We start from the raw sequence: 114,308 nt of genomic DNA, 5'->3' as shown, positions 1-114,308 counted from the left end.
GAAGAACAGAAGACAATTTCGAATAACTCAATACCTGTGAATGTCCACACAGATTACTTGATAAATTGTTAAAGAGCGGACCTGGTAACTAGCGTTAGACGCTGCGTTCCGTGTCAGTGGGGTGTATTATAGGGAAAACTTTTTATAGCGCAAGAGCTTTCTACGGTTTTTATGACTATTACGACCCAACTGCATACTATTTGAACTTAAAGCCATATTTATTGAAGTTTTTGCTGACTTTATAACCATAAATGGCTCGCTACAACGAACAGCAAATTTATTTTATCTACCTATATAAGGCTTATTATGCGGCTCAGCGTGGTTTAAGTGGCTAATTTAGCTTGTTGAGACCAAAACATAACTGAAACGGCGTTAATTTCATGTTAACTTCGTAGCAACTTTTAGTAGCACGAACGATTTGGCGTTAATGGATGACATATCTTTATTTGGATTAGGGGTTTGTTAGCAACAAAAATATGCTGACTAGTATATAAAGGAAGAGAAAGTCTAAAACTAAGTAATTGTTACACTGAAAATCTCTGTTCATATATAAGTCGGTGAAAGCTTATATATGAACAGTTGAAATGATAGCTTTGCATTGGCGATTCTATTATTTTGCGAGTAATTGACTTAGCAGACTCGGAACGTCAGCGATACTGTCAACCACTGCACTGGCAAGTTCAACTCCGGCTTCGTCTACTACTTTACCTGAACGAACCAAAATGGCAGTGTTAATGCCAGCCGCTTTTGCTGCGCGCATATCATCAGCTTTATCACCCACCATTACAGACTGGCTCATATCGATTTTCAAGAATTCTGCAGCATCGAGCATCATGCCGGGTTTTGGCTTTCTGCAATCGCAATCTTGCTTATATCCACCTAGGCCTTTTTGTGGATGATGCGGGCAATAGTAGATACCATCAAGTTCGACACCTTTATCGGCAAAGTTCCAATCCATCCATTCCGTTAAATGATGAAAATCATCTTCACTGTACATGCCACGAGCAATGCCGGATTGATTGGTCACCACTATTAATAGGTAACCCATTTGCTTTAATGCAAGACACGCTTCAAATACACCGTCGATATATTCAAAGTCGTCCACTGTATGAACGTAACCATTGTCTTTATTGATCACACCATCACGATCGAGAAATACTGCTTTATTCAACCTAACACTCCTTAAACTCTTTCTTGTGTCGATTATCCCATTGAGATGAATTTGGGGCCAGATAATCTGAATATTTTTATTAATTTGTTTATTTACCGCCATTTTATGAGCTTAATCTGCATAATTGTATAGGTTTCACTTTATAAAGCGGCGGCTAAGCGTTACCCTTGCTCGAAGAAATTAGTGATTATTATAGAATACATGAGCAATATACCTCCTATTATTCATAAAACGCGTACGCAACTTGTTGTAGAGGCGCTCAGAGAACGGATCCTTTCTGGTGATATACAAGGAGGAGAACCGCTCAGGCAGTCTGCTATTGCAGAACAGTTAAATGTAAGTCGCATTCCCGTTCGTGAAGCGTTAGTTCAGTTAGAAGCTGAAGGCTTAATTAATTTCGAACCGCATAAAGGCGCGACGGCAACATTGTTATCTGTTGAGCAAGTCACTGAATTATTTGAATTGCGCGCTATGATCGAATCGGATTTGTTGGCTAAGGCCATCCCTAACCTATCTGACAATGATATTGCCGAAGCTGAAGCCGTACTGGTTAAACTTGAATTGGCATTTAAACTGAAAGAATCAGTAGCAAGTTGGAGTGAGCTTAATACTCGATTCCATACTCGTTTATACCAAGCGGCTAATCGACCTCATACAATGGAAGTGGTTAACGGTTTAAACACCAATTGCGATCGCTATATTCGTCTGCAGTTGTTATTTACTGGCGGGATCCCTATCGCCGAAAGAGAACATCGAGTGTTACTCGAATTATGTAAAAAACGTGACATCGCAAAAGCCACTACTTTGCTGCGTGAGCATATCTTGCATGCTTCGGCTTCAATCACGAAACTGGTAGAACAAAAGATTAAGTCATAATAACAATAATAAATCTTAGTCATGACCATTTAAGCATTTAATATCAACAGATTAATTTTAAGCTGTTGTTTTTGTAAATAAATTTAATTAACTATTGAAACGTATTGAGAGAACTTCTTATGCAGTATGCACACATTACCGGTTGGGGGAAGTCAGTTCCGCCCGCAACATTGACCAATGAAGATTTAGCCACATTCATGGAAACGACGGATGAATGGATTAAAACACGTACTGGTATTAGTAAGCGTAACATCAGTCACGTCAATACTTCTGAAATGGCGTCGGTTGCAGCTAAGCATGCACTTGCCGCTGCAGGGATTGATGGCAGTGAATTAGATTTAATTATTCTAGCCACCGCCAGCCCTGATACCTTGATCCCAAATATTGCGTCTACGGTACAGGCAAATATTGGCGCTACCTGCGGTGCATTTGATATTAACGCTGCTTGCAGTGGATTTTTGTATGGCGTTGGCTTAGCTAGCTCAATGATAAAAAGCGGCCAGAGTAAGAAAATTCTCATTATTGGCGCTGAACGTTTATCTTTTTACCTTGATTGGTCTCGACGTGAAACCGCTGTGTTATTTGGTGATGGTGCTGGTGCTGTTGTGCTAGAAGCCAGTGACCAACCTGGTGGCGTATTAGGTTATGAATTAAATAACGATCCTGAAGGTCGCGATATTTTAAAGTCTAACTTTGGCACCCAGATGGATAGATTTGACAATGACTCATTGGATTTTTACATTCATATCAATGGTCAAGATGTGTTTAAACGTGCGATTCATGGCATGGGAAGTTTAAGTAATAAGGTATTAGACAAATGTGGTATCAACATCGATGATGTCGACTTTGTTATTCCGCATCAGGCAAACGAACGTATTATTGATACTTTAGTAAGCCGAATGAAAATTCCAAAAGAAAAAGCTTTCGTCAATATCGCTGATTATGGCAATACATCGGCTGCCACTATCCCGATTGCGATTTGTGATGCGTTATCTCAAGGTAGAATTGAAGCCAATCAAACGATTCTATCTTGTGCGTTTGGTGCTGGATTAACCTCGGCTGCCTTACTGCTAAAATGGGGCGAACGCACCACGCCAATTAACACCAGTGATGCAGCATTACCGCCTTGCGATAAAACCGCACTTGAATTGATTAAACCTGCGGTTGATTATTTTTTCAATAAAGCTAAAAACGCAGAATAAGCAGTATTGTGCGTTTAATAGAAAAGCCAGTCTCGATGACTGGCTTTTCTTTTCTAGCGAAATACATTAATTAAGTCTATAACCGACAACTTTTTAATATCTCCCATCGCTGCCACTTGAGCCAACAATAACTCTGCACAAGATAATGCATCAATAAGCGCATTGTGAGCAGAATAAACGGGTAAACGGTAACGTTCACGGCTTGCATTTAAGCGTAACGAGCCTTCTTTCAATACCGATTGTTGCATTAAACAACGTTTTTTTTCTATGGCCAACGTATCGATAAATACCAACGGAATTGATTGACCAAAACAGCGTATCAACTGCTGCTGAATAAACTGTATGTCTAATGGTGCATGGTGCGCCACTAAAATACAGCCCTTGGTTTGTGATAAAAACCAATCAATTGCCTCGGCTAACGTTAATGCCATATGCAATTGATTATCCACAATACCGTGAACCGTCGCGCTATGACCCACACTGCCACTAATGGATATCATCATATGTTGTGCTTTTTCAAGCGGAATGACACCGTTGACAATTGGTACCAAACCGATACTGATGACTTGATCATGGATTGGATCTAAGCCAGTCATTTCAAGATCAATCGCCATCAATGGAGCATCTAGAAATAGGGTTGTTAATGCCGGCGTGATTGCTTCTAAATATGTATTTAATGGCGACGGTAAAGTGGTCATTTTTTTACGCCACAACACCGTTTTTACCCACCAAAAATTGACCACTAGAAACTCCTCATGAACTTAAGCTTTATTCCTGCTTGTGCATCGTGCACCACTTTAAATGCATCACGAAGCTGATGACGCATTAATGAAGAAAGATGTTGTGGTTTAAGATAATTGTTCACTGGTAAATTATTGGTGGCTTGGTAACCTTGATTAGCTAGACGCATGTGCGCAATGAACTCATGGGCATCCGCCAAATTAAGTGCATCTTTACGATTAATAATATTAGCGTCCATTAACGCTCTGATCCGCTTAGCAGTATTAACCTCTTTGATACCTGCACTTAAGGCATACACTCTGGCAATGTCATTAATTAATGCACTGCCCTTATGCTTTAAATCCATACCTTTCACTTCACTACCATCACGCTCAAGGACAAACTTCCTAAAAAAGCCCAATGGCGGTGATTCAGTTAACGAGTTTCCCGCCATTCCGGCAAGGAAAATATCGTTATTTTGTGTAGCGGCTAAAACATCATCTTGCAGTTCACTGAATAAACTCAATGGCCCAAACACTGGGCGCATGTCGAAAAATATACTGGCATGCATTAAAGCTTTTGGTTCCGGCGTGTTTACCCATCTAGAGAAAAGCCCTTTCCACTTCACCAGTGACAAGCGCCATTTGGGATTTTGCGCCATAATGTCACCGGGGCAATAAATATAACCACATTCATCTAAGCCCTTACATACCGCTTTTGTTAATGCTTCAAAATAAGCACCAGCAAATTCATCGGGTTCATGTGCCAGCAATAAGCCATTATCTTGGTCAGAACAAGCAACCTGATCTTGCCTGCCTTGGGAACCAAAAGCCAACCAACAAAACGCCATTGGTGCCTGACCTAAAATCTGTTGATTCAATTCAATCAGCCGACGCGTTAATGCATCAGTTACCGAGGTTAATACTCTACCTATCTCTTCAGCTCTAGCATCGGCACTGATTAAATTTTGTAATAGTAGCGGGATTTGCTTACTCACTTGAATAAGTTTCTCTATATTCGCTTGCCGGCCTATTTCGCCAATAAGCAGTAGAGGTTGTGAGCTTTGCGAACGCAAAATATCAGTACTAGTGATCATCCCTAACGCACGGCTTCCATCAACCACAGGTAAGTGGTGAATATTATGTTCACTCATCGCCAACATTGCTTCGAATACTAGCGCGTTGGCATGAGTTGTCACGGGATTGATGGTCATGGCTTGACTCACCAGCGTATTGACATCTAAACCTTCTGCGATAATTCGATTACGTAAATCTCGACCAGTCAAAATACCGGTTAATTTTTGATTATCGATAACGAGCACCGATGAGACCCGGTGTTCACGCATTAATTTAGCCGCATCCATAACACTGGCATGAGCGTCGATGATAATGGGCTGAGATGACATAATTGAAGTAATACGGCTAGTCGTGGTCAAGTCTTTAGCGGTAAATTTAGTTTCATTGCGTAAGCGTTTAGCAAAAGCACGAGCAAAAAATTGATCAAAGCTGCGATGTTCAGAACGTAATTGGGCAAATACTGATTGTGGTAAATGATAAACCAAACCATCTTCTAAAATGGCCACTTTATTAATGACCTTTTCACCCGATAATAAGGTGGAAAAACCAAAACATTCTCCTTCGCCAACACGGTCAACCAATACACCTTCAGGATCGCGCACTTCAAATGCACCGCTGCGCACAATGTACAATTTCGGATTGTCTTTATCGAACTCAACAAAGGCAGACGCTTTACTGTAATAACCGACGCTAATCTTTCTCGCACAATATTGAATACTATCTTTAGGTAGCGTGTCGAAAGGCGAATGTGCTGCTAAAAACTGCTCTACGGGTTGTAACTCACTGGCATCCATTAATCATTTCCCTATTGTGCATGGGCGAACAATATCACTATAACAAAGCGTTTCGCTTATCTGCTATAGGACTAAAGCCCAACAAAAAGAGCGCCTAAGCGCTCTTTTTAAACAGTGTTGATTACAGCAGTTTAATGATCGTGTGCTTCGCCTGACCCTTTAGGGAAACGAATAGACTCAACCATTGCGACTATTTCGTCAGGAATTTTAGCAGTAACTTTACTGACAGCAAAAGCGACACCAAAGTTAACCATCATTCCCACCATACCAATACCTTCTGGTGAAATACCAAATAACCAGTTTTCAGATGTATTCGATGCAGGATTAATAAACTTAAAGTAGGCGATATAACTAGCAGTAAATAATAGCCCGATCACCATACCTGAAATAGCACCTTCTTTATTCATGGTTCTAGAGAAAATCCCCATGATAATAGCAGGGAATAACGAGGCTGCTGCGAGACCAAATGCAATGGCCACCACCGCGGCTACGAATCCTGGAGGATTAATACCAAAGTAACCCGCCATAACAACCCCGAAACCAGCAGCTATTCGTGCATACATTAACTCTTTCTGATCCGAAATATCCGGCATTAGATTTTTCTTGAGTAAATCGTGCGACACAGAGGTTGAAATTACCAGTAATAAACCCGCAGATGTAGACAATGCTGCAGCTAAACCACCCGCGGCAACTAATGCAATAACCCATGCTGGAAGATTGGCAATTTCAGGCGTGGCAAGAACCATAATATCGCGGTCAATGTTCATCTCATTTTTTTCACCATTGGTGTAAAAAATCTTGCCATCGTTGTTCTTATCGTCCCATGTGATTAAACCCGTTTTTTCCCAGTTTTTAATCCAAGTTGGCGCAGTTTCATAAGGCACGCCAGTTGATTCTGGTCCATTGATGGTTTCAATCATATTAACGCGAGAGAAAGCAGACAATGCAGGAATAGTGGTGTACATAATAGCGATAAATACTAAAGCCCAGCCCGCAGAAATACGCGCGTCTTTTACTTTAGGAACAGTAAAGAAACGAACAATCACATGCGGTAAGCCTGCTGTACCAAACATTAATGCACCGGTAATAAAGAACACATCTATCATCGACTTGGAGCCTTCGGTATATTGGGAGAACCCGAGTTCTGCCGATAATCCATCGAGCTTATCGAGTAAATACACCCCCGTACCATTACCTGCGGCATCAATCATCTCAGCGCCAAAACCAATTTGCGGTAATATGTGACCTGTCATCATTACTGAGATAAAGATAGCAGGAACCATAAAGGCAAAAATAAGAACGCAGTATTGTGCTACCTGTGTGTAAGTAATCCCTTTCATGCCACCTAATACAGCATAAAAGAATACGACTGCCATACCAATGTACACCCCTGTTTCTACGTCAACTTCTAAGAAACGAGAGAACACTACGCCAACACCACGCATTTGGCCTGCAATGTAGGTAAAACAAATAAAGATGGCACAAATAACAGCGACAGTACGTGCCGTCTGAGAGTAGTAGCGATCACCAATAAAGTCCGGAACCGTAAATTTACCAAATTTACGTAAATAAGGCGCCATACATAATGCTAATAGCACATAACCGCCGGTCCAACCCATTAGATAAACTGAGCCATCATAACCAGTAAAAGATACAATACCGGCTAATGAAATAAACGATGCTGCTGACATCCAGTCGGCTGCAGTTGCCATACCATTTAGAACAGGGTGAACACCACCACCTGCAACATAAAACTCTTTAGTTGAACCAGCACGAGTCCAAATGGCGATCCCGATGTACAGCGCAAAAGTCGCGCCGACAATTAAATATGTTAGTGTTTGAACATCCATCTTAGTGCCCCTTAGTCTTCCTGAACATTGTATTTTTTGTCTAATGTATTAGCTTTCGCCACATAAACAAAAATCAGCGCCACGAATACATACATTGCACCCTGCTGCGCAAACCAGAAACCCAGTTTGAATCCCATAAAGGTAATTTCGTTTAACACATCTACTAATAGAATACCGCAGCCAAATGACACTGCAGCCCAAATTGCAAGCAAGCTAAGTACTAAACGTAAATTCTCACGCCAGTAACCCGCTGCCTTATCGTTATTTTCGAAACTCATTGCGACTCCCCTAAGTTATTTTTTGTAAAGCCATTGTTAATTTAGCAATTCAGGGGGCCATCACAATCAAGACCTTAGTCGTACTTGATTAACAAACGTTAACGTAAAATATTAAAATGCATATAAATCAGATGATTGAGAAATAATGAATTGAAATGAACTTCTTGTTTTTCAATTTAATTAGACCAAGGTCGAACAAGATTTCGCCATTAAAAGATTGAGATCTGCATCACAAAAGATAAAAAGGAATATTTGTGAGTAAAAAAAACTTCGTTTGCGTTGAAATCTGTTCTATTTCCTGAGATAAATGCTTAGATAGGAATAAATCTTTTTAGAATACAAATAATAAGGATATTTTTTTGACATTGCCTCGCATTAATCAACAACACCTTTTATTCTCGATTATCTTGGGAGTAATAGGATTGTTCATCAATTGTTACCCGATACAATTTTTTGCTAACGTGCAATTTGTATTAGGTAACACGGTGACTGTCATTGCTGCTGTTTTATTAGGGCCTTGGTATGCATTTTTGACCGCAATGATGGCATCAACAGGATTAATGTTGATATGGGATAGCCCGCATGTTTACTTATTTTTTGGGCTTGAAGCATTATTTTTAGGCTATGCCAGACGCCGTGATATCTATGCCTTATATGCCGATGCCGCTTATTGGTTATTTATAGGTGCACCAATGGTGTATTTATATGTGGTTCTATTGATGGATATACCGCCATCTCACTTAGGCTTTATTATTTCAAAGCAAGGCATCAACGGACTGATATATACCAGTATTGCATCATTACTTATTTTAGCTATTCCAAAGTTATGGTTTTTAAAAGACAAAGTTAAAGACCGCAACCGTAGACAATTAAGCGCGCAACTGACTTATTTCTTCACCTTAATGGTGACGTTAACATTATTGTTTTCAGCGTTAATCTTTAATTTTTATTTTTTAGAACGTCAACAAGTCATGTTAAAACAAAACATGACGGAAGCGGTCGCCCACCTATCGACCTCAGCACAAAATTATATCAAAAACCATCAAACCGTGATCCAAAATACAGCAAGTCAATTAGATTTAGTTGCCGATAAACCAGAGCAATGGCAAGGCATTTTATCAAGTTCACATCAAAACTATCCCGGTTTTATCAGTATGTTGATCGCCAATCCGGCAGCCAATATTGTGGCAGCAAGCCCAGTATCAAGACTATTAACACAGCAATTACCAGAACAAAGTATCAACATTAACGATAGAGATTATTTTATTGAGTCATTCTATAACCAGCGCCTATTCGTATCATCTGCCTTTCTGGGCCGCGGTTTTGGTAATGACGCGATTATTGCCATGAGCGCTCCCTTTTATCTCGATGAGCAACGCACACAAGTAGCAGGAATAGTAGAAGGTTCGCTTGATTTAACTCATTTTTCACATATTGATCAAGTTAATGAATATACCGAAGATGAATCTATAGTGATGGTTGATGAACAAAATCAAATTATTTATGCTTCCAAAAAACTCGGTTTAAAACCACTTTCACAATTTAATTTTGCAATAAATAAAGGTGTGTATCGTGCCAATCTTGAGTTAATCAATATTCACAATACTACCTCAATTGTGCCTGAATATATGTATGCTCACCGGGAGCTCGATAATGGTTGGACAGTGTATATTTTAAAAGAATTTTCGCCGCTACTAAAACTCGCTGAAGAACAAATGTTCAGTAGTTTTATCATGCTGTTGATTGCATTATTGGGTACCTTCTATATTTCAAAAAAGCTCAGCGCGTTGCTAACGGTGCCATTAGAAGCTGTCGCCAATCAATTCAGTCAGTCATATTCAAGTCCAGAAAAAACCTCGGCAATTGACGATAGTTCACCCAGAGAAGTATTCAACCTGTATCAACGATTAGCAGCCAGTAAGCAACAACTCATCGCGCATCAAGTCGAATTAGAAGAGACAGTGGCTAATCGTACCGCGGAATTAGAAAAGGCCAACAAAAAACTCACAGAACTGGTTGATAGAGATCCGTTAACTGGCTTATATAATCGCCGTTATGCTGAACGTAAATTTGGTGAGTTAGTGGATTTTTGTTTGCGAAGCGATCAGGCCATTACTGTTGTATTGCTTGATTTAGATTTCTTCAAAAAAGTAAATGACAATTATGGCCATTTAGCTGGAGATGAGTGCTTGCGGAACGTGTCGCATTTATTGCAGAAATACTTTAAACGCGACATTGATATTGTGGCCCGTTACGGCGGAGAAGAATTTTTGCTTATTCTGCCTTTGTCCAATACCTTACATATTGAACACCATCTCAATGGCTTTAGAGAAGCACTGTCGCAATTAGAAATCACCTCACCCGAAGATAAACAGTCATTCAACGTGACGGTCAGTATTGGTGCTATTACGGCCAGTGCTGATTATGAAGCTGAACTCGATAAGTGGATTAAAGTCGCTGATGATAATCTCTACCAAGCAAAACAACAGGGACGTAATAAAACAATTATTAGCATCATTAGCGACTAATGTTTACTGGTTTACTGTCTAATGGTGACTCAGATTGATGCCCTTGAGTAAACTCATCAATGCGAGTCATCATATAAGGATAAAATGGATTCCACTTCTGACGCAACATGTCATCGGCCGTCACACTGAAAATGCCCCGTTCACCTTGATAAATTGCTCTGCCAATTTGGATTTTATCCGAATCAATACCTGGTAGAGGCCCGTAAAGGGTATCTTCAATCGGAAAACTTAACGCCACATGAGATAAAGAATACACATCATTAGGCCAAGTTAAACTTAACGCTAACACATCATCGGTTATCGATTTATCAGCTAGCTCCCTGACTTGAACATGATTATCCCGTTGCGGATCATTTTCAACCAAACTTAAACGGTAAGGTAATTGCTTTGGTAGCCAAAATGGAGCAAAAGTCGCCAGTGGATCTTGAAACAGTAATTGGTTGTTACTCTTCGTCCTATTGACATCAAAGAGCACCAATTGATGGCCTTTGTTTAGCGGCAATTTTTGATATAGCAAATCAACCACAGCAAGTGAAGAGACCGTATCATCAACAACTGACTGAAACGTTAATATTGCAGGAATAGCATCAAACTGTTGCGGCGATAATGACGCTAATAAGGTCTGGTTACGCTGAGTTAACTGATATACAACATCGCCAGCATTAACAGCAAAAGACCGATATTTAAAGGGATCATATTCCGTTTGAATGCTGTTCCAATACAGTTTATCTTGGCCGAGTAATTTACCCAGTTTAGCTTGCCAATAAGCGCCTGCTGCAATGGGAGCAAGACCAATGGCTGGTGATAACATGACCATACCGGCAAAGCTTGTAGGCTTATCTAAACTGATATTCTCAAGTTCATGGTTTAATGCTAAAGCAGCACCTGTCGAAAACCCGACCACATAAATCGGTTTACCGGGTAATTGGGCAGACAAGCGGGCAACAGCAAGTGATACCGCCCCAGCAAGATCAGGCCAAGTAATGTCGGTTAATCCTGACGGAATGGTACCGTGTCCTGGCAAGCGCAACCCTAAAACATAAGCCTGATGTTGATAATGCTGCGCAAAATGCGACATCACATAAGGTGAGTCGGACATGCCGTGTAGTAATAAAAGGCCAAACTCAGCTTGGGGGTTTTTCCATTCGAAAGAACGATTCCAATTTTGTTGCCATAACCCAGGATCAGACAGGCTATTACGCTCATAACGATTAATAGGGGATGCTATTTCAGGTTGATATTGACGGTAAACTTGCTGTTCTACTTCAGCAAAAAGTTTATCTTCTAATTGTAAATATTGGCTAAAATCAGTTAAACCAGACTGTTGATGGTATTCAGAGGTTAGATGTGTCGTGTGCCATAATGATAAATTAGGCCGCGCATTAAGCATCCAAACAGCAGTAATAATTAACGCTAACCCAATACCTAAAGCACCATAAAATGCGGCAAATAAAAAATGTTTTGTCGATCCAATCACGATTGCACGCATAATTACCTTAAAAAATAGATACCGAATACAAACAAAAATATAGCGTAACATTTACTGCTGAACTGTCAGGCACTTACTATTCATAACAATACTGGAAATAATATGTCATCAGGTTTATATAGCCATATATGGGGACCGATGAATCCCGATATCATTTTTTATTTACCTACGCCTCCAGAGCTACCCGCGCACTGGCAAGCCACGCATCCCGATGCAATCACACAGCTGGTCACATTAAATGGTAATCACTGGCGGAAAATTGTCACCATAATGGCGAAGATTTGCAGTTTAGAGCACGATATTAATGCTAATAAAGGGATTAATTGGAAACAGATCCGTGACCAATTATTTAATGAACATCATGATCCACAAACCGGAAAACACATCAACACTCCATCACGCTTGCATTGCCAATTACGTATTGTTAACCCCAATATTGAACATCACGACGAGATAGTATTTCTTCCTGAATTTTGGCATATTTTATGTGGTAAAGAAGCCCAGCAACGTATGGGAATATCCGATCCTCGGCAGTATACGTCACTAGATGAAAAGCAAAAAATACAGCACCAGCACACGGTGTTACTGACGCCATATTTAGATTATCGACAATATGCTAATGCGTTAATAGAACTCACCCGACAACACATCACCTTAAGCAAAGTGTAAGATATTAATCGTAAATCGTCGGAATAGGCTCACGTTTATGTTGGGTACGTTTATAGATACTCACCAATTTATCTTCCACAGACTTAGCAACATCTTTACCTTCTAAGAAGTCATCAATTTGATCATAGGTCAGCCCTAAAGCGACCTCATCTTCAAGTTGAGGCTTATTGTCTTCTAAGTCCGCCGTAGGGGCCTTTTTGACCAATATCTCTGGCGCGCCTAAATGGGCTGCTAATTGACGTACTTGACGTTTATTTAAGCCAAATAACGGCGCTAAATCGCAAGCCCCATCGCCCCATTTGGTATAGAAACCAGTAATATTTTCCGCACTATGATCAGTGCCCACAACAAGGCCGCCCATAGCACCTGCGATATCATATTGGACTATCATGCGCATTCGGGCTTTAACATTACCCTTGAGAAAGTCAGTCTTAGCAGCATCTGTTGATGCTAAACCCGCGGCGGTGAGACCCACTATAGTGGCATTATGGATGCCAACAACACCATCATGAACATTCACGGTCACCTGTTTTGAAGGCTGAATAAACTGACAGGCTAGCTGAGCTTCAGCTTCATCTTGCTGGACATGGTAAGGTAAGCGCACTGCAATAAACTGATACTCGTCACTGGTTTTTTCTTGATTAAGGCTATTCACTGCCAGTTGGCATAAACGTCCAGCAAGTGATGAATCAACACCGCCACTGATCCCCAAGACTAAAGTTTTGCTGTGAGCATCTGATAATTTTGCCTTAATAAAAGCAATTCTGCGTTGGATCTCAAACTCAGGCTCAATAGCCTTAAGTACATGCATCTCTCTTAAGATTTGTCCTTTCACGTGACGCTCCTGATTGCTTATTAATATTCTGACTTTCGGTGCCTATTCTATAAAAATCTACACAAAAAAAAACGATAATGATGCATCATTATCGTTTTATTTTTATCGATGACCAATCATCGTTCCCAATATGACTCTTCTAGACTGTCTTCTCGCTCTGGTAAACCACGAGATAAACGTGGACTATGCTGCGCTAACACTTCGTATGCAACGCGATTAGCGTATTTACACACTTGTGAAAACGACGAATAACATAAACCATCTCGTTTATGTTTACTCGAACCAGGCACATTGGTTTTATGGAACGTATTGGCTGATAAATCATGAAGCAACGCAGACAAAGCTCCATCACCAGCACCATTGGTATTACGAATTAATTCTGGTCCACCCATGTAAGGGGCTATGTGAGCGTACACTTTTATGGGCGTATCGCAATCCACTTGTAATTTAGGGCGAGAAAACTCATAACGGTTAAATTCAGGAATGGCGCCCGGTAATAAGGTATGGCTGGTTTCACGCTTTTCAGCATCTTCAGTATAACCCGCAGTATAAAGCCCTATCGCACCCGCCGTGGTTAGCACCATGTCACACCAATCTAGCGCCATTTCACTGGCAAGCAACGGGTCTTTAAAACCCGTTAACGCTTCACCTTCGTCTTCATTCATGGCTAAAATAGTGACATGCTCATTAATAAAATTTTGCCACCATTGTGGATCTTCTTGAATTAGAAAGCGTGTCCCTAAGGTTAACACCACTGGTACATCGGCTTCTTTAGCGTAATTAATGGCCGTCATTGCCGCATCAGTAATGCCATCACCTTCGCTTGCTCGCATCAGGTATGCCGTTAATACTAACGCCGAACTGCCTTGTATCACCTCTTTATCGATATACTCAGGTGTTAGCTTATCCATCGCGCCTTTACTGATAGCAAACGTGCGTTCACCACAATCGGAAATTAACGTAAAGCAGCGACCGATAGGACCATCGACAGGTTGTAAAAAGTTAAGGTCAACCTTTGAGGAAGTGTTACATAAATAGCGATATGCATAGCTACCTACCATAATATGCTGGCTCATAACCCCAAAAAGCACTGAGCGGTCATCGGCTAAAATCGAATAATTATGGACGGTGTTACCAATAGTGCCACCGGCGAATTCATCGCTAATCATCTCATTGGATTTAAGTTCATGGTACAAATTATGGGCTTGCTCATCATTAATGAGAGTAGAGTTGCCTTTAGGTAAGCCATATCGCTCAAGTAACTCGTCTTCTACTTTAGCCTCGATATCAACCAAGGTTTGATCGATACCGCAAATGTAAGTAGAAAAAGGTTGAGGCTGCTGCGTAAGTTGAGCCAATAACGGATCACGACTGTTTACAGGGAAATAGTGTTTGGACTTACGTTGACCAGGAAACTTCATATTGGGCTCTCATAGCTTGGCGTCCGTGCAAGTGTGAAATTAATTACCACTGACACTCATTCAATTTTATATGAGTCGTCATCCGCGAAAATGGCGGCAGATTTTATCATAGGTAAGCGTCAATCCTATATCACTTTTATCACATTCACGGCCTAAATATGTTCCGTTGAGGTCATCAGTCTTATTTTATTAGTTTTTGACCTACGCCGATATATTGCCTCTGGCTAAATCAACTGGACAATATTAGTCCGTTCAATCACACATTAGCCTCAATAGTGCTGTATTGAATAACTTAAGTTTGGGCTGATAGATTGGGTAAATCGAGTAAAAGGACTGTTCAACAGTCATGTGAAACTTGCCATTGTATGACTATCAAGGCGCATGAAGACTTCAATAGCGAGCCGATGCAATGGTGGCATTAGAATTTGATAATCGTGTTTACAATCTCGAGCGGAGGTTAAATAAACATTGATTCTATATGAGTGATTCAATATCAGTGATTCAATATTAGTGATTCAATATTAGTGAAAAGTATTCCCACTAATATACAGCAACGGTTAGGTTATTCTTTAGGCATAAAAAAAGCCTGCAAAACAGGCTTTTAATGGCGGAGCTAATCAGCGATTATTTTAATACGCTGGCTAGTTGCTCACTCACTTTAGCGACAGATTGAGTACCGTCATACTTGTTGTACTGAGTCTTACCGGCAGCAGCAACTTTGCCATAATAATCAACTAATGGCTTAGTTTGCTCATGGTAAATGCTTAAACGCTTGCGTACGGTACTTTCTTCGTCATCTGGGCGGATAGATAAATCTTCGCCAGTGACATCGTCTTTACCTTCCACTTTCGGTGGATTGAACACCACGTGGTAAACACGACCAGAACCAGAATGAACACGACGTCCGCTCATACGCTTAACGATTTCTTCATCAGGCACATCGATTTCGATAACATGATCAATCTCAATACCATTTTCAGCCATAGCATCAGCTTGAGGAATTGTGCGAGGGAAACCGTCAAGTAAGAAGCCTTTTACGCAATCTTCTTGAGCAATACGCTCTTTCACTAACCCAATGATAAGATCGTCTGAAACTAATTGACCTGCATCCATTACTTTCTTAGCTTCTAAACCTAATGGCGTACCAGCTTTAACCGCGGCACGTAACATATCACCAGTTGAGATCTGTGGGATACCATACTGTTCCATAATGAACTGAGCTTGGGTACCTTTACCGGCACCTGGGGCACCCAATAAAATAATGCGCATCTCAAAAGTCCTCTTTTAAGTTTGTGTTCTTTTTAGGGCGGCGATTTTCGCACATCTGCCGCACTTTTAATAGCGCTTTTGTTATGACATTAGACCAAGATCTAATAAGGGTTGTAACAAAACAGCTTCAATTTGTTTAATACAACAAGGTATACAATTTACGGCGATATTGATTGGCTAACGTATTGCCCTGACCTATCGCGGTTAGAATTTCCATGAAGACTTGTTTAACTTTGCCATCAGCAGCACTCATATCTTTTTGTAAAATAACAAACAATAATTCAAGGGCTTCTTCGTTACGTTGAGCAACATTTAATGCTTTGGCTAATATAACAACTGCGTCTAGATTATCAGGTTGCTCTGCGACATTTTGTTGCAGCTGACGAATTTCTGGAGTATCTGCCGCATCTTCCGCTAACGCTAATTTAGCCACTAAATTATGATAGTAACTATCTTGATCCGCTAAACCTATACGGGCAAGTAGCCCTTTGGCTTCTGCGAGTAAACCTTGCTGTAACGCCACATCAGTCATCACCAATGCAACTTCAGGTGCTTGTTGTGAATCGATAAAAATTGTTTTTAACTGGTCAGAAATTTTAGCTAAATCTTCTGGCGATAACTCACATTGGGCTAATTGCTGCTTAACATCATCAAACTCTTGTATCCACATTGGCGGTAAATGTTTGTCGAGCAAATCACTAATTTGTTCTTGGCTTTGCGCCCCAGAAAAACCATCAATGGGTCTACCTTTATCTAAAATCAATGTGGTCGGTACGTTCTGAATTTGGAAGTAATTCGCAATTTCTAACTCAGTTTCACAATCCACTTTAGCGAGAATAAATCGCCCACCTTGGCTATTGGCAAGATGCTCCAGCGTCTGCAACATTTGTACACTTTCGGGCTGTTGTTGCGCCCAAAATGCTAATACCACCATTTTTTGCATTGAGGTATCAACAACTTGTTGAATATTATCTTTAGTAAGATTAATGAGGTAGTCCATATTGCCTCCGCAGAATGACAAAAACAAAAGCGGACTTATTGTCCGCTTTTACTGCTTAAATCGAGTTTACTTTACACTCGCCAATAACATTTGATTGGTCAGTTTAATAAACGCTGAAGGGTCAGCCAAACTGCCTTTCTCGGATAACAATGCCTGTTGTAATAACAAGTTAGCCCAATCAGCAAACAATTGCTCGTCAGTTTCGTTATTCAAATGCTCAACCAAAGGATGCGTTGGGTTAATCTCAAATGTTGGCTTAGACTCTGGCACAGGCTGACCAGCTGCTTGCATCAGTTTAATCATCTGCGTCGACATTTCACCTTCGCCCGCTACCACACACGCTGGCGTGTCAGTTAGACGTGAAGTAACACGAACATCAGAAACGCTGTCTGCTAACGCAGCTTTAACACGCTCAATTAAACCTTTAGACTCTTCGGCTACTTTGTCATGCGCTTCTTTATCTGCGGCATCTTCAAGTTCACCTAACTCTAAATCACCACGTGTCACTGAATGCAACTTCTTGTCTTTGAACTCAGTTAAGTGATTAACTAACCACTCATCGATACGCTCAGACAATAACAATACTTCGATGCCTTTTTTACGCAGCAACTCAAGATGAGGACTATTAGCAGCAGCTTCATGACTGTCAGCAACGATATAATATATTTTGTCTTGACCGGCTTTCATGCGCTCAATATAGGCCTCTAATGACACTGTTGTTGCGGCAGAGTTGTCATGAGTAGAAGCAAAACGCAATAAACCTGCAATGCGTTCTTTGTTAGCAAAGTCTTCTGCAGGGCCTTCTTTTAATACTTGCCCAAATTCAGCCCAGAAAGACTGATACTGTTCTGGCTCATCTTTAGCCAGTTTTTCAAGCATGCCTAACACACGTTTGGTGATACCCACGCGCATTGCTGTTGTTACTTGATTATCTTGTAAAATTTCGCGAGATACGTTTAATGGCAAATCATTTGAATCGATTAATCCACGTACAAAGCGTAAGTATGTAGGTAAAAACTGTTCCGCTTCATCCATGATAAATACACGTTGAACAAACAATTTCAAGCCATGCTTATGGTCGCGATTCCACATATCCCAAGGCGCTTTAGCTGGGATGTACAGTAAACTGGTGTATTCTTGCTTACCTTCAACACGATTGTGAGACCATTTTAATGCGTCGCTGTAATCGTGAGAAATGTGCTTGTAAAATTCTTGGTATTCTTCTTCCGTGATGTCTGACTTATTACGAGTCCAAAGCGCTGTCGCTTTGTTCATCACTTTCCACTCACCTTCCGTTGCCGCGACTTTTTCGCCATCAGGGCCGTCTGACTCAGGCGTACCTTCATTCCACATTTGTACTGGAACAGAGATGTGATCAGAGTACTTAGTGATAATTGAGCGTAAACGGTAATCGTCTGCAAATTCAGTTTCTTCGTCACGTAAATGCAGCACAATTTCAGTACCACGTTCATTTTTAGTGATACTTTCTACATTGAATGAACCTTCGCCTTCAGATTCCCACAAGACACCTTCGTTAGCAGCATGGCCGGCAGCGCGAGTGCGTACAGTAACTTTTTTCGCCACGATAAAGGCCGAATAGAAACCCACACCAAACTGACCAATTAATTGTGAATCTTTTGACGCTTCGCCTGAAAGATTATTAAAAAACTCTTTAGTGCCAGACTTGGCGATAGTCCCTAAATGTTCGATAACGCTATCGCGGGTCATGCCAATACCATTATCTGAAATGGTGACTGTGCCCTTTTCTTTATTCGCACTTACACGAACGCGTAAATCACCGTTACCTTCATATAAGGTATCGTCAGTTAATGCTAAATAGCGGAGCTTATCTGCTGCATCGGCCGCGTTTGAGACTAGCTCACGTAAGAAAATCTCTTTATTCGAATACAGAGAGTGGATCATCAATTGCAGAAGTTGTTTTACTTCGGTTTGAAAGCCATGAGTTTCTTGTTGTGACATGAGTATTTCCCTTGGTGTTACGTTTAAACAATCACGAGTCGAAAAATCCACTCGCCTAAAATTCTGTGTTAACCAAGAGATGGGGGACGTTACAATATTTTCAAGGGGCAACACCGCCTTGTTGAATAATAAATCATCAGATAAGACCAAATCGGCTCAATATGACACATTTTTGTAGCCTGTATTCCTCATGACTCATCCAAGATTGAATAAAAAAATGCCAACAAATCTAATTTTTGACTTGCTGGCATCTTGGTTTCTAATCAGCTATGGGGCTATTACAGCGGAATACGACCATTAAAAGATAATGCTAAAGTGGTGCTATCAACGTATTCAAGCTCACCACCCACGGGAACGCCATGTGCGATACGACTAATCACCACATTGTGTCTTCTGGCCATATCAGCAATAAAATGTGCAGTTGCATCACCCTCAACGGTCGGATTGGTAGCAAGAATAAGCTCGCTCACGTCATCTGATGTTAAATGGCGTTCAAGTAACGCTAACCCCAACTCTTCAGGACCAACACCGTCTAACGGCGACAAGTGCCCTAACAGCACAAAATAACGGCCATTAAAATGACCACCAGCTTCAATAGCAAGCACATCAGCAGGCGTTTCAACCACGCAAATGATCCCAGTATTGATGCGACGATGGCTACTGCATATAGGGCATAAATCTTGTTCGGTAAACGTACGACAACTTTGACAATGTCCCACCTCAGACATGGCTTTTTGCAACGAATCTGCGAGCTTAAGGCCCACTTTACGTTCACGCTCAAGTAATTGAAATGCCATACGCTGTGCAGACTTAGGGCCGACGCCAGGCAACGCACGTAAAGATTGAATTAATTCATCGACCAAAGGACTAAATTTCATAAAATTGCCAATACCTTAATAGCTAAACTCATTGTAATGTCATGGTGAAACCGTCTTGTGATCGGCTAAGCCAATATGCGGAAACACCAAAGCAGTGCGATTATTGTCTGTGCAGCGTTTGAATGCAAAGATTAATACCTCTGTTGCAATAAATGAAGCCACAATCGACGAATTAACAGTGTTCTTATTGAAAACGTTAACTCTATATGACCACAGCCATCGTAGGTAGGTGAATTGCTCAACGATTACTTTTAGTAAAAAATTACCGTGATTACGGGAGCAGATTAATAATGAAACAACCTGTATCTACATCAATTTAAAAACCAACTTAAAGACAACTCTATTGACTCATCTTTATGGCTTTAGACACAACCGCAAATAAGGCGTTAATTAACTTTTGAAAGCCATCACTTTTTTTGTTCAATCCATCTGATATTCTACTATTCAGAACTTAATATTGCCGGTGAGGACCTAAGGAGGTCATCCACGATAATATTAAAAACACCTCCAAAAACATGAGTTTTCAAATTAAAGTGTCACCTATGCAAGGACTCAATATGCAAGATAGTTTACCATTTTTAGCTAGTGGGTTGGTTATTTGCGGAGCGCTAATACTTGCAATGGCTATCACACCGGTATGGACGATATTTAGCCGACTTCCAACCGGCGAATTACGCCACAGTTGGGGATTTCTTATTCTGCTGATCCTGTTTTTCATCACAGGTTATGTCATTTACGCTAAATTTTGCGTGGTTACATTTTCTCAACCACTCGATTTAGTAGTGCCAGTGATATTTTTTTGCGGAGCTATTTTTGTATTTGTTGTGTGTAGCCTATCCCTCAAAACCACCAATGACATTATGCAGATACATGCCCTTAAACAAGAAAACATCACTGACTCACTAACAGGGATTTTTAACCGTCGATACTTAGATCGTCGCCTCAAAGAGGAAACACAAAGGGCGCAAAGTTATTCTAAACCACTATCCATCTTCCTTATCGATATTGACCATTTCAAAAACATTAATGATAAGTATGGCCATCAGATTGGTGACTTAGTTTTGAAAAATATCGCCCAGAACATTAAAATGTCGTTAAGAGAATCAGATATAGTGGCTCGTTATGGTGGTGAAGAGTTTATTGTCATCCTCCCGCTAACCCAAGTCTCCACATCTTATACACTTGCTGAACGACTCAGAACGATTATCGAAAACACTCAGTTAGTACTGCCTGGTGAGTCTGAGATAGATATACTTCCCATTGGTGTCACTGTGAGTGTAGGTGTTGCTGGAATGACATCTGAATGTAAAGACTACCAGTGTCTGATTAAAAATGCAGACAGAGCACTCTATCAATCAAAACAAAATGGCCGTAATCAAGTGAGAGTGGCTTAGACAGGACGCAAATAACGTAACAAAAGGCTGTTTGAGGGGATTTTATTATCACGTGTTTAGGTTACTTACCTGAACGATAAGTAAAAACCTTATCCAGCGGTAAATTAAACACCTCTGCAATTTTAAACGCCACTTCAAGTGTTGGAGAGTATTTATTTGACTCTATTGCCATCACCGTTTGACGCGTCACACCAATTTGTTCGGCCAGTTGCTTCTGCGTCATTTCGTTATGTAAAAAGCGTAACGTACGGATAGTATTTGAAATCCCTACTTTTACATCATCCCGATTATCCATAAATATCACCAGTGCGCCCCTTATACAATTGCACTCCGTAATGTGCCAGCTCAGCAGTTAGAAAAGCCACAATTAAAATATGCAGTGGTAAATACGGCACAGTCCGTTGTTGCATAAAATCAAAATCTTGGGCGGCGATATTATACTGAAAAATGGCAAATACAACGCCCACTTGCAAAATGATAGCCGAATATTTATAACCGACTAAACTGATTTGTTTTTCTCTCACATCCATAGGTTGTGATAACTCATCGTCGCTAATTAACGCTAATAAAATATAACTGACAACCATCAGTACAATTGAGTAAATGATGATCTCAAGCAGTAAACTTGATAACCATTCAATAGATGCAAGTTGCTCTGGGGTTGCATTAAACAACTGGCTCAAATAAAGATAGAAAATATAACCTGTTACCAAAAAATCTATCGATAGCGTTAGCTCGCGAAAGCTGGTTTCTTGCAACCATTGGTGTACTTTTTGTTTATTACTCATGTTAACCCCAGCGAACTCAAAGTAAAAAATATTTAACTCACCTCATGATAGTTTGATGTCAATCAATGTCAAATATTTTTTACTTTGAGTTAATATTTAAATGCTTTACATAAGGGTAATAGCAAAGTCTATGGCTGCATCAACCGACACAAGGTTGGTTATCTAAATAGATTGCTTAGATTGGTCAAACTCATAACTTAATGAGTAAAATAACTAAGTTACAGAATAGAGAATAAATAACTTATTGATTATATTTAGTTTTTATTTTGGCGTATAAATTGCTATAACTAGATGAGTTACTCATGGATTTATAGAATAATATTAAGGACATTATTGTGAAAAAAATCATCATTGTTATTGTTGCAGTTTTATTAGGTTACTTTATTAACCTCAAATTTGTTGAAATCGCATACTCATTAGGTTTCGCTGAATTAAAAAAAGAAACACTATTGATAAATGACCAAAAAATGAAAGTGAAATGTGATTCTTATGCCTTAGGTTTTTTTGATAAAGTTAAACTTGAAAATAAATTTCAGCAATGCATTAATGAGTACCAAGCACAAGGCTATGTAATTATTGACCAACAAGCTGCGATGAAGGCGGTTTAGCGCTGTAAATAAAAAAGCTCAAGCATTATGCTTGAGCTTTTTTATTAATTAACGACCCGATTAAAACGGCATTTTCATTCCAGGTGGTAATTGCATACCACCAGTCACTTCGGCCATTTTAGTCTTTTGATTTTCTTCTATACGACGTGCTGCGTCATTACACGCTGCGGCGATAAGATCTTCTAGCATCTCTTTATCGTCTTCCATCAAACTTGGATCAATTTCAACTTTACGCACATTGTGGTTACCTGTCATGGTTACTTTAACCAAGCCAGCACCCGCTTCACCCGTCATTTCTGTGCGTGCAATTTCTTCCTGCACTTTAGCCATTTTGTCTTGCATCATTTGGGCTTGTTTCATTAAATTGCCCATACCGCCTTTTCCACCAAACATAGTCGTCTCTCTCTAATTAAGGTTGTTAGCAAGTCGTCATAATGGCGACAATCTTACTGAAATAAAATCGATTGGCAATATTACAGATACATTTTTGAGATGAAGATATATTCATTTTCTGTAAAACCACCCTATTTGTGTACTTATGAAGCGCTGATGAGTGCAATATCCTGCGCTATTTGCCCTAGTTGCTCCGATGGATATTCAATCGTGTCACTGTCTAACTGAGCCGATAAGTGTTGGATCATCCACTGAACGTTGTCATCAAGCAAAATAGATTGTTGCGCTTGCGCAATAAGCTCCCGATGAAAACGTTTACGTAACTCAAGTGGTGTTTCTCGTTTTTGCACCACACCAATCTGTATCTCAACTTCAGTTGGTCGCTCAAGGTACTCAGATAACGCTACTTGTAATTGATCGATAGCAGTTTGCGCAGACAAATGTTTCTGGTCTGGTTTTAACACCAATACTATTGGGTTTGACAATGTTGGGCACACGGAGTTCACCCCTAATTGCCTAACCCTTCCGCCAACGGACACATTAGTCATTATTTTATACCAATGTAAATCAACTTCATCGCCTTGAATGCTGTGTGGTTCAAATTTGGCGAGCACATTAGATTGAATCACCGGCTCTGCATTAATGTTTTGCGGATCAGCAGCCAGTGAACGGGTTATTTGTGCGCTGGCCGGTTTTTGATGTTGATGACCAGCTTGCTGACTGACTGAACTCGATGGTTGAAATGTTGCTTCAACTGCTGGTTTAGTCTCTTGATTAATATCTGCAAACGCATTAACGATCTCCCCCTCTTTGGGCGCGACCCAAGGAGGCCTATCATAATCGGCCACAACTTTAGACTTGTCTGTTCCGTTGAGCGTTACAGATGATGCTTCGTTGGCTGTAGGTGCGCTAAACTCAGCCTGTTCTGACTTATCAGAAGACTCATTAGCGGCCGTTGTTGATGTTGATGCCGCAGCCGCTTTGCTCACTCTAGAACTGATTGTTTTTGTAGACTCTTTTTTAGCAAGTTCTTCTTGTTGCTGTAATACACCAACATCTGCAATGAGAGAATCTCGGCTGGCTAACACTTCATCTAAAAAGTCGTCTAAGTTATCATCTGCGCTAGTGAGGTTTTGACGAGCATTATCACTCATCAAGTCGCTGTTATTGTCAACAAGATGATTAACCTTTTTCGGTTCAGACATCGACTCCGAAGCTTCAGTAACATTGTTAGCTTCAGTTATCTCGTTTGAAACCGAAAACGCAACATATTCGTCATGATCCGAGGGTTGATATTCCATTGACGGATCGTCTGCTTCGTCATAATCCATAAAGGAATAGGCATCAAGTGAGCTGTTATCTGCACTATCACTCGATTGGCTATTTTCTACTGTATTGGTGTCTGCTTTACTCGGCACTAATGTAGGTTGCTCTGCAACCTCTTCAGACTCGGTAATATCATTAGCCAAATTTTCAGTATTGGATTCAACCGTTGCTTCAGTATCAGCATTATGAACAACATCATCAGATGAAGTTGCACTAACAACATCAGCTTCGGCAGCTTTATCGACATCATCATTAATAAGCTGGTCAGACTGCACATCGACACTTTTGGGCGGCAATGAGTTAAACCCTAAGCTTTGTGCTTGGTCCAACAATAAAGCTTGCTCAGCAACCAACGATGGCTCGACAGCGATATCATCGAGAACATCAATATCTTCAACTTCGGGGGTCGGCAACTCTTCAGCCTGAATAGCGGGTACTGCTATCGTTAAATCATTATGCGTTTGAGGCAGAACATCAGGCTTTGGGCCTGTTTCAATGACCTCTTGCGCTGAAGTTGATGATTGATCAATAACACTTAAATCAATATTAGCCGGTGTCGTTGTTACCCAACGTTTTACTTGTTTCTCGGGCGTAAAGGCTACCGCACGAAGCAGCGCCATTTCCAAGCCCGATTTAGGATCGGGAGCAAAGGGTAAATCTTTACGACCGCTAAGCAACATTTGGTAATAAAGCTGTACTTGTTCAGGCGCTAATTGCTGCGCGAATGCCAAAATTTGCTCACTAAACAGCGATTGCTGTGCAGCAGCTGGGGCAAATTGAGTTAAGGTGATTTGATGTAATAATTCTAATAAGCTACGCAATACTTCTTCGGCATCTGCGCCAAATGCCAATACTTTTGCCACTGTTTGCATTAATGGCCCAACATCGGCATCACACAATGCTTTCAATAACGCGAGCACATGTTGCTCATCAATACTGCCCAACATGGTTTGCACTTGTGTAAGCATCACTTGGCCACTGCCAAACGCTATCGCTTGATCCGTTAAACTGAGCGCATCACGCATACTGCCATTAGCCGCTTTGGCTAATAAACTCAGCGCTTGCGATTCGAATGGTAACTTTTCTTGAGTAATTACATACTCAAGTTGCTTGCTAATTTCGTCCTGCGATAAACTTTTCAAATTGAACTGTAAGCAACGGGATAACACAGTAACTGGCAGTTTGTGCGGATCGGTCGTCGCTAATAAAAACTTAACGTGCTCTGGAGGCTCTTCTAAGGTCTTTAGGAGTGCGTTAAAACTACTACGCGATAACATGTGGACTTCATCGATTAAGTAAACCTTAAAACGACCACGGGATGGGCGATACTGTACATTGTCGAGAAGTTCACGAGTATCATCAACTTTGGTGCGCGAAGCGGCATCGACTTCAATTAAATCGACAAATCGACCTTGGGCAATTTCAATACAACTAGAGCATTCACCGCACGGCGTAGCAGTAACGCCTGTTTCACAATTAAGACCTTTAGCAAACAAACGTGCCAAACTGGTTTTACCCACGCCGCGCGTACCGGTAAACAGGTAAGCATGATGTAAGCGTTGTTGGCTCAGTGCATTGGTTAATGCCATTAATACATGGGATTGGCCGACCATTTGTTCAAATTTAGATGGACGCCATTTGCGGGCGAGTACTTGGTAAGACATGAAATTCCCCACAGAGAGCTATCGGGAGTCAATCCCTTTAAAGGGGTTAACAATAACATGCCAAGGGCCGGCATGCTATTGTTGAGCAAGCATTTGATAGAGCAAGGTCTAGTTAACTGCTTAATAAAATGGCAGTTTATTTTACTTTACTTACTCGCCGTCAAACTCGCATAAACTTAACACTTCAATTCCCATACCTTGTAAGCGCTTCTCGCCACCAATTTCTGGTAATGAGATAACAAACGCAGCATGGCTCACTTCACCGCCTAATTGACGAATAAGTTTTACAGTCGCTTCAATCGTGCCACCGGTGGCTAATAGATCATCAATAACGAGCACTTTATCATTAGCATTAATCGCATCAACATGAATTTCTAAGGTGTCTTTACCGTATTCTAAGTCATAAGTTTGGCTTATGGTTTTACGGGGTAATTTACCCGGTTTACGTACAGGTACAAAACCAACGCCGAGCTCTAACGCAAGTGGGGCACCAAATAAAAAACCACGCGCTTCAGTACCAACCACTTTAGTGAAACCTTTTGATTGATAATGAGCTACTAGAATCGCAATCGTGGCTTTATAAGCTTCTGCATTTTCAAGCAAACTGGTGACGTCACGGAACATGATGCCTGGTATTGGATAATCAGGAATGGTTTTAATGCTCTGCTTAATAAGCGCTAAACTGTCTTGGTTCATCATAATGTAGTTAACTCTATCTGAAAGTGATTACGCAATAAAAAAGTCCACGTCAATGGTGGACTCTGGTAAAAATACTGGTGTGATCTTATGCCCGTTTAATCTCAGTTGCAACAGGCATGCATTAACCAGGCTATTTATTATTCTAACTCTGGGATCCGCCACAAGAAAAATAATAAAACAAGCATCATGCACAACAACATAATTTTCACCCATATTATCGGTACAATCATAATACTAATCGTAAAACTAAGGCCGCTCATTAACATGGCTTTTCGCTTGAGCGATCGGCTCAACGCACGTTTCGATTGCCACTGAGAGATACCTTCAGCAAACCAAGGGTGATTGATTAGCCAATGATGAAGGCGATCACTAGATCGAGCAAAACAAAACGCAGCCAATAAAATAAATGGCACTGTAGGTAAAAGAGGCAGTGCAATGCCAATAATGCCTAACACTAGACTGCACAAACCAATAATGAGAAAAAATCCGCGTTTCACTGCCATATGCGCCCTCATACAAACAAAAAAACCACTCTATCCGAGTGGTTTAATAAGACAATATCATGACAGGTTAACCTGAAGTAAGCGTTAAATTAATCCTGTTGCTTTCAACCATGAAAGACTCGCGGGTAATGTTGGAATTAATAAAACCAAAATAAAACCAATAAAATAAAAGATGTTAAACGGGTCTTTAAACGGCTGACTCATGATTATTCCTAGATTAAGGTGATGTTGTGACTGCGATAACTCACGTCTTTCATTTGTTATATTATGCCAACTGCTCAGTTAGCATAGCGGACAATAGACGTGAAGTAGATCACAAAAAGTGGCTTATTTTAGACCCATCTTCACAAAATAAAAACCTTAAATATAATAAGCCTATTATGACTCGATTGATGAAATAACAATGCCCTTTTGGGCGAGTTGTTGCAATAAAGGCAAGCAACCTGACAACAAGGTGTCATTTGGCATTTGTGGATAATGCTCACTTAACCAACTTATAATGGCATCGACTGTTACACCCTGTTGAGAATGAGTCATTTGTTCAATGTAAGCTAACACTTGCGCACTTAATGGTGTTAGCTGTAAAAATGCGACGTCATCATCAGCACCTCTAAATACACAAAAAAAGTTCGCTTGTGCTGTCGGCTCTATAGGCTGGTAGTCAACACTAATATGTTGAACGTCAAAGGCATATTGCGCCACTTTGGCACAAGCTGCTAGGCATAACCTATGCTGGTTTAGTTCGATGGTATTGATCGATTGAGCTGCGGGAGTATCTGGCGCGACGGCGACACATAATTCTAACCATTCATAATGTGCTAACGGCAACATAAAAACAGGATCATCTTCTGTCATCTGGTATTCATGTTGTAAAAACGCTAAAAACTCACCGGCTATTTCAACAAATATTGGTGTCTTACAATCGTGGTTTACAAAAAATTGCTGTACTAAGGCCTGCCATTGGTCGTCCTGATATACACTTTTCAACACCGGAAACGCACTCGACACAAAACCTGCAATATTATTAAAAAATAATTCTCGATAGATTTTCATGCGCCTAGGTTCAATCCCCTCGGGCAATGGCAAACTAGGATCGCGGATATAGTCCATAAATTGTTGTTGTACTTCAATGAAACCCATTATGCCTTCCTCAATATTGACTGCTGCGTTAAGGCATTTTGTTGATACTGATGAATTTGATTAATCTCATTAAGAAGTATGTCTATTTTAGGAATATTAAAGTCACGCTCAAGCAAGGTCGGGTGCACGCCATGTAATTGGTAACACTGCTGCAATAAGGCCCATACTGGATCGATAATATCCGCACCGTGAGTATCAACCATTAAGTCGGCCTCTTCTTCATAGTGCCCTGCAATATGCAGATAAGCGATTCGTTTGGTAGGCATAGCCGCTAAGTAAGCAGCTGCATCGTATTGATGGTTAATTGAATTAACGTAAATGTTATTTACATCAAGCAGTAATTTGCAGTCGGCCTCTTGCAGCACCGCATTAACAAACTCTTGTTCGGTCATTTGTGCACCTGGCGCCGCATAAAATGACACATTCTCTAAAATAAATGGACGCTCGAGTATGTCTTCAACTTGCTTTATCCGCTTAGCGGTATGGATGACTGCATCATCAGTAAATGGGATTGGCATCAAATCATACATATGGCCAGTACCAGAGCAATAACTTAAATGCTCTGAATACACTTCTATATTATGCTCATCTAAAAAGCGTTTTATATTTTGTACAAATTGACTATCAAGCGCTGCAGGACTACCAATGGATAATGAAAGCCCGTGGCAGAAAAAAGCATGTTGGTCAGTTAATGTTTTAAATTGACGCCCAAACTTGCCGCCTAATGTCATCCAATTTTCAGGCGCCACTTCGAAAAAATTAATGGCAGATGGTACCTGCTGACAAAATTCATCCAGCATTTCACGGCGAAGTCCTAAACCGACACTAGCCTGACCCTGTGCGTTGCGATGCTGAATAGACATAATGCGTCCTTAAAAATAAAAAACAGATAAAACTAAGGCCTGAATCTCAGGCCTTAATTGTGTCAGATAAGCCAAGGCATTATCAAATAGAAGTCATTAATTATTTCTGACCGCCACACTTACCTTCACCACACTTACCTTCTTTGGCTTTCTCAGCAGACTTTTTCATGTCACCGCCACATTTGCCTTCGCCGCACTTACCTTCAACCGCTTTCTCAGCGGATTTTTTCATGTCGCCGCCGCATTTGCCTTCGCCACACTTACCTTCAGCTGCTTTTTCAGCAGACTTCATTTTATCGCCGCCACATTTACCTTCGGCCGCTTTCTCAGCAGATTTTTTCATGTTCTCGCCGCATTTGCCTTCACCACACTTGCCTTCTCCGCCATCAATTTGATAACCAGAAGTTAATTGTTGAAAACCAAATGGGTTAGCTTCTACTTGAGCAGAAAAGCCAGCAGTCATTACAACAGAACCTAATGCAACCGCTAAAGTAGTTTGTTTGATTGAATTCATAATAATTATCTTCCTATATCTTAATTGTGTATGGTGACCAACATCATTGCCGGCTTGGTTAAAGAGACCTGTAGTAAGTAAATTTTATTGCAAAAAAATTAAAAAAACGTGAAAAATGTCTATTTATTTAACACAAATACTTGTTAGGCAAGCCTCAAAACTAATGCCATGTATATTTAACATAAATACAACAAGATCGCTATCAATATGATTATTAGCAAGAATTTGTTTAGTTAATCGACAAAAAAACGCGCATAGCAATTTAGTACTGATATCAAATAATAAACACGCTAAAATAGCGCACTTTTGACTTCAGCAAGGTGTACTGTGCGCGTTATTTTAGCTCCAATGGAAGGTGTGGTTGATGACCATATGCGTGAAATATTATCTGCCATCAATCCATTTGACCTCGTTGTGACGGAATTTGTCAGGGTCGTCAATCAACTCATACCAGATAAAGTGTTCTATAAATTGTGTCCTGAGCTACTCCATCAAGGGCTAACCGCATCAGGAACACCTGTACGTGTTCAGTTATTAGGCCAAGAACCTGAGTGGATGGCACAAAATGCCATAAGAGCTGTAGAACTAGGTTCAAATGGCGTTGATGCTAATTTTGGTTGCCCAGCCAAAACCGTCAATAAAAGCAAAGGCGGCGCAGTATTACTCCAATATCCTGAGAATATTTACAATATAGTCAAAGCCATGCGCGATGCAGTGCCTTTAGAACATCCTGTTACTGCTAAAATCCGTTTAGGTTACGAAGACAAGTCATTATTTATGGAAAATGCCTTAGCGGTATATGAAGCTGGCGCAACAGAGCTTGCAATTCATGCTCGTAGTAAAAGCGATGGTTATAAACCACCGGCATATTGGGAATACATTACTGAAGTAAGACAACGCCTGCCAATTCCTGTTATCGCTAATGGAGAAATTTGGAATGCCGCTGATGCTCGAAGATGCATGGATGTCACTGGCTGTGACAGTATAATGATTGGCCGTGGAGCCATTTCTTTACCAAACTTAGGCGATACCATTAAAACCGGTGCGACCCCATTCAGTTGGCAACAAACCTTGAGCTTACTTATGGCCTATACCGATAAAGAACTCAACGGTCGTAAGTCCGATTACTACCCTTCACGGATTAAACAGTGGTTTAGTTACTTGAACCGTCAATATCCCGAAGCGGATACTTTGTTTAGAGAATTACGAATATTCAAAACTACTGAAGAAATCGTTAAGGTTCTACAGCATGCTCATAGATCGCTCATATAAGCTTCAACAACGCACCAACTATACTATTTCGGATTAAATCAACCTTGATGAAAATGTGTCATCAAGGTTATGAACCGTATTAATCCTAAGTCATCACAAAATAGCGAAATTATCTTTTTTTGTGTTCAATCAGCTGCGATTAATTAACCATATATATGCGACAATCAATCATAGCTTATCGCTAAGACAGACACATAACGTTGGCTGAGATGAATAAATGATAAATTATTATTCATGTTTTTATCACAGAAATCTTATCGAGAATTGATCTTCGTCATAACGCCTGCTTTATTTGTGCCTAAAATAGATTACCTACATTGGCATAGTCAGTTAAGGTTATCTCAGTTGCACAACACTCAGGACATACAGCAAAAACTTCAACAACTTGAACTTATTTTGAGGCGTGAGTTAATGCTGGTTATCAAGGATTCATTAAAAGCTACTGAAGTTGCTCATATTTCAATGGAAACCCCTCTGGTGAAAGTGATTGATTACCTACCACAAGTCAAACTAATCAATACTGATATTTTTACTAAGTTCATGAAGCTAGATGCTGCTTATTGTCAGCTTGAACTGGGTTTATATGGTCTTTGCTCTGATTGTGAAATGGACATAGAACCGCCCCGCTTAATCGCCGATCCAACAGAACAACGTTGTACCGGTTGTGAACAAAAATTCCGTCGAGAACATCGACATGAATTACGCTTAAATCACTAGATTTCTATATTACTGACATAAAAATCAACGTAATAAAAAGGCCTACAATAATGTAGGCCTTTTTATGTCAGACAATGTAACTGTCACATTGTCTGATGTTTAGTTCAATAACTAAACTGTTATTTAGAACTTAACAGTTACGCCACCGAAGTACTGACGGCCAATAGTGTCATACACTTCAGGAACAGTACCGCCATCGCTACCGTTAGAAACACGTGATGGGTCTTCGTCGCTTAAGTTTTTAACACCAGCGGTTAAAGTAATCATGTCTGTAACATAATAAGTACCTGAAACATTATGGTACAGAATTGAATCAACATCTGTGCCTTCTGCTAAATCAGTCATCTCACCGACATAACGGTTGAAGTACATTACACTCCAAGAATCTTGACCAGCTGAAACGCTAAAGTTGTTGCGAACTTTCGCGTAAGCACCAAAGTTACCGTCGATAGTATCAGTATAATCTTGACCATCTTGCTCGAAATTAAGCAGATAAGTCATGTCATTGTTAATTTTCCAATCTAAACCTAAACCTTCAAAGTTATAGGCTAAGTTAAAGTCAACACCACTAGTATCTTGAGTACCCACGTTAGTTAACGCATTTGTTAAACTACGTAAATCACCTTCTTGTGTGATATTAAACGTTTCACAAGCAGACGCTTTACCAGCTTTACAATCGTCTAAACCAGCTTGAGTGTCTAAACGTGCAATTGCGTTATCAACTTTGAAACGCCAGTAATCTAATGTTACAGACATACCTTCAACATAGTTTGGTGAGTACACTAAACCTGCAGTGTATGATTCTGACTCTTCAGGTTTTAGATCTGGATCTGATGTACGATTAACTAATATTTGACCTGGTTGATCAGCGTCTGATAACCAAGGATCTGTTAGGTAATCGAATGAACCTGAATTACCTGCATACAATTCAGATACACTTGGAGCACGGAAACCAGTGGCTGCTACTGTACGAAGCATCAAATCATCAGTTGCTTCATAAGTTAAACCGACTTTCCAAGTAGACGCTTTACCGAATGTTGAGTAATCGTCATAACGCAGTGCAAATTCACCAGTTAACTTTTCAGTGAAAGGTACGCTAACCTCTTGGAAAAAAGAGATAACGTTGTACTCACCTTCAGTTGGATCTTGTTGTGCAGCAGTACTTTCACCAGCGACCACTATTGGATCTGGATTGTAGAAACCACTTTCACGACGATACTCAGCACCGATAGCAAAACCAACCGCACCAGCAGACAATTCAAATAACTCACCATTTAAACCAGCAGACAGAGTTTGTTGCTCGTTACCACCGTTAGCTTTCTCTGAATATCCTACCGCATCTTTTTGATCTTGAGTTAACGGAGCGCCAGAAAACCATGAATCTTGATCAGCATAAATTGAGTTGATCATATCATTTGCATTGATAGAGTTATCAACTGACGTTGACGCTTCGTTCTTACCGAAAGTGTAAGACACATCCCAGTTCATACCGGTGTGTACATCAAGTAATCCTGCTAAACCTGCAGACATACGCCATGTATTCGTATCTTGAGAATATATACGAGGACCCACATCCTTGGTACGTCTTGCATAGAACACTTGACCGTCATCATTAGCTTCAATGCCAGCCGCTGTCATGCTGCTGTCAATGGTCATACAGTTTAGAGGGTCGACATCTGGTTGACCGCACACATCTAAATAAATCTGTGCAGGCTGTCCCGCTAGCTGTTGGTTTGAACGGCGATTAGTGTAAATAGCATCTGCAGTTAATACGACATCATTACCTAACTCTTGTGTCATATTCGCAAACAAGCTACGACGCTCACTCGGTGTTTGATAGTAGCTATCTTGGGTATAGTCATAACGTTCATAAAGATCAGCGCGAGGAACCCAGTTACCACTAGAGTCTCTTGATAAGCCCTCCAACGTGCCTGTAGGAATAATGCTACTTGTCGCTAATTTAGTCCAATCGCGGTCTGACTGCACAATATCACGACGGTCAGAGAAAGCTGCACCAATTGTGTAGTTACCGCCATCGGTATTGAAACCGTAAAGCATACTTACGTCACCGTTTTCGCCATCACCTTTATCGGTGCCACTGCCGTTAACGTCCAACTGTAAACCTTCGAAATCTTTCTTGGTAATAATGTTCACTACGCCAGCAATCGCATCTGAACCATAAACAGCTGAGGCGCCGTCTTTTAAGATCTCAACACGTGCAATCATTGCTACTGGAATAGAGTTCAAATCAACAGAGCTATCTGCACCTGAACCTGAGTTAACCATACGGCGGCCATTCACTAGTACTAAAGTACGTGCGGCTCCCATACCACGTAAATCAACTTGTGCTACACCATCTGCACCGTTGTTTGTGCTAGAACCAACAGCAGCACCAGCCATTGACGTTTGAGCTTGAAGTAGTTGATCAACTGAAGTGAAACCTTCTGCGCGAATAGCTTCTGCAGAGATAATGGTAACTGGGGAAGCAGTTTCCATGTCTTGACGCTGAATACGAGAACCGGTGACTTCGATTCTTTCAACTTTTTGCTCATCGGCAGCAAATGCTGCTGAAGAAAATAAGCCTGTTGTCGCGACACTTGTTGCTGCTACTGCTAGTAAACTACGGCGAATTGCCTTAGCAGTTAATGTGACTGAACTCATGAATAAACTCCCTATAACTTGATATAAAATAAAACAAGTCGTTATATTTTTAATTATGAATAATTGGTCATTGCCAATTATTGAAAAACATTATTAATGAATAAAAAACCTTTAGTCAATAAGGGCAACATGTGAACAACATCACATTTAACATGTGGATTGATAATTAATTTGACTTAAACCGATCCATTTAAAATCAATAAGTTACCGAATTTAACGGCATTTATCAAGATTGTTAACATTTTAAACCGCAAATAAAAATACAAATTAAAGACCATAAAAAAACAAATAAATACATATTAAAATACAAAAACGAAACACAGATAACAATTTGAAAACAATTGATCACAAAATGCATCAAAAATTAATTTTCAATATTTTAAATAAAATAGATTATTTGTCGTAAAAAACGTCAGAATGACATTTCAATATTACTGAGTATTTATTCAGAAAAGTAACTTGTTAGCATTTTTATAGACTAAATCTATTCAAAACGGCCTTAATATCGGTCCTGAGAAGTCCTGTTTATTAAACGGCAAAAAAGCCTGTTTGGTGATATTTCGTATAAGATTCGGAACTTTCTGACGGAGTACAGATACTTTATTTAACACTATATCAACACACCAATTCGCAATATTATTGTTAATTAAATGTTTTGTTTTTAGTCAACGCAATACGGTGAAATAGTCGATTTAAGCACGAAGAAGTCGTTATCAAACAAAGTGCTCAATATCTGAAGAGCGGACACAAAAAAGGAGCCGAAGCCCCTTTTTTATCAACTTACAGCAACGATTAACGAGTGCGTGGGCACACTTCGTCAGCGCTGAAGAAGTAAGCAATTTCGCGTGCCGCTGATTCAACTGCATCAGAACCGTGAACTGCGTTTTCGTCGATGCTTGCAGCATAGTCAGCGCGTAAGGTGCCACGAGCAGCTTCAGCTGGGTTAGTTGCACCCATGATTTCACGGTTAGCTAGAACAGCGTTTTCGCCTTCTAACACTTGAACCATTACTGGACCAGAAGTCATGAAAGAAACTAAAGCACCAAAGAAAGGACGTGCGCTATGTTCAGCGTAGAAACCTTCAGCTTGTTCTTTAGATAGTTGTACCATTTTAGAAGCAATGATCTTAAGACCAGCTGATTCAAAACGGTTATAAATAGCGCCAATGTGGTTTTTAGCAACTGCATCTGGCTTGATAATAGAAAATGTGCGTTCGATCGCCATAACTAGCTTCCTTAATGTGAGCAAGTTTAAAAAATTCGCGCGGATTATATGTAATTTAGCCATATATTCCTAGCCTTATCCGCTTTTACGGTGATATTTCATCACTAAATTGAGTCATTTTTATTAACATGACCCAATTTCTGCTCTTTGGTAATCGCTAAATCTTATTGTGCTGACTTGATGGACTTGTTGGCATTCTTTTCCATAAAGCCAATAATGGCGTCGGCAACGTCTTTTTGAGTCGCTTTTTCAATGCCTTCTAAACCAGGAGATGAGTTAACTTCCATCACAACCGGACCATGGTTAGAACGTAATAAATCAACCCCAGCAATATTTAACCCCATTGTTTTTGCAGCGCGAAGCGCGACTGATCGCTCCTCCGGAGTTAATTTAACCAAAGTAGCACTGCCGCCACGATGTAAATTAGAACGAAACTCACCCGGCTTTGCTTGGCGCTTCATCGCAGCAATCACTTTATCGCCCAGCACAAAACAGCGAATATCAGCGCCTTGTGCTTCAGCAATATATTCTTGCACCATAATATTGGCTTTGAGTCCCATAAAGGCCTCAAGCACGCTCTCTGCAGCTTTGCGGGTTTCAGCTAATACCACGCCAATGCCCTGAGTACCTTCTAACAATTTAACCACTAATGGCGCACCGCCGACCATATCAATCAAATCAGGGATATCGCTGGGTTTATTGGCAAAACCAGTGATCGGCAAGCCAATACCTTGACGTGATAACAGCTGCATTGAACGCAATTTATCTCGTGAACGCGCAATTCCAATTGAACCATTAACCGCATACACACCCATCATTTCAAATTGACGTAATACTGCAGAACCGTAGAAGGTCACTGAAGCACCAATACGAGGGATGACAGCATCAAAATGACCCAGATCTTTACCCGCCATATGAATGCTAGGTTTGGTCATATTGATATTCATATAACACTTTAATGGATTAATAACTTTGACTTCGTGTCCGCGGGCGACAGCAGCTTCAACTAAGCGTTTAGTAGAATATAATTGCGGGCCTTGAGACAGTATTGCGATGCGCACAGAGTGCTCCAAAATTGGAATTTTCGCGCATCATACGCTGAGTTTATTTAAAATCAATGACTGGAATGACCACAGATAAAAAAAGAGCCAATCTAGCAAGATTGGCTCTTTTTTTTGTGATCAATTACCCGCTATAAATGGGATTATTGATACACTAATACTTCGGCAAACACTAACCTTCGCTGACCATATTGACTGTGTATTTAGGAATATCGATAATCATATCGCAATCCACCACTTTAGCTTGGCAAGATAAACGACTTTCAGGCTCAAGTCCCCATGCTTTATCTAGCATGTCGTCTTCTAGCTCATCACTTTCGTCAAGCTGTTCAAAACCTTCACGCACAATGACATGGCATGTAGTACAAGCACATGACTTTTCGCACGCATGTTCAATATGAATACCGTTACGCAGCGCAACGTTTAAAATGGTCTCACCCACTTCTGCTTCAAGTACTGCGCCGTCTGGACAAAGTTCTTGATGGGGTAAAAATACTAACTGTGGCATCATTTCACCTATATGTTGTCGACCGACTGCCCTTTTAGCGCCGCTCTAATAGAATTATCCATACGTCTTGACGCAAAATCTTGGGTTTTATCATCGAGATTTGCAATCGCTTTTTCAATGGCATCAATATCATCTTGCTGTGCTACGGCATCAAGTTGGGCAATCGCAACGACTAACTCTTCGCGTTCTTGCTCATCTAGAAGCGCTGCATCTTTTGCCAAAGCAGCATTAAGCGATTCGATCACCCGCGCCGCTTCAACTTTTTGTTCAGCCAGCATACGACGAGTAATGTCATCTTTAGCATACTTCATCGAATCTTTTAACATGGTTGCTATTTCAGTATCAGATAAACCAAATGACGGTTTAACTTGAATCGATGTCTTAACCCCGGTGGACTTTTCCATCGCGGTAACACTAAGCAAGCCATCAGCATCCACTTGGAATGTCACCCGGATATGTGCAGCACCTGCCGCTAGAGGCGGAATACCGTGTAAGGTAAAACGGGCCAATGAGCGACAATCATCAACGAGTTCACGCTCACCTTGCACCACATGGAATGCCATGGCCGTTTGACCATCTTTAAACGTGGTAAACTCTTGTGCGCGAGCAACGGGAATAGTGGTATTACGAGTAACCACTTTTTCAACCAGGCCGCCCATGGTTTCAACACCTAGGGATAATGGAATCACATCTAATAGTAACAAATCCGATTCAGGCTTATTACCAACAAGAATATCTGCTTGAATCGCGGCACCAATAGCAACAACACGATCAGGATCGATTGATGTCAATGGTGTCTTTTTGAAAAAAGTTTCAACTTGTTCACGCACCAATGGCACGCGAGTTGAGCCACCGACCATGACGGTTTCAATAACCTCATCCACACTCACGCCAGCATCACGTAAAGTACGACGACAACTGCCGATAGTTTTTTTCACCAACGCGCCAATTAACTCGTTAAGTAAGCTTTTATCGACAATGCAGGTTAATGTCTTTTCAGCTATGACGACAGAAGCTTCAACGCTGTCATTGTCAGTCAACGCTTCTTTAACTCGGCGAGCTTCAATCAGTAATTGACGTGCTAATTGACTGCCTGGTTCTGTTATCTGCCATGCCTGTTGTAAATGGCTCACGAGTAAGTGATCGAAATCATCACCACCCAATGCAGAATCACCACCTGTGGCTAACACTTCAAATACGCCACGGTTTAATCGTAAAACCGAGATATCGAAAGTACCGCCGCCCAAGTCGTAAATGGCAATCACACCTTCTTGCTTTGAATCTAATCCATAAGCAATGGCTGCAGCAGTGGGTTCGTTCAATAAACGTAATACTTTAACACCCAATAATTCAGCAGCGTCTTTGGTACCTTGACGTTGTGCATCATCAAAATACGCAGGTACGGTAATCACAACGCCTTCTAATTCACCACCTAACGTGGTTTCAGCTCGCGCAATTAAAGGTTTTAAAATTTCGGCAGACACTTGAATAGGATTAACTTGTCCCATCGGCGTAGTAAACACTGGCAAGCCGTTTTCACTCGCGTGTAATGCGTAGGGTAAACGATGTACACCAGACTGAATATCAGTGAGGCTACGTCCCATAAAACGCTTCACAGAAACGATGGTGTTTTGTGGTTCTAAAGCCGATTTGTCTTGAGCTTCATAGCCCACTAACACATTGGTTTCGCCATAATGCACCACAGACGGCAATGAATGACGACCTTGCTCATCAGGCAAAGTTAATGCTTGAGCACTTCTTACCGCAGCAACAAGTGAGTTGGTGGTACCAAGATCAATTCCAACCGCAAGACGATGCTGGTGCGGTGCGGCGCTTTGGCCAGGTTCTGCAATTTGCAACAGTGCCATAGTGTTCCAACTTGTTGTGTTATCGATTAGCCAAGCTAATCATAAATAATAAGGTTTAGAATTTAGGGCCAATTAGTCGAGCAAGCCATCTTCAATACGGGCTAACTCATCATGTAATTTTGCCATAAACTTTAGCTTACGAATTTGATCTGCCGCTAATAAAGCATCTGAACTTTCATCACTAATCAATCGCGTCGCTAGCTTAGTGAATAATGTTGACTCAAATTCAGCAAACGAATCATACAATTCATCAATTGATGACTGTGGTTCACTACTATCTTTGATGTCTTCAAGTGCTTCACGCCACTCCATTTGCTGCATCAAAAATGCACCATCTTTCAATGTTGTGGTTTCATGACTTAATTCAATTCCGCGCAAGCTCAACATATGTTCAGCACGGCGTAAGGGATTCTTTAACGTTTGATAGCCATCATTAACTTGTGCAGTACGCTGTACTGAAAGGAGCTTTTGTTGCTCGGTATCATTAGCGAATTTATCGGGATGAACCGCCCTTTGCAGGTCGCGATAGCGCTCTGCAAGTAAGGCGGTGTCGATATCAAAGGCAGGTACTACATTAAACAGATCGAAATAATTCATGGGCAGATATCATGCTTACTGTTTGATATAAAACGGCTTAATTAGATGAACAATGATTAAACGGTGAAACTTTCACCACAACCACACTCACCCTTTGCGTTAGGGTTATTGAACTGAAAACCTTCGTTTAGGCCTTCTTTGACAAAATCAAGTTCAATACCTTGCAAATAAATGAAGCTTTTTGCATCGATGATGATATTCACACCTTCGATATTATAAAGTTCATCATCGTCATTGAGATCGTCAACGAACTCAATGACGTATGCCATTCCTGAACAACCTGATGTTCTCAACCCAAGGCGCAAGCCGAGGCCTTTCCCGCGATTAGCAAGAAACGATCTAACTCGATCAGCCGCAGCGGGGGTCATTGAAATTGCCATCTTAACTCCAGGTATTACTTAGCTTGTCTGCTTTTATACTCTTCAATTGCTGCTTTAATGGCATCTTCAGCCAAAATTGAGCAATGAATTTTAACCGGCGGCAATGCTAACTCTTCGGCGATGTCTGCATTCTTAATCGTCGCTGCTTCATCAACGCTTTTGCCTTTGACCCATTCTGTTACTAATGAGCTAGATGCAATTGCGCTACCGCAACCATAGGTTTTGAATTTTGCATCTTCAATAATGCCGTCAGCATTAATTTTAAGTTGCAATTTCATTACATCACCACAGGCGGGTGCACCAACCATACCAGTTACTACTGATGGATCGTTCTTATCAAATGAACCTACGTTACGTGGGTTTTCATAATGATCGATTACTTTTTCGCTATAAGCCATGATACTGCTCCAAAATCTGTGTCGTTATCAGTTTACGATTTAATGGTATTACACTCATTTAATAAGATTAAATTAGTGATGTGCCCATTGGACTTGCTCTAAATCGATACCATCTTTGAACATCTCCCATAATGGAGACATTTCACGTAACTTATCGATAGATTCAGTTATCGTTTTGATAGCGTGGTCAATTTCTTCATCAGTCGTAAAGCGACCAATAGAGAAACGAATCGAGCTATGTGCCATTTCATCATTTAAACCCAAAGCACGTAATACGTAGCTTGGCTCTAAACTTGCTGAAGTACAGGCTGAACCTGAAGAAACCGCTAAGTCTTTCAAGGCCATCATTAACGACTCGCCTTCAACAAAGTTGAAGCTCACGTTAAAAATACCACTATAGCGTTGTTCCATATCACCGTTGATATAGGTTTCTTCAATGTGTTTAATACCGTTCCACAACTTATCGCGTAGATGAGTAATACGTGCGCTATCAGCTGCCATGTCTTGTTTTGCAACAACTGCAGCCTCACCTAAACCAACGATTTGATGTGTTGCTAGTGTGCCACTACGCATACCGCGTTCGTGTCCACCACCGTGCATTTGCGATTCAAGACGAATACGTGGCTTACGGCGAACATATAATGCGCCGATACCTTTTGGTCCATACATTTTATGGCCAGAAATCGAAATCAAATCAACTTTGGTGGTTTGAACGTCAATTGGTATTTTGCCAGCACTTTGTGCCGCATCCATGTGGAAAAAGATGCCTTTTGAACGACATAATTCACCAATTGCGTTGATATCATGGATAACACCAATCTCGTTGTTAACGTGCATAATGCTGACTAAAATAGTGTCATCACGCATCGCCGCTTCTAAGCGTTCCATTGGGATAATGCCGTTAGCATCGGGAACAAGATAAGTGACTTCATAACCTTCACGTTCTAACTGACGGCACGTGTCTAACGTTGCTTTATGTTCAGTTTTACTGGTGATGATGTGCTTGCCCTTTTTATGATAAAAATGGGCAATACCTTTAATCGCAAGGTTACTTGACTCTGTCGCACCTGATGTGAAGACAATTTCACGGTGATCAGCATTAATTAAATCGGCAACTTGATTACGGGCGACATCAACCGCCTCTTCTGCTTGCCAACCATAACGATGTGAACGCGATGCTGGATTACCAAATACACCGTCCATTGTCATGTGTTGCATCATTTTTTCTGCGACACGCGGATCTACAGGGGTTGTTGCGGCATAATCTAAATAGATAGGAAGCTTCATAACACACTCCGTACTTAGCAGTCTCAGATGAGGCTACATACAACGTACAAATAATAATTATATATCAATCAACATAGCTGAGTTACAAACTCACTCTATGTTCCTTTTGTATTTCATCTTGCTTTAACGAGATAAATCTTACATCTCGCTTTTGCATTAAACCTGCAAGAGAAATACTGTTTAAAAAATCTGAAATTTGTTTACTTAAGTCACCCCATAAAGAATGGGTTAGGCAACGAGTACCGCTTTGGCAGTTACCTTTTCCTTGACAACGAGTGGCATCTACAGATTCATCAACAGCATGCACGACCATGCCAACTGAGATATCGACGGCTTCTAAACCTAATCGATAACCACCACCGGGTCCGCGGACACTCGACACTAGACCATGTTTACGTAACTTAGCGAAGAGTTGTTCAAGATAAGACAAAGAGATACCTTGTCTTTCAGAAATATCGGCTAAAGGTACAGGACCAGTAGCAGAGTGAATCGCAACATCCAGCATAGCTGTCACTGCATAGCGACCTTTTGATGTAAGTTTCATAACTTGTACTGCTCCCAAAAAGTATGCAGTAATTTCAACATACCCGAGTAATTTAGTCAAGTATTAATCCTACTAAAACACTCGGGTATTATGGCATTGCTTATAACCAAAAGGTCCATGTTTTCGCAGGGCGTATTTAACCTTTTTATCTTGTAAGATTCAATGCCGACAAGGAAATTAATCTTATTATCGGCCATTTCTTTGACTTGAATCTACAATGACTTACGGATTATTAAATACTCGGGTCGAACTTATCAATGTCATGTTTACGATTAGTGGCCGCTTCTCGAGAAGCTTCATCGAATGCATCAACGGTTAACTCTGGCAACTTTTTAGTACAGACTTCACCGCCCATTTGTTGAATGGCATTACACAGTTCTTGTACTTTAGAGTCCATCAAATGCATATGGTCAAGCATTTGCCCAATCGCATTAGCGACCGGATCTGGATTGTCTGGTGACACAGCGTACGCATCAAAACCGTACTTTTTGGCCATTTCGGTGCGACGTTCAGTTTTTTCTTTTGACTGGTTGGTCGGCGAAGCCACTACACGTCCAGGAATACCTACGACGGTATGATCGCTTGCGACATCTTTAACAACCACAGAATTAGAGCCAACACGTGCACCATCATGCATAGTGATAGGTCCAAGTACTTTGGCCCCTGCACCAATAACTACATTATTACCTAATGTAGGATGACGTTTGCCTGGCTGCCAGGTGGTCCCACCCAAAGTAACGCTATGATAAAGTGTGCAATCATCACCGATTTCAGCGGTTTCACCAATAACGACACCCATACCATGGTCAATAAAAAAACGTCGACCAATCGTCGCTCCAGGATGAATTTCAACACCCGTTAACCAACGCGAAAATGTTGATAAACAACGCGCAGTAAAGCGCCAGTTGGCAAGCCAGAGTTTATGACTAATACGGTGGATCCAAATCGCGTGCATACCTGGATAATTAAATATTATCTCTAAGGTACTGTTTGCGGCTGGATCTCGATGATATATCGATTCAATGTCTTCTTTTAGTCTATCGATGATGCCCATGGTATGTTCCTTTACTGCTTAATCTTGTTTATCCATTTTCTTATCAATGGAAGTCAAAATACCACGAAGAATATTCATCTCTGGTGCTTCAATACGTGCACGAGTGTATAAACGACGAAGTTTAGTCATCACTTGTCCAGGATGATTCTTAATCACAAACCCTGTTTTAGACAACGTCGACTCTAAATGGACAAAGAAACGTTCTAGCTCAGAGGTTAATGGATATTCATCCGTTACAGTGGGTGTTTCTGTTTGCGCTAGATGTGCAACTCGAGTTTCATAACAAATAATTTGTACTGCTTGAGCCAAGTTTAACGAGCTATATTCTGGATTTGCCGGAATAGCTACATGGTAAGTACATTTTTGTAACTCTTCATTACTTAAGCCATGATTCTCACGACCAAAAACAATAGCAACAGGGCCATTTAAGCTTTCTTTAGTGAGTTTCAAACCCGCTTCACGAGGATCAAGCATCGGCCAATCAAGAGTACGGCTGCGTGCACTCGTGGCAATGACTAGACTACAATCGGCTATGGCTTCTTCTAACGAATCAACTCGCGTAAGGTTTTTCAGAATGTCTGACGCACCAGCAGCTAGTGCTATCGATTGCCCATCAGGCTCTGTTCTTGGCTCTGCAAGATATAAATTTGATAAGCCCATGGTTTTCATCGCTCTAGCAGTAGAGCCAATATTACCAGGGTGTGAGGTACCAACTAAAACAACACGAATATTACTGAGCATGTAGCACTTTCTTTTAGCTAAAAATATTATCCGTATATTATCACAATCGTTAAAAATTACGTTATATGAAAATCTGCATTTGATATAACTGTCAAATTAAGTATAATGCGGACGCTATTTTACTCGTTCTTTAACATCCAGGGGATTGCAATGCATCCGATGCTGACTATTGCCACGCGCGCTGCTCGCGCCGCGGGCCAAACTATTATGCGCGCCTATACTGAACTTGACCGTGTTGAGGTAAGCAGTAAAGGTATTAATGATTTTGTGACTAGTGTAGACAAGGAAGTAGAAGCAACTATTACATATCAAATTCGTAAATCTTATCCAGACCACACCATTATTGGTGAAGAAAACGGTGAAAACCGTGGTACTGATAAAGACTACATTTGGATTGTTGATCCTTTGGATGGCACTAACAACTTCGTTCGTGGTATTCCTCACTTCGCGGTATCTATCGCATTACAATATAAAGGCAAAATTGAAGTTGCCGTTATTTACGATCCTGTCCGTGAAGAATTATTTTCAGCGATTCGCGGCAAAGGCGCTAAGCTCAATGATTTCCGTTTACGTGTAACCAACGTAAATGATTTGAGCAGCACCATGATTGGCACCGGTTTCCCATTCAAAGCACGTCAACACACTGAAAGCTATATGGCTATTTTGGGTGAAGTATTCCCATTATGTGCTGATATCCGTCGTGGTGGTTCTGCTGCATTAGATTTAGCTTACGTCGCTGCAGGCCGTTTAGATGGTTTCTTTGAAATTGGTCTTAAGCCGTGGGACATTGCTGCGGGCGACTTAATTTGTCGTGAAGCTGGCGGTACTGTTACTGACTTTATGGGCGGACACAACTATATGGTTTCAGGAAACATTGTGGCTGGTAGTCCAAAAGTGACCACGCAATTAGTTAAAACTATGCGTCCTCTACTAAATGAAGGTTTAAAACGTTAATCGTTTACCTTTATTTAGACAAACCGCTAGAGCATCGCTTTAGCGGTTTTTTTATGTCTATTGAATGGCATGACTCTAGCCTCATGAAGGATTAATCTGAGCCTAGTAAAGATAAAACGCTAACTAATGACTCATAACGGCGTAAATCATACTATATCGATATTGAGTGGAGAGTATATTAACCACTTATTCTGCAAACCACAGTTTATCTCAAAAAATCGACCCAGATCACTGGGAAATTATGCGGAAGTCGTCAATAATAGTGTTTTGATTTTATTAATGAAGATGACTATGCCATTACTGCGAAAAGTAGGACTAAAATCCTTAAAAAATATCGAACATTTAGTATTATTAATTATCGCACTGGCAACGGTATTTGCTATTGGTGAAGAAATTCTCCACATGATTGCCATTCGAACCGTCGAGCTGGCCGATTTACTATTACTGTTTATTTATCTTGAAGTTTTAGCGATGGTCGTTAATTATATTGAGTCCGGTAAATTACCTATTCGTATGCCGCTTTATATTGCAATTGTTGCATTGGCTCGATACTTGATTTTAGACATGAAAGGCATGGAAGATTGGCGTATTTTAGCCATTTCACTGTCGACAATTTTACTGGCTGGCACGGTAATTGTGATCCGTTGGGGTCAGTTGAAAATGCCTTACCCTAAAAACCAAGACTACGATAATTAATCGCCTTAACTACCACTCAACATACCGAGTATCGATGACTCAGCATTATAATGATAATTTTGTCTTGCTTAACAAAGCAGTTATGCTAAAAATTACTAACAGCATAGAAAGGTAAATGTATAAGTCGATGTAAAACGTTAACACTCAGCACTGAATGTTAACGACAACAATAATGAGCTAAACAATAGAATGTTGTAAGGCTAGCGGTAATTAGGCATCTATAGTCTTGATGTTGAATTATCGCCAAACAACAGTTCAAGATGCCGATAGACGGATCATTTCAAGGAGAAACAGGATGGGCCAAGAGCCAACAGGATTCGAAGAGAAACGCGGTTCGTTACGTGTAGATATGGAAGCTGAGCGGATCCGCCTAGATTGGATTAATGCTCATGGTGAATCATGTGTCGACCATGGTATCTGCATCGATCTTGCTCGCAAAGGGGTATTATTTGACTTTAAAACCTCTTTTAAAGTGGGTGATTTGATAGCCTTAACGTTCAATGAAAACACCGATAAACAAAATACCATTAAAGGCCAAGTTTGCCGTTGCACCGAATGCTCACCTCATAGTTACCATATTGCTTTACAGCTAATTTAATTGATTATTTTCATGCAGTCCTTTATGGCTGCTCTATACTCAAGATAAAATACTAATCGATATTTTCGGTGCTACAAAGCGCCTAGCATCAAGGATCACAACATGATATTGCTGGTTGGTGGAGAAAAAGGTGGCAGTGGCAAAAGCTGTTTAGCACAAAATATTGCTGTACATATTAGCCAAAAACACGATGCGAATGTACTTATGGTTGACTGCGATCCGCAACGAACTACATCCGACTGGATCCAAGCTCGTAATAATGACCCCAGCCTAAAAGCCATCAATTGTATTCAGCTTTATGGAAAAATCCGTAATGATCTACTGAGTCTTAATGATCGGTTTGACTATGTCATTGTTGATTGTGGTGGCCAGGATAATCTAGCAATGCGAGCTGCCATGTCTGTCGCAACCTATGTTGTTATCCCACTTCGTCCTAAGCGACGCGATCTTAAAACCTTACCTCATATGGAAGACATGCTCAGTACTTGTAAAATGGTCAATCCTAAAATGATTGCCGCCATTGTGATAACACAATGCCCTGCACTGCCATCTCAAGGTAAACGGATTTTAGAAGCTAAGGAAGTGGTTGAGTCTTTTGGTTTACGCGCACTGAATTCAGTGACGTTTAGTCGTAACATCTATGATGACAGCGAAGAAAGCGGCTCTTCAGTGCTTGAAATCGATCCTAGCGGTAAAGCGGCAGATGAAATTAGAGCCATTGCCGATGAGCTTTTTGCCATTCCACCAGAAAATAGTTATGAGTTTAACTGATCTTAAGCGCAAGAAACCCAAAGATACCCGAGTAAAGGTATCTGTAGACGACTTTATCGAAGATGCTAATAATTATGCGTTAGGTCTTGGAGCATCGCATGGTCAACCCGATATCACTTCAACAACTCAAGAGTTCTTAAAAGGGCTCGATAAAAAAAGCACTAAAATTTATCGTCATGCCACTTTCACACTGACCGAAAAAAGCATTTCACAATTGGATGAGATAGCCAAAACCAGCAAAGTTGCCAAATCCAAAATTCTCAGAATACTCATTGATGAGTTTTATCAGCAAAGTAGTGTGAAACAATCTGATTTATTGCGTAAAACATCACGTTAACAGCAACAGTTTTTGGTTAATATCTTCAGAATATACTGGCATAGATGCGGTCCTGTGATGCACCAAATACCCAAGTTATAGCGTATTACCGATTGTGAGCAATGATATGTTGAGACAACTCATCATGGTCGACTCATTAGTCGTGACAAAACGTGATAGTTCAGCGATGCATCGAAATACAATATCCCGGTTCTAAAACAACCTTAGTTGATAACCTATTATTACTATTGATGGCTTTTTAACAATAGACTGAAATTGAAATAGTATGGTTTTATATTACACTCACATTTTGAAAACCAGATGCTGAGAACTAGACTTGACTAACCTGTTAATACACGCTCACAAGAGTCAATAATATGTCCACCACAATTTGACTGCGTTTAATTAATCCAAAGAGAATATATGTCGTTAATAATACTGCTAACACAGCAAATGTGTGTTTACTTAGTTATCGTTTACTTAGTCAGTAAAACGCCATTGTTTAAACTTTTCGCAGAAACATCAAAAAGATTACCGCACAAAATTTTTATCTATCTGGTGTTCTCCAGCTTTTGCATTATGGCGACTTACTTTGGTGAGCAAACATCTGGAGCCATCGCCAATACTCGTGCTATGGGCGCTGTGTTGGGCGGATTATTAGGTGGACCAGTCACTGGTCTACTGGTTGGGTTAACAGGTGGATTACACCGTTATTCAATGGGTGGATTCACTGATATTGCTTGCGCCATATCCACCACCTTAGAAGGCTTATCCGCGGGTATGATCAGTTATTACTTCAAAAAAGCCGGTAAATCAGAAATGGTTTATCAGCCAATTGTGGTATTTGGTGTGACGTTTATGGCTGAAATAATGCAGATGTCGATAATTGTATTAATCGCAAAACCCTTTGACCAAGCCTGGGAATTAGTCAAACTCATCGCCCCGCCAATGCTACTGATTAACTCATTAGGCGCGGCGATGTTTATGAGTATTGTTCGCGACCAAAAGGCCATGTTTGATAAACTTTCTTCCAGCTTTTCGACTAAAGCACTCAAAATAGCTGAGCGCAGTGTCGGCTTACTGTCTAAAGGGTTTGATTTAGAGTCGAGCCAAAAAGTCGCCCAGATAGTAATAGAAGAAACCCAAGTCGGCGCAGTCGCCATTACCGACACCACTAAATTACTGGCATTTATTGGGCTTGGTGCCGATCACCATATACCTAATACGCCTATTTCCTCAAAAATCACTCTCGAAGCCATCGCACAAAATAGTGTGATGTTTGCTGATGGTGTCGATACCACTTATTCCTGTTCTATATCGCCCAATTGCAGTTTAGGCTCAAGCCTAGTTATTCCGCTGCGCAGTAACGACGAAGTCATTGGCACCATTAAATTATACGAGCCTAAAAACAAATTGTTTTTAAACATTAATCGTACTTTAGGCGAAGGCATTGCCAGGTTACTGTCTAACCAAATTCTTTATGGCCGCTTTGAACAACAGCAAAACTTATTGATGCAAGCAGAGATAAAACTACTACAAGCTCAAGTTAATCCACACTTTTTATTTAATGCACTCAATACAATCAGTGCAATTATTAAGCGTGACCCGCAAATGTCTAAACAATTATTACAGCAGTTATCGCAATTTTTACGCATCAACTTAACCCGAACGACTGGACTTGTGACAATGGCTGATGAACTTGAGCACATAGACGCTTACCTAGCCATTGAACGCGCCCGTTTTATCGACAAACTGCAAGTCAACATAGATATTGCTATGATTTATCATCACCAAAAAATGCCTGCATTTACCTTACAGCCTTTGATTGAAAATGCAGTTAAACACGGTACGTCGCGGATGCTTGATGCTGGTGTTATTGATGTTAAAGCCACATTAGACGGCGATGACTTATTGCTTAACGTGACCGATAATGCCGGTTTATATCAACCCTCTAAAAACACAGATGGTTTAGGCATGAACTTAGTCCACAAACGAATTCAAAATTTATTTGGCAGCCAATACGGTATTGAAGTTGAGTGTGAACCCGATGTATTCACCCGCGTTAGTGTGCGTTTACCGTTAAAGGAAATTGACCAATGATCTCGTGCTTAATCATTGATGATGAACCCTTCGCCCGCCAAGAAGTGGCAGATTTACTCGACAAACATCCTGATATCAAAGTCCTTGGACAGTGTAGTAATGCCATTGAAGCACTACAACAAATTAACCTGTTAAAGCCCGATCTGATTTTTGTTGATATTCAAATGCCACGGATAAATGGCATGGAGTTAATCGCCATGCTTAATCCTGAAAAAATGCCACGAGCAGTATTTATTACCGCATTTGATGAATATGCGATCAAAGCATTTGATAACAATGCATTCGACTACTTACTTAAACCCATCGATGAAAAGCGCTTTAACCAAACCTTAGACAAAGTACGCACCAACATGACACCGCAACCAATGACGCAGATACTGCCAACTCAATTAGCGCACTTACCCTGCTACAGTGGCAATAAACTCAAAGTTGTCGCTACCGCTGATGTAGAGTTTATTGTCAGTGATGTAGGCGGTATTCATGTGTGCTCCAATAAAGGTTTCAGTCACACCCAATTAACCCTTAAGGTATTAGAGCAAAAAACCGCGCTATTTCGTTGCCATAAACAATACTTACTGGCCACAAGTGCTATTTCAGAAATTGAAATCACCGACACGGGCGCAGAAGTCACCACCCATAGCGGAGCAAAAGTGCCGGTGTCACGTCGTTATCTTAAAGAGTTAAAGCAGTTGCTTGGATTTCAGTAACATTGTTTACGCCACATTAAGCGTGATATGCACCACACTTACCAAACAACTAAAACCGCTCAGGATGACTATTTACCGCTTACTCAGCCTTTTTAACCTGTCACTCAGTTAGTCCCAAATTACCTATTTTGATGTTTTAAAATGATGTCACTATAAAAATGGGGAGATAACAAAATGACGTGGTTTTTACTTTGTGTAGGCCTGCTAATTGGCGGCTATTTTATTTATGGGGCTTTTGTCGAAAAAGTGTTCGGCATTAACACCCAAAGACAAACGCCTGCTTTCACTCAGACAGACGGTGTCGACTTCGTACCGATGTCTAAAGGGAAAGTATATTTAATTCAGCTGTTAAACATTGCTGGTGTCGGTCCAATTTTTGGTCCGATCCTTGGTGCCCTTTATGGCCCGGCGGCGATGCTATGGATAGTATTTGGTTGTATTTTTGCCGGTGCAGTGCACGATTACTTTTCGGGGATGTTATCGGTACGCAATAATGGTCAATCAGTTCCTAACTTGGCCGGTAAATACTTAGGTAACAACGCCAAACACTTTATGAACTTGTTTGCCATTATCTTATTGTTACTAGTTGGCGTAGTGTTTATCTCTGCTCCTGCAGGATTACTAAGCAAACTTACCGGACTGGATGTCACTCTCTTTGTTGGTATCATTTTTGTTTATTATTTAATTGCTACCATCGTGCCTATCGACAAGATTATTGGTCGCTTATACCCCTTCTTTGGCGCATTACTGGTCTTTATGTCACTCGGACTGATTATAGCGTTAGCATTATCAACCGAACATACCATGTTACCTGGTTTTGAAATGGGTGACTTCTTTACCAACTTAAACCCTAAAGACATGCCATTATGGCCAGCCTTATTCATCACAATTGCATGTGGTGCAGTATCGGGTTTCCATGCAACACAATCACCTTTAATGGCGCGCTGCGTTGAAAATGAATCAAACGGTCGCTTTGTGTTTTTTGGTGCCATGATTGGTGAAGGTGTTATTGCATTAATTTGGTGTGCAATTGCATTATCATTCTTTGGTGGTGTAGAAGGATTGAATGCCGGAATGGCAGGCAACCCAGCAAACGTTGTGTACGAAGCATCTAATGGGTTATTAGGAACATTTGGTGGTTTCTTGGCTATCTTAGGTGTCATTGTATTGCCTATCACCTCTGGCGATACCGCATTTCGCTCAGCACGGTTAATTTTGGCAGAGTTCTTTAACATCAAGCAAATAGAGTTACCGAAGCGTTTAATGCTCGCGTTACCATTATTTGTCGTCGGCGCCGTGTTAACCCAAGTAGACTTTGGCATTATCTGGCGCTACTTTGGTGTTGCAAACCAAACCACAGCGGTGTTGATGTTATGGACCGCTTCAGCTTACTTACTTCGACACAATAAATTCCATTGGATTTGTACTGTACCCGCTATGTTCATGACCTGTGTTGTGATTAGCTTTATGTTGAACTCATCAACATTGGGCGCAGGTCTACCAATGACAGTGTCAACCATTGCAGGTTTAGTCACTACCGCAATCATTACGACAATGATTATTATTAAGACCAAAGGCAAAGGCGATATTGACACTGACGAAGAAGACAAAGTTGAACTAGCCAACGAGTTATAGACGTTACTATCATCAATAAACGGCAGCTTAGGCTGCCGTTTTTGTGTTGATATCACTTTGACGACAATGTGGGTATAATATTGTCAAACTTAATTAGCTCGCACGGCCCATGACACAAGCAAACAACCCGCTTCACGGCATTAAACTAGAAACTATCGTGACTTCACTCGTTGAAAAGTACGGCTGGGAAGAGCTCGCATCTAGGATAAACATTCAGTGTTTCAAAGATAACCCGAGTGTAAAATCAACCTTGAAGTTTTTACGTAAAACGCCTTGGGCTCGTGACAAAGTTGAATACTTATATCGTAAAGCAAACAAGCTGCCATTACCGCCGCCTAAAGAAGATAGCCGTGGATCATTTTCCGCTAAATCTCGGCCAGCCAAAGCCAAAGTGAATGCAGCTAAACCTGCAGCAAATAAAGTCGTTTCTGCTAAAGCTAGCTCAGAGACTGCATCGACAGAACCTGTGAATGCCAATATTTGGGGAACTAGCTCAAATTAATGTATTCACCTATTCACCTATTCACATTGGTAGGGCTTATAGCGGAAATTCAAAAATTAAGCGCCACACTTTAAGCCCACCACCGACTTGATAACTTAATCCAAAATGTTCAATTTCGACACTGTCTAAGCCTATCGCACTCAAGTTGATAGGTTTAGAGAATGCTAGCGTTGCGCCTATTTCATAGGTGTATGAGGTTAGAACATCTTTCCCAACTGGGGTAACAAATTTTAGTTTATCGAAATACCAGTGTCCGGCAATAAACAATCTCGGTTCAACCCGGACATCTTGCCACTGCCAATCATAATTAACCCCAAAATCTACACCTGTTTTAAAAACCGAATAGCCTTCTGTGCTGTCGTTTTGATTACTTTGGTAACCTGCATAATAAATCCGATTTACCCAAATAGGGGTAAACAAAGGCGCATCAAGTTTATAGAGTGCAGAAACGCCAGTGGAAAAAATACCCACATGACTGTAAGCTGAAAAATTATGTCCATAGCCTAAATCAACATAGCTCTCAAGCGTTAACTTGTCGTCCACCAGCCAGTGATATTCAAGCCCAGGGGTTAGAGTAATTGTGCCGACATTGTTAGGAATGCTGCCTTGAGGTAGGTCATTAAAGGAGTAATCAAAAAAACCAAATGATGCAGTAAAGCGTAACTTCAATAAATAGTCATCTGTTGAGTCAAGCACAAATCCCATAGGAATATTGGCGACAGCAGCGCTTTGGCCAGAAGTTCGATACACACCGCTGCCTAGGTAATTGGCAAATGCATAATGAGACGCGTCAGGTTCAGTGATCAGCTCTGGTGATGTAGTCGGCGTTAATTCAGCAGCATGACTCATACTGCTACAAACAATAAGCAATATCATCAAAGATAAGCGGAAGGTTACATCTATAAAACGCAGGTAATCAAACAATGATGATTCAATAAGCGGTAAGTTCTGCCTTTGTTTCATCATCATTTAGACTATTATTGTTGCAGACTATTCATCGTGGAAATGGTATTCCGACATCATATGGCCCAACTCTGTTGATTTGGTCTTTAAGTATGATTCGTTATAGCGATTCTTTCCCACTTGTAACGGAATACGTTCTGCGACTTCGATACCCATATTTTGCATCGCCATCACTTTACGCGGGTTATTGGTCATCAACTTTACTTTAGTCACGCCAATTTGCGTTAACATCGGCAAAACCATGTCGTATTTACGCATATCAGCTTCAAAGCCTAAACGCTCATTCGCTTCAACCGTATTGGCACCAGCATCTTGCAGCTCGTAAGCTCTTATTTTATTAAGCAACCCAATACCACGGCCTTCCTGGCGCAAGTACAGAAGAAACCCCTGCCCTTGTTCAGCAATACTCTGCATTGCTGCTTGTAATTGAAAACCACAATCACAACGTAAACTAAATAATGCATCACCGGTCAAACATTCAGAATGAATACGACCTAACATGGGCTCTGTGGGATCCAGTTGACCAAATGTCAAAGCAACGTGTTCTTTACCTGTCGCGGTTTCTTCAAAACCGTGCATAGCAAAAACACCCCAAGGAGTGGGTAACTTAGATGTTGCGATATACTTTACCGACATGAATTAACCTTACGACAACTAACTGTAAAAGAAAATATTAGAACTTAGCAGGCGCAAAACCCGTCACATCTTTTATGCCCATTTCACGGCCTAATGCCGTTAAAGGATGCACAACGACTAAACCTTTAACCGACTTGTTTAACTTACCCATATCGGCTTGTTCGGCTTTAGTCAGCACGCGCTTAAATCCTAACGCTTTCAGCGCCACACCTTCTTTGCTGAACTCGCGAGTTTGCTGGCCTTTAATGCTGGCGATTCGCTTAGTCACTGTCGCCACTTCTTTCTTAAACTGCAGGACAATCGTGGCATCGCCACGTGCTTCAGCCGCAGCTAACTTGCGACGAAACTTGTCTAATTTATCATTCAATGTCTGCAGTTCTAGCTTTAAATTCATTTGATTACCTTAAGTGCTTTGGCGTGTTAGTGAATCGTTTACGCTTATACGTTTATCACAACACCGTTTCGGAGGCAGATTATATACCCAAAACCACCTAAGATGCGAATAGCAAACGCTTCATATATGAATGTACAGGCAAAGTTTTTCACCCTGTACAAACAATCTGGATATTATCGCATTACAATTAATCATCAGCGTGAGATGCGGTGCACTTATTGGATAACAAATACTAATGTGTGCTTAAGCCACTTAATACCTAAGCTTTACCATGATTTATGCCCTTTATTGGCAAGTTAACCATGCTCATTCCTCACTCAAATTGTGCAATTGATCAGCAATCAAATCACCAAAACCCATTCTTTGCCACATTTATCACAACACACCATTGCAATACTTATGATAATCATTATCATTCGCAACATTGTTAATAAAGAGCCTAACCCGTTATGACGCCATTACGTTTATCGCTACTCGCCCTTGCTTGTCAAAGTGTACTGTTTCCCGTTTATGCTCACGCACAAACGCCTACTTCCCAATCTGAGGTTACAACACAACCTGCAGATGATACGACCAATGCATCATCCTCTACCAATTATGAACGAATAACAGTTTATGGCAGACAAAACCAAGTAGTGATGAACTCCGGCTTAGCAACCAAATCTGATATGTCGCTGATGGAAACGCCTGCCGCGGTGGTGATTGTTGATGAAGCATTAATTGATGCCCAAGGCATCACCAACATGCAAGATTTGGTTCGTAACATCAGCGGCGTAACTCAAGCGGGTAATAATTATGGTATTGGCGACAATTTGGTCGTGCGCGGATTAGGTGCCAACTACACTTACGATGGTATGTATGGCGGTGCTGGATTAGGTAACACCTTTAATCCAACTCGTTCACTAACCAACGTGAGTTCCGTTGAAGTACTCAAGGGCCCTGCTACTGGTCTGTATGGTATGGGCAGCGCGGGTGGCGTGATTAACCTTATTGAGAAAAAACCTCAATTTGACAGTAAACAGTTGTTTGAAGCTGAAGTGGGTCAATGGGATAGTTATTCTCTCATGGCTGATTCTACGGGCGGAATAACTGACGATTTAGCCTATCGCCTCGTGGCAAAAACGGCTCGTAGTACAGGTTATCGAGATCTTGGTACCGACCGCGATGAAATATATGGCTCGCTTAAATATGTATTAAATGAAAACCAAAATATCATGCTATCAACAGCATATATTAGCGATGCGATCCCCGTTGATTCAATCGGCCATCCTATCCGCATTTATAACGCAGCTTCAGTCGAGGGGAAAACCGCTGGTGAAGTCAGCTGGCAAGACTTAGTCAACGACCCTACCAGTAATGGTTTACAACTCACAGACGATCAGCGCCAACAATTAACCGACTCGTTAAGCGCAAATGATGGCCTAACACCGTATGAGTTTGGTCATAACGGTCTTATCTCACCAATGGCGAAAGACAATGAAGGCGAAGAGTTGCGCTTTAAACTAAGCCATAATGTGTACTTAACCGATGACTTATTTTTAAACCAACAACTGCAATACCGTAACTACGAAACCAGTTTTGCTCGTCAAACAGGGGCTTACAACTATGTTTACTGGCAACGTAGTGGCGTCATTAACGCCGACCCACGCGCACCTTTGGTTGAAGATGGCACTCTATACCCTTATGCGGCACGCCGTCAGGAATACCGCAAAGTCTCGGCAGAAGAAAAGTCATGGCAGTATTTTGCCGACTTACGTTATGACTTCGACATTGGCAATATCAGTAACGAATTATTAGTTAATGCTAACTTTGAAGATCGCGATATTCGCTTTAAACAGTATTCAATTTACGACGCAGATTACACCTTGAAAGATGCCGATGGTAATTTGTCATATCAAGGTTCGCTACCGTATATTTATGATATCCGTAACCCCAATTGGGGCGAAGGTGAATTTGAAGACTACGATCCATTATTAACCAGTAACTACAATAAGTCTGTCACAGCTTGGGGCTTGGGCTTACAACATGTGGGTTATTTAGGTGGCGGATTTACTAGCCGTATTGGTGTCGCATTCAATGAAATTAAACAAAGTTATGAACACTTGGGTGTCGATGCTCGTTACAGTAGTAGCTTAGCAGACCCTCAACCAGAAGCGGATACCACAGATAACGGTGTAACTTACAATTTAGGCCTAACTTATATGCCTACTGACGATATCTCTATTTTCGTTAATCATTCTAAAGGCCGTACAGCATACAGTGTGTTAGGCGATGTAAAAGGCAATGAAGCAGACCGTGAAGATTCTCAATCTATCAGTAATGATTTAGGTATTCGTGCCAAAGCATTTGATGATCAATTGCTTGCATCTTTGGTCTTTTTCAAAACATCACGTACTAATGTGGCTTATAGCAATCCAGAATACGAAAGCAGCGAAGCAACACCTGATATCTTCCCGTATTTTTACGACGGCAGCGAAGATACTAAAGGGGTGGAGCTAGATCTGAATGCATATTTAAGTGACCAATGGAAAGTCAACGTTAACGCGGTTTACCAAGATGCTAGAGACAATCAAAATCCAAATAGCAGTGATTATGGCCAACGCCAAAAAGGTGTACCTTACGTCACAGCGGGCGCTTGGGTAACTTATGCCGCAGAATTTGCCTTACCAGCACCGGTATCAATCAGTCTTGGGGCTAAATATGTCGATGAACGCAGCACACACTCTAGCTCATTTGGTATTCCAGATGGTTATGTGCCAAGTTATACGGTAATCGATTCAGCGATTAGTTATGACGTTGAACGTTATAAAATTCAATTGAACATTAATAACTTATTTAATGAAACATATTACGATAAAGCCATGTTCTTAGGCGGATTACCCGGCGAAGAGCGTAATGCGAAGTTAACCCTAACTTATCGTATTTAAAAACATATCAATCTGGATTTTGTTTGCTCGAAATCTAGATCTCAATTTAGCGTTAAATTGAGTAACGAGATGATGAAAGCACTGCCTGTGGCAGTGCTTTTTTATCCCTTTCTAATAAGGACAATTGACTATCTAGGCTACTTGTAGGATAAACAACACATTAATTCAGCGGCTTACCTTAGGATATTATTTCATGGCTAATACCATTTTCACACCATACACCTTGAGCAATGGTGCCATCATCCCCAATCGATTGGTTAAAGCCGCAATGGAAGAAAACCTTGCTAACACCTTACAACAACCTGATGACGCATTGTTCAACTTGTATGAAACATGGGCAAAAGGCGGCGTAGGATTAATGATCACCGGTAACGTGATGATTGATCCCTTAGCCATGACCGGCCCTGGCGGAGTGGTATTAGATCCCAACAGCGCACTTGAGCCGTTCATCCAATGGGCCAAAATAGCGAAGCAAAATAACGCCAGAATATGGATGCAAATCAATCATCCAGGTCGTCAGGTGTTTAAAGCGATGGGCGGTAAAAATTTAGCCCCTTCTGCCATCGCACTCGATTTAGGCAAACACTCATCCATGTTCTCTCAACCAAAAGCGATGACAACGTCAGACATTGAAGAGGTTATCCATCGATTTGTTACCACGGCACAATTGGCTCAACGAGCTGGGTTTGATGGAGTACAAATTCATGCTGCACACGGATACTTGCTGGCTCAATTTTTATCGCCGTTAACCAATCAACGTAATGATCAATGGGGCGGAAAGCTTGAAAATCGTGCCAAGTTATTACTCGAAGTGGTTAAGCAAGTAAGACTTAAATGTGGTGCCGATTTCGATGTAGCAGTAAAACTCAACTCTGCCGATTTCCAACGCGGTGGCTTTGATGTCGACGACGCCGAAAAGGTCATTAATATGTTGGCACAGTATCACGTTGAAATGGTGGAATTATCAGGTGGCAGCTACGAGGCACCAGCCATGCAAGGTCGCAGTGCTGATGAGCGAACGTTAGCTCGAGAGGCTTATTTTTTAAGTTTAACAGCGCAATTGGTCCAGCGTAGCCCTATTCCATTAATGTTAACCGGAGGTATTCATCGCCTACCTGTGGCTCAACAAGTTATTGATGCTGGTTTTGCATTGTGTGGTATCGCTAGCGCCCTCGCCTTCTATCCTGACTTAGCCAATAGATGGCAAATTCAGCCAGAGTTTGTCCCGTCAATTCCAACTGTCAATTGGCAGAGTAAACCTTTGGCTGGACTGGCGACGATGGCCGTCATTAAACGCCAACTTCGTCGTGTAAGCCAAGGTAAGTCGCCACACACTAATGATTCACCATTGTGGAGTTTATTAATCGATCAATATAAAACCAAACAGCGCACTAAACGTTATCGCCATATTGTGGGTCTTTCTAATCATTAACGGGTTAACGATTAGCGGATTAAACATTTATTTGCTAACGATTAGCGCGCTGACAGTTAACGTGCTGACAGTTAAAGTGCTGACATTAAGCGACTCGTCTTAACGCCTTCATATAAAACGCTAGCGCATAAAACGATGGATCTGTTGATTGCTACTGCCGCGCCATAATAGCGTGGGATCGGCTTTATCTTGCTCATACTTACCGTCAATCAACACATCCACAAAGTTCACCACAGCTTGTTGCTGCGGTGTAAGTTCAGCCAGTTGATAACCGGTCCACAGCCAAATATCTTTATCGGGACATTCCAGCTTTACCCGCGTAACCAATTTTAGTACGCCTTCAAAATTGGCGGGATGTAGCGGATCGCCACCACTTAACGACAAGCCTCGACGGTAAATACGAGTATCGGTTAAATCATCAATAATCTGATCTTCTAGTGTTTGGCTAAAAACATGGCCAGCATCTACACGCCAAGTACTTTGGTTATAGCAACCTTTACAACCATGCTCGCAACCGCTGACAAATAACGTACAGCGGGTGCCTTCGCCGTTGATCACATCAACGCTATGATATGCACTGTAATGCATTATAAATGCTTCACTCTACGCTTAACTTCTTCTTGCTTACCGAAGTTAAATGGTCGTGCATCTGGGCTACCTAAATAACCACACACGCGACGGGTAACAGACACTCGGCTTGGCTCATGATTACCACACTTAGGGCACACAAAGCCCTTACTAGTACAATTAAATTCACCAATAAAACCGCAATCGTAACACTCATCAATGGGAGTATTGGTGCCGTAATATGGCACTCGGCTATAACTGTAATCCCAAACGTTTTCGAGCGCTTCAATATTGTGCTGCATGTTGGGATATTCGCCGTAACAAATAAACCCACCATTAGCGATCGCTGGATAAGGTTGTTCAAAATCAATCTTATCAAAAGGATTTACTTTCTTTTCGACATCTAAGTGAAAACTATTGGTGTAATAGCCTTTGTCGGTCACACCTGCCACTACGCCAAACTGGGTAGTATCAAGCTGACAAAAACGGCTGCATAAATTTTCACTTGGGGTACTGTATAAACTAAAGCCATAACCTGTTTGTTGTTTCCAAGACTCAGTGGCTTGCTTTAAATGACTAATAATGGCGACAGCTTTATCACGTAATTGTGTGTTATCAAACACATGTTCAGCATTGCTATATAAAGCATTAATGGTTTCGTGAAGACCAATAAACCCTAACGAAATTGATGCCCGGCCATTTTTAAAGATTTCGCTCACATCATCATCCGCATTTAGGCGCACACCACAGGCGCCTTCCATATAAAGGATTGGTGCCACTCGTGCTTTGACTCCGGCTAAACGGGCAATACGCGTTTCTAAGGCTTTGCGGGCAATTAACAAACGCTCATCGAGTATTTGATAAAAACGCTGTTCATCTTTACCTGCTTCCAACGCTATACGCGGTAAATTAAGACTGACAACACCTAGATTATTGCGGCCTTCATGGACCAATTGACCATTTTCTTCATAGGCGCCCAAAAATGAGCGACATCCCATTGGGGTTTTAAACGAACCGGTGACTTTCACGACTTGATCATAATTGAGAATATCTGGGTACATGCGCATACTTGAACACGTTAAGGCCATCTTTTTGATATCGTAATTAACATCAGTCGCTTTATGATTCACGCCATCTTTAATGGCAAACACCAATTTTGGAAAGACTGCTGTTTTACGATTTTTACCTAAACCCGCCATACGTACAGTTAACATCGATTGCTGAATTAAACGCGACTCCCACGACACGCCTAAACCAAAACCAAATGTGACAAATGGCGTTTGGCCATTAGCGGTATGCAAGGTATTCACTTCATATTCAAGTGACTGGAATGCGTCATGACACTCTTTTTCGGTTTGCGTCATGGCATAACCTTCTACGTCAGCCACTTGCCATTTTTTAGCGACGCTAAGGTGCTTTTGGTAACTGATTTGCACAAACTCAGCTAACACTTCGTCGATACGGTTAATCGTGGTACCACCATAAATATGGCTCGCGACCTGGGCAATAATTTGCGCCGTAACAGCAGTGGCAGTTGAGATAGACTTAGGCGGTTCTATTTCAGCATTACCCATTTTAAAACCATGCGTTAACATGCCGGCTAAATCAATTAGCATGCAGTTAAACATCGGGAAAAAAGGCGCATAATCTAAGTCGTGATAGTGAATTTCGCCTTTTTCATGGGCGGCTACCACATCTTTTGGCAGTAAATGGGTTTTGGCATAATGCTTGGCCACAATGCCCGCTAATAAGTCTCGCTGGGTCGGGATGACTTTGGCATCTTTATTGGCATTTTCGTTTAAAATCGCACTATCCGATTGCTCAACTAAACCGCGAATAGCACAATTTAATTTACTCTGGGTTTCACGGTGTTTATCTCTATCGTGACGGTACTCAATGTAATGACGCGCCACCGACTTAAACGGGCCCGACATTAATAAATTTTCAACTGCATCTTGTAGTTCGTGAATATCAACTTCGGTCTTCACAGCCATTTGCTGCTCTACCGTCTGCGCTAACTGCTGTGCATATTGATGGTCGGCTATACCTGCAGACTCCATTGCTGCCACAACAGCCTCTTTGATTCGACATCCATCAAACGCAGTTCGGCATCCATCCCTTTTCACTACTACAAGCATACAACCATCCTTTACAAGCACTATATATAGCGCTTTAATACACGCACAACACAAGATAGAGTGTATTAGACACATTTACGCGGAGTAATACCTTGATCCAGATCATAATTGTCGGCAGTACTTAATATTGAAAAAACACTTGCTATCAACGATAGATATTGTAGGAATAGCAACTAATTTTGACAGGCTAATACAAGGGGATAAAATCGACATAATTTAGCGATTTGGGATGCTTTGCTGAATCGATAATCTGATGTGCAAACGCCATAAGGGTTGTATTTGACAACTTAAAATGGTGCTGAATGACGGTATTAAGTCATTGATCGAACCTTAAATGGCTAGATCAACAACATAAATAACGTACCCACTGTATCTAATGACTCGGTAGTTATCGTTAGATAATTGCGGGTAGACCATTGCGGATAGATCATTGCGGGCAAGTCACTACTAGATAACTACTAGATAACTACTAGATAATGACTAAATAACCATGAGTTAACTATGAGATAACCATGAGAGAGTGAATAATCTTATCAACTACATCAGACTGCGCAGGTTAGACAATGCCCTAGTTGAATAACAAACGCGGATTTAATGACAAATACCGATAAAATAGCAAACATTCACTTAGCGGCGGTTAACGGGTGTATTTATCATAAACACACCACTATATCCGATACTGCTTCAACATTTCTTTAAGGTCGCTTCGATTAAATGTTTAATATCACTTACAGCCTGCTCACCTGCTTTAATCGCTTCTTTAGCGCGATGAAACTCCATGGTGCCAATATCACCCACATCAGGTACGATGCAAATATCAGGTGGCTCGCCCATTAGGCGTGAACGTTTATGGCGTTGTTCTAGAATATCCATCGATTGTGACATCACCGCCAGCATACCCGGATGGGATTTTGAACTTCCTAAAGAGAATTTATCGGTTAAGCCATTCATATAATCTTTGCCTTTACCCCATAGGTCCATAAAGCCAGATTCAAGCTCGCGCTTTTCATCAATAGGTTCAGACTTAGTGGCTTTGCGGCTTTTTACTTGCTCTGGGATTAAGTGCATTTGGCCACGACGATGGCCATTTAAATCCACCGCAATAACCACATCAACGCCCATAGAGCGAGCTAATGATACCGGCACAGGATTCACTACCGCACCGTCCACAACCCAGCGATGCCCTTGCTGTACTGGGGGTAAAAAGCCCGGCATTGAACATGAAGCCCTAACCGCATGGCGTAAGTCACCTTCTTTAAACCAAATCTCTTGCCCAGAATATAAATCTGTCGCGACTGCAGCAAAGGGACGATTCAGCTGTTCAATGTTAAGGTCGCCAATACGATTAGCCAATACATCAAATACTTTTTCACCACTGATAAGTCCGCCTTTGCGCCAGCCTAAATCCATTAACCCGAGTACATCCCAACTTGAAAATCCACTCACCCAGGTTTCAAGTTCACCCAAATGATTATTGGCATAGGCAGCACCCACTAATGCACCTACCGAACAACCTGCCACTTTGTCAGGATAAATATCTAACTTGGCTAAACCATTCAATACCCCAATATGTGCCCAACCTTTAGCGGCTCCACTGCCTAGCGCTAATCCCACGGTGAGCTTTGTCATCTTTCTTTCCTTCCATGCTCGGTATTCAATTTTACGATACGCCCGCCTGAATCGTCCAATAGCGACGTAGAACTCAGGCCATAATATAAAGCTAAAAAATAGCATAACTAAAGCGACTCTTGTTGGCTATAGCAAGGTGAAACAGCTATAATCGTCGGCTATCATTTTTTAGGGGATTTACCTTTGCAATTTACCGATTTTTCGTTGGACAAGCGCCTGCTTGACAGTCTAAAGCACCTTGGCATTTCTACGCCTACCGATGTTCAAGCGCAAGCACTTCCCATTGCCTTATCAGGTAAAGATTTAATGGCATCGTCTAAAACCGGCTCAGGTAAAACCTTAGCGTTTTTATTGCCCGCAATGCAACGCGTGATATCCACTAGAGCATTGTCGAAAAAAGATCCTCGGGTACTTATCTTGTTACCGACTCGTGAATTAGCCCAGCAAGTTTATGGCCAATTACGTTTATTAGTCGCCAATACCCAATATAAAGCCATTAGCGTACTCGGCGGTGAGAACTTTAACGACCAAGCCAAAGCATTGGCCAGAGATCCACATTTCATTGTTGCCACACCGGGACGTATTGCGGATCACTTACAACAGCGCCACTTATATTTAAATGGCTTAGAATTACTGGTTCTTGACGAAGCTGACCGTATGCTCGATTTAGGTTTTGCGCCACAGCTAAAAGCCATTAATGATGCAGCTGATCATAAGCGTCGCCAAACGTTAATGTTTTCAGCTACGTTAGATCATGAAAGCATCGGTGACATTGCAACAACATTGCTCAAAACACCAAGCCATGTCTCTATCGGTGAGTCTTACACTGAACATAAAGATATTGAGCAAAGAATTATTTTGGTTGACCATTTAGACCATAAACAAGCCTTGCTACAGCATATCTTAAGCCAAGAGCAACACAAGCAAGTGATTGTATTTACCGCTACGCGTTCAGATACCGACCGTTTAGCCACGCTATTGGCTGCGCAAGGTTTTGCCACCTCAGCACTCAGTGGTGATTTAAAGCAATCGGCTCGTAACCAAATTATGGATCAATTTGCTCGTGGCCAATCAAAAATATTAGTGACAACCGATGTGGCATCACGCGGCCTTGATTTAATCAACGTATCATTAGTGATTAACTTTGATATGCCAAAGTTTGCAGAAGAGTACGTCCACCGTATTGGTCGTACTGGCCGTGCAGGCGCTAAAGGTGATGCGGTTTCATTTGTAGGTCCTAAAGATTGGGACAGTTTTAAAAAAGTACAATTGTTTTTACGTAAAAATTTCGACCTCACGGTGATTGAAGGCTTAAAGGCCAAATTTAGCGGTCTAAAAGATAAGCCTCAGGCAGGCAAAGCTGGTACCAGTGCAAAAGCAGCTGTGATCAGCAATAGAGTTAGCGCACCTAAAAAACCTAAAGCGGCACCAAAGAGTGATAAACGCTTTATCACTGGCGTCGATGTCGGTGATGCGCCAGTTCGCCGTAAAGTTAAGCCTATTGTCATTATCGAAGACGACGGCACAGCAGAAGACTAAATAGCCCATAAATCGCAGGTGATCTGCAAGTAGATGACCAACAAACTGCGATGACAGAATAATGAATGTAGGGCAGTACACTGCCCTGCAACAAATGAACGATAACGAGCATGCCAACGGCACACTCGTATGAATAAACCAGTAAGGATTAACATGAAAATTTGTGGTGTGGAATTAAAAGGCGGCGAAGCCATTATCTGTTTACTGACCTATGAAGGCGAAACCTATAACGTGCCAGCATGTCGTAAAGTTTCATTCAGTATTTCACAATCAGCTAGCACGGACTCAATTCGTGAGTTTGATTTTGCGTTTAAAAAACTAATGAGCGACTACAAAGTCGATGAAATAGCTATTATTGAACGTGAACAAAAAGGCAAGTTTGCCGGCAGTGCCACCAGCTTCAAACTTGAAGCGGTACTTCAATTAATGGACCTTCCAGTTTCGCTTATTTCTCCATTGATTATTAAAGAGCAATTAAAGCGTAACCCGCCACAAGTTGACTTTGAATCATTGGATCTAAAACGCGTGCAGCTTAATGCATTTGATGTTGCTTATGTTCAGCATAACCGACTCATCTTCGGTAAAGTGTAACCCACCGCTTTCACCGTTCTATATTGGCGTTATCGATACCGACTCAGATAACGGTAACGCCAAAAAATCAGTTGAACTACAACCATGTCAGATACTAAAACTAAAAAACCTAAAGCCCCACCTAAAATGCCAGTCAAGTCGGCAAGCCAATCATTAAAGCCAAAAACAGATCTCAGCCTGTTAGTCACCAGTGCCGACATTAAAAAGCAGCAAAGTGAACAAAGTGCATTGCGTTATTTGAATGGTTATCGTCCTGACGTGGTCGAGAAAATTCGCCAACTCGTTGACGCTAACGCCTTAGCTGCCCACTTTTTAACACGCTACCCAAAAATACACGACGTTCGCACAGACAAAGCCTTATACGATATGGCGCTGACATTAAAAAATACCTATATGCGTCAGTCAGATCCATTAGCCAAAGTCATTTTTGACGAAAAAATCAGCTTAAGCCACCATGCCCTGGGTTTGCATTCTTATGTTAATCGCCGCCAAGGTAATAAAGTGAAAGCCAAAAATGAAATTAGAATTGCAGCACACTTAAAACACGTTCCGTTTGAGCTATTACAAATGGTAGTGGTGCACGAATTGGCCCATCTGCGGGAAAAGGAACACAACAAAGCTTTTTATCAACTATGCAGCTTTATGTTAGCGGATTACCACCAATTAGAATTTGATATGCGAGTATGGTTAGTAGCTGAAGAAGTCGGACAATCGCCCTACGCGAAGTAATCGATAAGCTATTGGCTCAATATTTTGTTTTAAAAAGACCCAGATACTGAGGGCTTGCAAACAGACCCCTCCATACTGAACAGAACAAATTAATCCATAAGTTAAGCACCGACATATTCAAGTTTGATTGTGTTGTAACTCATTTATGGACAAAGGTTAGTTTAAGATCTGGCCTGCAGCCACTAACGTCGCAAATAACCGGATATCAAAAGCCGCATGGCGCGAAGCGGCGCAGTTCTTGACAGTCCGAGTTAATTTGCCTTGTTAGATTTTTGCCTTGCCGGCTTCTGTTGCCTCTGGAACTTCTACAAGGCTTCCAGATTTACAGTCATAAATATAGCCATAAATTGGAATATCACCTGGAACCATTGAGTTACTTCTGATTCGCTGAACATCCTCCAAAACACTTTTTTCTTGATCACTGATAGTTAACCAATTGATGTATTTACCATCGGTTGTACCACCACCAGCATTGCTATCGTGCCAACCCGAGGCATCAACGCTTGCGGTTTTGAGACTACCAGACAACAAACCACCCATAATTTCATTGTTGAATGTTTCCATCCCACAATCCGTATGGTGAATTACAAACCATTCTTTCGTTCCAAGTAACTTATATGAAATTACCAAGGAACGGATGGCATCATCACTTGCTCGGCCACCCGCATTACGAATCACATGGGCATCACCTTCAGCAAGACCTGCATATTTTGCAGGATCTAAACGAGCATCCATGCATGTAAGTATTGCAAACTGCCTTCCCGGAGGCATTGGTAGATTACCTTTATCTCCAAAGTCAGCCACGTAATTAGCATTTGCAGATGTTACTTCCTCTACTATTTTACTCATCATCATTCTCCTTTGTTTTGCCGCCAATTTTTCTCTATTGCTAGTTTCCACGACAGATTATGAAAACCTAACATTTTAGTCTTTATGCGTTGTGTTATTTGCGACGCATTAATCGCTTGTTGGACTTAGCCGATGCCTAGTCAAAGCTAATTGACATACTTAATGCTATTTTTGATGCGGGCTCTGGGCTACAGAGCCGTTTTTTGGTCAATTGATATCGAGTAGTGGGTAAGTTTTCATTGAAATCACTTTTCATAGTATTTTTCTATCATACATCTTTAAGCTTGGCTGATTCAATGAGGGTTATAAACTCAATTGAAACCGAAAATTTTTATGATTACATAACGAGAAACAAAACGGCTAATTTACAAAAGGCAAATTATAACTGTGCTTATACACAGCATTAGAGGTCTGTGCCTTCTATGGTATTTGTTGAAAAAAATAGCATGAAGCTCACATGGTTGTGAGCTTAGTTTTCGCGGTACAGGTCGTTATTTGGCATCCATGCCACCACGACATTAGTGAATCTATTCACATCAGATTCCAATCGAAAGCGTTAGCATTTTCACTCTTTACAACAAAATGGGCCGAAGCCGTATTCAAATGAGGTTCAACGCTGAATTAATCCCTATGGCGACCTTTTCGCTCTGTTGTTTAAGTAAATAAGGAAAATATTGCGGGGCAGCGGGGCCAATTATTTTGTAAACTATAAGAGGGAACTACCGTTGGTTTACTCTTGGTCTGGTGTGGTCGAAGCGCCACGTTCGTAGTGGCCGCAGGCCAGAAAATTAACCATGCTCCCTATTTCTATAATGAATTAACATAACTACTTTTAGCTTTAATTACGATAGCTTTAATTACGATAGCTTTCAAGATGATACAACTGTATAAATTGAACAGGAATTACTGACAAACAGAGCGTTAGATAGAAAGTTCTGTCCAATTCAGTAGATTCAAAGCAGTGCTAGTGGTTTGATCCGCCTTGTGGCTTCATCACGGCCAATACTAGCCCTTTTATCACGAGTCCCTTATCACCAACCTAATGCCGCCATTTTATTATTCGCTATGCTTTTATTAGTAACATGCTCAAACATTAATAACCGAGTCACAATTTTCGCACCTAAGTCCAAGGCAAGATATATAAAAACTGTAACCACTGTAACAACTGGTATATGCTGCAAACCACTGTTAAATCAATTCCTTATTCGATTTATTCTAAGAGAGTTTCATCATAATGACTCTTTTCAAATAAGCAGTTTGTTACAAAGGTTATGACTGGTAAACATTTCAATTTATATCATCTTTATTGAAAGCATTTATCACAATATTTAGAGTAAATATTGTTCGATTTCAGTGCAATGCTGCTCAGCATTGTACCGCTGTAAAACTAATCTAAACTGCAAAACCAAAAGCCATACTCTCAACGTGCTGATTTATAAAATAAAAAAATAATAACCACACTTGGCATAAATCTTCCTTTCATATTGTGTGTCAGTGAAATGTGTAAAACGCAGGTTACATCAGCGTTAACCAACGTCGTTTCTTGCAACAACATCGCCCAGTTCTGTCCCAAATAGTACGATAAGCAGCGTCACACGCGGTATTAATAAACTAAAACACGCTTTAATACCTGGGCAAATTCGGAGTTCATTACAATCAATCTTGGTTATTAGCTGTGTGAATTGGTGACGTATCACACACAAAACCTATTGGAGTGACATGTTAAACGCGTTAATCCCACTTTCAGCATTACTCATATCTAATGCATTCTTAATTCTTGGCCATGGTTTATTACTGACTCTGCTCCCCATTGCGGCGAGTGAATCTGGTTTTAGCGATACTCAAGTCGCTTTAACCGGATCGGGTTACTTTTTAGGATTTGTTTCCGGCTGTTTAGCCACACCCTATATGCTAAAACGAGTTGGGCATATTCGTAGCTTTGCTGTATTGGCAACATGTTACTCGGTGGTCATCTTACTATTTCCTTTATTACCCGTGTTTTATAGTTGGATGTTATTAAGGTTTTTAATCGGGGTGATGATTTCTGGTTTATATATGATCATTGAAAGCTGGCTAAACGGCACGTCAACAGCGAATAATAGAGGAACAATACTGTCTATTTATACCACGCTAAATTTAATCATGGTGATGTGTGGCCAACAACTGTTCAATTTAGGCAGCGAGCACGAATCGATGCTATTCGGTCTAGCCGCTATATTTATCTCTATCGCAATCATTCCGGTGTCACTGACACGTTCATCAGCACCTGCGGTGGTAAAACACGTTAAGTTGAATATGGCCAAGGTATGGCGGCACTCTCACGTTGCATTGATTGGAGCCGTGGTTGCCGGTTTTGTCACAGGTGCATTTTGGGCATTAGCGCCTATTTACGCTAAAGATAATGGTTTTGACAGTATTCAACTCGGTGCATTTTTATCTGCTACCGTCCTTGGCGGAGCTTGTTTTCAAGTACCACTAGGTAAGTTATCCGATAGGTTTGATAGGCGCAGTGTTTTGATGTTTACTGCCTTAGGTGGCTCCTTGGTGTCATTACTCTTCGTCACTCTGCCTTACGTAGTCACTACTTTTGGCGGTTGGCCAGCAGCAATATCAGCCTTTTTTTGGGGAGGGACATGTATGACGCTATACGCAATATGCTTAGCCCATGCTAATGACAACGCCACCGCTGAAGATTTTGTTGAAATAAGCAGTGCCATGCTTATCACTCTTGGGTTATCGTCGGCTATTGGTGCGCCGATGGCTTCACTTGCGATGGGATTATTTGGCGCCAAGGGTTTATATGCCTTTACCAGTTCATGTTTGGCGATTTTCTTCGTGATAGTATTATTAAGACGCCGCAGCCATATTGCCCCCTCAACACTTGCAACAAAAGAAAGTTTTCGTGCCGTCACCGATATGGCAAGCCCAACAGCATATGAAATGGACCCCAGAACTGAGATAGATCCACAAGCGGAAGCACTGCAACGATAAGTAACAACAAGGGACAACCGTTACCGCTAGTATTGAGCACTCTATTAAGTACTGTGATTTAACAACAAAAAATGCAGCCAATATAGGCTGCATTTTTATCGATCAGAGTTCGCTTACACGCGTTGTGATTAGCCTAAATCCATCATCATGCTACGGCTATGCACCAAAGCTTGAAACGCTTGTAGTTGCTTTTTAGGTAATACAGTAGCTTCTGCAATATTGGCTTTCATTGCGTCGATAGGACGACCATTTACAATAAACTCATAATGTAAGTGAGGACCTGTTGAAGCACCAGTATTACCCGACAATCCAATCGGTTGACCACGAGTGACACGTTGGCCTCTTTTAACTAAAAACTTCGATAAATGCAGGTAGCGTGTGCTGACCTTATTGTCGTGTTGAATCACAATATAGTTGCCTGCATAAGGATGTTTAGTCACCATAGTAACTATGCCATCTCCCGGTGCTACGACTTGCGTACCTATTGGGGTAGCAAAATCAGTGCCGTTATGTGGACGAATACGACCAGTAATTGGGTGTTTACGATTAGGGTTAAAGCGCGAACTTAAACGAACTTTTCGGTTAAGCGGAATACGTTGAAAAGCAGGCGTTAAACTTTGACCTTCAATGTCGTAATAATTGCCATCGACATTTTGAAACGCGGTAATGTCGCGACGGCCGGTATTAATACGAATGCCTTCAATCGATGTTGTGCCTGTTGGTTCACCTTCAACAAATTGGTCGTTAACTAAAACCGAAAAAGTATCACCTGCGCGCAACTCACGAGAAAAGTTTAATTTCGTTTTTAACAGAGTTTCAACTTTTTGAATTTCAGCGGCACTTAAACCAGCGTTTTTAGCCGATACATAAAAAGAGCCGTTAATTTCTCCGCCAACGATGCGATTTTGCCAAATGCCATCGATGTTAATGTCATTAACACCGTAAGTTCCGTCTTTAAAACGGGAGAATACTACTTGGTGAGCAGGGCTAAAGTACAGTTCAAGCTTATCAAGCTCACCATTAGCGTTGTCCCAAAATTGGATTCGGTTACCCGGCAGAAGTGTATCTAGTGCTAAGACTTCTAAATCAGCCTCAAGTACTTTATACATGGTTCGTTGGTCGATACCGGCTAATTCAAATAAATGACTTAAGGTATCACCACTTTCAATCACGCGATTTAAAATCGGTGAAATAGGCTTTACCAGCTTCAAAGCGCTATCTTGTTGAGCTATGTGTGGCAATAACGAATCGATATCGATTGCCACTGGAATACGTTGTGATGAAAACTCTTGTTGTGTTGGCCATAATAAAGCCGCCCCGACAACAAATACACTCGCTAGCAAGACTTTCTTGTGCAAGTTTGGCAAGTTCAATTGACTTACCGCTGGCCTTTGGAAGCCCATAATTTTACTCATTAGCAATGTCTAATCCACCCTAAAAGATGACGCTTTATATTTTTTATTTTTCTTTTACTGCAAATTGTTATTGCGATATTGGGCATAAATTCAGTTAACGCTATGCCTTCATGTCGTTTTTTATGGTGAATATGACCCAATATTTGATACTACGGCATCCGGTATAAACAGCTAAAAATACGGACTTTTGCACTCAAATTGCATATCAACGCTCTTTTATATCAAAAAATAATCATTTTACAAATATAAAATGATATTTAATTAATAATTAATTTGAACTCGATTACAGTAATCATGGGAGTTTGAGGCAGATCAAGACCCACTTACAGCAAACTCACCCTGCAATTTACTGATACCAAGACCGTTCATTTTAGTCACTTTTATCTGTACGTCGATCCGCTCTTTCATGGCTTCAATATGGCTAATGACACCAATCATTTTGCCCGAAGCATTTAAATTATCTAATGCGTCTAAAGCGGTATCTAATGTTTGGCTATCCAACGTACCAAAGCCTTCATCTAAAAACAGTGAGTCAATGCTCGTTTTATGACTAACAAGGTCAGATAATGCGAGCGCAAGGGCTAAGCTCACTAAAAAGCTTTCACCGCCCGACAAGGTTCTGGTGTCTCGCACTGCATCACCTTGCCAGGTATCGAGTACTTGTAGCTCTAAATCAACCGACTCTTTGCGTTCAAGTAAGTACCGGCCTTGCAAACGTTCTAGCTGCCTGTTCGCCAATGCCACTAAATGGTCTAAAGTAAGCCCTTGAGCAAACTTACGGAACTTATCGCCCTTTTGTGAGCCAATTAACGAATGCAGGTACGCAAGATCGTCGTAATCTTGTTGCATTTGAGCTTGTTCCGCTAACAGTTGCTGTTGCCCTGCCCGCTTATTGGTATCTTGCTCTAACTCATGACTTAAGCGCCACAGTGTTTGCTTGTCTTGTTGGTGCTTAGCTTCCATCGTTTGATATTGCAGCATTGTATCGCCGTGTTGAGTAATATCGTATCCGTGTTGCTCTGCCAGCTGCGCTAACTCCGTTTGTTTTGTTAAGGCTTGCTCAACTAACGTATTGGCTTTGACAATGTCGTTATCAAGTTGCAGTTTTAATTGCTGTAAGGTGTGACGCTCTTGTGGCGTCAATAAGGCTTGCTCAAATGATTGTTGATCTGCAAATGGACTTGATTGTAATGCCACTTGCCATTTTTCCTGCAACTGTTGTAACTCTTGAGTCGCCTTGGTTGTTTGCTGCGTTGTCGATTGCAGCTGTACTTGCAAACCAGCAAAATGTTTATCCGCCGCTTGCAGTTGTTGTTGAATTGAGACAAATACCTGCTGAGCTTGATCTACTGCGTGTTGGCTAAGCAGCTTTTCATCTTCAACCACTTTCTCTGCAAACACGACTTTACGCTTTGCGAGTACCGAATCGAGTTGCTCGTTAAGCGTAACTACTTGCTCAGTCACTTCCGCTAGCTTGGTTGCTATTTCAGTGGTGTGTAGATTGTTTGCGGTGAGTTTTTCTGCGGTGACACTGAGCTGCTGTTGGTTATCGATAGCCTGCTGCTGCGCTTCAATCCAACGCTCAAGTTGTTGTTGTAAATGATGCAGCCAAGTGTCGGCATCCTCAAGTCTCGGCGGCGTTAACCCTGTAGCAATAATGTGCGAATCCAGAGCGCTACTCAGTTGCTGCAGTTGCTTGTTAACAGATTCAATTTGCTGCTGCTGACTCACTAAACCTTGGGACAAATTATCGAGCTGCTGTTGCAATAACCCTTGCTGATTAATTAATACTGCCAACGCTTGTTCTGCTTGAGTAGCATTATGCTGATGTTGATGTAAGGTTTTTTGGCATTGATTAAGCTGGCTTATCGTTTGGGCAAGTTGCTGCTGTTTGGCTTCTGACTGGGCAATATAATCAGTTAGTTTATGTTGTTGCTCCTCATGTAATTCAAGCGTTACTGCAAGCACCTGAGTATGTTGTTGCCACTGTTGCTCAGTTAATTGTAATTCAGTTTGCGCTAGGCTCAATTGCTTGAGCGAATTGTCATGGTTAACTTGCAACGCCGTTTGTTGATTTTTAAGCTGCTCACCTTGCTGTTTAATCGCATCAAGTTCAATTTGTAGTTGCTGCATTCTTTGCTCGGTAACAGACACATTCAATGCTTCATAACGCTCAACTAACGGGTGCTCTGTCGAACCGCACAATGCACAAGGCTCACCGGCTTTAAGCTTGGCACGCTCTAAGGTTAAATTGGCTATTTGCTGTTCTTGCTGCAATATGGTTTGCAGATCTTTTACTTGCTGATTTTTTTCACTCCACTGGGTTCTTACCTGCGAAAGTGACAGCGCTAAAGCCTGTAAATCAGTGTTAAATTGCACCGATTGACTGCTTAATTGCTGGCATTGTTGCTGCTGACGCACATAGTGACTAAATAGCTGGGTTAACTGATAACGCCCAGCTTGCTGCTCGACCAGTTGTTGGTAGACATGATTAATCTGACTTTCGTCTTGGCCGGCCAATAATGCCGTTATTGCTTGCTGGCTGTCGGCTTGTTGAGCCAACGCTTGGGCGACCGTCGTTTTGGCAAGCTTAATTTGTGGCGAAAGTTCAGTTAACGTTGTTTGAGTTTGCTCGATATTGTGTTGTTGCTGAACTCGTTGAGTGTCAAGTTGGCTCAACTGCTGGTTTAATTGCAATACTTGGCTATATTGCGTCTGCCAAGCCGCAAACTTTTTGGCCACTTCTTGGCCTTGTGGCAAACTATCAAGTTGTTGCTGTATGTCTTGCTTTGCCGACGTGAGTTGCTGTTGCAACGCCATCAACTGTTGCTGTTGCTCAATCGTTTTGTGTTGTTGCTCAGCCGTTTGCTGATGGCTTAATCTGACCTGAGACAACTGATAGTTCAATTGGCTAATGTGTTGGTCTAACGGCAACACCTGTTTGTCGATAAGATTAAGCAAATCTTTGTGTGCTTGATTGGTTTTATCAACGCCTTGCTCAGCTTGCGTTTGCTTGTGGGTGTGCTGTTGCAGTGTTTGTTCAGCTACACCAACCTGTTCCGTTAACTGTTCAATCTGTTCCGATAATACTAGGGTGCTTAACTGGGCTTTTTGTTGCTGTTCAAATAGAGGCTGGATTTGCTGTGCTGGCTCACTATGTTCAAGTCGAGTTAGTTCATCGCTATGTTGCTGTACGCGAGACAGTGCTAGTTGCTGTTGAGCCTGAACGTTAACTAATGTCTGCTGCGATTGCTCAGTATTGTCCGCCCAGGTAATAAATTGGCTTAATTGAGCTAATTGCTGTTGATCGATCACAAGCGCCTGATTGAGTTGTTCAATCTGTAGTTGCTGCGCCACAACTTGTTGTTGATCAAATAACTCAACACTGCCAAGCTTAGCTTCAAGCACTTTTAGGTTAGTTTTGGCATCAGAAAAATGCTGATGCACTCGCGCTGAAATTAAGCTGTAAATTTCAGTACCCGTTAGCTCTTCCAATAGTTCTGCGCGCTCATTGGCTTCGGCATTTAAAAAAGCGGCAAACTGGCCTTGTGACAACATCATCGACTTAGTGAAACGAGCAAAGTCGAGTCCGGTGATTTCTTCAATTAATTCGGTTTTACGTTTTATCTGACTGGCAAGGATTTTACCGTCACTGAGTTTAGCCAATTCGACTTGCGCATCTTGTAAATTGCCATCGGCTTTGTCGCGCGAACGACGCTGACTCCAAAACGCTCGGTAAGCGACACCTTTAACTTCAAATTCAACTTCAGCTAAACATTCTGCAGTGCCACGAGTCATTAACTCGTTGGTGGTTTTAGAAATATTACTTAACCGTGGTGTACGATGGTAAAGCGCCAAACAAATCGCATCGAGAATGGTGGTTTTACCTGAGCCTGTAGGACCTGTAATAGCAAATAAACCGTTTTCAGCAAATGGCGATTGGGTGAAGTCGATTTTCCACTCATTTTTAAGTGAGTTAATATTTTTAAAGCGAAGGCTTAGAATTTTCATTATTGCTCACCCTCGGTAGCACTTTTTGTTGCAACGGCTTCTGTCGACGTTTCTTGTAACACATGGCTCGCAGCCGTTTCTTGACTGTTTCGCTCAGACTCCACTTCGGCATACACTTGGTTAAAGCGTTGCTTTATTCGTCCTAACTGTGCCTGTTGCGATTCACTCTCAAACTCTTCTTGCGACAAACGTCGCCCAAATACCTCGTCGACGCTGAGCTCAGATAAGGTTTCATTATCGAGCTGCTTAATGTGTTGCTGTCGTTGACTACGGGCACGCTTTAACTGCAATACTTCAACCGCTTTGTCTTGAGTCATGTCGGCAATGCGCGATTGCAAATCAGACAAATAATCTTGTTGTGACACCTCAATGCTCAACCAAGTCGTTTTTGCGGATTCTGCTTGCAAAGCAAATGCGCTTATCTGCTTCTCAATGCTATCTAAGTCGCCTTTTAACACCTGCATCGGCTGGAAAACTGGCACCATTAATGCTGTGATTTGAGATAATTTGGCATCACTAAATTCGACCAAAAACACCGATTTATTAGTGGCATTATCTGCCGCGAGTTCATCAAAACTTAACGCTATCGGTGAACCGCTGTAACGAATATGTTCAGATTTCGCCACCACTTGGGGGCGATGAATATGACCTAATGCAATGTAGTCTGCGGCAGGAAACAGCGCTGCATTAAAGGCATCTAAACTGCCAATATAGATATCACGCACGGATTCTGAAGTACTTGCACCCACTGTGGTTAAATGACCTGTCGCAATAATGGGTACTGGCGTAGTAAATGTATTATTGAGTTGTTCAGCTTGCTCAAAACAGCGCTGATACAACTCGCTAATGGCATCACCCAATTTACGTTGTTTATCAATTGATGACTCACCTGATTCACTTAGCACCACATCACGCGGGCGTAAAAAGGGTAAACCACATAAAATAGCACCCACTTCACCTTGGCGATTTTTGAGGATAAATACGTGCTCTTCAACATGCTCTAACGCACCTGGAATAACCACAGTATTTAGGCAAGCAAGGAGATTTTTAGATTCATTCAATGTCGACACAGAATCATGATTACCGCCCAATAAAATTAACTGGCAACCTGTTTGTTGAATTTGAACAATAAATTGATTGTATAGCGTACGGGCATAACTTGGCGGTGTGCCAGTATCGAAAATATCGCCCGCAACAATAAGCACATCAACTTGGTGGATGTTGATTTGCTCAAGTAACCACTGCATAAAGGCCTGGTGCTCAGCTGCGCGACTTTTACCATAAAAATATTGGCCAAGATGCCAATCTGATGTGTGAATAATGCGCATAACATCCCTTCAATAAAAACAAACACGTACACCACATAATGATGGCGTTAATAAACCCAAATTATCGCTACTATGATCACATGTACCGCGATCACATGTACTGCTATCACATGTACTGCTATCACATGTACTGCTATCACATGTATTGCGACCACAATAATTTGCCGCTCATGCCCAATGACATCACTACCACCAGAGGTTTAATGATTTTAACGCCTTTGGTCACCACTAAACGTGAACCTAACGTAGCACCAATTGCTTGGCCTACCAGCATAATTAATCCCAATACCACAGCGACTTGACCACCGATTAAAAAGAAAATTAACGACGCTATGTTAGTGGCAAAATTAAGTAGCTTTGCATGCGCGGTTGCCTTGGCCAAACCAAAACCAGCCAATGACACAAATGCTAAAGCAAAGAAACTTCCAGTACCGGGGCCAAAGAAACCATCATATAAACCAACGCCCAATGCGGCAGTAAAGGCAAATACACTTGGGGTGAGGACTTGTTGGCGATCTTGTTCACTTATTTTTTTAGAGAATAAAAAATAACAACCAATGGCCAAAATCAAAAATGGCAGCACCACTTCTAATAATTTAGCGTCGATCATTTGTACTAATATTGTGCCAATTGATGCACCAATAAAAGCGCATATCAACGACAGTTTGATACTGCGTAAATCAACCATCCCTTTACGTACAAAATATAAGCTCGCAAAAAAGCTGCCACCACATGCTTGCAGTTTATTGGTACCCAATGCTGCTGCTGGAGGTAACCCTGCCCACATTAATGCGGGAATGGTCAGTAAGCCTCCGCCACCAGCAATCGAGTCGATAAACCCCGCAACCAGAGCAACAAAAAATAAAATAACCGCGAGTTGGAGCGTGAGTTCAAGCATGGAGAGTCTCGTTATTAGGAATAGCGTGAAGTCGGCAGACATAATATAAGGCGTTATTAGACAATCTTTATCGTCAAAATACAAAGCGTTCTGTGTAATTTATTCAGCTTTACCCAACTAATTTCAGCTTGGGCTAATAAACACTGACCAAATAACGTATTACCCATTAATAAGCTTATATTGACTTAAACATCAGATTTGAAAATCGATTTGAGAAATGGATTACAACCGCTTTGCTGTTCACTTAGGCATTGTTATAGTAGTCGGCCTAGTAAATATTGAGCTGAAGGTTTTATTATGATTGTTATTACCGGCGCAAGTAGCGGCTTAGGTGCTGCACTAACACAACTGTATGCTGCAGAAAATCAACCGTTATTGGTGACAGGTCGCAGTGAGCAAAAATTAGCTGGTGTGATGGCTGGCCTAACTCAACCAGAGCAAGCTAACGTACAAACTCACACAGCAGACTTGTGTGTGGCCGAAGATGTCAGTGCATTATTTTCGCGTTTATCAGCGCCGCCAAGCAAGGTTATTCATTGTGCTGGCAGTGGTTATTTTGGCCCTATCGAACAACAAGCACCTGAAGCGATTAATCAGTTAATACACAACAATCTCACTTCAAGCATTCTAGTGCTGCGTGAACTTATTAGTCGCTATCGTGATCACAACGTTACTGTAGTAGTCGTGATGTCGACCGCAGCGCAAGCTGGCAAAGCAAATGAGTCGACTTACTGTGCCGTAAAATGGGCCATAAAGGGATTGGTAGAATCGTTACGATTAGAATTGAAAGGCAGCCCGATGAAATTGATTGCGGTATATCCAGGAGGAATGGCAACGGACTTTTGGCAAACCAGTGGCAAAGACATTAATACATCAAGCTTTATGACGGCAACAGAAGCCGCCACCATGCTCAAGCAAGCCTTAATAGCGACAGAACATGGATATGTCTCTGATATCACCATTAACCGAGGTTAATATTCCATAAATTAGTTAACCTAAAATAGAACGAACAGTTTATTATCTCATCCTAGTTGTTTGTGATTTTCTTGAGTTCGTTTTTTTCTTGAGTTTGAATTTATTTGGATAAAAACGGTTTGGTTGACCAGTACCAGCAATATATCCACCCAGCAGGGGCAAAAATGAGATTTAACACAAGAGCGTAAAAACCCACCAAGGGTAAATTTGTGGTTTTCCCCTTGGCAAATCTTAAGGTGAAGAACACCACAACTAAGGTTAAAACGAAAATAATTTGGCCAATCAATGTGCCATTTAACTCCATGATTACACCCTTTAACCATCAAACCCGTTATGCTGAAATAGCAACGACGCTAAGCTGATGATACATCTCATATTAGATTATTGATAAGGCTACTACAATGTGTAAAAAAATCATCGTAATACTGATATCGTTTAGCTTTATTCTATCTTTGTCCGCCTGTGCTGAATTAAAACAGACTGGCAAAGAAATCGGTCACACCACAAAAAAAGTGACCACAGCTATCGGTCACGGGACGCGCGATACCGTTAAAGCTATTGGACATGAAACCAAAGAAGTCATTAATGAGATAAAAGAAGACTAAACTACGTCGCTTTATATAATCAAAAAACCGTTAATGCTGGGCATTAACGGTTTTTGTTCAATTGAATAATTCAATCTATAGTGAAGACTATGTTAGTTGCTAGCAATGTTAGTGCTTACAATGCTCAGTGTGAACATGGTCATCATCTGCAAATTCATTATCGCTGGCTTGGTTTTGCATCACGCCCCAACCATCAGAAATACCGTCAAACTCTTTGGCAAAGTTATTTAACTCAGTTTCTTTAGCCACAAGCGTTGCGTATTCAGGTACCATTTGTAGGCAAACAATCACTTCCCACTTGGTGCTTTCTTCATCAAAGTTAAGCTCAAGCTCACCTTGGAGGTCTTTTTGGCTTAATGCTTCTAAGGCTGACTCGGCATCACGTTGATCGTCAAACACCAAGAAGAAATCTACTTCTATTGATTGAGTAAGGTCAATACCGGCATCTGCCATTGCAGCCAACATTTGGCCATTATCATCTTCTGGGAATTGCATTTATCAATCCTTACTGTGCAGGAACAATTTCAATTGTCGCGCCATTGAACGAAACGACATCGCCAACAACACACTTTTTACGTTTACGAGTATCAACTTCACCGTTGACGGTCACTTGACCTTCGGTAATGACATGCTTTGCTTCGCCACCACCGTTCACTAGACCGAGTACTTTGAGTACTTTGTACAGTTCTACGAATTCATCACCTTGAAGTAATGCAAACGCTTGAGTTTGAGTCGTCACAATAATCGCCTTTTAATCAAAATATTCTGTCTATTATAGCCTATGCCAGTTTAGCAAGCATCAAGCATTTTGAATGGATTATTAAACGCATATGTAAACCCTAACTGATGACAGATTAACTGCCCATCGATAGTTTTATTGGGTTGTTGTTGTTGATTAAATTCTGGCGCACTTAACCCAAGATGCTCAGCGGCAGCAACATAAAACTCACCACGAGTAGGATGAACGTTTGCAGCAAGATTATAAATAGCTAAAGTATCGTTGCGAGAAAGAATTAAGCTAACAGCAGCAACACAGTCATCTAAATGCACCAGATTAACCGCAACATTGGCGCCACTGACATCCGTTTTTCCGGCAAAAAAACGTCCGGGATGTCGCTTAGGTCCAACCAAGCCTGAAAATCGTACAATACAGCTATTTTTCATAGCTGAAAACATCGCTTCTGCTTGTAATAATGTACCACTGGGATCATTAAAAGCAGCAGCATCTTGTTCGGTTACAGTTTGCTCTAGCGAAGGATAAACCCCAGTCGTACTGATGAAAATAATTTTTTGATATTGGCGTTCACCCATCAAGTTTATTAACTGAGTTAAATAGCCAAGATAATCAGTTTCGCCTCGTCTAAGTCCCGGTGGTATGTTAATCACGATAGCGTCTGCATCGAATAAAGACGAGTTTTTTGCTTGGTTAGTCACATTGGCCAAATCTAACTGATAAGCATCAATACCGGCTTGCTGTAATTGGACTAAATCCTCAGGGTGACGTTTTGAAGCCTTTACCTTAATACCTTGCTTAACTAATTGTGTCGCGAGCGGCAAACCGAACCAACCACATCCGATAATAGTAACTGTATTCATGTATTCTCGATATTACGACGTTAAATTTTAATGATTGAAGTTATTGAAGTAAAAACTAATTGGACTATTGGCTTGCAATGTTTTAATGGCACCCTCAGATAATTCGTCTAATTTCATCACTTCTTGAACTTGAACATCTTCGTTAATTAAAAAACGAAAACTAGGTTCCCCCCCACTGAGGTTACATGACCACACATGTGGCTGTTTTACATCGGCAGTTGTCATCATCACCTTAGCGATGCTTTCGTCGGTTAAGCGCACTATAGTGCCTGGAGGATAAATACCTAATATTTTAACTAAAACCGAAATTAAATTATCACTGTGTTTACTGCTGTGAGTTTTAAATAAAATACCCAGTGCAACTTGTGGCGTCTGGTATTGATGTAACAGGGTTTCATAGTCATTGGCTAATGACACTATTTGGGTGGTGGGTAAAATTTTAGCTTCGGTCAGATTATTAGGAAAACCGCTACCATCAATAAACTCATGATGATGCAACACTATGTCTAACATGGCTTCAGGAAATAATCCGGTGCGGTTAAGCATCTCGTGGCCAAAGTTAGGGTGCATTTTTAAAAAGTTAATTTCATGGTCAGTTAACTCACCACGTTTTTTACGCCGGATTGCCTCTGGGACTTTTAACTTACCAATGTCATGAAACAAACTGCCTAATGCAATGTCACGAACCTCTTTTTTAGACAGTGATAATGTGTGGGCAATCATCATAGAGATCACCGCAACTGAAATACCATGTTGAGTAACACTAACATCTGTTTCGCCACTGCCCACGAGCGTTAAATGAGGGGTTTCACTTTCATATAAATGATCGACTAAATCTTCGACTAAGGTGGCAGCTTCACGATAAGCACCTTCAGGATCGCTGACTATTTTACCAAAAACGGTTCGACTATCGTTAACCGATTTTACAAAGCGCTGTTGGCTAACTCGCATACTTTTTTTAGCCAAAGGTCGATAATCAATTTCTTGTTCAACAACCTCTTCTGGTGGCTCAATTTCAACGGGCTCATCAACTTTAGGCAGCAAATCATGGCCATCAATCACGTAAACAAATGACACATCGAGACCTTTGATCATCTCTATTTGCACTTGTTGTTCAAGCTTTACTTTACTGCGAAAAAAAGGATGGCTTGTCCATGACAAAGGCAGCTTAACGGTTAACCCGATAACCATTTGCGAAACAGGTATTTGTGTTAATTCTGTTTTAGCCAAAGTACTGATCCTTTTTCACATTAGCCAAGTTATGGCCGAGATGATAATGTCATTTCTACGCTAACATTTTTGAAATAGAGCTATGTGTATCAAAGTCATACATTTTAATGTTTTTGGAAACCAATAAATAATAGTGTATTTATACCAAGTCGTACATTATTTCGTATCTGGCTTAATCTCATCATCAGATATGGTTTCGACTTGCACAGTACTATCATCAGGGGTCCAGTCGGTAAAATAGTAATATAGCCGCTTTGATTTGAAGACATATATAACTGACCAAAACAGAAAAAGTGCATCAATCGAATAGCCAATTTTAAACAAATAGTCATCGTGCATCATACGTTGGAACAAAAATAGTCCATCAATAATGAGTAATCCCCACAAAAACCAAGCACTACGTCTAAACAAAGGTATTAATATCGGCCAGCTGCGTTTACGCTCGGCAATAATAAGTCCATAAATCAGTATCGCCCCGACACCAGCAATTAGCGCCGATACAAAATCGCTTTTTTCAGGATAAAATAACCTTACTAAACCAGCACGGTCATTAAACTGGGTTAAGGATGCAATAAAAATACACCAGCCACGGGCTAAAAAGACCAAAATCAAATACAAAAATAATGGCGGTTTTATATGACCACGATCATCTAACCAAGTAATATTACTAAAATTCACAATAAACTCTTATCGGCATGCACCAGCATAAATAAAGCAATACTAGTTTTCATGTTAGTTAGCCGCATTTAATAAATCCATCAGAGCTTGTTCATCTATCACCTTAACGCCCAACTCTTCAGCTTTTGCTAATTTAGAGCCAGCTGCTTCACCAGCAACAAGGCAATCAGTATTTTTCGAAACACTGCCAGCCACTTTGGCGCCCAAAGCCTGTAATTGGGCTTTGGCATCGTTACGATTAAGTTGAGTTAGCGTACCAGTTAACACCCACGTTTGCCCTTTAAGACTAAGCTGCGATTCGTCAGCTTGTTCAATAACAGGCCAAGTAATGCCGGCTTCAAGCAATTGCTCTATTACTTCAATGTTATGTGGCTGTGCAAAAAATTGTCGAATGTGTTTTGCTACAATGTCACCAACATCAGCGACTTCGAGCAGTTGTTCAACGCTAGCAGTTCGAATACGCTCAAATTCGGCAAAGTGTTGGGCTAAATTAGCGGCGGTAGCTTCGCCGACTTCGCGGATCCCAAGACTATATAAAAAACGCGCCAATGTAGTGGCTTTAGCGTGTTTAATCGCCGCGACAATATTTGTGGCTGACTTCATCGCCATGCGATCTAACATCGTGATGCTAGAAGCGGTCAGGGAAAACAAGTCTGCTGGCGTTTTGACCAGTTCTTTATCAATTAATTGCTCAACGATTTTATCGCCCATGCCATCAATATTTAATGCTTTACGGGATGCAAAATGTTTAATCGCCTCTTTACGTTGCGCTTCACAAAAAAGTCCACCACTACAACGCGCTACAGCTTCACCTTCTAAACGCTCAACAATGCTTTGACACACCGGACAATGTTGCGGAAAGATAATATCTTGCGCATCAACTGGACGCTGTTCTGGCACGATAGCAACAATTTGTGGGATAACATCACCTGCGCGGCGAATAATCACTGTGTCGCCTATTTTCACCCCAAGACGGGCAATTTCATCAGCATTGTGCAAGGTAGCATTAGACACGGTCACGCCACCGACAAATATCGGTTTGAGACGGGCAACAGGGGTAACAGCACCCGTTCGGCCAACCTGAAAGTCAACCGACTCTAACAAGGTCATTTCTTCCTGGGCTGGAAATTTATAGGCGATGGCCCATCGAGGGGCTTTAGCGACAAAACCAAGAGTTTGCTGCTTAGCAATGTCATTGACCTTTATGACGACGCCGTCGATTTCATATTCGAGCGCACTGCGTCTGGCCATAATATCAGCGTAATATGCATAGACTTTTTCTAATGAGTCAGTCACTTTCACTTCGCTACTAACGGGAATACCCCATTGTTGCAGCTGTGTTAGTTGGCCATAGTGGCTTGTTTGCATCGGTTGTGACTCGCCTTCGACCACACCTAATGCATAAGCATAAAACCCAAGAGCCCTTGAAGCGGTAATTTTACTGTCTAATTGGCGCAAACTACCGGCTGCAGCGTTACGAGGATTAACAAAGACTTTGTCACCTTTGCTGATTTGACGCTGGTTTAATGCCTCAAATGCCGCTTTAGGCATAAACACTTCGCCACGGACTTCAACTAAATCTGGAAATCCTTCACCGCGTAACTTAAGAGGAATTGAACGAATAGTGCGTACATTTGCAGTAATATCTTCGCCAACGCTACCATCACCTCGCGTTGCGGCGCGTTCAAGAACGCCAAAACGATAAGTAATACTCACGGCCAAACCGTCGAGTTTAGGTTCGCAAACATAATCAACGCTATCGACTTTATCCGTTATACGCTTATTAAAAGCAGCGAAATCAGTTTGTTCAAATGCATTGTCGAGACTTAACATCGGTTTAAGGTGGGTAATTTGAGCAAATTTTTGTAATGCTATACCACCGACGCGTTGTGTCGGTGAATCTACCGATTTAAATTGCGGATAGTCACGTTCTAACTCAGTTAAGCGCTTAATTAATCTGTCGTATTCAGCATCGGGTATTGACGGAGCATCATCAACGTAATAACGAATATTATGTTGGTTAATGGTGTGAGTAAGTTGATCCATTTCAGTTTGAATAGCGTGCATTGTGGCATCCGTCATACAGGTTGTAACCGTGATTTACTTGATAAAGTGTAAAGGTATAAAACAATTAAGGCCGCTGCTGCGGCCTTAATAAAAACATCAACCTACGCCGCATTGAGTCGTCGTAAATAATCTTTTTTGGTTGCATCTGACCAAGGTTGGCGTTGTCCATCCAATAATTCAGCACCAAGATCCTCGGCAATTTGATAAGCCGAGTTCAGCATAATGGTGAAGTTCATCAATGGATCGCCATAGCCAGGTAAGGTCATAAACAACACCACACCTTGGGTGACAAATTGTTCCATATTATCCGGGTCAAATATCCCAGGCTTTAACATGTTAGCGAGTGAAAATAGCACTTTGCCAGTACCAGCATTGTCGATGTGGCGATGAAAAATATCCATATCACCAAATTTGAAATTGAGCGACAACAAACTTGGCAATAATTCTGCGCCTTGGATTTGCTCGCCTGCTTTAGCAACAATGTGCAGTACTAATACATCGGTCGGCTCTACAGGTTCATTTACTGGAGCATCCGCTTTAGGGGTAATAACCTCAGATTTAACCTCTACTTCGGCTTTAACCGCTACTTCAGGGCTAACATCCACTTTTGGCACCGCGGCTTGTACCGTTGGCTTAGTGGGTTCTGGTCTGGCGGCGACAGGTTTACCTGTGTAACTTTCTAATTTGGCTGTACTGGTTGAAGTATTGAATATCTTTTTAGGGGTATTCATTGACGTACTTGCCGTAGGAGCAGGTTTAACATCGTCTTCAACAAATAAGCTTTGTTGCGCAGGCTGTACTACTTTAGGTTGGATATGTTCTGGCTCAGTTTGGTGCGGACCAGGCTGACGCAGTGAGTCTTGTAAAGGCGTATCGGTGAGCTTAGTTGCACCTGAGTGTGATTTTTGACTTAAATTGGTCTTTAATACAGGCTTAATGACTACATCTTCAACCTCACCGGGTTTACGTACACGCACTTTGCCAATGCCATCGGCATCAAAACCTTCAGAGTCTCGACGTTTAGCTTGGTCTTTATAAAATCCTGCCATCGGACTTTGTTTCATAGATTTAGGTTGTTGTTTGCGAATCGACCAAAAACCGTGCACTAACACCGCAATAATTGCGATCGCGCCTAATACGAACAACACCAGTTGTAGATCTTTCATTAGATTCCCTGTCTTGCAAATTTATACCGCGTCTGCCATGGCGACGGCGGCTTCAATGTCCACTGCGACTATTCTTGAAACGCCAGGTTCATGCATAGTAACGCCAATAAGTTGATCAGCCATTTCCATTGTTATTTTATTATGACTGATATAAATAAATTGCACACTTTGTGACATTTCTTTCAGTAACCGACAAAAACGTTCGACGTTGGCGTCATCCAAAGGTGCATCTACTTCATCTAGCATACAAAAAGGTGCTGGATTCAGTCTAAAAATGGCAAAGACTAATGATAAAGCGGTTAACGCTTTTTCTCCACCACTAAGTAAATGTATGGTGCTATTCTTCTTACCTGGCGGTTGCGCCATAATAGTAACACCCGTTTCAAGCAGGTCATCACCGGTTAATGCCAAATAAGCTCTTCCCCCACCAAAAACTTTAGGAAATAGCAGCCCTAAATCATGGTTTACCGTTTCGAATGTGGCTTTAAAACGGCTTCGGGTTTCTTTATCTATCTTACGGATAGCGTCTTCTAAAATCGCTAATCCTTTATTTAGGTCGTCATCTTGACTGTCTAAATAAGCTTTTCGTTCTCGTTGCGATTCAAATTCTTCAATGGCTGCAAGGTTGATAGCACCTAAACGTATAATGTTCTGTTTTACTTTTTCAAGCTGTTGCGACCAAACATCAACAGATGCATGTTCAGGTATGTCGGCAATGACCTGTTGTAGCTGAATTTGCTGTTCTTGCAGCAATTGCAGCTGCCCATTCGCCTGCCCTTTTAAGCCCTCACGACGTAACTTTAACGTGCTTATCTTTTGAGTCAAGTCTTGTAACACTACAAGCTGTTGTTTTTGCATCAATACTAAACGGTCTAAACTGGTTTGAAGCTCTGCTTGTTGAGACCGATTTTGCTGTAATTGCTGCTGTAATGCTTGTTGCTGCTCGAGTGCTTGCGCCAGTTGTATTGATAATTGACTTAAATCATGTTGACCTTGTTGTTGCTGATTGTCGAGCAACATTTGTTGTAACTGAGTCAATTGACTGACTAATTCTGTCTGTTTTTCATGTTGTTGCTTTAATTTTTGTTCACTCAATGCTTGCTGGGTAGCATGTTGTTGCACTTGTGCTTGCAGCTGTTTAACGCTATTTGCAGCATCGGTGCGAGTAACTTTGGTTTCACGCAATTTAGCTTGGCTTGTTTGCCAAGATTGTTGAGCAACATCGTGTTGGTTCATCGCTTGCAACAATGCATCTTCTTGCGTCAGCACTTGTTCTTCAAGGGCATCGACATGCATTTGTTTATCACCCATTTGCTGTTCAAGCTTGGCGATTGATTGGCTGCATTGCTGTTGTTTATCGCGTTTCTCAACGGCTTGTTGAGTTAAACTTGTCACCAAAGAGTGCAGTTTTGTCTGCTCTATTTGCAACTGATGACAAGCCTGTTGGCATTGATTCAGCTCTACCTGAGTGGTCGCAGCCCGTTGAGTTAACGATGTCAGAGATTGCTGAGACAATAGCTGTTGTTGCTCAAGTTCTATTAATTGCTGGCTTAAGCTTGTTCGCTCTTGGCTCAGTACAATAGCGGATTGCCCTGCCTGAGTATGATTGAGCACAAAACCATTGCCTATCAAGTAACCTTCTTGAGTGGCAATATATTGCTCAGGAAGCAATGTTGGTAATAACTCCTTTGCTTCACTGAGACTGGACGCCCACACAACATGTTGTAACCATGGCGTTAAATTAACTGGGGTTGTTAAAGCAGGATACGTCACTTGATGCTGTGGTTCAAAACCCACTGTAGGCGGAGAAACGCTCAATGAAGATGTTTGCCCCAACCCTAGAACAGGTAATTGACTTAAGCCTTGTAACACTTTATCGACCGCTTTCTCCCAGCCAGGCACAACCTCAATAACTTGCCATAATTGTTGGCCATCATCTTGAGTATGATCGGCCAGTAACTCATCAATAAATTGCAATCGAGAATGATGACGAGTGACAGTTTGCTTAAGGGTTTGATAAGCATCACTCGATTCAGTGACGGCTTGTTGCTGCTCAAGTAAGGAAAGCTCAAGTTGACTGTACTGCAGCTGTTTATCATTTAGTTGTTGTTCAACATTAGCTAATTCTGCCGTGCTGTTTTGCAACTGCTGTTGGTTGTCTTGCTGAGCTAAAACAGCTAACTCTGTTTGTAATTGAGCTAAGTACTGTTCGTTTTGAACCAAACTTTGCTGTTGATGGCTGAGCGTCGATTGGCTCAGTGCCAACTGCATTTTATGAGTCGCTAAGATTTCAGCATATTGGGTTACTTGTTGCTGCTGATCATCACACGCTTCTTCGATAGCAAAAACTTGCTCATCGATTTGCTCAAGCACAATACTCGCCTGTTCATAAGCGGGTTGGTGAGTATCCAATTGCGCAACCAATTGCTGATGAGTATCGGTCATGCTGACAATATTATCGTCAGCTTGTTTGATTTGCTGTTGTAATACTTGAATTTGTTGCTGTAACTGAGAGTCTTGCTGTTGCTGATGAGCAAGCTGTTGCTCAAGCTTGGTCATGGTATTACCGGCTTGGTAATATTGCTCTACCAGCTTATGTTCAGCATCACTGAGCTCAGCCAATTGCTGTTTCAGCTGAATAACACTGGTGTCGCCCTGTTGTGCGGTTTTGGCTAACGCTTCAGATTTAAGCTCACCTTCGGCCGTTTCGGCATCAAGTCTGTCTGTTTGCTGCAACAATTGCTGATAGCGCATCACTAATAGTTGGCTATGCAACTCTCGTTCGCTATTTTTTAATTCGCGGTACTGCAGAGCAGCTTTTGCTTGTTGCGATAATTTGTCTAATTGAGCACCGAGTTCAACTCGAATATCGTTTAAACGTTCGAGGTTTTCACGGGTATGACGAATACGATTTTCGGTTTCACGGCGACGTTCTTTATAACGCGAAATGCCTGCAGCTTCTTCAATAAACACTCTTAATTCTTGAGGTTTAGATTCGATTAAGCGTGAAATAGTACCTTGCTCGATAATGGCATAACTACGCGGCCCAAGACCCGTACCCATGAATAAGTCGGTTATGTCTTTTCGACGACATTTTTGACCATTAAGGAAATAACTTGATTCACTGTCGCGGTTAACTTGTCGCTTTACCGAGATTTCTTGATAACTGGCATATTGTCCAGTGAGCCTTCCCTGAATGTTCTCGAATACCAGTTCGACACCCGCAACAGAAATGGGTTTGCGTGCCGATGAGCCGTTAAAAATAACGTCGGTCATCGAATCACCGCGCAAATGCTTTGCTGAACTTTCGCCCAGCACCCAGCGCACGGCATCGATCACATTGGATTTACCGCAGCCGTTAGGGCCAATAATCGCTGATAAGGCGTTATCAAATGGGATTTTAGTTGGGTCTACAAACGACTTAAATCCAGCAAGTTTTATTTGTTTTAATCTCATGTTGCCAGTTCAGGTACGCATTAAAAGGAAAAAGCAGCTCACTTTAGCAATTGAGCAGCTTTTTGTAACGATTTTTATCCTTTTGACACAGTTTATCACTTGTTTTATTGTGCTTGGCTCGTCAAAATCAACAATATAAGTCACAAAATAGGCAGTCTCAATGGTTACCAATTCAATAATCGCCAAGAAAAGTGGTGTGAATTATTTTATCCAAGGGTTTCAATTAATTAAACAACCGGGTTTGCGCTCATTTGTCTTTATACCGCTGATGATCAATTTAGTCTTATTCGCCTCAGCGATGTATTTTGCACTAGGACAATTAACAGCATTATTTACCTGGATGGATGGACAACTCCCAGAATATCTAAGCTGGTTGAATTTTTTATTATGGCCATTAGCCGTACTGACAATGCTAGTGGTAATGTCATTTTTATTCAGTTCCGTAATGAACTGGATTGCAGCGCCGTTTAATGGTTTGTTGGCCGAAAAAGTCGAGCAGCATCTCACCGGAAAAAGCTTAAACACCGGCGGTTCAGTCGATATGATCAAAGATTTGCCGCGAATTTTTGGTCGAGAATGGATTAAGCTAAAATACTATTTACCACGAGCATTATTGTTTTTAGTGTTATTTTGGTTGCCGATTATCGGCCAAACTGCGGCACCCATTTTATGGTTTTTATTCACTGCGTGGATGATGGCAATTCAATATTGTGACTATCCATTTGATAATCATAAAGTGCCTTTTGATGATATGAAGTTCGCCCTCAAAAATACTAAAGGATCTAGTTTTAGCTTCGGTGCTACCGTGACAGTGTTTTCAATGATACCGATTGTAAACTTCATCGTTATGCCGGTAGCCATTTGTGGTGCAACCGCTATGTGGGTCGATAAATATCGTGACGCCTACAAAAATAGCAGTATTGCCCCAGATTAATCTGTAGAGAATTAATGCTTAGATGCATGAATGCTTAGATGCTTAGATGTATGGATGCTCCAACAGTAGACCAGCTTAGATTGCAGCGCCTCAAGACAAGCCCGATAGCGACTATCGGGCTTTTTTATTACATTCACGCAAGCTAATTTAACATTAAGTAACAATTTAGTGATGATTTTAGTACAAGTCGGACCTACGTTTTAAGGACTTTTTTGCGACAATAAGACAAATAACAAAAAATAAAAAATAGAGTAAAAGTGATCAACGACTTAATGCCAACTAGCAGCTTACCCCCAATCAACCGATTAACCCGCACCTGTGACGTTATATTCACGTTAGCATTGGTAATATTAAGCAGTTTATTATCTTTTGCTGCGTTTGCGGGGTCGAGCCAGCAATTTCATCTCGACATCCCGACCATCAATGAAGATATTGAGCTTGATGGCGACTTTAACGAGCCTACATGGCAACATGCTACCGAGGTAATACTGCGTTATGAAACCTCTCCTGGAGAGAATACCGCTGCACCAGTGACAACCACAGCTAAAGTCTATGCGTCGAACACCAGCCTATATTTCGCGTTTACTGCTCACGATCCTAATCCGGACAATATTAGGGCAAATCTACGTGATCGAGACAAATCCTGGGGCGATGACATGGTGGGTATTAAACTGGATACCTTCAATAATGCTCGTTTAGCCTACCAATTTTTTATTAACCCTTATGGCGTCCAAAGTGATTCCATAGAAAATGAACTCACAGGCCAAGAAAGTGATGCGTGGGACGGGATTTGGTATAGCAAAGGTAAACTGACCAAAAACGGTTTCCAAGTTGAGGTACAACTCCCCTTAAGACTGTTTAATTTTGATGACAGTAATCCAATTCAAACTTGGGGCATTGAGCTTATTCGCTTTTATCCTCGCAATGAAACCCATCGCTTATCCACTCATAAAATCGACCGTAACGTGTCATGTCAGTTATGCCAATTAGGTATCGCATCGGGTTTAGCCGGCGCAACTCAGGGTAAAGACTTACAACTCACGCCCTCTATTGTGGCAAATCAAAGCCAGCAACGAGACGTAACACAAGCCCAACCTTGGAGCGATGACAGTAATGTCGATATTGGATTAGATTTACGTTGGGGGATCACACCGACTACCTTACTTAACGCCACCATTAACCCAGACTTCTCTCAAGTGGAAGCCGATGCGGGTCAGCTAGATGTTAACAACACATTTGCACTCTTCTTTCCGGAAAAGCGCGCCTTTTTCTTAGATAACAAAGATTACTTTGATACCCAATTAGATTTGCTACACACCCGCAATATTAGCTCGCCAGATTATGGTTTAAAATTGACCAGTAAAACCGACAACCACACTGTTGCAATATTGGCGGCCAATGACACTCAAACCCAGTTTTTAGTTCCAGGCAATTTAAGTTCTGATGTGGCGATATTAGATCAGCAAAGTCATAACATGGCGGCTCGTTATCGATTTGACCCCAGCAGAGAGTTTTCAATCGGTGGCCTAGTGACCTTAAAACAAGCGGATGATTATCATAACTATGTTGCCAGTGTTGATATCAAGTACCAACCGACGAAACAAGATACTTTTACCGCACAATATGCGCATTCACAAACAGCTTATCCGGACGATTTATTCACTAACTTTTGCAATACGGATGATTGTTTACAACCATCTGAACGATGTGAATTTGGTGATTGTAATATTAACGAACGCGTTTTACGCACCCATAAAGACGATAATTTTAACGACAACATGTACGCGGTTAGTTATCAACACGAACGCCGTAATTGGTATGCCAGTACTCACTACGAATCTACAGGCGATGACTTTCGTGCCGATCTTGGCTTTATCGACAAAATTGATGTCGCAAAATTTGTCGCTGGCGGTGGCTACATTTGGTATCCAGATAATCATTTCTTCAGCAAAATCAACCTCGGCGGCGATTGGGACATTACTCATAATCAAAACAACGAACGACTCGAGCAAGAAACAGAAATGTATATCGAGTTTGACGGCGGACTTCAAAGTTTTATCGCCACAGGGATAGTGCAACGACAACGAGTGGGCAGACGCCACAACCCGAGCATTATTAATATAGAGAATAACACTAGTGAATTTAATGAAACCTTAGGTTGGTTTTACACCAACTTCACTCCTATTGGATCGCTGAAATTAGAACTAGATGTGAACTATGGAGATGACATTGATTTCGCTAATGACAGGCCTGCAACTATCACTATGTTGAATCCGGGTATCGAATGGAAATTAACGGAATCGTTAGTGCTTGATATATCACACCGCTACCAGACATTAGACGTCGATGATGGTCGTTTATTTACCGCTAATCTCAGTGATATGCGCCTCAATTGGCAGCTGACGCTAAACAGTTTTATCCGCTTAAGCAGTGTGTATACTCGCATAGAGCGCGACCCTGACTTATATCGTTACCAACGTCCAAATACACTGTATCAAGATATGGGTAATGAATTGCTCTATGGCTATAAACTTAACCCCCAAAGCGTGTTTTATCTCGGTTATTCAGACGCATTTATTGCTAATGATGACATCGACTCGTTAACCCAAGACGAAAAAACCTATTTCATGAAACTCAGTTACGCTTGGCTGCTTTAGGCATAACCAATAGGTTTACAATTAACCTTGTCGGGACAGCCATCGATGCAAAAAAGCCGTTGATACTCAAGTATCAACGGCCTTATATTAGCTAACTCATCAGATGAAGTAACTTACTGAGAAACAACCTTATTGCGACCTGCATTTTTAGCTTTATACAGCAACTCATCGGCACGTTGCAGTGCATGGTCTAATGTTTCATTACTCAAGGTAGACACGCCGCAACTAAATGAAATAGACAAATCCCCTGCCGAGGTCATTATCGGGTTGCTTTCACATTGTTCCCGAAATTTATTCACTAGTAGGCTAGCTTTAATGGCATCTAAACCTTTAAAAGCAACAACAAATTCTTCTCCACCAAAACGCGCTACAGTAAAGTTAGCTCCAAAGGCGTTTTCTAAGCGTTGCACAAATTCAATTAACACTTCATCGCCGACATCATGGCCATAGGTATCATTGATTTTTTTGAAAAAATCAATGTCTAATAGTGCCACTGACAGCAGTTTCTGTTCAGAATCATTTTGTTGGTATTGACCAAAAAAATAACGCCGAGTGTAGGCTTTAGTTAAATAATCACGATTGGCTTTACGCCACAAATTACGCATCATATCGAGTGAATCAAGGGTGTTAAGCACCCGACAATGAAACTCTTCATGCACAAACGGTTTTTGTAAAAAATCATTAGCGCCGTTTTTAATAAACTTTGCCGACAAACTTTCATCATTGTCATTAGACAAACCAATGATAGCGATATCTTCACGGTTAAACTGCTCACGTACCCGCAAAACAAGTTCAACACCATCAACCTTTGGCATGTTGTAATCAGTGATAAGCAACTGAATATCAGGCTGCGCCTCTAATACGGCTAATGCTTCTTCACCATCATTGGCTTCAATAACTTTGAACAAATGCTGTTCAAGCAGCATTTTTACAAACTTACGACTCACCAGCGAATCATCTGCAACCAATACTTTAACGTCTTGATTGCGATAAAGTCTGTCAATTAACTTGACCACATATTGATAACTGTGACGTTTATCTTTTGGGATATAGTCAACGATGCTGAGTTTCAAGATTTCTCGACGTTGAGCAGCGTCTAGATTACTAGTCAGTACGATACAAGGAGTCGAATACGATGCCACTAACTTGACAATATCGCCGTCAGAAGCATCGGGTAAATTTAAATCTGCAACCACTACAAAATATTGATTTTTTTCTAAAAAAACCAATGCACTCGACATATCAGGTGCGATATCCACATGGTATCCAAGATCCTGAACAATCATGTGTTTTAATATTTTCGATACCGTGGTGCTATCTTCTACAATCAACACTCGCAATATGGTCACCTTTATTATTGTCTCGTACTCGAGCTATCTAACACTTTTCAAGTACGATACTACCGATAGAGTAGCCTGCACCAAATGAGCACAACAAGCCTAAATCACCTGTTTTAAAATCGTGGTTAAATTTATGAAAAGCAATAACCGATCCCGCAGAAGCGGTATTGGCATACTCATCTAATACAATAGGCGCTTGAGTTGGTTCAACATTATCACCAAGAAGCTTCTTCACTACAAACAAATTCATGTTTATATTGGCTTGATGAAGCCATAAGCGCTTAAATTCTTCAGGCTTTATTTGTTCATCGGTAAATTGTGCGTCCAAATGCTGGTAAATCATCGGCAGTAGTTCTTTAAATACTTTACGACCTTGCTGATGAAACAGCTTATCTGCCGTGGTTGCATTTTCAGGGTCGCAGCGATTAACAAAGCCAAAGTTACTGCGAATATTACTAGAATATTCGGTTACACAGCGCGTAGACAACACGTTAAAGGCAAGTTTTGATGTAGATAACTCTTCGCGTTCAACCACGACTGCAGTAGCAACATCACCAAAAATAAAATGGCTATCGCGATCGCGAAAGTTGATTTGCGGCGAGGTTAACTCAGGATTAATGACCAACACTCTATTAGCTGTGCCGCCACGAATAGCGTTAACGGCATTCACAATCGCAAACGTAGCCGATGAACATGCCACTAACATGTCATAGGCAAAGCCCTTGGTGCCCATAGCTTGTTGGATTTCAATGGCAATAGCTGGGTAAGCTCGTTGAGTATAAGCACACGCCACAATAACCAAATCGATATCTTCAGCCGTTAAGTTTGCTTGTTGTAATGCTTGGTTCGCAGCTTCAATACCCATTTCGGCTTGCATAGACAAAGACTCAGAAGGTCTATCTACAATTAATGGCATCATAATATTGGTATCAAGAATACCGTCTTTTACCATGACATAACGGCTTTTAATCCCAGAGGCTTTTTCGATAAACTCACTTGACGAATATGCCAACGCTAGCGTGGTCCCGGCCTCAATTTCGGCCGAATGCTGTTGATTAAACTGGTCAACATAACTATTGTAGCTATTAACTAATTCGTCGTTAGAGACACTGTAAGGTGGTGTATATAAACCACTGCCTGAAATCACAACTTTATTCATTTTACTCTACCATTTTTAGTGAATGAGTTAGCGAAAGTTCATTGAGCGCCAAATACATCAATATGGATCACTGAAGGTTTTAACATCGCTTATCGACGACCTTACTGATCAATTGCGTGGCACGACAGAGAAACATTTTGCTGATTAACGCTATTCTAGTATTTTATGATTTAATCTCGTCATACTAAATTAAATTTGTTTGATGGTCAGACCATTGAGTGATGACAATTGACTCCAAAAGCCTAATATAGCAGCATCTATAGGGTTTTTAGAATAAAAATAAACCCCTTAATAACTAAAAAGCATAAAGAAGAACAAACTTTCACTTCTAAATCCTGCTGAGCAGATTATGATTAGACGATGCAACCATAGGAGCAAATAATCCATGAGCAAAATTTTCGAAGATAATTCATATACTTTAGGCAACACACCGTTAGTTCGTTTAAACCGCGTTAGCAACGGTAAGGTGTTAGCAAAAATAGAAGCACGTAACCCAAGCTTTAGTGTTAAGTGTCGTATTGGCGCCAACATGATTTGGGATGCTGAAAAGAAAGGTATACTCACCAAAGATATCGAGTTAATTGAACCTACATCAGGTAACACCGGTATTGCACTTGCTTATGTTGCTGCAGCACGTGGTTATAAATTAACCTTAACCATGCCAAATACCATGAGCTTAGAGCGTCGTAAGCTACTGAAAGCATTAGGTGCAAACTTAGTGCTCACAGAAGGCGCTAAAGGTATGAAAGGTGCCATTGATAAGGCTGAAGAAATTCGCCAATCTGCGCCTGAAAAATACCTAGTGCTTGGCCAATTTGATAATCCTGCTAACCCTGAAATACACGAAAAAACCACTGGTCCAGAAATCTGGAATGATACCGATGGTGAAGTTGATGTATTTGTGGCCGGTGTTGGTACTGGCGGAACCTTAACAGGTGTAAGCCGTTATTTAAAAGCACAAGGTAAAACCATTACCTCTGTTGCTGTTGAGCCAGTTGATTCTCCGGTTATTGCGCAAGCATTAGCAGGCCAGCCAATTCAGCCAGGTCCACACAAAATCCAAGGTATTGGCGCAGGTTTCATCCCAGGCAACCTAGATTTATCTATTATTGACCGCGTTGAAGCTGTAACCAACGAAGAGTCTATTGAAATGGCTCGTCGTTTAATGAAAGAAGAAGGTATCTTAGTCGGTATTTCTTCTGGTGCCGCGGTTGTGGCTGCAAATCGTATTGCTGCATTACCAGAGTTTGCTGATAAAACTATCGTGGTAATATTGCCTTCAGCTGCTGAACGTTATTTATCAACGGCGTTATTTGCAGGTGAGTTTAGCGATAGCGAAAACGTACAGTAATAGATTGCTTGAATAGACTCTACATTTGTCTATTATAAAAACCAGCTTCGGCTGGTTTTTTGTTTCATCTCCATAATAAAGCCTAAACGTTGCTCAACTAAAAAGCATCATGCTCATCGCATATATTGCTAACTCCTTGTCTAATTTCGATAAATATTTATTTATTTTGTACTAAAAACTAAACCTCAGTTGCAAAGTTGATATAAGTCGCTTGCCTATGCAACAGCCTTCCGTTTTACTTATTGAAGTAAACACTAGTAAACATCAATTTTATTGATACTTAAATGATTCATAAAACGGAGCTATTACGCTGATATGAAATACTCGCTTAAACAAATTACCGTTTTTGATGCTGTGGCCAGTCTTGAAAGTGTTAGCGCAGCTGCCAGAAAGCTATCGATGACCCAATCAGCTGTGAGTATGTCGCTTTCTCAGCTAGAGAATTTACTAGACCGTCCGCTGTTTATTAGACAAGGCAACCGACTAACCCTAAGCCATTGGGGCAATTGGTTAAGGCCCAAAGCACGCCAATTACTTCAAGATGCACAACAAATTCAATTTGGCTTACACGAACAACACATAATTAGTGGTCAATTTAAGTTATGTTCGAGCCAAACTGCAGCAGAATATTTATTGCCAAACTTAATCAGCAAAATTGATAATGATTTTCCAGAATTAAGGATTGATCTTGAGGTTGAAAACACCGAACACGTTGTTGAAGGATTAATTAACTACGACTATGACCTTGGTATTATTGAGGGGCGTAACGACGATAGCCGCTTACATCAAGAAAAGTGGATTGATGATCATCTTGTGGTAGTTGCCGCGCCGCACCACCCTTATGCCAATGCTGAAAAAATTAGTTTAGCGCAATTGGAACAAGCAAAATGGGTGCTTAGAGAGCAAGGTGCTGGTACCAGACGCATTTTTGAAGGCGCTATCCACGGTGTGCTTGAAAAACTCAATGTGTGGAAAGAATACGAACATGTACTGCTGTTAAAGGCATTGGTCAGAAATGGGTCTTACTTAAGCTGCCTGCCCCATATTACCGTAGAGCAAGATGTTGCTGAAGGTAAGCTGGTTATTATTGATACACCACAGCTTAACCTACAGCGTCAATTGTCTTTTGTATGGCGCAATGATGCGGGTGATAATCCTCTTCGTGATTGCGTCCTAAATGAAGCAAGACGCATGAGTAAAACGCTTTAATGGTATTTGATAACGCCTTTACTTAACCACTAGATGGCTTGTGAAAGGCGTTATCGATTGAGTTGACTATCCCATCACCGAACAAATTTTAGTAGCTATCTGTTCTCGAGTAATAACTCCAAGCAATATTCCCTCATTTACAACAGGAAAACTACTCGGTTTATTCGCAGAAGCATGTCTTAAACGTTCTTCATAACTCATAAAGCGGCTACCGGTATACATTCCGCTAGCGGTAACAGGAAACAACTTCTCTCTGTCGACAACCATTAACTCAACAAGATCGGCAATTTTATCGTTGCCAGATACGGTCATCACTTGCGTCTGCATTAAATCAGCAACATGACTGTTAATGTGTTTGTTATATTCTTCTGACCATAAGCATCTTAATAAATCTTGTTGAGATACAAATCCTAATAAGCGATTTTGTTTGTCAACAACTGGTGCTCCTCGTTCTTGCGCAGCAGTGAGTTGCATCAGTCCTTCATGAATAGAGAGTTCTGGTGATAATGTAAAAGGTGTCGCTTGCATTAATTCACTGACAGTAAGATTAATAATTGATTTAGGCATAGCAGTTCTCCCATTCGTTTTTAGCGAAGGTGTAAGGTTAGATTCATGGTGGATTTGGGTTAATACTGAATGTGATTTGGAAAAATCTGTGGTCGATTGACTGACCATTGGTCGACTTGATATTGGTACGTTAGGTATTGGCTTATCTGAATTAGGCTGGTTAGAAGCAGACTTATTTGACATAGCCTGGTTTGGCATAGCCTGGTTTGAAATAGCCTGGTTTGACATATGCGCGTCAATCGCCGGAATACATTCAGCTAATGCCAACGTGGCTAATGCCATAGGCGCTGTATGATTAGCATTAGAGTGCTTTAATCGTTCGATCATTAAATAAGCAAGACCGACAAATAACGCACCGCCGACGATGTTGCCTAACGTGACAGGAATAAGATTATTAAACAGAAAATGCATTATTGTGATATCAGCAAACTGGCTTGCGGGTACACCAATAGCGTTAAAGAAATCCACCGATGCAAATTGCTGCAACATGATCCCCAGCGGCACCATAAACAAGTTAGCGATACTGTGTTCAAAACCACTGCTGACAAACATGGCAACGGGTAGCATCAGTAAGAAGGCTTTGGTTAGTACGTCTTTACTGGAAAACGTCATCCAGACACCTAGGCACACCAAAACATTACATAATATGCCCAAAATAAATGCTTGGCTCCAATCATGATGTATTTTGTGTTGCGCAATATTTAATGCATTCAAGCCCCATTGACCATCATTGAGCAGGTGCATTTTAGCCCCTAAAATCAACAACAACATCAACATAGCGCCAATGAAATTGCCAACATAGACCCGAGTCCAACACATCAATAAATCTCTAGTAGTAACCCGTTTTTGAGCCCATGCAACACTGCTTAAGACTGTGCTGGTAAAGAGTTCCCCCCCACAAATAACCACTAGAATTAACCCTAAGCTAAACGCTAAACCGCCAATAAAGCGAACTTGCCCCCAAGGACCAATTGTTCCAGTCGTTACCGTAATATAAAAAACAAAAGCCAACGCAATAAAAGCACCGGCAAAAATAGCTAAACCGAATGACTCAAGGTGCGACTTAATGACTTTAGATTGCCCGTATTGTTCAGCTTGCTGGCACATGTTGATAACTGCACTATTCGCAGCGTCTTGTGTGTAAGCACTCTGTATCGGCACTGTTGAAGTTTTTGTTGTTAAAGCAGTCATAAACTACATTCCAAATAAACTAATGGTTATTCTTTGGCTGCAGCATAAATATTGTAGGAACAGTGAGACATGTATTATCACTCTACTATTCATGGCGGCCTTCTTGTCGAAACATAAGACTACCTTTGAAATAATCAGAATAAAATCTGATAATAATGATGGCAACCATCAATAATATTGATTCACAATTCGTAATACCAACATCTGAAAAAATAGAATGATACCGATGGTAAAGTTGATGGAAGAGTTGATGGAAGAGTTGATGGATTGATCACTGATACTGGTATTTTTATTGGTACTGATATTGATATTGATATTGATACTGATACTGATACTGATACTGATATTGATGTGAATGTAGATGCCAGCACTGATGTGCAGTAACGGTTATTCGTAGTTATCTCGCGATGCAATGTAAACCATTATGTTTGCGGCTGTTGAGTCTGTTAAATCAGTATCGTGTCAGCTTTTATACACTCAATCCGCAGTTACCCCAAAGTAATGTCGCAGGTTCATCGTTGCAATCTTAAACCTAACTATTATTGACTGAGCTAAAACGGTAACCCGTGCAAAGTCTATCTATACTGCTCACCGTTAATGAAGAGAAAGATATATTAATGGGTATTTACTCTGTTTCCGCTATTACGATAGATAATCATATGCCTACACTTGCCAATAAAAAACGGCAGTAGCCATAATTTATGTCGCAGCGTTCTATCTACATGAGGCTTTATCATCGATGTTATTTGCTGATTTATTTTGTGATTATAAAAACCTACGGTAGTGAATTAGGATTTTATTAGCCATTACAAATGATGGATAGTGTTCAATATTAATGGTGCTTGTGGATAGTACTTATGAATAGCGCTTATTGATAAAGTATCTGCAATGTTTCTTACTAGTCTTTTTTGTTTATAAAAAACTCATCTATGACAATCATCTATGACAATCGACATCATGCTAAACATAATAACGAAGCGCATAAAAAACCACTTAAAAATCATTAATATTCAAATAATGAATAATAATCTATTATCAACGAAGGTCAAAACCTAGATTTTTTTACGTAAAAACCACATTAATTAAACTCATGAAAAAAATTTATAATATGTTAAATCGGTAATTTACCTAAAAAAAACGCTAGGTTATAATTTTTCATATAAAAATTAAAAATAATTTATGAACATTTTTTTAACAAATTAAATTTCGGCAGCCACAAAAAACACAAAAAACCAATATATTAAAAACCACTTATTAACAACACAAGCTACTTTAAATAACATTGTAATCTTTATGCTTACATTATTACAGCTTATTGGCGTTTACGATATCGAATTGTTAATAAAAATGAGCTTAATTGTATATACCAAGCTAATTACCAACCTGATGGCCTGATATTGTTTTTTTATTTAGGTGTGCTTATATCGATAGCTGTGTAACTTTGTTTCATTTTTATATTAAAAATGATCTGAATGATTACACCATAATAAAAAAACATTTTAGGGAGTTAAAATATGCAAGTTAATTCGCATTTAGCCAAAGCTATTCGCTTTGCGCTAATCAGTGGTGTCGCTGTTTCTGCAGCAACCACATTCAATACCTTTGCAGCAGAAGATCAAGCTAATCCAGCATCAACTGTTGAAAGAATATCGGTAACAGGCTCACGTATTATTCGTGAAGGTGCTGTTGCACCAACGCCGGTTACAGTAATTACTGGCGACGAGTTATTATCAACTGGTGTAACAAATATTGGTGAAGCGCTAAACCAATTACCTGCACTAGGTAACACTTACTCACTTGCCAACTCAGGCCGCTTTATTGGTACTTCGGGTCTTAACTTGCTCGATTTAAGAAGCATGGGTACCGCCAGAACACTCGTGTTAGTGGACGGTAAACGCCATGTATCAAGTTCTGCAGGTACTTCTTCAGTCGACGTCAATACCATTCCAAGTGTATGGATCGATAGAGTAGAAGTGATTACCGGCGGTGCATCTGCAATTTACGGTGCTGATGCGGTAACCGGTGTTGTAAACTTCATTTTAAAGAAAGATATTAATGGCTTAGATGTATCAGCAACCAAAGGTTGGGCTGACGATAGTGGCCACAATAAAGACCGTTTCTCATTATCTTATGGTTCTGATTTTGCCCAAGGTGATGGTAATGTTGCCTTTGCGGTTGAGTACAGCGCTCAAGAGCAATTAAGAGCATTTGATCGCGATCAGACTTCAACTGCTTTTTCGAGCCTAGCAAATAAAAACCGCACTGAAGATAACAATGACCCATCAGATCCCGACAAAATATGGACTCCTAACGCCGGTCACTACACGATTAGTAATGCCGGTACCTTCAATTTAGATGGTTGGAAAAGCTTTAATCCTGATGGCTCATTAAGCGATGTTTATAGCGGTCAAAATGTTGATGGTATTCGTTGTGCAAATTGTGATGTCACTAACTTAAACCAGTTTGTCGAATTACAACCAGAATTCGAACGTTACAATATTAACTTTAAAGCAAACTACCAGCTTAACGATAATCATAACGTTTATTTTGAAGCTAAATACGTTAACAGCCAATCAACAGATGAAGGCCAACCGGCATTTTTCTTTGGTAACCCGGTCAACGATATCAAAATAGATAATGCTTTTATCAATCCTGAGCTGGTTGCTTTAATGAAAGCAAACAAAGATAGCGACGGTAATTCAGCGCCATTAGATACACTTAATATTCGTCGTTTTATGACGGACTTGGGTGCGCGTATTGAAGATGATACTCGCGAAACTCAACGTTATGTTATCGGTCTTGAAGGTATAGTATTCCAAGATTGGGATTACGATGCCTATGCTATTTATGGTCAAACTGATTTAGAGCGCGTTAATAAAAATAACTTAATCTATGACAATTACACCAACGCCCTTGATTCTGTATTAGAAAACGGGATTGCAGTATGTCGTGATCAGTCAGCTAGAGATGCAGGCTGTGTGCCAGTCAACATTTTTGGTTTTGGCGCGCCAAGTCAAGATGCTATTAACTATATTAATACCGCTTCAACTGGTACATCGATTATTAAGCAAACCGTATTAGGTGGCTCACTAACTAACTCTAGTTTATTTGAATTACCTGCCGGTTATGCAGGCTTCTCTACTGGTGTTGAATACCGTAAAGAAGAAAGTGAGATATTTGAACCTTCAAATGCAGCAGGTACTTTCTTCAATGCATTGGGCGAAGATAAAGGCGATTTTGATGTAAGCGAAATTTTTGCTGAAATCACGCTTCCTTTGCTAGCCGATTTACCAATGGTACGTCAGCTAGACTTAGATCTTGCAATACGTTTTGCTGATTACAGCACCATTGGTAATGCAACAACATGGAAAACGGGCTTAAGCTGGGAAGTTGATGATCAGATCCGCGTTCGTACTACATACTCAGAAGCTATTCGTGCACCTAACATCAGTGAGCTTTATGGTGCTGCAAGCCAAACATTCTTCTCTGTAGATGACTCTTGTCGTGCTAAAAACTTAAATGATCTAGCTGATCCAACTCAACGCCAGGCTAACTGTGCGGCGCTAGGGATCCCTGCTGGTTTTGACGCTGATTACGACGATAAAACCCTTGAAGGATTAAGTGGTGGTAATCGCGAGCTAAAAGCAGAAGAATCGAAAAGTTTCACGTTAGGAATTGTTTATCAACCTGATTTTATTGATGGATTATCGATCACTACCGATTATTGGAATATCGAGATCGAAAATGCAATCAGTGCTGTTGGTGCTCAAGATATTATCGACCGTTGTGTTGATTCTCCATCTGGTGTGAATAACGAATACTGTAGTTTGATTACTCGTGATTCAACTAGCCACGAAATTACTCAAATTAGACAGTTCTCGTTAAACATTGCATCGCTTGAAGCTGCTGGTATCGACTTTGATATTGGTTATAACTTTGAAGCCTTTAGTGGTGATGTACGCACTAACCTTATTGCGACTCGTCTATTAAAACGTAAAGACTTTTCATTCCAGGATGAACCAGATACGTTTGAAGAACTTGCAGGCACGGCAGGCTATGCTGAATGGCAAGCAAACTGGAGCCTAAGTTACTCAATCGATAGCTGGGATGTTAGCTGGAGAACGCGCTATGTTGAGGGTGTAAGCCTTTATACTGATAAGGAATTAGCCTTAAACGCGAATCCTAATAGCAACATGGAATTTGACGATTACTTTATCAACGACATGGCAGTTGCATACAACTTCGATTCAGGTATTCGTTTGAAGTTTGGTATTGATAACGTGTTTAACCGTGAATTACCATACGGTTATACAGGTACTGATACTACAAGCTCAGCTTATGACAACGTAGGTCGCTTCTTCCATACTACAGCCTCTTATAAGTTCTAAACTATTCGTTATAAGCGATAGGTTTATTGATACAACGGCATCTTCGGATGCCGTTTTTTTTATCCATTCATGTTTATCAATTTCATGCTTCTCAAGTACTGACATTATCAACCACCAAAGCCAATCTTACTTTCCTTCACCCATAATAAGCATTTATACATTAACGACTGCCATAATAACTAAAACTTCAGCCAGCACTCGACCAATTTATTTTGTAACCACCATGGTAGCTACTGCAGAGGTCATTTCTCTATTATTCTCAATAATCCCGTCGACAAGTCTTAAATATAATTGAATAATAATTATACCCAGTATCAATTATATTGATGTGACACAATATTCTGAAATGAGTATTGCTTACGAGGTGAGTTATTAGGCAAATTTACTGATCTAATTTTGCTGTTAACTTGTTATCCAGCTCTCACTTCTAGTAAACAAAACATCAACTTTCTTGATACCAAGTGATGCAATCTTAACGCTATGCTAAAATCAACAAGGTAAATTGGTCTTACCAAAAAAGATCGTAATAAGGACATCACTGTAATGCTTCCCTAATAAAGGCATCGCAGCTGAGCAAAGTGATAAGAGCCATTATGGCTCACCGGCAAGCTGCTCTTATGGACATAGCCATCACTTCAACGGAACACACTCAAACTTCATCATTTGATGGATTAACCTGTTCTTTTCGGAGAATGAGAAATTATGTCAGAAACAGTCAGCAATTCAGATACACACGCTCAAGAAGCAAGCTACAGCGAGCTTCACCGTCCTGCTAGCGAGTTTGACACTCGCGATGCCTACCTCGAAAATGAACTCAAAATAATGAAACCCAAACGCTGGGGACTCAATCTTCCTGGGCGTGATTTTCGCTTTGAATGGGAAGACTTAGTCCCAGCCATCGCAGGAACTATTGGTATTACTGTGATGTATTCTGCAGTAATGGCAGCTTGGGCTGCAGGTTTAAGTGAAAAATGGGATCACGTCAATCTTGGGGCAGAATTTGCTATCCAGATTGTCCGTGTAGAAATGCTCATCCCAGCTTTACTCTTCTGTATTATTAGCTCTGGTTTTATTAATCCAAGAGCAAACCTTGGCGGCAACCATGGACCAATGATCCCGTTAATTGGTACCATCGCGCTCGCTGGTGCTCACCCGTTAGCGTTAGCAATCCTCATTGGTATATTTGGCTTGATTTTAAGTTATTTCAAAGGGGGCTCGAAACTGGTTAACCTCACCAGTAGCGGTGTCGCCGGCGGTTTATTGGTGTTCTTAGGATTTATGGGAGCTAAAAGTCAGATAGGTTCGTTATTTGACTGGGCAGGAGGACTGCAAGCCAAGCACAGTCTCGACTATTCACTCGGTTATGTTGCATTTACCATCTTGTTAATCAATGTCATTATTTATGCAGCATTAGCCAAATACGGTAAACGCTGGTTAGCGATTCCATTGTGTTCTATTGCAGCAGTTGCTCTGGCATTTGGCCTAGGCGCAGGCTTAGATTTACAATTTACTACCGCTCCAGGCATCCCAAATCTCAATCCGGTTTATTGGTGGGGTTCAACTGAACATGGTTGGCAGTTAGGCTTACCAAATGCAGCTCATTTTATTGCATCATTACCATTCGCAATTCTGGCTGTTGCCATGTGGTCACCAGACTTTCTTGGTCATCGTATTTTCCAAGAATTAAATTATCCAAAAGGCGCTGAAAAAGTACTGATGGATGTTGATGACACGATGACAACTTGCTCAGTAAGACAGATCGTTGGTACTGCAGTCGGTGGCGGTAATATTACCTCGTCGTGGGGAACTTACATGATCCCAGCGGCTATTGCCAAACGCCCTATTCCAGCTGGCGCTATCCTACTCGGTAGCTTGTGTATTATTGTGGCTATCATTGGTTATCCTATGGATATCACGGTGTGGCGCCCTGTTATGTCGATTGCGCTTTTAGTTGGCGTATTCCTGCCGTTATTAGAGGCAGGTTTACAGATGGTTAAAGACACGACGAGTAGCCAAGCCGCAGGTATCTGTATTTTCGCTGCATTTGTTGCCAACCCAGTATTAGCTTGGGCGTTAACCATGTTACTTGATAATAATGGTTTAATTGGTGATAAAGAGCGTCCTAAAACCTTGTCATTTGCAGACCGTATCGTTATCCCAAGCCTAGCCTTTGTGATTTGTTTGGCGGCGATGTTAGCAGTAGGCATGATCGAAGGGATTCCAGCGTTGCTATAATCTAGTCATGTTCGGTAATACCATCAATATAAAAGCGAGATCGGCAATGGTTTCGCTTTTTATTTGCCAAAAATTGCCGCGGGCTACTCCAAGTTATAAACAGATATGTTAGCCAGTTAACACTTTTGATAATCCGTTAGCGAAAGCTGCCGATATCGTCATTATGCTGTGCTATTATTAACCCATGGATAATTGGTCTTACCAATTAGTTCATTAACAGAAACAATATCGATTAGCGTCATTACACAAGCCAGGCGGAACATTTCTGCCATCAATGTCGCAGAAGATGTAAACGGCTCAGTCTAGCGAATCTACCTAGACGACAGAATGTAAACACTCAACGGATACCAACACTTTGTGTTAATTGTGATGACATCCGTAGAAAATCAACCAGAGGGTTAAGTAAATGACAGATAAAACCGAACTATTTGCCAACGCGTGGGAAGGTTTCGTAGCTGGCGATTGGAAAACTGAAGTTAACGTACGTGACTTTATCCAACAAAATTACACACCATATGAGGGTGATGAATCATTCTTAGCAGGTGCAACAGATGCAACATTAACTTTGTGGGACAAAGTAATGGAAGGCATCAAGCAAGAGAACCAAACTCATGCTCCAGTCGATTTCGACACTGAAATGGTTTCAACCATTACCTCTCATGATGCTGGCTATATCAATAAAGACCTTGAAACTATCGTTGGTTTACAAACTGAAGCGCCATTAAAACGTGCCATGCTGCCCAACGGTGGTATTCGTATGGTTGAAGGTTCATGTAAAGCTTATGGCCGTGAACTTAACAGCGATGTGAATTACGTTTACTCTGAGTTACGCAAAACCCATAACCAAGGCGTGTTTGATGTTTATACCCCAGAAATTATGGCTTGCCGTAAATCAGGTATATTAACAGGTTTACCTGATGCCTATGGTCGTGGTCGTATTATTGGTGACTACCGCCGTATTGCTTTGTACGGTATCGATTACCTAATGAAAGATAAGTTTGCCCAATTCAGCTCACTGCAAGCGCAGTTTGAAGCTGGTGAAGACTTATCAAGTGTGATCCAATTACGTGAAGAGATTTCTGAGCAACATCGTGCTTTAGGCCAAATGAAAGTGATGGCAGCTAAATACGGTTGTGATATTTCTGTACCCGCCAAAAATGCTAAAGAAGCCATTCAATGGACTTACTTTGGTTACCTTGCTGCAGTAAAAAGCCAAAATGGCGCGGCAATGTCACTGGGTCGTACCTCAACGTTCATTGATGCTTATATTGAACGTGACATTAAAAATGGTGTTCTTACTGAGCAGCAAGCACAAGAAATGGTTGACCATTTCGTGATGAAACTACGTATGGTGCGTTTCCTGCGTACACCTGAATACGATGAACTATTCTCAGGCGATCCAATCTGGGCAACTGAATCTATCGCAGGTATGGGTCTTGATGGTCGCACATTGGTGACTAAATCAAGCTTCCGTTTCTTGCATACCTTGTACAACATGGGCCCAAGCCCAGAGCCAAACATTACCGTGTTATGGTCCACAAGATTGCCACAAGGTTTTAAAAGTTACTGTGCCAAAGTATCAATTGACACTAGCTCAATTCAATACGAAAACGATGACTTAATGCGCCCAGACTTTGAGTCAGACGATTACGCCATTGCTTGTTGTGTTAGCCCAATGATTTTGGGTAAGCATATGCAGTTCTTCGGTGCTCGCGCTAACTTAGCCAAAACCATGTTATACGCCATTAACGGTGGTGTTGACGAAAAGCTTAAAACCCAAATTGCACCAAAAGCGGACCCAATCACTGCTGATGTACTTGAGTTTGATGATGTTATGTCACGTCTTGATGGCTTAATGGACTGGCTTGCAACGCAGTATGTGTCTGCGCTTAACGCGATTCACTTTATGCATGACAAATACTCTTACGAGTCTGCGTTAATGGCATTACATGACCGCGATGTGCGCCGTACAATGGCGTGTGGTATTGCAGGTTTGTCAATTGCTGCCGATTCATTGTCAGCGATTAAGTTTGCTCAAGTTAAGCCTATTCGCGATGAAAATGGTATTGCGGTTGATTTTGACATTCAAGGTGACTATCCAAAATTTGGTAACAATGATGCTCGTGTCGATGACATTGCTTGCGATTTAGTTGAACGTTTTATGGCGAAAATTCGCACTAAAAAAATGTATCGTAATGCCATTCCAACACAATCAATCTTAACCATCACTTCAAACGTGGTTTATGGTAAGAAAACCGGTAACACTCCTGACGGTCGTCGTTCAGGCGCTCCGTTTGCGCCTGGTGCCAACCCGATGCATGGTCGTGATGAAAATGGTGCAATTGCTTCATTAACATCAGTGGCTAAACTGCCTTTTGCCCACGCACAAGATGGTGTTTCTTATACTTTCTCTATCGTGCCAAATGCATTAGGTAAAGATGATACGGGTCGTCGTACTAACTTAGCGTCATTGATGGATGGCTACTTCCTAAGCAAGCCTAACCGTGAAGGTGGTCAACACTTAAACGTTAACGTGATGAACCGTGAAATGTTAGAAGATGCGATTGTTAATCCGGATAAATATCCACAATTAACTATTCGTGTATCGGGTTATGCCGTTCGCTTTAATGCGCTCACCCCTGAGCAGCAGCAAGACGTGATTACTCGTACATTTACTAAAAGTATGTAGTCTCTGCTAAAATTGGCTGTATCGATGTGTAACATCTTATCGATACAGCCTTTTTTATACCCATTTTAAGGAACAACAATGACGTTAGGTCGCATACATTCAGTGGAATCATTCGGAACCGTTGACGGTCCAGGAATTCGCTACATCGCTTTTATGCAAGGTTGCCTTATGCGCTGCCAATATTGTCATAATCGTGATACATGGGATCTAGATGGCGGTAAGGAAGTTTCTGTTGATGAAATAATGAGCCAAGTCATTTCATATCAACCCTTTTTAGACGCCAGCGGTGGTGGCATTACAGCCAGTGGTGGTGAAGCAATTTTACAAGCTCAATTTGTCAGCGAACTGTTTAAAGCCTGCAAAAGTCAGGGTATACACACTTGCTTAGACACCAACGGCTTTGTGCGTAAATACGAACCCGTAATAGATGAGTTGCTCGACAATACCGACTTAGTGTTACTTGATATCAAACAAATGGACGATGCCAAACACATCGAACTGACTAAAGTCAGTAACCATCGAACACTACAGTTTGCGCAATATCTTACCAAACGAAATATTAAAACCTGGATCCGTTATGTGGTTGTCGCTGGATTTACTGAAGATGTCGAATCAGCCATCGCATTAGCTGAGTTCATTAAACCGATGAGCAATGTTGAAAAAGTTGAATTATTGCCTTATCACCCGTTAGGGGAACATAAATGGCAAGCTTTTGGCGAAACGTATACTTTGGCGCATATTTCACCGCCAAGTACAGAAATCATGCAGAGAATTCAGCAGGTGTTTGTTGACCGAGGTATTAACGCTACATTTTAGTCACAATAACAATAAACAGATGTAAATTAGCATCGGCTTATGCATAAGATGAATTATAATTCGTCCCAGTAACTTTGATCTAAACGTTCAAAAGCCAGTTTCAAAATGGTGGCCATATCAGAATAGCAGGCTTTTGCGCCTAAAGGTTGGCAATAAATACCCATCTCAGTCAATGCTGAGCTGAGTTGGTTGCCCCAATCAAATAATGATAACGGTAACGGATGGCTCGCTCGCCAACCTAACCATAATAAGCCTTGTAGTGGCAAGCTGATAAAAAAGAGCAACATCGTTAATGCTTGCGGTAAATAATCCCAGCCAAATATATACAGCTGGCTAGCCGCAACGACTAATGCCAACACAGGCATTGCAATAATCGCTAATTGAGTCGCTTTGACGACACGGTACTCAGGGAAATAAAACCCAAGTTGCCTAACCATTGGCCAGGTCTTCATATAACGTTGACCATCGCCAAGTAATTTAACCAAATTCATGTTCAATATACGGCTACCTTTACAGCTTGGGACATGAGTATAACGATAACATAATACAGTGTCATGCCCAAAATGCACTGGAGAATTTACGCCTATACTGATTTAAATTTCAGTCGTAAATCACGGTAAGAACACCGAAGTGTGGCGTTTATGAATGAATAATCATAAACCTTAATCAAAATGGAATTTTACTATTTTATTTAGTTTCATTGACTTAAAAGGCGTTAACATGTCAGACAAATTAGTACTCGTGCTCAACTGCGGTAGCTCATCATTAAAATTTGCCATCATTGATGCTCAATCAGGCGATGATAAAGTTTCTGGATTAGCTGAATGTTTTGGTTTAGAAGATTCACGCATTAAGTGGAAATCTGATGGCAGCAAGAATGAAGCCAAATTAGGTGCCTTTACTGCGCATCGCGAAGCGGTAGAATTCATCGTTAATAACATTTTGGCAGACCATCCAGAACTTGCGGCACAAATTAAAGCCGTTGGTCATCGTATCGTCCATGGTGGTGAAAAGTTTACTCGCTCGGTTATTGTTACACCGGATGTCATTCAGGGTATTGAAGATTGTGCGTCATTAGCGCCTCTACATAATCCTGCGCATTTAATTGGTATTCGTGCCGCGCTCGCTTCATTCCCAGATTTGCCACAAGTTGCAGTATTTGACACCGCATTTCATCAAACCATGCCCGAAAAGGCATATATTTATGCCCTACCCTACAAATTGTATCGTGAACATAGTATTCGCCGTTATGGCATGCATGGTACTAGCAACATCTATATTTGTCGTGAAGCAGCCAAAGTATTAGGCAAAGAGACTAAAGACACCAATATTATTTGTGCACATTTAGGTAATGGTGCATCGGTAACGGCCATTAAAGGTGGCAAAAGTGTCGACACGTCAATGGGCTTAACTCCGCTTGAAGGTTTAGTTATGGGTACACGTTGCGGCGATTTAGACCCATCAATTATTTTCCATTTAGTTAAACAACTTGGCTATACCCTTGATGAAGTCAATAACCTACTGAATAAGCAAAGTGGTTTATTGGGTATTTCAGAACTCACCAACGATTGTCGTGGGATTGAAGAAGGTTATCAAGACGGTCACAAAGGTGCCACACTAGCCTTAGATATCTTCTGCTATCGTTTAGCCAAATATATCGCCTCTTACACTGTGCCATTAGGGCGTTTAGACGCCATTATATTTACTGGCGGTATTGGCGAAAACTCAGACCTTATTCGCGAGAAAGTCCTTAATTTATTGGCAATATTTAACTTCAAAGTCGATGATAATTTGAATAAAGCGGCTCGTTTTGGCCAGCAAGGCATCATTACTCAAGTAGGTAGCCCTATTGCTATGGTCATACCAACAAATGAAGAGTGGGTTATTGCCGAAGATGCTATTAAGCTGATCACAGCTAAATAAGCAGCTTATTCGGTCTTATATTCGGATAATTAACATGAACAATACGCACACAAGAGGTCGTCATGTCTCGTAATATTATGCTTATTCCAATCGGTATTGGAGTGGGATTAACATCACTAAGCTTAGGTATGGTTCGTGCACTTGAACGCAAAGGCGTTAAAGTGCAATTTTTTAAACCTATTGCGCAAATTCGATCAGGTGATACTGGTCCAGAACGTTCAACCACTATTTTAAGCACGTCTCCAACTGTTAATCCGTTGGAACCTTATTCAATGGTCCATGCTGAAGCGTTAATCCGTTCAGAGCAAACTGATGTCCTACTAGAACAGATTATTGCCCGCGCAGCAGAATGCGCCAGTAATACTGAAATCCTAGTGGTTGAAGGCTTAGTACCAACACGTAGCCATCCATTTGCTGATGACATTAACTATGAAATTGCCAAAGCATTAGACGCCGATGTTATTTTCATCGCAACCCCTGGAAACGATACGCCTAATGGATTAATGAATCGATTAGAAATCGCCTTTAACTCTTGGGGTGGACAGAAAAACAAACGTTTAATTGGCGCTATCATCAATAAAATTGGTGCTCCCGTTGACAACGAAGGTCGCACTCGTCCTGATTTATCTGAAGTATTTGATGATAAAAATATGAACGCGGTTGATAGCTCGGGAATGTTCCAACTTCCGGGTAAAAGTCCGCTGCGTATATTAGGCAGTGTGCCATACAATTTAGAGCTAATTGCCCCGCGCGCATCTGATTTAGCTAAGCACTTAAATGCCAAAATCATTAATGCCGGTGAAATGCATACTCGTCGTATGCGCCGTGTAACATTTTGTGCCCGTAGCCTGCCTAACATGGTTACTCACATCAAAACAAATTCATTGTTAGTGACTTCTGGCGATCGCTCCGACGTGATCGTATCTGCATGTTTAGCAGCCATGAACGGCGTTAAAATTGGCGCGTTGTTGCTTACTGGGGGCTACCCGCCAGAACCAGAAATCATGAAGTTATGTGAACAAGCTTTTGAAACAGGCTTGCCAGTATTTTTAATTGATTCCAATACATGGCAGACCTCGCTCAATATTCAACGTTTTGATCATGAAGTGCCTGTGGATGATGCGGTGCGCGTTGAAAAAGTGCAAGAATACGTGGCCAGCCATATCGACCAAACCTGGATTGAAAGTGTTACCCAGGATTCTCCACGTGAACACCGTCTATCTCCTCCGGCATTCCGTTACAAGTTAACCGAACTAGCCCGTGCAGCCCGTAAAACTATCGTGCTTCCTGAAGGTGAAGAGCCTAGAACCGTTAAAGCTGCATCTATCTGTGCAGAACGGGGTATTGCTCGTTGCGTGTTAATCGGTAACCGCGAAGAGATCTTACGCGTTGCATCGCAACAAGATGTTATTTTAGGTGAAGGCATCGAAATCATTGAGCCAGAAACTGTGCGTGAAAAGTACGTTGAGCCTATGCTCGAATTACGTCGCAGCAAAGGATTAACAGAAGTTGTTGCCCGTGAACAACTGGAAGATAACATGGTGCTTGGTACCATGATGCTGGCACAAGATGAAGTTGATGGAATTGTGTCTGGTGCTATTCATACTACGGCACACACTATTCGCCCACCATTGCAGTTGATCAAAACGGCACCGGGTTCTAGCTTAGTGTCATCGATTTTCTTCATGCTGATGCCAGATCAAGTATTAGTGTATGGTGATTGCGCGATTAACCCAGATCCAAGTCCTGAACAGCTAGCCGATATTGCGATTCAGTCAGCTGAATCAGCTAAAGCCTTTGGTATTGAGCCTCGCGTTGCGATGATCAGTTACTCAACGGGGACTTCTGGCACCGGTTCAGATGTGGATAAAGTACGCGAAGCCACACGAATCGCTAAAGAAAAACGTCCGGACTTGATTATCGATGGTCCATTGCAATACGATGCAGCCGTCATGCCTAACGTAGCGCTCTCTAAAGCACCTGATAGCCCTGTCGCAGGTAAAGCAACCGTATTTGTGTTCCCAGATTTAAACACGGGTAACACCACATACAAGGCGGTACAGCGTAGTGCTGATTTAATCAGCATCGGGCCAATGCTTCAAGGTATGCGTAAACCGGTTAACGATTTATCACGCGGCGCATTAGTCGATGATATTGTCTACACCATTGCGTTAACGGCGATTCAAGCAGCACAGAATAGTGAGAAAAAATAACGTCAGGCACTTCAGTGTAATATCGTTGTGAATTTACAATAAATGACCACTAAAAAAGCACTGATATTTATCGGTGCTTTTTTAGTGTCTGATGTCTTAGATTTTTTGTTTGATTGTCTGTTTGCCTGTTTGCCTGTTTGCCTGTTTGCAAAAGCATGTCCCTATGCGGTACATGATACAAAAAATAATTAAGTCATTTATGGCACAAACAAAAACGCTACCCAATTGGGTTAATGCTATTCGGATAAGCATTACTGTTTATATTTAAGTGGATAACGGCTAGGTATATAGAGCACTGAGCGTGGAT

General features: G+C 41.1%; 91 protein-coding genes. 35 read left to right on the top strand and 56 right to left on the bottom strand.

The window, feature by feature from the left end; translation table 11 throughout:
* Positions 1 to 610 precede the first annotated feature (610 nt).
* Complete coding sequence (gene gmhB, locus AAEY99_RS10740; protein WP_350979295.1) at positions 611 to 1,171, bottom strand: D-glycero-beta-D-manno-heptose 1,7-bisphosphate 7-phosphatase; 561 nt, start codon at positions 1,169 to 1,171, stop codon at positions 611 to 613.
* A 201-nt stretch (positions 1,172 to 1,372) separates the two neighbouring features.
* Between gmhB and AAEY99_RS10735 the strand changes: the two genes are divergently transcribed.
* Positions 1,373 to 2,047 (top strand): GntR family transcriptional regulator, encoded by a 675-nt coding sequence (locus AAEY99_RS10735; protein WP_101088186.1) that lies wholly within the window; start codon positions 1,373 to 1,375, stop codon positions 2,045 to 2,047.
* 119 nt (positions 2,048 to 2,166) lie between these two features.
* Entirely contained in the window at positions 2,167 to 3,249 is a 1,083-nt protein-coding gene (locus tag AAEY99_RS10730; RefSeq protein WP_101088184.1) for a ketoacyl-ACP synthase III, read from the top strand.
* Between the two features lie 53 nt (positions 3,250 to 3,302).
* Here the strand turns inward: AAEY99_RS10730 and AAEY99_RS10725 are convergent, their stop codons facing one another.
* The 4 genes from AAEY99_RS10725 to AAEY99_RS10710 form a co-directional block, all read right to left on the bottom strand.
* Positions 3,303 to 3,992 carry an exonuclease domain-containing protein gene (locus AAEY99_RS10725; RefSeq protein WP_351010448.1) on the bottom strand — a complete coding sequence of 230 codons (690 nt, stop codon included), beginning with the start codon at positions 3,990 to 3,992 and terminating at the stop codon, positions 3,303 to 3,305.
* Complete coding sequence (locus AAEY99_RS10720) at positions 3,992 to 5,839, bottom strand: DUF294 nucleotidyltransferase-like domain-containing protein (RefSeq protein ID WP_351010447.1); 1,848 nt, start codon at positions 5,837 to 5,839, stop codon at positions 3,992 to 3,994. Before AAEY99_RS10720 ends, AAEY99_RS10725 begins: the two co-directional genes overlap by 1 nt.
* Before the next feature lie 131 nt (positions 5,840 to 5,970).
* On the bottom strand, positions 5,971 to 7,689 hold the full coding sequence (locus AAEY99_RS10715) for a sodium:solute symporter family protein (RefSeq protein ID WP_101088178.1): 1,719 nt from the start codon (positions 7,687 to 7,689) through the stop codon (positions 5,971 to 5,973).
* An 11-nt stretch (positions 7,690 to 7,700) separates the two neighbouring features.
* The gene (locus AAEY99_RS10710; protein ID WP_011637017.1) at positions 7,701 to 7,967 is read right to left on the bottom strand and encodes a DUF4212 domain-containing protein; all 267 of its coding nucleotides are present in this window, start codon (positions 7,965 to 7,967) and stop codon (positions 7,701 to 7,703) included.
* A gap of 359 nt (positions 7,968 to 8,326) precedes the next feature.
* Between AAEY99_RS10710 and AAEY99_RS10705 the strand changes: the two genes are divergently transcribed.
* Complete coding sequence (locus AAEY99_RS10705; protein ID WP_351010445.1) at positions 8,327 to 10,495, top strand: diguanylate cyclase; 2,169 nt, start codon at positions 8,327 to 8,329, stop codon at positions 10,493 to 10,495.
* Here the strand turns inward: AAEY99_RS10705 and AAEY99_RS10700 are convergent.
* Complete coding sequence (locus AAEY99_RS10700) at positions 10,485 to 11,984, bottom strand: alpha/beta hydrolase (RefSeq protein ID WP_350979292.1); 1,500 nt, start codon at positions 11,982 to 11,984, stop codon at positions 10,485 to 10,487. The genes AAEY99_RS10705 and AAEY99_RS10700 overlap by 11 nt on opposite strands.
* Before the next feature lie 102 nt (positions 11,985 to 12,086).
* Between AAEY99_RS10700 and AAEY99_RS10695 the strand changes: the two genes are divergently transcribed.
* Complete coding sequence (locus AAEY99_RS10695) at positions 12,087 to 12,653, top strand: DUF6942 family protein (RefSeq protein WP_351010444.1); 567 nt, start codon at positions 12,087 to 12,089, stop codon at positions 12,651 to 12,653.
* Positions 12,654 to 12,657: 4 nt separating this feature from the next.
* On the opposite strand, the gene nadE is transcribed toward AAEY99_RS10695, so the two are convergent.
* The 6 genes from nadE to recR all read right to left on the bottom strand — a co-directional run bounded on the left by nadE (position 12,658) and on the right by recR (position 20,036).
* Positions 12,658 to 13,488, bottom strand: a complete 831-nt coding sequence (gene nadE / locus AAEY99_RS10690; protein WP_101088172.1) for an NAD(+) synthase — start codon at positions 13,486 to 13,488, stop codon at positions 12,658 to 12,660.
* A gap of 116 nt (positions 13,489 to 13,604) precedes the next feature.
* Positions 13,605 to 14,909 carry an inosine/guanosine kinase gene (locus AAEY99_RS10685; RefSeq protein WP_101088171.1) on the bottom strand — a complete coding sequence of 435 codons (1,305 nt, stop codon included), beginning with the start codon at positions 14,907 to 14,909 and terminating at the stop codon, positions 13,605 to 13,607.
* A gap of 624 nt (positions 14,910 to 15,533) precedes the next feature.
* Positions 15,534 to 16,178 carry an adenylate kinase gene (gene adk, locus AAEY99_RS10680; RefSeq protein WP_101088169.1) on the bottom strand — a complete coding sequence of 215 codons (645 nt, stop codon included), beginning with the start codon at positions 16,176 to 16,178 and terminating at the stop codon, positions 15,534 to 15,536.
* A gap of 136 nt (positions 16,179 to 16,314) precedes the next feature.
* Complete coding sequence (locus AAEY99_RS10675; protein WP_101088167.1) at positions 16,315 to 17,178, bottom strand: tetratricopeptide repeat protein; 864 nt, start codon at positions 17,176 to 17,178, stop codon at positions 16,315 to 16,317.
* A 66-nt stretch (positions 17,179 to 17,244) separates the two neighbouring features.
* The gene (htpG, locus tag AAEY99_RS10670; RefSeq protein ID WP_351010442.1) at positions 17,245 to 19,158 is read right to left on the bottom strand and encodes a molecular chaperone HtpG; all 1,914 of its coding nucleotides are present in this window, start codon (positions 19,156 to 19,158) and stop codon (positions 17,245 to 17,247) included.
* Positions 19,159 to 19,436: 278 nt separating this feature from the next.
* Positions 19,437 to 20,036 carry a recombination mediator RecR gene (gene recR, locus AAEY99_RS10665; RefSeq protein WP_101088163.1) on the bottom strand — a complete coding sequence of 200 codons (600 nt, stop codon included), beginning with the start codon at positions 20,034 to 20,036 and terminating at the stop codon, positions 19,437 to 19,439.
* A gap of 557 nt (positions 20,037 to 20,593) precedes the next feature.
* On the opposite strand from recR, the gene AAEY99_RS10660 reads away from it, so the two are divergent.
* Complete coding sequence (locus AAEY99_RS10660) at positions 20,594 to 21,430, top strand: GGDEF domain-containing protein (protein ID WP_351010440.1); 837 nt, start codon at positions 20,594 to 20,596, stop codon at positions 21,428 to 21,430.
* A gap of 61 nt (positions 21,431 to 21,491) precedes the next feature.
* Here the strand turns inward: AAEY99_RS10660 and AAEY99_RS10655 are convergent, their stop codons facing one another.
* Together AAEY99_RS10655 and AAEY99_RS10650 are read right to left on the bottom strand one after the other, a co-directional pair.
* Entirely contained in the window at positions 21,492 to 21,725 is a 234-nt protein-coding gene (locus AAEY99_RS10655) for a helix-turn-helix transcriptional regulator (RefSeq protein ID WP_101088159.1), read from the bottom strand.
* The gene (locus AAEY99_RS10650) at positions 21,718 to 22,218 is read right to left on the bottom strand and encodes a hypothetical protein (RefSeq protein WP_059746794.1); all 501 of its coding nucleotides are present in this window, start codon (positions 22,216 to 22,218) and stop codon (positions 21,718 to 21,720) included. Before AAEY99_RS10650 ends, AAEY99_RS10655 begins: the two co-directional genes overlap by 8 nt.
* Before the next feature lie 335 nt (positions 22,219 to 22,553).
* On the opposite strand from AAEY99_RS10650, the gene AAEY99_RS10645 reads away from it, so the two are divergent.
* On the top strand, positions 22,554 to 22,826 hold the full coding sequence (locus tag AAEY99_RS10645; protein ID WP_162022812.1) for a hypothetical protein: 273 nt from the start codon (positions 22,554 to 22,556) through the stop codon (positions 22,824 to 22,826).
* A 60-nt stretch (positions 22,827 to 22,886) separates the two neighbouring features.
* Here the strand turns inward: AAEY99_RS10645 and AAEY99_RS10640 are convergent, their stop codons facing one another.
* The 7 genes from AAEY99_RS10640 to AAEY99_RS10610 all read right to left on the bottom strand — a co-directional run bounded on the left by AAEY99_RS10640 (position 22,887) and on the right by AAEY99_RS10610 (position 29,928).
* Positions 22,887 to 23,219, bottom strand: coding sequence for a YbaB/EbfC family nucleoid-associated protein (locus AAEY99_RS10640; RefSeq protein ID WP_011637860.1), 333 nt, complete (start codon positions 23,217 to 23,219; stop codon positions 22,887 to 22,889).
* A gap of 143 nt (positions 23,220 to 23,362) precedes the next feature.
* A complete protein-coding gene (dnaX, locus tag AAEY99_RS10635) occupies positions 23,363 to 26,209 on the bottom strand; it encodes a DNA polymerase III subunit gamma/tau (protein ID WP_351010439.1) in 2,847 nt (948 codons plus the stop codon).
* A gap of 150 nt (positions 26,210 to 26,359) precedes the next feature.
* Positions 26,360 to 26,911: an adenine phosphoribosyltransferase gene (gene apt, locus AAEY99_RS10630; protein WP_101088153.1), complete on the bottom strand. Its 552-nt coding sequence runs from the start codon at positions 26,909 to 26,911 to the stop codon at positions 26,360 to 26,362.
* Positions 26,912 to 27,045: 134 nt separating this feature from the next.
* Positions 27,046 to 27,411, bottom strand: a complete 366-nt coding sequence (locus AAEY99_RS10625; RefSeq protein ID WP_101088151.1) for a YbaN family protein — start codon at positions 27,409 to 27,411, stop codon at positions 27,046 to 27,048.
* A gap of 378 nt (positions 27,412 to 27,789) precedes the next feature.
* Entirely contained in the window at positions 27,790 to 28,551 is a 762-nt protein-coding gene (locus AAEY99_RS10620) for an HvfC family RiPP maturation protein (RefSeq protein WP_335692267.1), read from the bottom strand.
* Positions 28,551 to 29,414: an HvfB family MNIO-type RiPP peptide maturase gene (locus AAEY99_RS10615; protein WP_351010437.1), complete on the bottom strand. Its 864-nt coding sequence runs from the start codon at positions 29,412 to 29,414 to the stop codon at positions 28,551 to 28,553. Before AAEY99_RS10615 ends, AAEY99_RS10620 begins: the two co-directional genes overlap by 1 nt.
* Positions 29,415 to 29,514: 100 nt before the next feature.
* A complete protein-coding gene (locus AAEY99_RS10610; RefSeq protein WP_351010436.1) occupies positions 29,515 to 29,928 on the bottom strand; it encodes an HvfA family oxazolone/thioamide-modified RiPP metallophore in 414 nt (137 codons plus the stop codon).
* A 327-nt stretch (positions 29,929 to 30,255) separates the two neighbouring features.
* Here AAEY99_RS10610 and dusC point away from each other — a divergent pair, with 327 nt between their 5' ends.
* Together dusC and AAEY99_RS10600 are read left to right on the top strand one after the other, a co-directional pair.
* Complete coding sequence (gene dusC / locus AAEY99_RS10605) at positions 30,256 to 31,200, top strand: tRNA dihydrouridine(16) synthase DusC (protein ID WP_351010434.1); 945 nt, start codon at positions 30,256 to 30,258, stop codon at positions 31,198 to 31,200.
* Between the two features lie 345 nt (positions 31,201 to 31,545).
* Positions 31,546 to 31,917 (top strand): TraR/DksA C4-type zinc finger protein, encoded by a 372-nt coding sequence (locus AAEY99_RS10600; RefSeq protein ID WP_157822830.1) that lies wholly within the window; start codon positions 31,546 to 31,548, stop codon positions 31,915 to 31,917.
* A 123-nt stretch (positions 31,918 to 32,040) separates the two neighbouring features.
* Here the strand turns inward: AAEY99_RS10600 and AAEY99_RS10595 are convergent, their stop codons facing one another.
* The 12 genes from AAEY99_RS10595 to trmJ form a co-directional block, all read right to left on the bottom strand.
* On the bottom strand, positions 32,041 to 34,578 hold the full coding sequence (locus tag AAEY99_RS10595; protein WP_351010433.1) for a TonB-dependent receptor plug domain-containing protein: 2,538 nt from the start codon (positions 34,576 to 34,578) through the stop codon (positions 32,041 to 32,043).
* A gap of 792 nt (positions 34,579 to 35,370) precedes the next feature.
* Entirely contained in the window at positions 35,371 to 35,802 is a 432-nt protein-coding gene (ndk, locus tag AAEY99_RS10590) for a nucleoside-diphosphate kinase (protein WP_041413046.1), read from the bottom strand.
* Between the two features lie 164 nt (positions 35,803 to 35,966).
* Positions 35,967 to 36,863, bottom strand: coding sequence for a 30S ribosomal protein S6--L-glutamate ligase (gene rimK, locus AAEY99_RS10585; RefSeq protein ID WP_101088137.1), 897 nt, complete (start codon positions 36,861 to 36,863; stop codon positions 35,967 to 35,969).
* 172 nt (positions 36,864 to 37,035) lie between these two features.
* Entirely contained in the window at positions 37,036 to 37,371 is a 336-nt protein-coding gene (gene fdx, locus AAEY99_RS10580) for an ISC system 2Fe-2S type ferredoxin (RefSeq protein WP_101088135.1), read from the bottom strand.
* Between the two features lie 8 nt (positions 37,372 to 37,379).
* Positions 37,380 to 39,239, bottom strand: coding sequence for a Fe-S protein assembly chaperone HscA (hscA, locus tag AAEY99_RS10575; RefSeq protein ID WP_101088133.1), 1,860 nt, complete (start codon positions 39,237 to 39,239; stop codon positions 37,380 to 37,382).
* 72 nt (positions 39,240 to 39,311) lie between these two features.
* On the bottom strand, positions 39,312 to 39,836 hold the full coding sequence (gene hscB / locus AAEY99_RS10570) for a co-chaperone HscB (protein WP_351010432.1): 525 nt from the start codon (positions 39,834 to 39,836) through the stop codon (positions 39,312 to 39,314).
* A gap of 56 nt (positions 39,837 to 39,892) precedes the next feature.
* Positions 39,893 to 40,216 (bottom strand): iron-sulfur cluster assembly protein IscA, encoded by a 324-nt coding sequence (iscA, locus tag AAEY99_RS10565; RefSeq protein WP_011637876.1) that lies wholly within the window; start codon positions 40,214 to 40,216, stop codon positions 39,893 to 39,895.
* A 14-nt stretch (positions 40,217 to 40,230) separates the two neighbouring features.
* The gene (iscU, locus tag AAEY99_RS10560) at positions 40,231 to 40,614 is read right to left on the bottom strand and encodes a Fe-S cluster assembly scaffold IscU (protein ID WP_011637877.1); all 384 of its coding nucleotides are present in this window, start codon (positions 40,612 to 40,614) and stop codon (positions 40,231 to 40,233) included.
* Between the two features lie 72 nt (positions 40,615 to 40,686).
* Complete coding sequence (locus tag AAEY99_RS10555; RefSeq protein WP_101088128.1) at positions 40,687 to 41,901, bottom strand: IscS subfamily cysteine desulfurase; 1,215 nt, start codon at positions 41,899 to 41,901, stop codon at positions 40,687 to 40,689.
* Between the two features lie 82 nt (positions 41,902 to 41,983).
* On the bottom strand, positions 41,984 to 42,445 hold the full coding sequence (gene iscR, locus AAEY99_RS10550; protein ID WP_101088228.1) for a Fe-S cluster assembly transcriptional regulator IscR: 462 nt from the start codon (positions 42,443 to 42,445) through the stop codon (positions 41,984 to 41,986).
* A 232-nt stretch (positions 42,446 to 42,677) separates the two neighbouring features.
* The gene (gene cysE, locus AAEY99_RS10545; protein ID WP_162022807.1) at positions 42,678 to 43,499 is read right to left on the bottom strand and encodes a serine O-acetyltransferase; all 822 of its coding nucleotides are present in this window, start codon (positions 43,497 to 43,499) and stop codon (positions 42,678 to 42,680) included.
* Between the two features lie 18 nt (positions 43,500 to 43,517).
* On the bottom strand, positions 43,518 to 44,240 hold the full coding sequence (trmJ, locus tag AAEY99_RS10540; RefSeq protein ID WP_182744314.1) for a tRNA (cytosine(32)/uridine(32)-2'-O)-methyltransferase TrmJ: 723 nt from the start codon (positions 44,238 to 44,240) through the stop codon (positions 43,518 to 43,520).
* 150 nt (positions 44,241 to 44,390) lie between these two features.
* Between trmJ and suhB the strand changes: the two genes are divergently transcribed.
* The 9 genes from suhB (at position 44,391) to AAEY99_RS10495 (ending at position 52,519) form a co-directional block, all read left to right on the top strand.
* A complete protein-coding gene (suhB, locus tag AAEY99_RS10535) occupies positions 44,391 to 45,194 on the top strand; it encodes an inositol-1-monophosphatase (protein ID WP_011637882.1) in 804 nt (267 codons plus the stop codon).
* 291 nt (positions 45,195 to 45,485) lie between these two features.
* Positions 45,486 to 45,890 carry a phosphate-starvation-inducible protein PsiE gene (locus AAEY99_RS10530; protein WP_041413049.1) on the top strand — a complete coding sequence of 135 codons (405 nt, stop codon included), beginning with the start codon at positions 45,486 to 45,488 and terminating at the stop codon, positions 45,888 to 45,890.
* A 295-nt stretch (positions 45,891 to 46,185) separates the two neighbouring features.
* On the top strand, positions 46,186 to 46,488 hold the full coding sequence (locus AAEY99_RS10525) for a PilZ domain-containing protein (protein ID WP_101088124.1): 303 nt from the start codon (positions 46,186 to 46,188) through the stop codon (positions 46,486 to 46,488).
* 102 nt (positions 46,489 to 46,590) lie between these two features.
* Entirely contained in the window at positions 46,591 to 47,259 is a 669-nt protein-coding gene (locus tag AAEY99_RS10520; protein WP_011637885.1) for an AAA family ATPase, read from the top strand.
* A complete protein-coding gene (locus tag AAEY99_RS10515) occupies positions 47,246 to 47,596 on the top strand; it encodes a replication protein RepA (RefSeq protein WP_101088122.1) in 351 nt (116 codons plus the stop codon). Before AAEY99_RS10520 ends, AAEY99_RS10515 begins: the two co-directional genes overlap by 14 nt.
* 402 nt (positions 47,597 to 47,998) lie before the next feature.
* Positions 47,999 to 49,675 (top strand): LytS/YhcK type 5TM receptor domain-containing protein, encoded by a 1,677-nt coding sequence (locus AAEY99_RS10510; protein WP_351010430.1) that lies wholly within the window; start codon positions 47,999 to 48,001, stop codon positions 49,673 to 49,675.
* Positions 49,672 to 50,382 carry a two-component system response regulator BtsR gene (gene btsR, locus AAEY99_RS10505; RefSeq protein ID WP_351010429.1) on the top strand — a complete coding sequence of 237 codons (711 nt, stop codon included), beginning with the start codon at positions 49,672 to 49,674 and terminating at the stop codon, positions 50,380 to 50,382. Before AAEY99_RS10510 ends, btsR begins: the two co-directional genes overlap by 4 nt.
* Positions 50,383 to 50,556: 174 nt before the next feature.
* Positions 50,557 to 52,017, top strand: coding sequence for a carbon starvation CstA family protein (locus AAEY99_RS10500; protein WP_351010428.1), 1,461 nt, complete (start codon positions 50,557 to 50,559; stop codon positions 52,015 to 52,017).
* 109 nt (positions 52,018 to 52,126) lie between these two features.
* Complete coding sequence (locus AAEY99_RS10495) at positions 52,127 to 52,519, top strand: VF530 family protein (protein ID WP_101088114.1); 393 nt, start codon at positions 52,127 to 52,129, stop codon at positions 52,517 to 52,519.
* Positions 52,520 to 52,555: 36 nt separating this feature from the next.
* Here the strand turns inward: AAEY99_RS10495 and AAEY99_RS10490 are convergent, their stop codons facing one another.
* From AAEY99_RS10490 to AAEY99_RS10480, 3 genes are read right to left on the bottom strand one after another with little or no spacing between them, the layout of a single operon-like run.
* Entirely contained in the window at positions 52,556 to 53,488 is a 933-nt protein-coding gene (locus AAEY99_RS10490; RefSeq protein WP_351010426.1) for a hypothetical protein, read from the bottom strand.
* A 21-nt stretch (positions 53,489 to 53,509) separates the two neighbouring features.
* Entirely contained in the window at positions 53,510 to 54,118 is a 609-nt protein-coding gene (ribA, locus tag AAEY99_RS10485) for a GTP cyclohydrolase II (RefSeq protein WP_101088110.1), read from the bottom strand.
* Between the two features lie 37 nt (positions 54,119 to 54,155).
* Positions 54,156 to 54,512 carry a YibL family ribosome-associated protein gene (locus tag AAEY99_RS10480; RefSeq protein WP_059746680.1) on the bottom strand — a complete coding sequence of 119 codons (357 nt, stop codon included), beginning with the start codon at positions 54,510 to 54,512 and terminating at the stop codon, positions 54,156 to 54,158.
* 449 nt (positions 54,513 to 54,961) lie between these two features.
* On the opposite strand from AAEY99_RS10480, the gene AAEY99_RS10475 reads away from it, so the two are divergent.
* Positions 54,962 to 57,439 (top strand): TonB-dependent receptor, encoded by a 2,478-nt coding sequence (locus tag AAEY99_RS10475; protein WP_350979277.1) that lies wholly within the window; start codon positions 54,962 to 54,964, stop codon positions 57,437 to 57,439.
* Positions 57,440 to 57,632: 193 nt separating this feature from the next.
* Entirely contained in the window at positions 57,633 to 58,871 is a 1,239-nt protein-coding gene (locus AAEY99_RS10470; protein ID WP_182744312.1) for an NADH:flavin oxidoreductase/NADH oxidase family protein, read from the top strand.
* 120 nt (positions 58,872 to 58,991) lie between these two features.
* Here AAEY99_RS10470 and nrdG read toward each other — a convergent pair whose 3' ends face one another.
* The 3 genes from nrdG to rssA all read right to left on the bottom strand — a co-directional run bounded on the left by nrdG (position 58,992) and on the right by rssA (position 63,205).
* Positions 58,992 to 59,459 (bottom strand): anaerobic ribonucleoside-triphosphate reductase-activating protein, encoded by a 468-nt coding sequence (gene nrdG, locus AAEY99_RS10465; RefSeq protein WP_351010424.1) that lies wholly within the window; start codon positions 59,457 to 59,459, stop codon positions 58,992 to 58,994.
* A complete protein-coding gene (gene nrdD / locus AAEY99_RS10460; protein WP_101088102.1) occupies positions 59,459 to 61,576 on the bottom strand; it encodes an anaerobic ribonucleoside-triphosphate reductase in 2,118 nt (705 codons plus the stop codon). Before nrdD ends, nrdG begins: the two co-directional genes overlap by 1 nt.
* Positions 61,577 to 62,260: 684 nt before the next feature.
* Entirely contained in the window at positions 62,261 to 63,205 is a 945-nt protein-coding gene (gene rssA, locus AAEY99_RS10455; protein ID WP_101088100.1) for a patatin-like phospholipase RssA, read from the bottom strand.
* 183 nt (positions 63,206 to 63,388) lie between these two features.
* Between rssA and AAEY99_RS10450 the strand changes: the two genes are divergently transcribed.
* The 3 genes from AAEY99_RS10450 to AAEY99_RS10440 all read left to right on the top strand — a co-directional run bounded on the left by AAEY99_RS10450 (position 63,389) and on the right by AAEY99_RS10440 (position 66,064).
* Positions 63,389 to 64,744, top strand: coding sequence for a DEAD/DEAH box helicase (locus AAEY99_RS10450; protein WP_101088098.1), 1,356 nt, complete (start codon positions 63,389 to 63,391; stop codon positions 64,742 to 64,744).
* 153 nt (positions 64,745 to 64,897) lie between these two features.
* Positions 64,898 to 65,335, top strand: a complete 438-nt coding sequence (locus AAEY99_RS10445) for a DUF3010 family protein (RefSeq protein ID WP_101088096.1) — start codon at positions 64,898 to 64,900, stop codon at positions 65,333 to 65,335.
* Positions 65,336 to 65,461: 126 nt separating this feature from the next.
* Positions 65,462 to 66,064, top strand: coding sequence for a M48 metallopeptidase family protein (locus AAEY99_RS10440; protein ID WP_101088226.1), 603 nt, complete (start codon positions 65,462 to 65,464; stop codon positions 66,062 to 66,064).
* A 264-nt stretch (positions 66,065 to 66,328) separates the two neighbouring features.
* Here the strand turns inward: AAEY99_RS10440 and AAEY99_RS10435 are convergent, their stop codons facing one another.
* On the bottom strand, positions 66,329 to 66,913 hold the full coding sequence (locus AAEY99_RS10435) for a beta-class carbonic anhydrase (protein ID WP_101088094.1): 585 nt from the start codon (positions 66,911 to 66,913) through the stop codon (positions 66,329 to 66,331).
* A gap of 1,719 nt (positions 66,914 to 68,632) precedes the next feature.
* Here AAEY99_RS10435 and AAEY99_RS10430 point away from each other — a divergent pair.
* Positions 68,633 to 69,904 (top strand): MFS transporter, encoded by a 1,272-nt coding sequence (locus AAEY99_RS10430; RefSeq protein ID WP_182744310.1) that lies wholly within the window; start codon positions 68,633 to 68,635, stop codon positions 69,902 to 69,904.
* Between the two features lie 128 nt (positions 69,905 to 70,032).
* On the opposite strand, the gene AAEY99_RS10425 is transcribed toward AAEY99_RS10430, so the two are convergent.
* The 4 genes from AAEY99_RS10425 to AAEY99_RS10410 all read right to left on the bottom strand — a co-directional run bounded on the left by AAEY99_RS10425 (position 70,033) and on the right by AAEY99_RS10410 (position 77,556).
* Positions 70,033 to 71,319 carry a peptidoglycan DD-metalloendopeptidase family protein gene (locus AAEY99_RS10425; RefSeq protein WP_101088090.1) on the bottom strand — a complete coding sequence of 429 codons (1,287 nt, stop codon included), beginning with the start codon at positions 71,317 to 71,319 and terminating at the stop codon, positions 70,033 to 70,035.
* A 312-nt stretch (positions 71,320 to 71,631) separates the two neighbouring features.
* On the bottom strand, positions 71,632 to 75,330 hold the full coding sequence (locus tag AAEY99_RS10420; RefSeq protein ID WP_351010422.1) for an SbcC/MukB-like Walker B domain-containing protein: 3,699 nt from the start codon (positions 75,328 to 75,330) through the stop codon (positions 71,632 to 71,634).
* Positions 75,330 to 76,658: an exonuclease subunit SbcD gene (gene sbcD / locus AAEY99_RS10415; protein WP_351010420.1), complete on the bottom strand. Its 1,329-nt coding sequence runs from the start codon at positions 76,656 to 76,658 to the stop codon at positions 75,330 to 75,332. The genes AAEY99_RS10420 and sbcD overlap by 1 nt, the downstream gene beginning before the upstream one ends.
* Before the next feature lie 136 nt (positions 76,659 to 76,794).
* A complete protein-coding gene (locus tag AAEY99_RS10410) occupies positions 76,795 to 77,556 on the bottom strand; it encodes a TSUP family transporter (RefSeq protein WP_041413055.1) in 762 nt (253 codons plus the stop codon).
* A 297-nt stretch (positions 77,557 to 77,853) separates the two neighbouring features.
* Here AAEY99_RS10410 and AAEY99_RS10405 point away from each other — a divergent pair, with 297 nt between their 5' ends.
* On the top strand, positions 77,854 to 78,531 hold the full coding sequence (locus AAEY99_RS10405) for an SDR family NAD(P)-dependent oxidoreductase (protein WP_101088082.1): 678 nt from the start codon (positions 77,854 to 77,856) through the stop codon (positions 78,529 to 78,531).
* A gap of 401 nt (positions 78,532 to 78,932) precedes the next feature.
* Complete coding sequence (locus AAEY99_RS10400) at positions 78,933 to 79,136, top strand: hypothetical protein (RefSeq protein ID WP_101088078.1); 204 nt, start codon at positions 78,933 to 78,935, stop codon at positions 79,134 to 79,136.
* Positions 79,137 to 79,244: 108 nt separating this feature from the next.
* Here the strand turns inward: AAEY99_RS10400 and AAEY99_RS10395 are convergent, their stop codons facing one another.
* From AAEY99_RS10395 to AAEY99_RS10360, 8 genes are all read right to left on the bottom strand, one after another.
* Positions 79,245 to 79,631 carry a ribonuclease E inhibitor RraB gene (locus AAEY99_RS10395; protein ID WP_162022792.1) on the bottom strand — a complete coding sequence of 129 codons (387 nt, stop codon included), beginning with the start codon at positions 79,629 to 79,631 and terminating at the stop codon, positions 79,245 to 79,247.
* Between the two features lie 10 nt (positions 79,632 to 79,641).
* Complete coding sequence (locus AAEY99_RS10390; RefSeq protein ID WP_101088074.1) at positions 79,642 to 79,875, bottom strand: RNA-binding S4 domain-containing protein; 234 nt, start codon at positions 79,873 to 79,875, stop codon at positions 79,642 to 79,644.
* Between the two features lie 50 nt (positions 79,876 to 79,925).
* The gene (locus tag AAEY99_RS10385; protein ID WP_351010418.1) at positions 79,926 to 80,732 is read right to left on the bottom strand and encodes an SDR family oxidoreductase; all 807 of its coding nucleotides are present in this window, start codon (positions 80,730 to 80,732) and stop codon (positions 79,926 to 79,928) included.
* Positions 80,733 to 80,759: 27 nt separating this feature from the next.
* On the bottom strand, positions 80,760 to 81,962 hold the full coding sequence (locus AAEY99_RS10380; RefSeq protein WP_101088070.1) for a cyclic di-GMP phosphodiesterase: 1,203 nt from the start codon (positions 81,960 to 81,962) through the stop codon (positions 80,760 to 80,762).
* Between the two features lie 156 nt (positions 81,963 to 82,118).
* Positions 82,119 to 82,640 carry a DUF2919 domain-containing protein gene (locus tag AAEY99_RS10375; RefSeq protein ID WP_101088068.1) on the bottom strand — a complete coding sequence of 174 codons (522 nt, stop codon included), beginning with the start codon at positions 82,638 to 82,640 and terminating at the stop codon, positions 82,119 to 82,121.
* 54 nt (positions 82,641 to 82,694) lie between these two features.
* Positions 82,695 to 84,707: an NAD-dependent DNA ligase LigA gene (gene ligA, locus AAEY99_RS10370; protein WP_351010416.1), complete on the bottom strand. Its 2,013-nt coding sequence runs from the start codon at positions 84,705 to 84,707 to the stop codon at positions 82,695 to 82,697.
* A 101-nt stretch (positions 84,708 to 84,808) separates the two neighbouring features.
* Positions 84,809 to 85,873 (bottom strand): cell division protein ZipA, encoded by a 1,065-nt coding sequence (gene zipA / locus AAEY99_RS10365; protein ID WP_351010414.1) that lies wholly within the window; start codon positions 85,871 to 85,873, stop codon positions 84,809 to 84,811.
* Between the two features lie 21 nt (positions 85,874 to 85,894).
* Positions 85,895 to 89,329 (bottom strand): chromosome segregation protein SMC, encoded by a 3,435-nt coding sequence (locus AAEY99_RS10360; protein WP_351010413.1) that lies wholly within the window; start codon positions 89,327 to 89,329, stop codon positions 85,895 to 85,897.
* A 160-nt stretch (positions 89,330 to 89,489) separates the two neighbouring features.
* Here AAEY99_RS10360 and cysZ point away from each other — a divergent pair, with 160 nt between their 5' ends.
* Positions 89,490 to 90,263, top strand: a complete 774-nt coding sequence (cysZ, locus tag AAEY99_RS10355) for a sulfate transporter CysZ (RefSeq protein WP_101088060.1) — start codon at positions 89,490 to 89,492, stop codon at positions 90,261 to 90,263.
* Positions 90,264 to 90,535: 272 nt separating this feature from the next.
* Positions 90,536 to 92,920 carry a carbohydrate binding family 9 domain-containing protein gene (locus tag AAEY99_RS10350; protein WP_351010450.1) on the top strand — a complete coding sequence of 795 codons (2,385 nt, stop codon included), beginning with the start codon at positions 90,536 to 90,538 and terminating at the stop codon, positions 92,918 to 92,920.
* 113 nt (positions 92,921 to 93,033) lie between these two features.
* Here AAEY99_RS10350 and AAEY99_RS10345 read toward each other — a convergent pair whose 3' ends face one another.
* Both AAEY99_RS10345 and AAEY99_RS10340 read right to left on the bottom strand, forming a co-directional pair.
* A complete protein-coding gene (locus AAEY99_RS10345) occupies positions 93,034 to 94,260 on the bottom strand; it encodes a diguanylate cyclase (RefSeq protein ID WP_351010411.1) in 1,227 nt (408 codons plus the stop codon).
* A gap of 37 nt (positions 94,261 to 94,297) precedes the next feature.
* Entirely contained in the window at positions 94,298 to 95,419 is a 1,122-nt protein-coding gene (locus tag AAEY99_RS10340) for a beta-ketoacyl-ACP synthase III (protein ID WP_351010409.1), read from the bottom strand.
* Between the two features lie 385 nt (positions 95,420 to 95,804).
* Between AAEY99_RS10340 and cysK the strand changes: the two genes are divergently transcribed.
* Together cysK and AAEY99_RS10330 are read left to right on the top strand one after the other, a co-directional pair.
* Positions 95,805 to 96,770 carry a cysteine synthase A gene (cysK, locus tag AAEY99_RS10335; RefSeq protein ID WP_101088056.1) on the top strand — a complete coding sequence of 322 codons (966 nt, stop codon included), beginning with the start codon at positions 95,805 to 95,807 and terminating at the stop codon, positions 96,768 to 96,770.
* 315 nt (positions 96,771 to 97,085) lie between these two features.
* Positions 97,086 to 97,979 carry a LysR substrate-binding domain-containing protein gene (locus tag AAEY99_RS10330; protein ID WP_162022785.1) on the top strand — a complete coding sequence of 298 codons (894 nt, stop codon included), beginning with the start codon at positions 97,086 to 97,088 and terminating at the stop codon, positions 97,977 to 97,979.
* Positions 97,980 to 98,045: 66 nt separating this feature from the next.
* Here the strand turns inward: AAEY99_RS10330 and focA are convergent, their stop codons facing one another.
* Positions 98,046 to 99,737, bottom strand: coding sequence for a formate transporter FocA (focA, locus tag AAEY99_RS10325; RefSeq protein WP_182744303.1), 1,692 nt, complete (start codon positions 99,735 to 99,737; stop codon positions 98,046 to 98,048).
* A 1,514-nt stretch (positions 99,738 to 101,251) separates the two neighbouring features.
* Here focA and AAEY99_RS10320 point away from each other — a divergent pair.
* From AAEY99_RS10320 to pflA, 4 genes are all read left to right on the top strand, one after another.
* Positions 101,252 to 104,125 carry a TonB-dependent receptor domain-containing protein gene (locus AAEY99_RS10320; RefSeq protein ID WP_101088049.1) on the top strand — a complete coding sequence of 958 codons (2,874 nt, stop codon included), beginning with the start codon at positions 101,252 to 101,254 and terminating at the stop codon, positions 104,123 to 104,125.
* Between the two features lie 702 nt (positions 104,126 to 104,827).
* Positions 104,828 to 106,360 (top strand): DUF3360 family protein, encoded by a 1,533-nt coding sequence (locus AAEY99_RS10315; protein WP_351010407.1) that lies wholly within the window; start codon positions 104,828 to 104,830, stop codon positions 106,358 to 106,360.
* 406 nt (positions 106,361 to 106,766) lie between these two features.
* Positions 106,767 to 109,049 carry a formate C-acetyltransferase gene (gene pflB / locus AAEY99_RS10310; RefSeq protein ID WP_101088045.1) on the top strand — a complete coding sequence of 761 codons (2,283 nt, stop codon included), beginning with the start codon at positions 106,767 to 106,769 and terminating at the stop codon, positions 109,047 to 109,049.
* Between the two features lie 78 nt (positions 109,050 to 109,127).
* The gene (gene pflA, locus AAEY99_RS10305; protein WP_162022781.1) at positions 109,128 to 109,865 is read left to right on the top strand and encodes a pyruvate formate lyase 1-activating protein; all 738 of its coding nucleotides are present in this window, start codon (positions 109,128 to 109,130) and stop codon (positions 109,863 to 109,865) included.
* 53 nt (positions 109,866 to 109,918) lie between these two features.
* On the opposite strand, the gene yfbV is transcribed toward pflA, so the two are convergent.
* Complete coding sequence (gene yfbV / locus AAEY99_RS10300) at positions 109,919 to 110,356, bottom strand: terminus macrodomain insulation protein YfbV (RefSeq protein ID WP_162024315.1); 438 nt, start codon at positions 110,354 to 110,356, stop codon at positions 109,919 to 109,921.
* Between the two features lie 229 nt (positions 110,357 to 110,585).
* On the opposite strand from yfbV, the gene ackA reads away from it, so the two are divergent.
* Both ackA and pta read left to right on the top strand, forming a co-directional pair.
* Positions 110,586 to 111,788 (top strand): acetate kinase, encoded by a 1,203-nt coding sequence (ackA, locus tag AAEY99_RS10295; protein ID WP_101088040.1) that lies wholly within the window; start codon positions 110,586 to 110,588, stop codon positions 111,786 to 111,788.
* A gap of 62 nt (positions 111,789 to 111,850) precedes the next feature.
* Entirely contained in the window at positions 111,851 to 114,001 is a 2,151-nt protein-coding gene (gene pta / locus AAEY99_RS10290; protein ID WP_101088038.1) for a phosphate acetyltransferase, read from the top strand.
* Positions 114,002 to 114,308 lie beyond the last annotated feature (307 nt).

Origin of the sequence: Shewanella sp. S1-58-MNA-CIBAN-0166 (genome assembly GCF_040310085.1) — a bacterium.
Lineage (GTDB): Bacteria > Pseudomonadota > Gammaproteobacteria > Enterobacterales > Shewanellaceae > Shewanella.
The sequence above is the reverse complement of the archived record's forward strand: the minus strand, read 5'-3'. Positions and strand labels throughout refer to the sequence as shown.

Coding starts and splice junctions, on each gene's coding strand:
- AAEY99_RS10735 (WP_101088186.1), top strand. CDS start 1,373: ATGAGCAATATACCTCCTATTATTCATAAAACGCGTACGCAACTTGTT.
- AAEY99_RS10730 (WP_101088184.1), top strand. CDS start 2,167: ATGCAGTATGCACACATTACCGGTTGGGGGAAGTCAGTTCCGCCCGCA.
- AAEY99_RS10720 (WP_351010447.1), bottom strand. CDS start 5,839: ATGGATGCCAGTGAGTTACAACCCGTAGAGCAGTTTTTAGCAGCACAT.
- AAEY99_RS10715 (WP_101088178.1), bottom strand. CDS start 7,689: ATGGATGTTCAAACACTAACATATTTAATTGTCGGCGCGACTTTTGCG.
- AAEY99_RS10710 (WP_011637017.1), bottom strand. CDS start 7,967: ATGAGTTTCGAAAATAACGATAAGGCAGCGGGTTACTGGCGTGAGAAT.
- AAEY99_RS10700 (WP_350979292.1), bottom strand. CDS start 11,984: ATGCGTGCAATCGTGATTGGATCGACAAAACATTTTTTATTTGCCGCA.
- AAEY99_RS10695 (WP_351010444.1), top strand. CDS start 12,087: ATGTCATCAGGTTTATATAGCCATATATGGGGACCGATGAATCCCGAT.
- AAEY99_RS10685 (WP_101088171.1), bottom strand. CDS start 14,909: ATGAAGTTTCCTGGTCAACGTAAGTCCAAACACTATTTCCCTGTAAAC.
- adk (WP_101088169.1), bottom strand. CDS start 16,178: ATGCGCATTATTTTATTGGGTGCCCCAGGTGCCGGTAAAGGTACCCAA.
- AAEY99_RS10675 (WP_101088167.1), bottom strand. CDS start 17,178: ATGGACTACCTCATTAATCTTACTAAAGATAATATTCAACAAGTTGTT.
- htpG (WP_351010442.1), bottom strand. CDS start 19,158: ATGTCACAACAAGAAACTCATGGCTTTCAAACCGAAGTAAAACAACTT.
- recR (WP_101088163.1), bottom strand. CDS start 20,036: ATGAAATTTAGTCCTTTGGTCGATGAATTAATTCAATCTTTACGTGCG.
- AAEY99_RS10660 (WP_351010440.1), top strand. CDS start 20,594: ATGCAAGATAGTTTACCATTTTTAGCTAGTGGGTTGGTTATTTGCGGA.
- AAEY99_RS10655 (WP_101088159.1), bottom strand. CDS start 21,725: ATGGATAATCGGGATGATGTAAAAGTAGGGATTTCAAATACTATCCGT.
- AAEY99_RS10650 (WP_059746794.1), bottom strand. CDS start 22,218: ATGAGTAATAAACAAAAAGTACACCAATGGTTGCAAGAAACCAGCTTT.
- AAEY99_RS10640 (WP_011637860.1), bottom strand. CDS start 23,219: ATGTTTGGTGGAAAAGGCGGTATGGGCAATTTAATGAAACAAGCCCAA.
- dnaX (WP_351010439.1), bottom strand. CDS start 26,209: ATGTCTTACCAAGTACTCGCCCGCAAATGGCGTCCATCTAAATTTGAA.
- AAEY99_RS10625 (WP_101088151.1), bottom strand. CDS start 27,411: ATGGCAGTGAAACGCGGATTTTTTCTCATTATTGGTTTGTGCAGTCTA.
- AAEY99_RS10620 (WP_335692267.1), bottom strand. CDS start 28,551: ATGGGTTTCATTGAAGTACAACAACAATTTATGGACTATATCCGCGAT.
- AAEY99_RS10615 (WP_351010437.1), bottom strand. CDS start 29,414: ATGTCTATTCAGCATCGCAACGCACAGGGTCAGGCTAGTGTCGGTTTA.
- AAEY99_RS10610 (WP_351010436.1), bottom strand. CDS start 29,928: ATGAATTCAATCAAACAAACTACTTTAGCGGTTGCATTAGGTTCTGTT.
- AAEY99_RS10595 (WP_351010433.1), bottom strand. CDS start 34,578: ATGAGTTCAGTCACATTAACTGCTAAGGCAATTCGCCGTAGTTTACTA.
- ndk (WP_041413046.1), bottom strand. CDS start 35,802: ATGGCGATCGAACGCACATTTTCTATTATCAAGCCAGATGCAGTTGCT.
- fdx (WP_101088135.1), bottom strand. CDS start 37,371: ATGCCACAGTTAGTATTTTTACCCCATCAAGAACTTTGTCCAGACGGC.
- hscA (WP_101088133.1), bottom strand. CDS start 39,239: ATGGCACTGTTGCAAATTGCAGAACCTGGCCAAAGCGCCGCACCGCAC.
- hscB (WP_351010432.1), bottom strand. CDS start 39,836: ATGAATTATTTCGATCTGTTTAATGTAGTACCTGCCTTTGATATCGAC.
- iscA (WP_011637876.1), bottom strand. CDS start 40,216: ATGGCAATTTCAATGACCCCCGCTGCGGCTGATCGAGTTAGATCGTTT.
- iscU (WP_011637877.1), bottom strand. CDS start 40,614: ATGGCTTATAGCGAAAAAGTAATCGATCATTATGAAAACCCACGTAAC.
- AAEY99_RS10555 (WP_101088128.1), bottom strand. CDS start 41,901: ATGAAGCTTCCTATCTATTTAGATTATGCCGCAACAACCCCTGTAGAT.
- iscR (WP_101088228.1), bottom strand. CDS start 42,445: ATGAAACTTACATCAAAAGGTCGCTATGCAGTGACAGCTATGCTGGAT.
- cysE (WP_162022807.1), bottom strand. CDS start 43,499: ATGGGCATCATCGATAGACTAAAAGAAGACATTGAATCGATATATCAT.
- trmJ (WP_182744314.1), bottom strand. CDS start 44,240: ATGCTCAGTAATATTCGTGTTGTTTTAGTTGGTACCTCACACCCTGGT.
- suhB (WP_011637882.1), top strand. CDS start 44,391: ATGCATCCGATGCTGACTATTGCCACGCGCGCTGCTCGCGCCGCGGGC.
- AAEY99_RS10530 (WP_041413049.1), top strand. CDS start 45,486: ATGCCATTACTGCGAAAAGTAGGACTAAAATCCTTAAAAAATATCGAA.
- AAEY99_RS10525 (WP_101088124.1), top strand. CDS start 46,186: ATGGGCCAAGAGCCAACAGGATTCGAAGAGAAACGCGGTTCGTTACGT.
- AAEY99_RS10520 (WP_011637885.1), top strand. CDS start 46,591: ATGATATTGCTGGTTGGTGGAGAAAAAGGTGGCAGTGGCAAAAGCTGT.
- AAEY99_RS10515 (WP_101088122.1), top strand. CDS start 47,246: ATGAGTTTAACTGATCTTAAGCGCAAGAAACCCAAAGATACCCGAGTA.
- AAEY99_RS10510 (WP_351010430.1), top strand. CDS start 47,999: ATGTCGTTAATAATACTGCTAACACAGCAAATGTGTGTTTACTTAGTT.
- btsR (WP_351010429.1), top strand. CDS start 49,672: ATGATCTCGTGCTTAATCATTGATGATGAACCCTTCGCCCGCCAAGAA.
- AAEY99_RS10500 (WP_351010428.1), top strand. CDS start 50,557: ATGACGTGGTTTTTACTTTGTGTAGGCCTGCTAATTGGCGGCTATTTT.
- AAEY99_RS10495 (WP_101088114.1), top strand. CDS start 52,127: ATGACACAAGCAAACAACCCGCTTCACGGCATTAAACTAGAAACTATC.
- AAEY99_RS10490 (WP_351010426.1), bottom strand. CDS start 53,488: ATGATGATGAAACAAAGGCAGAACTTACCGCTTATTGAATCATCATTG.
- ribA (WP_101088110.1), bottom strand. CDS start 54,118: ATGTCGGTAAAGTATATCGCAACATCTAAGTTACCCACTCCTTGGGGT.
- AAEY99_RS10480 (WP_059746680.1), bottom strand. CDS start 54,512: ATGAATTTAAAGCTAGAACTGCAGACATTGAATGATAAATTAGACAAG.
- AAEY99_RS10475 (WP_350979277.1), top strand. CDS start 54,962: ATGACGCCATTACGTTTATCGCTACTCGCCCTTGCTTGTCAAAGTGTA.
- AAEY99_RS10470 (WP_182744312.1), top strand. CDS start 57,633: ATGGCTAATACCATTTTCACACCATACACCTTGAGCAATGGTGCCATC.
- nrdG (WP_351010424.1), bottom strand. CDS start 59,459: ATGCATTACAGTGCATATCATAGCGTTGATGTGATCAACGGCGAAGGC.
- nrdD (WP_101088102.1), bottom strand. CDS start 61,576: ATGCTTGTAGTAGTGAAAAGGGATGGATGCCGAACTGCGTTTGATGGA.
- rssA (WP_101088100.1), bottom strand. CDS start 63,205: ATGACAAAGCTCACCGTGGGATTAGCGCTAGGCAGTGGAGCCGCTAAA.
- AAEY99_RS10445 (WP_101088096.1), top strand. CDS start 64,898: ATGAAAATTTGTGGTGTGGAATTAAAAGGCGGCGAAGCCATTATCTGT.
- AAEY99_RS10440 (WP_101088226.1), top strand. CDS start 65,462: ATGCCAGTCAAGTCGGCAAGCCAATCATTAAAGCCAAAAACAGATCTC.
- AAEY99_RS10435 (WP_101088094.1), bottom strand. CDS start 66,913: ATGAGTAAAATAGTAGAGGAAGTAACATCTGCAAATGCTAATTACGTG.
- AAEY99_RS10430 (WP_182744310.1), top strand. CDS start 68,633: ATGTTAAACGCGTTAATCCCACTTTCAGCATTACTCATATCTAATGCA.
- AAEY99_RS10425 (WP_101088090.1), bottom strand. CDS start 71,319: ATGAGTAAAATTATGGGCTTCCAAAGGCCAGCGGTAAGTCAATTGAAC.
- AAEY99_RS10420 (WP_351010422.1), bottom strand. CDS start 75,330: ATGAAAATTCTAAGCCTTCGCTTTAAAAATATTAACTCACTTAAAAAT.
- sbcD (WP_351010420.1), bottom strand. CDS start 76,658: ATGCGCATTATTCACACATCAGATTGGCATCTTGGCCAATATTTTTAT.
- AAEY99_RS10410 (WP_041413055.1), bottom strand. CDS start 77,556: ATGCTTGAACTCACGCTCCAACTCGCGGTTATTTTATTTTTTGTTGCT.
- AAEY99_RS10405 (WP_101088082.1), top strand. CDS start 77,854: ATGATTGTTATTACCGGCGCAAGTAGCGGCTTAGGTGCTGCACTAACA.
- AAEY99_RS10400 (WP_101088078.1), top strand. CDS start 78,933: ATGTGTAAAAAAATCATCGTAATACTGATATCGTTTAGCTTTATTCTA.
- AAEY99_RS10395 (WP_162022792.1), bottom strand. CDS start 79,631: ATGCAATTCCCAGAAGATGATAATGGCCAAATGTTGGCTGCAATGGCA.
- AAEY99_RS10385 (WP_351010418.1), bottom strand. CDS start 80,732: ATGAATACAGTTACTATTATCGGATGTGGTTGGTTCGGTTTGCCGCTC.
- ligA (WP_351010416.1), bottom strand. CDS start 84,707: ATGCACGCTATTCAAACTGAAATGGATCAACTTACTCACACCATTAAC.
- zipA (WP_351010414.1), bottom strand. CDS start 85,873: ATGAAAGATCTACAACTGGTGTTGTTCGTATTAGGCGCGATCGCAATT.
- AAEY99_RS10360 (WP_351010413.1), bottom strand. CDS start 89,329: ATGAGATTAAAACAAATAAAACTTGCTGGATTTAAGTCGTTTGTAGAC.
- cysZ (WP_101088060.1), top strand. CDS start 89,490: ATGGTTACCAATTCAATAATCGCCAAGAAAAGTGGTGTGAATTATTTT.
- AAEY99_RS10350 (WP_351010450.1), top strand. CDS start 90,536: ATGCCAACTAGCAGCTTACCCCCAATCAACCGATTAACCCGCACCTGT.
- AAEY99_RS10340 (WP_351010409.1), bottom strand. CDS start 95,419: ATGAATAAAGTTGTGATTTCAGGCAGTGGTTTATATACACCACCTTAC.
- cysK (WP_101088056.1), top strand. CDS start 95,805: ATGAGCAAAATTTTCGAAGATAATTCATATACTTTAGGCAACACACCG.
- AAEY99_RS10330 (WP_162022785.1), top strand. CDS start 97,086: ATGAAATACTCGCTTAAACAAATTACCGTTTTTGATGCTGTGGCCAGT.
- focA (WP_182744303.1), bottom strand. CDS start 99,737: ATGACTGCTTTAACAACAAAAACTTCAACAGTGCCGATACAGAGTGCT.
- AAEY99_RS10320 (WP_101088049.1), top strand. CDS start 101,252: ATGCAAGTTAATTCGCATTTAGCCAAAGCTATTCGCTTTGCGCTAATC.
- AAEY99_RS10315 (WP_351010407.1), top strand. CDS start 104,828: ATGTCAGAAACAGTCAGCAATTCAGATACACACGCTCAAGAAGCAAGC.
- pflB (WP_101088045.1), top strand. CDS start 106,767: ATGACAGATAAAACCGAACTATTTGCCAACGCGTGGGAAGGTTTCGTA.
- pflA (WP_162022781.1), top strand. CDS start 109,128: ATGACGTTAGGTCGCATACATTCAGTGGAATCATTCGGAACCGTTGAC.
- yfbV (WP_162024315.1), bottom strand. CDS start 110,356: ATGAATTTGGTTAAATTACTTGGCGATGGTCAACGTTATATGAAGACC.
- ackA (WP_101088040.1), top strand. CDS start 110,586: ATGTCAGACAAATTAGTACTCGTGCTCAACTGCGGTAGCTCATCATTA.
- pta (WP_101088038.1), top strand. CDS start 111,851: ATGTCTCGTAATATTATGCTTATTCCAATCGGTATTGGAGTGGGATTA.